Genomic DNA, 105860 nt, shown 5'->3' on the forward strand with positions numbered 1-105860 from the left:
GGATCCACCAGCCTCAACCTGTTACACCACTCGCCGCTGCCGGTCGGCGTCTGCCGGCCCGCCGGGGACTAACCCGGCTGCACCTGCTCGCCGGCCTCGGCGGTCTCGGCAACGGCTGTCTGGTTGCCCAGCAGCAAGAACAAGGCACCGCCGGCGAACGCGGCAACACCGGTGAACACCAGAAAGCCGTTGAAGCTCTCGCTCACCTGCAATGTCCTGCTGAGGATGAAGGCGCCGAGCGCCGAGGAGACCCCGATGACCGCGGACAGGATGCTCAGCACGGTGCTGTACAGGGTCAGATCGAAACGCCGGGCCACCAGATAGGCGATGACATCGCCTTCGGCGCCCCATGCTGCACCCAGGCAGCAGACCGCGACGACCAGCACCGTGAAGCTGTCCCACGGGGAGGCAATGAACAGGCATCCCAGGCCGGGCAGTGCCATCGCGAGGGCCGCCACCCGTTGCGCCGGAAAGCGGTCCAGCGCAACGCCGCACACGAATCGCCCGACGATCACTGCGGTGGCGAAGATGGAGATCAGCAACGCGACCTCGCCTCCGGCGCCGAGTGAATCGCCGAGGACGACGCCGAGTTGGGTGGTGGTGACGGTGTGGTACAGGTTGCACAGCAGCACGCCGGCCAACAGAATCCAGAACACCGGGGTGCGCCCGATGAGCCGGTAGTCCTTGCCGGTCTCGCCTTCTCGCCGGGTGCGCCGGGCGTCGGGCCCGCCTGCCGGGATCAGCCACAGTGCGAGGCTGCCGATCACCGCGATCGTCACGGCGACCGCCAGGCAGCCCACCCGCCAGCCGTAGGCGCGGTTGATGACCTCGAGCACCGGCGCGCCGACCGCACCGAGCAGCGGTGGGCCGGAAATCGCGATGGCCAGCGCCAGACCGCGTGCCTTGTCGAAACAGGTTGCCACGATTCGGCTGTAGATGGCCGGGGTCGTCGTGACACCCAGACCGATCAGCACGACGTTGATCGCGAAGTACTGCCAGATGGGCCCTGACATCAACGCGTAGCCGGCCCAGCACAGGGGGAGTCCGATGACGCCGATGAAGGCGATACGACGGACGCCGAACAGGTCGGTGAGGCGACCGTAGATGGGCAGGAACACGAAGGTGAGCAAGGTGATGACACCGGTCAACACGAAATCCGAACGATTCCAGCCGAATTCCTGCAGGAACTCCGGGGCCATGGCGGCATTGGTGTACGCGCTGAGGCTCAGTCCGGCACTCAAACCGGCCGTTGCCGCCGCCAATGGCTGCCAGTTGGTCCGAAGCTCACCGAGGTAGCTCATGCCGCTCACGTTACGTGTCACACCGAAAGTGTCAGCCCGGCGGCAGGGTGGCGACGTTCGGATAGTGCCTCGCCACTCATGCCGTCATAGGTACTGTAAGCAATTCGGTTGACATTCGGACAAGCTTCGAGGAGCCATCCATGCGCAGAGTGGTCCAGTTCTCCACCGGCAACGTCGGTCGCCACGCACTGCGGGCCCTCATCGGGCGGCCCGATATGCAACTCGTCGGGCTGCATGCGTCCGGACCGGACAAAATCGGACGCGACGCCGCCGACGTGTGCGGCCTGCCGACGCCGACCGGCGTCATCGCCACCGACGACATCGACGCACTCATCGACCTCGCACCGGACTGCGTCGTCTACACCGCGCTCGCCGAGACCCGGCCGGTGCAGGCCATCGACGAGCTGACCAGGTTTCTCGGCGCCGGGATCAACGTCGTGGGCACCTCGCTGGTCTGGATGGCGGCGCCACGTCACGCCGAGAGCTGGGTGAAGGAGCCCCTGCAGGCCGCATGCGAGGCGGGCAGTGCCTCGCTCTACATCAACGGGATCGACCCCGGCTACTCCGGGGACACCCTCGTCCACACGGCGGCGAGTCTGGCAACCCGCGTCAGTACCATCACCGTGCAGGAGATCTTTGACTATGGGAACTACGACGATGCCGAATTCACCGGTGCATCAATGGGGTTCGGTACAGCCGAATCGGACGAGCCACCCCCACTCCTGCTTCCCGGCGTGGTCGAATCGCTGTGGGGTCCGCAGGTGCGTGGGCTGGCGGCCAATCTCGGTGTGACGCTCGACGAGGTCCGGCAGCGGACCGAACGGTGGTTCACCCCGGAGCCCATCGAGTGCACCATGATGTCGGTGCGGCCCGGCCAGATGGCCGCCATCCGGTTCGCCACCGAGGGAGTGCTCGACGGCCGCACCGTGATCACCCTGGAGCACGTCAACCGCCTGACCACCGCGGCCGCGCCGGAGTGGGACTTTCCACCGGACGGTCATGTGGGGGTGCACCGGGTCGTCGTCGATGGTGATCCCCGCGTGGAACTCAACACCCACCTGTCACACCCGGTCCTCGATCCCACCGATGCCGGTTGCATCTCCACGGCGGCACGCGTCGTGAACGCGATCGACTGGGTGTGCGATGCGCCGGCCGGAGTGATCGCCGTCGAGGACATCCCACAGTCCACGCTCATGCGTGGCCTRCTCTGGAGTTGAGTCCCGCGGGCAGCCTCGCTGAAACCCGATATTTGGTCGATCCCGTGGTCCTGTGGATGCGTTAGACCGCAAACCCCACGTCAGTTCAGTCGTTGACCGCACAGCGGAACAACCATTAGGGTGCTGCGTAACAAACTTTAGGTTTCATGGCTGTTGCCACCGAATCGATCAGGAGCGTGCGGTGACCGACTTCGACACAGTGGACTACTTCACCGACGAGTCGCTGGTGCCGGACCCCTACCCGTACTTCGACCATTTGCGCGCGAAGAGTCCGGTGGCACCGGCGACACCGTTCAACGTCGTGGCGATCACCGGTTACGACGAAGCGCTCGCGGTGTACAAGAACCCGGCATTCTCGTCGTGCAACTCGGTGGCCGGTCCGTTCGCCGGCCTACCGTTCGGACCCGGCGACAGCGATGACGTCAGCGAGCTCATCGAGCAGCACCGCAATCAGGTACCGATGGCCGAACACATCACCTCGCAGGATGCGCCGCTGCACACCCGCACCCGCGGCTTGTTGAGCAGGCTGATCACACCGAAACGCCTCAAGGAGAACGAGGACTTCATGTGGCGGCTCGCCGACCGACAGCTCGACACGTTCCTCGCGCGGGGGAGTGCGGAGTTCCTGGCCGATTACGCAAAGCCCTTCTCGCTGCTGGTCATCGCTGATCTGCTGGGGGTGCCGGAGCAGGACCATGAGGAATTCAAGGCGGTCTTCGCGCTCGAGACCGTCGGCGAACTCGGCAAGGAAGCGCCGACCACACACAACCCACTGCAGTGGCTGAACGAGAAGTTCTTCGGCTACATCGAGGATCGCCGACGAACACCCCGCGAGGACGTGCTGACCGAACTCGCGCAGGCCAAGCATGAGGACGGGTCGACACCCGATATCGAGGATGTGATGAACCTGTCGACGTTCCTGTTCGCCGCCGGCACCGAGACGACGACGAAGCTGGTGAGTTCGGCGGTACGGTTCATCGGGGACAACCCCGGTTTCGAGAAGCTGCTGCGCGACGACCGCAGCAAGATCCCGGCATTCCTGGAAGAGACACTGCGGCTGGAGAGCCCTGTGAAATCCCATTTCCGGATGGCGAGCACGACCACGACGGTCGGCGACGTCGACATCCCAGCGGGAACGACCGTCATGGTCTTGCCGGGAGCGTGCAATCGGGATGCCCGAAAGTTTGTTAATCCCAATGAATTCCAGACCGATCGACCCAACGTGCGTGAGCAGATCGCTTTCATCCGCGGCGCGCACTCCTGCCCCGGGGCGCCGCTGGCCCGAGCGGAGGGCCGCATCTCGCTCGAGCGGATCCTGGACCGCATGCGCGACATCACGATCTCCGAGGAGCATCACGGCCCCGCCGAGGACCGCCGCTACGGATACGAGCCCACCTTCATCATGCGCGGGCTCAGCGACCTGCACATCACCTTCACGCCGGCAGCCTGACGAGAGGATCAGAAAAGATGCCCGGAAAACTCGAAGGCAAGGCCGCCTTCATCACCGGCGCCGCTCGGGGGCAGGGCCGTGCCCATGCGATCGCGATGGCACGAGAAGGCGCCGACATCATCGCCGTCGACATCTGCCGCGACATCCCGTCCAACCCTTACCCGTTGGCCACTCCCGACGATCTCGCCGAGACCGAACGTTGCGTCAAGGGGTTGGGCCGACGGATACTGGCCCGGATCGCCGATGTGCGTGAGCGCCACGAACTGCGCGATGCGGTCGAGGCGGGCGTGGCCGACTTCGGAAAGATCGACATCGTCGTCGCCAATGCCGGCATCCTCCCGATGGCCATGGGCAACCCCGACCCGATGGGCTTCGTGGATGCCTCCGATGTGGACCTGCTCGGCGTGATGAACACTGTGGCAGTGGCCATTCCACACCTGCCCGACGGGGCGTCGATCATCGTGACCGGATCCACCGCGGGCATGATTCGCGGCACCACCACCAGCCCGGACATGGGGCCCGGCGGCGCCGGGTACGGCTGGAGCAAGCGCATCGTCATGGAATATGTCGATGAGATGTGTCTGCACCTGGCGCCGAGAATGATCCGGGTCAACGCCGTGCACCCGACGAACTGCAACACCCATCTGCTGCAGAACGAGGGCATGTACGGGGTGTTCCGCCCCGACCTGAAGGCGGAGGGCAAGATCGCCACCCGGGAGGACGCCGAGCCGCTGTTCAATTTGTTCCAGGCGATGCCCATCCCGTACATCGAACCCGAGGACATGGCCAACCTGGGCGTGTTCCTGGCAAGCGACGAGAGCCGCTACATCACCGGCCAACACATCCGGGTGGATGCCGGATCACTCCTCAAGTGGCCCAACGGACCTGGCGGCTAGGGGGAGGTGTCGTGGGACAACTCATCATGCTCGGAACGCTGTTCGGACTGATCATGGTGATCTTCGGACTCGTCTGGTATTTCGATCCCGAAGCACGAGGCAACGGCCCTCGGGAGAGTGATCGATGAACACCCAGCTGACGCCCGCCCTCGTTGTCGGCCTCTCCTTTGCCTACATCGGGGGAGCGCTGTTCCTGGCGTACGGGGTGTACTTGAGCTACCGGCGTGGCCGCCTGCATCCTCTGCTGCTGGTTTCCATCTCGGCCATTTCGTTCTCCTGGATCGAAGCGCCGTATGACTGGGCGATGTACGCGCAGTTCCCGCCTGCACTCCCGCGCATGCCGTCATGGTGGCCGATGAATTTCACCTGGGGCGGCGGACTGCCATCGGCGGTGCCGATCGGCTACATCGCCTACTTCGTGTTGCCCGCGGTAATCGGCGCCGCACTCGGCCGGTGGGTGATCCGACGGTTCGGGTGGCGGAGGCCGCAGACCCTGCTCGTCGTGGGGTTGCTCGTCGGCTTCTGCTGGGCGTTGTTCTTCAATGCCTTCTTTGGGCCGCGGTTCGGAGTCTTCTACTACGGCTTGGTGATTCCGGGGCTCGCGATCTTCGAGGGCACCAGGTACCAGTACCCGATCTACGACGCCATCGCCATGGCGGTGCAGATGATGGTGTTCACCTATCTGCTCGGGCGTACCGACGGGCAGGGCCGCAATGTCGTTGAGGTGTGGTCGGACAACCGGTCGAAGAGTCGTACCGGATCCGCCCTGTTGTCCGTCGCGGCCATGATCGTGGCCGGGCATCTCGCCTACGGCGCCGTATTCGCCCCGCACCTGGCAACGAAGCTCGGTGGCCACGTCACCTCAGGTCCGACAGAACAGTTGTTTCCCGGTGTACCCAACCAGCCAAGATAGGTCTCCGCTGTGACTATTGATCCCAGTGTCGAGCTGTATTACGACCCGTTCGACAACGACATCGACGACGATCCCTATCCGATCTGGAAGCGGATGCGCGACGAGGCGCCGCTGTACTACAACGAGAAGTACAACTTCTACGCACTGAGCCGCTACGAAGATGTCGCTCCGGCACTGCCGAACTGGCAGACGTATCGATCGGGCCACGGCACCACCGCCGACATTCTGTTCAGCGGTATCGAAGTGCCGCCCGGCATTCTGCTCTTCGAGGACCCGCCGCTGCACGACCTGCATCGCAAGCTGCTGTCGCGGGTGTTCACACCCCGGCGAATGCTGGCGGTCGAGGATCTGGTGCGCGAATTCTGTTCGCGCGCCCTGGATCCGATCGTCGGATCAGGTCGCTTCGACTTCGTCGTCGACCTGGGTGCCATCATGCCGATGCGCACCATCGGCTACCTGTTGGGCATCCCCGAGGATGCCCAACAACTCATCCGTGACCGCAACGACACCCGGATCACCGTCGACTCTAGCCCGGATGGCGATATCAGCCCGTCGATCTTCCAGGACGCGATCGCCGAGTTCGCGGAGTACATCGAATGGCGGGCCACACACCCCTCCGACGACCTGATGACCGAACTTCTCAACGCCGAGATCGAGGAGGCCGGCGGCAACCGTCGCAAGCTCGAACGCGGTGAAGTGCTGGCGTACACCGCGATGATCGCCGGAGCGGGTAACGAAACCACCGCGCGTCTGATCGGCGCGATGGGGCAGCTGCTCGCCGAGCATCCCGAGCAGCGGAGTCAGCTCGTTGCCGACCCGTCGCTGATCCCCGGCGCCGTCGAGGAGACGCTGCGTTTCGAGCCGCCGTCACCGGTTCAGGCCCGCTACGTGGCCCGCGATGTCGAACACTACGGCCAGACCATCAGTGCGGGGTCCTACATGCTGTTGGTCAACGCGTCCGCCGATCGGGATCCTGCGCGACACCACGACCCGGACCGGTTCGACATCCACCGCAAGGCACCGCATCTGGGCTTCGGTCAGGGCATCCACTTCTGTCTGGGTTCGGCGCTCGCGCGCCTGGAAGCGCGGGTGGCGTTCGAGGAGGTGCTCAAGCGCTGGACCGACTGGGATGTCGACTATGACAATGCGCGCCGCGCACATACCTCGAGTGTGCGCGGCTGGGCACAGTTACCGGTCCGCACCCGCTGAGTTCAGCTGCGGCCGGCTTCGGCGCGGAAGCCATGCGCCTCCTCATCGGTGATCACCCCGGACGTGTGCTGGAACATCAGCCAGGAGTCGAACTCTGCCGGGGGATAGCTGCCGGCCCGGGTCGCCTGGGCGATAGTCGGACCGCCCTGTAGTGCGCTCTCACGAATCCTTCTATGCTGCTCGGGGTCTCGCTCCAGCGCATACCGCAGCATGACGGCGGTACGGCGGCGCATCTCAAGCTCCGCCGGGGCGACCTCGCGGTGTATCGGAACCGGGTCCCCGATGCTGCGGATGTGGTTGACCAGGTTTCGCACCGCACGCCTGGCGGTTCGCGCCGCGCGGACGGCAACGAAAGGCAGGATGAGCACCGCCCAGAGATCAGGGAGCGCTGCGCCCACATCCCACCAGGTCGTGCGACCCACCGAACGGTATCCCGCCAGTTCGGCAGCGGCACCGTCGATGTCGAGCGCCACGATCTGGCGGGTACTCGTGTCGATCCACACCGGCACGTGCAGAACCGCAGGCAATTCCCGCCAGGGTCCGTCGTTGTTGCCCGCGTAGTACATGACCACCCGCAACCAGTTGGGCAGCCGCGCGGTGATCCGCTTCGCCGCACCGTCGACCGGTGCACCGTCAGCCGCGGAGACGGCAACCAACAGCGTCGATGCTCTCGCCCGGGAGTTCGCGCGGAAGTTGTTCACATCTCCGTCGATGCCGGCGCCGCTGTTGCCCGTCGAGGCGGGCACTACGAAGGCTCTGCCAGCGACGGTCCCCATGATCGAAGCGTCACTGCGCGGTCAGCCTTGTTCGACGTAATCCTTGATGCGGTTCAGCGTCGTGGTCATGTCCCGGACGTTGCGGCGGCGGCGCAGGAAGTACAGCGGCTCAAACGGTCGCACCAATGCCGGGAGCGGCAGGAAGAAGGATTCGGTCACCTTCGTCGACGTCGCCCCGTTGGGCTCGAATCGGTAATGCCAGTTGTTGACCGCGCGATCGCCGATGAGGACCTCGAAGCCGAACTCCTTGCCCGGTTGGCAGGCCGTCACGCGGCAGGTCGTCCAGTAGATCGGTCCGATCTCGTTGCGCTTGACGTGCCCGCGGAACTTCGCGCCGAGCGCCGGTCCGGTTGCTCCGTCGAGCCACTCCGCCTCGAAGACCTCGGGGGAGAACTTGCCGGTGTTGCGGATATCGGACACCACGTTCCACACATCGATGGCAGGGACATCAATGACAACTGTGGCGGAATCACGCATAGCGCGACCGTATCAGTGCCACCAGATCATTTGCCCGTGATCGCCTGATAGCGGCGCAGAGCCTCGGCCCGTTCCTGGCTGTGATCCACGATCGGCTCCGGGTAGCCCTGCGGGCGCTGGCCCTTCTTCAGGTGCGGGTCGTCGGCGTCGACCAGTTCGGGAACCCAGCGCCGGATGTAATCGCCTGCGGGATCGAACTTTTGCCCCTGCGTGGTCGGATTGAACACCCGGAAGTAGGGCGCGGCATCGGTGCCGCTGCCCGCACACCATTGCCACCCGTGCTGATTGCTCGCCATGTCCCCGTCGACCAGCTGCTCCAGGAACCAACGGGCACCCCACTGCCAGGGCAGGTGCAGGTCTTTGACCAAGAATGAGGCGGTGATCATCCGGACCCTGTTGTGCATGAAGCCGGAATCTCGCAGCTGGCGCATGCCGGCGTCGACGATCGGAAAGCCCGTCTCGCCGGCCTTCCACGCCGCGAACAACTGCTCGGCATCGGACCCGTCGTCGATCTCGATCGCATCGAAGTCGGCGTTCCAGTTCCACCAGACGCTGCGGGGCCAGTGGTTGAGTACGTCGGCGTAGAAGTCGCGAAATGCCAACTCGCGCAGGTACGCCGCATCACCCTTGCGGCGCGCGTTGAGGTCGGCGGCCATGGTGCGCGGGTGGATCGTGCCGAACTTCAGCGGGCCGGACATCCGACTGGTGCGGGCAAGGTCGGGGCGGTTGCGGTCCTCCTCGTAGTTCTGCAGGTCGTCTTCGACGAAGTTCTTCCACTGCTCCAAGGCGGCGGCTTCGCCGGCGGTGACGTCCATATCCGCGCCCGGGTCCGGAATCTGTACAGGTCGCAACGTCTTGTGCGACAGATCCGCAGGATCGAGCCAGAGCGCCGATTTCGCGGTCGAGGTGGCGGGATCCCGCCAGCCGTGTTCATTCCACCGGCGGAAGAACGGGGTGAAGACCTTGTAGGGGCTGTCGTCGTCCTTGAGGATCCGCCCGGGAGACACCAGGTAAGGCGAACCGGTCGCCACCAACGGGACGCCGCCGAGCGCTTTCTGCACCTGTTCGTCGCGACGTCGGCCGTACGGTGTGAAGTCACCGGAGATGTGCACTGCATCCGCGCCGATATCCTTGGCGATCAACGGAATCTGTTTCTCGGCAGGTCCGCGGACCACGAGTAGCCGGCCGTCCAGCTGGCCTTGCAGGTGGCGCAGGCTGTCGCCGAGGTACTGCATACGCCGTGGACCGGAGGACGCCTCCAGTCGGGGGTCGAGCACGAAACAGCCGAGCACATCGCCGTCACCGTCTGCGGCGGCCAACAACGAGGGCAGATCGGTCAACCGGAGATCACGACGGAACCACAACACGGACGGCATCCGGTTATTCTGCCCCGATTGCGCCACGGCCAAACTCCGCGCGTCCCCTACTCCTTGAAAACGCTGTGCGCCAGTGGTTTCAGCAGATCTGTGGATGGTTTCAGCGCTGTGGATAACCGATCCGGACGTCACCTTTCGGCGGTAGAATTCGAACATGCTTGCGAATGCAGTGGCGGATCGAGAGGCCGTAACGGCAGCTTTCGATGCCTACGACGCTGCCTGCGAGCGACTGGCCGAACTGAATTTCACCCGCATGGATCCAGCCGAATTGTTCGCGTTGCAAACCCGCCGCGAACACCGCGCCCGCACCACGGCCGCCGTGGACCATCGGATCTTGGCCGCACTGCAGGCCCAGGCGACCCCGAAAGACGTCGGAGCGCGCACCTGGGTCCAGATTCTCACCACCCGGTTGCGGATCTCAGAAGCCGAGGCGCAGCGCCGGGTTCGGGATGCTCGCGACCTAGGGCCGCGCTACAGCATGGACGGCCAGACCCTGGACCCGGAATTGGCGGTGTGTGCGGCGGCGCTGGCAGAGGGCAGCATCAACAGCGGCCATGTCGACGAAATCCGGGGCGCGGTCACAGCCGCGGCCAAGTACGCCACCCCGTCGAAATGCGCACAGCTTGAACAAGATCTGGTCGACGCGGCGACCGGGATCTGCCCGCGGACTCTGCGCGAAGTCGCCACCTACGCACTGTGCGTCCTCAACCAGGACGGTGACAGCCCGGATGTCGCCGCCCACACACGCGGCATCACCCTGGGACGCCAGGACGCCGACGGGTTGATCCGGGTCACCGGATGGGTRGACCCGGAACTGGGCGCCTACCTCAAAACCGTGAACCAGGTCTGGGGCGCACCAGGGGTCAACAATCCCGCCGACACGGAACCGATCAACAACCCGACACCCAACCCACTCCAGGACAGCGATGAGTTGCCGGCACCGGACTCCTTGGTGGTGCCGCCGGCCGGGCCCGACGACCCGACTGTCGCGCCCGAGCCCGTGACAGTCCCCGCACAGGACGCCGAACAATCCGCCGTGTCCGACGAGGCGCTGGACGAGCGCCGTGCGCTGCTCGACGTCGAGCCGGACTGTGCGGCGTCCCGGGATGACCGCTCCGCCGCCCAGCGCAACCATGATGCACTCAAAGCGGTCGTGCGTAACGCGCTGATGTCCAAAGAACTCGGTCAGCACAACGGATTACCGGTCACCGTGGTCGTCTCTACCACCCTGGCCGAGTTGCAGTCCGGTGCCGGACTTGCGACCACCTCGGCCGGGACGAGGATGCCGATTCGGGACTTGGTCCGGCTCGCCGAGCACGCCTACCACTACCTGCTGGTCTACCGGCACCACACCGCCGAGCCGCTGTACCTCGGCCGCACCAAACGGCTGGCGAATAAGGCGCAACGGCTGGTGATGATCTCTCGGGACAGGGGCTGCACCATGCCCGGCTGCCCGGCGGCGGGCGCGGATTGTCAGGGAATGCACGCCGAGCTGGACTGGGAAGCCGGCGGCCGGACCGATATCACCGGCCTCGGGCTCGGCTGTGGATGGGACAACCGGCTGGCCTACGAAACCGGATGGACCAACAGCATCGACGCAAACGGCCGCATCCACTGGCACCCACCGCCGCTGCTGGACACCGGCCAGCCAACACTCAACTACTTCCATCACCCGGAAGATCTCCTCAGACCACCTGAGGATGACTGACGTTCAGTCGGGATCACCCGAATAGTCGCGCAACACCCGCGCTTGGCGGCGCAGTACTTCGGCAGCCTCGCCGTGGCCGGTGGATTCGTAGCGTTCCGCCTCGTCGAGGTACTCGGCGACGACCGCGCCCACCACCGATTGCATATCGGCGACCGTGAGGACGCGCCGCGCAACCTCGCTGGAGCCCAGTCCGGCCGTCGCGCCGGCCACCGGCCCGTCCGTAGCAGAAGCGGGCAGCGCACTCGTGTCGACCGCCTCGGCGTTGTCGATCGCGGCGATGGCGGTCCGCAACGCCGCGACGGTCTCGGTGTCGCGGGCCTTGAGTGCGACGACGAGGTCACGTCTCATCGCGACCCGTAGATCGTCGGCACTGCCGTATTGCGTCGTCATCACCCCGTCCACTGTGTACGACCGACCGAAGCGCGTGCAAGCAATTTCAGCCGGCCAGCGCCGCGAGGATCGTTGCGGTCGACTCATCGCGCACATGCCGGTAACCGGTGCCCGCCCACAGGTGCACCAGATCGGCCTCTCCGGCAGCAGCGGCGGCCTTACGCAGTGGGCTGGTCAGGTGGTGGATGGCCGGGTAGCCCAGCGGAGCGATCGGCTCGAAACGGTCGATGAAGCTGTTGCGCAGGCCGCGCGCGGGACGTCCGGTGAACGCGCGGGTGAGGGTGGTCTCGGTGCGCGACGGATCGATCAGCGCGGCCTTGTGGGTTGCCGACGCGCCGCTTTCGTCGGCGCGCAGCAGCACCGTGCCCACGGCGGCGGCCACCGCGCCGGCATCCAGGACGCCGGCTACTGCTTCCGGTGTGGCCAGACCGCCCGCGGCAATCAGGGGGAGGCCCACGCCGGTGCTGATCTGCCCGATCAGATCTCCGATCAGCACCGGTGCCGGCATCCGGTCCGGGGTGAACGTTCCGGAATGGCCTCCGGCGACGCTGGCCTGGACCGCGAGCATATCGGCGCCCGCTTCGGCCGCCAGTTCGGCTTCGGGCAGCGTGGTCACCGTCTGGATGACCACCGTGCCGGCCTTCTGTAGGGCCCTGATGACATCGTTGCCCGGCAGCCCGAAGGTGAAGCTGACCGCCGGGACGGGGTTCGACAACAGCACCTCGATCTTGGCGCCGAAAGCGTCATCGTCATCGACGGGATGCGCGGGCAAGGTGAGCCCGAATCGGTCCGCCTCCGCGTGCAGCGCATCCGCGTAGTGGCGGTACGCCTCGTCGGTGATGGGGACGGCGTTGGGTACGAAGACGTTGACCCCGAATGGGATCGAGGCGTCACGCACCGCGGCGATCTCGGATTCCAGGTTCTGCGCGCTCTTGTACCCGGCCGCCAGGAACCCGAGCGCGCCGGCGCGGAACGCCGCGATCACCATGGCGGGCGTGGTGGCACCGCCGGCCATCGGGGCGGCGATCAGCGGGATTGTCAGACCGAGGCCGGCCAGTGCGGAGTTCTTCGGTGTCGTCATGGCTGCTCCTCGATATAGGCCTTGGTAGGCCATTCTGACGGATGTGGCCTTTGGTGAAACGATTCTGCCGTCTGAGCCATCCGCCGCGGCAGGACTGGTTTCCTCCCTGTCAGGAGACACAGACTCCCACTGCGGCAGGAGCGGGTACTGTCCGCAGCAGACGGACCGATCCGTCCACCTAGTGGCCGGAGACGCCGATGCCGAACGAAGCTCTGCCAGACGGTTTCACCCGCGACAAGGTGTCGGTGGGCGACGTCGGAATCGACTACGCGATCGGTGGGTCCGGTCCGACATTGGTTCTGCTGCACGGCTATCCGCAGACCTGGTACGAGTGGCGTCACATCATGCCGGCGCTTGCCGAGCATTACACGGTAATCGCGCCCAGCCTGCGCGGAGCGGGCCGCAGTGATGCGCCGCCCACCGGCTACGAGAAGACGACCCTGGCCGACGATATTCACCGCCTGCTCGTCGAGCTCGGCCATGACGCGGACATCCGCTTGGTCGGCCACGACATCGGCACCATGGTCGCCTACGCCTACGCCGCCGCCCATCCCCACGACGTGCACAAGCTGGTTCTCAGTGAGGCGCCGATCCCGGATGAGAGCATCTACAGCTTTCAATCTCTGACCCCTCAGGGCCCGGGCGCGTGGCACTTCGGGTTCTTCAGTTTGATGAACGGGTTTGCCGAAGAGATAATCGCGGGGCGAGAAGCGCTCTGGATCAGCAAGTTCACCGACGCCCTCGAAGTGGTCAAGGGCTCTGTCACCGCCGAGGACATCGCCGTCTACGCCGGCTACCTGAGCGAGCCCGCGCACCTCCGGGCGAACCTCGCCTGGTTTCGCACCCTTCCACTCGATATGGCGGCCACCGCGCAAACGAAGAACACCAAGCTCGGCATGCCGGTCCTGGCGGTCGGCGCCGAAGGCAGCCTGGGGGAGTTCGTCGGGACGCAGGTCCGGGAATACGCCGATCACGTCACCGCCATCGTTGTCGGCGACTGCGGGCACTGGCTCTACGAGGAACGGCCCGAGGAAATGACGCAGCAGCTGCTGGCCTTTCTCGATTCCTGAACCCTCGGCCCGTCATCAGGGAGCCGGCAACGCCCACCTGCCGGCGCTGTAGGGAACGAGGCGGTCGGCGATACCGGCCTCGCTGAATGCGGTGCGGACGTCATCGAAAGTCTCGCTGTAGATCGACCAACCCTCGATGTGCGCGATCACCACCCGGGGGACCGCCAGCACGGTGGCGATATCGGCGGCGCGAGGTCCGGTCGAGGTCAGGGGACGGCCCTGATTCTTCGTCGCCAGCCGCGATGCGCCGGCGAAGAGCACGGCAATATCGATTGCCGGGAAGCGCTGCGCGATCTGACTGGCCGGCAGCATCGAGGCGTTGTCACCGCTGACATACACCGTCGGAAGCGCCTCGGACTGCAGGATGAAACCGGTGACCTCGGCGTTGACGTGCCCGGAGTCATCGCGGGTGCCGTCCAGCGGCCCGTGTACGGCGGGCACGGCGGTGACGGTGATGGTGCCCTGACCGTCTGCACGATCAAGTTCGGTTGTCTGCCAGGTCGATAGACCGATGGCGGGTGACCCCAGCCGACGAGCGGCGCCCGGGCCGGTGATGATCAGCGGCACCGCGGTGGTCGCCCATTCGCGGCCGGCGATATCGAGATTGTCGCTGTGATCGTCGTGGCTCAGCAGCACGGCATTGACGTTCCCGAGATCGGAAACCGGCACGGCCGGTGGTGTCAGCTTGGCCATCGCACCGTAGTCACGGGGTTCGTCGAAGGTGGGGTCGGTCACCAAACGCGTTCCGCCGTAATCGATCACCACCGTGGGACCACCGATGACACCGATCGCCAGATCGTGGCGCGCCGCCCCGATCGCGGTCATCGCGCCGGGGCCGGGTCGGCGCCGAGCAGACCTACGTGATGGCCGAGGCGGGTCTCGACGTCTCCGGGCTGGTGGAATCCGCGTTCGAAGAGGGTCTGGATGCGGGCTTGCGCGGCGGGGCGTTGCAGTGCGCCGAGGAAGGCATCCCATTCGGGGGCGATCTCCTCATCGGACGGCAGGCTGTTGATGTTCACCAGGCGTTTGGTCTCGGCGAGCGCCTGCTTGTCGAACGACGCGATCCGGGTGGCCAGCGCGTCGACGAAGGCGTCCAGTTCGGCGTCGGGGAGCGCGCGGTTGACGTAGCCGTACCGTTCGGCCAGTTCACCGTCGATGTCGTCGGCTCCCAGCAGCACTTCGAGCGCGCGTCCGCGTCCGATCAAGCGCGGCAGCCGAGCCATCGGCCCGCCTCCGGGCACCAGGCCGGCGCCCACCTCCCACTGCGACAGGATGGCCTTCTCGCGGCTGGCGAAGCGCATGTCGCTGGCCAGGGCCAGTTCGCTGCCGACCCCGGTGGCGCGGCCGCGGATCGCGGCGATCGAGACCACCGATGCGCGGCTCAACCTCACGAGCATGTCGGGCAGCGCCTGCAGGCCGGTTTTGCCGGCGGGGTAGCTCGTCGAGTCCTCCAGCGGCGCGACGAAGTTGTAGTGGGTCAGAAAAAACCCGTCGACGTCGCTGTCGAAGACGACGACCTTCACCTGGTCGTCGGTCTCCAGGGCCGTGACGACTGCATCGAGTTGCGGCAGCGTCTCCGGGCCGAAGATGTTCAGCGGCGGGTTGGTGAACGTCACCCGCCAATACGCCGGTGAATGCTTGGTCAGCACGATCTGCTGGGTGTGTACCGAGGCGGTCATGACGGTTCCTCTCGACGGCGAGTGGTGCTGGCTCAATACTGGGCCTGGCCGCCACACCCGTCGATGCCGCTGGCGTCCATCCACACTGGGGGATAACCGGAAGAGCGCGGCCCGACATCACTGCGTCGGCGCGAGACCGTTCATGATGAGGTCGATGACCTGTTGTGCGACTTCGTGTTCGGTCTTCTCGGATGCGATGACATTGTGTAACAGCGCCGTCATCATCATGGCGCCGAAGATGCTGATCGCATCGCTCTGCGGGTCGCCGACCACCTTGAGAGAACCGTCCTCGGCGCCGGCCTGCAGTACCCGGGCCAGCGGTTCGTAGAAGGCCTGCTGGACCGCCGATGTGAGCTCGGGCAGCCTGATGGCACGCCCGAGGTCGCCGACGAGCGCCCGGCTGGTGCCCGGCCGTTTCATGGTGTGCGCGATCTGGGCGGTGATCACCGCGGCGAGCCGGTCGCTGCCGCGGCCGGGGGAGTCGGCGGCCTGTGCCACCTCGTCGGCGAGCTCTCCGAGTGAATCCCGCAGCAGGAAGGCGAGGATGTCGTCCTTGCCGGTGAAGTAGTAGTACAGGGTGGCCTTCGGAACACCGGAGGCCGCCGCGATCTCCTCGATCTTGGTGTTCTCCAGGCCTTTGGTGGCGATGAGCTCGGCTGCCGCATAGAGCTTCCCGGCCACGGCCGTGGGTACCGTGCGCCCCGTCTGTTCAGCCACGCCCGCAGTCTACGTCGCTGACATGAACTCATATGTTGTACTTTGAGTACAAACTACTGGTCCGAGAACTGGGCGGGGGCGCTATGGAGTGGGATGAGTCGGCGGACATCGTCGTGGTCGGGTACGGGGCCGCGGGGGTCTGCGCTGCACTGGAAGCGCGGGACAGGGGAGCGGACGTCCTGGCCATCGATCGCTTCAACGGCGGCGGTGCCACTCAGGTATCCGGCGGCATCATCTACGCCGGCGGTGGGACCTGGGTGCAGCGCGATGCCGGCATCCGGGACACCGCCGACGGAATGTACGCCTACCTGCAGGCGGAGATCGGTGACGCGGTACAGCCCGAAACACTGCGCCGGTTCGTGGATTCCAGCCCGGCAATGATCGACTGGCTCAGTGGGCACGGTGTGCCCTTCGAGGCGTCGGTGTGCCCGTATAAGACGTCCTACCCGAACAACAAGTACTACCTGTACTTTTCCGGGAGCGAGAATTCCGGCCGGTTCCGGGCGATCACGCCACCGGTGCAACGCGGCCACCGGGCCAAAGGGCCGGGCGCCTCGGGCAAGCAGATCTATCAGCCGCTGGCCGCGTCGGCGAAACGCCGTGGGGTTCGCACCAAGTTCCTGACTCGAGCGGTGTCACTGCTGACCGATCCGACGGGCCGGGTGGTCGGCGTGCGCACCAGCACGCTCGACGAGGCCCCGTCCTGGGTGCAACGCCGCTACCGGGGGTACGCCGCGCTGGCCGTCAAGCCGGGGATCTACTACCCACCGCTGCGGGCAGCCATGGACACACTCCTGCGCCGCTTAGAATCTCGGTACGCACGCACGGTCGACGTGCAGGCACGCCGCGCAGTCATTCTCAGCGCGGGCGGCTATATCGCCAATCGGGAGTGGATCGCCGAGCACGCGCCGGCCTACCGTGACGGACTGCAACTCGGCACCAGCGCCGACGACGGCAGCGGCATCCGGCTCGGCGCGGAACTCGGCGCGGCCGTGGACCGGTTGGACAATGTGTCGGCATGGCGCTTCATCACTCCACCCAGTGCCTTCCTGGGCTCACTCGTGGTGAATGCGCAGGGGCAACGATTCATCGATGAGACGCGCTATGGCGCAGCGGTCGGGCACGCCATGGTGCAAGATCACGACGGCCGTGCCTGGATCCTGGCCGATGATCGGTTGCTCAAGCAGGCGCGCACTCAACTGCCTGAGCAGGCCATCTGGTTTCAGCGGCTCCAGATGGAGGCCATGCTGCGTACCGACCGAGTCTGGGCCGACACGTTGGACGAGGTCGCGCTCCAAGCCGGTGTCGACCCGGTGGGTCTGCGTGCCACCGTCGCCGCCCATAACGACGCGGCCGCCGCCGGCGCACCCGACCCGATGGGCAAACCGGCCGACTTCGTGGAACCCGTTGGGCAGGGCCCGTTCTCATTGATCTCGATCTCGGTCAAGCCGAGCCTGATCAATCCGTGCCCGATGTTCACCCTCGGTGGACTCACCGTCGATGAGCCGACCGGTGCGGTGCAGACCCCGTCGGGATCCACGATCCCGGGCCTGTTCGCCGCCGGCCGCACCGCGGTGGGGATCTGCGCCAACTCCTATGTCAGCGGTCTGTCGTTGGCCGATTGCGTGTTCTCCGGACGACGCGCCGCGGAACACGCGACGCGCCAACCTACTTGACGGCTAGACCGGCGCCGGTGACCGCACCAGCCTGCTGACGGTGAAGGCCGCCGCCTGGTCGACCATTCCGTTGACGCCGTACTGCTGATGAGGTGCGCTCGATCCGGACGGCGGCGCGCCCGAGCAGACGGTGTCACCGGGAGCGCAGAACTCCAGGGCCTTGGCGGCGTAGGCGGGTCCGACGTCGATCACCGGGGCGCCGTACTTCTCCGCGGACCAACCCGCCGGCGTCCCGAACAGGACGACCGCGGCGACATTGTCGACGGCATCGGCGGGCAGCGGCAGGGGAGCAGTCCCCGACGCGACACCCGCGGGTACCACACCGGAGGTGGCAAGAGCGGTCACGACCGCCCCCTGCGAGTACCCGCCGAGCACCATCTGGGTGCCCGGGCACACCGAGGTCACGCCCTGCACATGGATGGACTCGTCGCGCACACCTTCGACGACGTTCATCTGGAATGCCGGGCCGCCGGTGAAGTTGTCACTCGCCGGATAATTGACGCCGTGTACACCCACCGTTCGCGGAAATGATTGTGCGCGTAGCGCTTCGACAAATCGTTGTCCGACACCGCCGACGCCGGGCGGCTCCGAGGTGCCCCTGGCGAACACGACTCCGATATCGGGGCACGACTGCGAGCCGGCAGTCGGCACCATGACGGGCAACGCCGCCGCCGCCAGGACAGTCGCCGCGACCAGGCGACTGACGATTCGCACACCAGTGACCAATTGAACCCTCCCCAAACAGCCCTGCGCAGACTGTGCCAGACCCCCGTGGCAGGCGGCGGTATTTTCGCCCGCCTGCCCTGAACGTGTTCCTCAAGCGAGGCACCGCTCATGTCATCGCAGCCGTGCGTGGTTGCGTTACGACACGGTCGGCTCAGTCGGTCAGCGAGATTTCAGTCACGGTCGCCAACTCACTGTTTTCCCGGGGCTGTTCGAAAACCACTCGCGCGGTGCGCCCCGCCGTCTCCAGGGTGGCGATGGTATTGCCGAACAGCGGGCCGCTCAGGTTGCGCCAGGACATCGGCAGATCGGGCGCCCCGTGACGACGCGCCCAACGTCGGGCAACCCGGGCCGCTCGCGGCGACCAGCCCAGYTTGAACACCGGCTTGACGAAGAACGGGACGTAGTTGTGGACGGGGGAGCAGACCAGCTGGTGTACCCGGGCAGTGGAGTCACCCGGGAAGTGTGCCCGCGCCGCGTAGCTGTGGTGGACATCGCCGGAGAGCACGCTGACCGTCGCCGGCCCAGCCTCAGAACTGCTGGCTGCTTCGATGATGAGTTCGCTCAACCGCAGAAATGACTTCAAGAACGCCGGCCAGTGCTCGAAATCCGCTGTCTGTCTGATTTTCTCGGCCACCGCACCGTGCAAGCCCGACCGTTCGGCCGCGAACTCGTTGACGGTCTGCATGTCACCTATCGCCGGCGGCAACAGCCACGGCAGCGAGGACGCGAGAATCAGATGGTCAAGGTCCTCCAGACCCTCGTTGACATGCTTCTCCAGCCAGCTGAACTCTGCGTCGCCCAACATCTTCCGGTTCCCGCCGTCAAGGATCCGGGAATTTCGCGAGTCGACCATGATCAGCCTGCTGCGCCCCAGATCCCAGCGAAAACTGAACCGCAGGCCTTTCTCCCCGTCGACCTCCCGGTCTGCGCGGTCGGCAAGCTCGGCGAGCAGCGGCCAACAGTCACCGGCGTTGGCCAGCACCTGCTGATAGTCCTCATCCCGCTCCAGCTGCTGCGGGCTCAGATTGCCGATGTGCTGATAGACCCAGTAGGACGCCAGGCCGGCACGGATCCGGTCCCGCCACCACGGCTTCTTGTTGACGGCTGCCCGCCACGCGGCAGACGTGTTCCAGTCGTCACGGATGTCGTGGTCGTCGAAGATCATCGCGGTGGGCAGCGTCGACATCACCCAGCGGATCTCGGGATCACCCCAGGTGTGCCGGTACAGGCCCACATACTCGCCGAAACTGACCACCTCGTCGGGTGGCCGCTTCTTGTTGGTGCGCCGGCCGGTGATCTGCTGGCGCGCTTCCGGAGTCAACTCATCGGCGTAGACCTGATCGCCGAGCAGGATCAGCACGTCGGGCCAATCCTCGTGCGGCTGCGAGGTCAGTCGTTCCGCATAGCAGTCCAGGGCGTCCTCACCGAGCTTCTTGTCGATCTTGGCATCGCCGGTCTTCGGATACCGGCACGAACCGAAGATCAGCCGCAACCGGTCAGATGCCGCCGGGCCCCGGGTGCGGATGACGCTCGGCGGGAATTCGGAGTCGGGCTCTGGCCAGACCTGCGTGCCGTTGATGCGCACCTGGTACTCGGTGGTCGAATCCGGGGTCAGTCCCTGCACCGGAACCAGCGCGTAATGCTGGTCCTGCACCTGGAAGGTGCGCGCCGAGCACCCCAGGACTTCGACCTCGGTGGGCTCGTCGGTCTCCACCCAGACCATCGCGGTGGTTTCGCCGACGTGGCGCAGCACGGGACCGAGCAGAAGTTTCACCGAGACAGCCTATGCGCTCGGGCGCCCAGCGAGATGAGCCTGGGTGCGCTACACGCCGCCGCGGCGCAGCATCCGGCCCTGCGCGGTCTGGAAGTCAATCTTCCTGCCACGCAACCAGGTACTCGTCACCACACCGGCAAGTGCGCGCCCGTCGTACGGGCTGACCGGGTTCTTGTGGTGCAGCTTGTGCACGTCGACGACCTGCGCGGACTCGGGCTCGAAGATCGCGAAATCGGCGTCGTAGCCAAGGGCGATCTTGCCCTTGGTGTTCAGTCCGGCGAGTTCGGCGGGTTTGGCCGCCATCCACTCGAGCACCTGCGTGAGTTCTATGCCGCGACGCTTGGCCTCGGTCCAGATCAGCGACAGGCCGAGCTGCAGCGACGCGACGCCACCCCACGCCACGCCGAAGTCGCCGTTTTCGACGTCCTTCAGGTCCACCGTCGACGGTGAGTGGTCAGAGACGATGCAGTCGATCGTGCCGTCGAGCAGGCCCTGCCACAGCAGTTCGCGGTTCGACGCCTCCCGGATCGGTGGACAGCACTTGAATGCGGTCGCGCCGTTCGGGATCTCCTCGGCCAGCAGGGTCAGGTAGTGCGGGCAGGTCTCGACGGTGATCTTGACGCCGTCGCGCTTGGCAGTGGCGAGCATGGGCAGGGCGTCCGACGACGAGAGGTGCAGGATGTGCGCGCGGGCGCCGGTCCACCGCGCGCGTTCGATGACTTCCGCGATCGCAACGTTCTCGGCGCCGCGCGGCCGCGACGCGAGGAAGCGCTCGTACTTGTTGCCCTCGGCCGAGGGAGCTCGGTCGATGGCGCGGGAGTCCTCGGCGTGCACGATCATCATGGAGTCGAACCCGGCCAGTACGGCCATGTCCTTCTCCATCTCGTCGGCGTCGAGATGGGGGAACTCGTCGACGCCGGAGTGCAGCAGGAAGCATTTGAAGCCGAACACGCCATCGTCATGCAGACCGCGCAGATCGCCGGTGTTGCCCGGAATCGCGCCGCCCCAGAAACCGACGTCGATGTGCGTCTTGCCCGATGCCGCCGCGCGCTTGGCGTTGAGTGCTTCGACGTTGACCGTCGGCGGAATCGAGTTGAGCGGCATGTCGATCAGCGTGGTGACACCGCCCGCCGCCGCTGCGCGGGTAGCGGAGTCGAACCCTTCCCACTCGGTGCGGCCCGGCTCGTTGACGTGCACGTGTGTATCGACCAACCCGGGGATCATCACCTGGTCGTCGCTGAGTTCGACGACCTCCGTGCCGGTGAGGCCGCTGCCCAGCGGCTCGATCGCGACAACGCGACCGTCGCGGATGCCGATTTCGCGAGCGACGATCCCCGCCGTTGTCAGCGTGCGTTCGCCGCGGACCACCAGGTCGAAATCAGAATGGTCGGAGGTATCGGCGGTCATCGGCAGCTCTCCGTTGCTTGAGCGAAATTCCTCATCGTGGAACTTGAACTCCATTTCTGGGGAGACTCTAGGTGTGAGCGCTGACACAGTCAATCGTCCGAAAAGCTTGACACGGGGCGTGCCGATGCGACTAACTTGTCGAATCCGTGGAATCTTACTTCCACACAGTGGAGTATTTGCGGCGGCGCCAAGCGCCGGCGCTCCGACCGTGACAGGCGTATCCATGAGCACAGAGTCCACCGGGCTCATCGGCGACTCCAGTCGTCGTGATGTAACCCCGTTCGCCGACGTGAGCCCTCATCTGTACAACCCCGACCTCGCGCCCACCAAGCGCGAAGGCCGACGGTGGAGCGCGTACAACATCTTCACGTTGTGGGCGAACGACGTACACAGCCTGGGCAACTACTCGTTCGCCATCGGACTGTTCGCCCTGGGCCTCGGTGGGTGGCAGATCCTGTTGGCGCTCGGACTCGGCGGCGTCTTCCTCTTCTTACTGCTCAACCTGTCCGGGTTCATGGGGGAGAAGACCGGCGTCCCGTTCCCGGTGATGAGCCGCATTTCGTTCGGCACCCTCGGAGCGCAGATCCCCGCCCTCATCCGCGGCGCGGTCGCGATCGCCTGGTTCGGCATCCAGACCTATCTCGCGTCCGTAGTGCTGCGCATCATGATCATCGCGCTCGTGCCGTCCGCCCAGACCCTCGACACCAACAGCTTCCTGGGATTGTCGACGCTCGGCTGGATCTCGTTCGTCGTCCTCTGGGTGATCCAGGTGATCATCGTCAGTTACGGCATGGAGATGATCCGCAGGTACGAGGCATTCGCGGGTCCGGTCATCCTGTTCACGATGATCGCGCTCGCGGTCTGGATGCTCAGCAACGCCGATTGGACCATCGCGTGGACGACCCCCGACTCGCTGACCGGCGTCGACATGTGGTTGCAGATCGTCGGCGGCGCCAGCCTCTGGGTCGCGATCTATGGCACGTTCGTCCTCAACTTCTGCGACTTCACCCGTAACGCGACGTCGAAGCGGGCCATCGTGAAGGGCAACTTCTGGGGTATCCCGCTCAACATGCTGGTGTTCGGCGCCATCGTCATCACGCTGGCCGGCGCTCAGTTCCGCATCGACGGACGCATCATCGAAGCGCCCGCCGACATCGTCCAAGAAGTGCCGAACACCCTGCTGCTGGTGCTCGCCGCACTTGCGCTGCTGATTTTGACCGTCGCGGTGAACCTGATGGCGAACTTCGTCGCCCCCATCTACGCGCTCAACAACCTGTTCCCGAAGCAATTGAACTTTCGTCGTGCAGCATTCATCTCGGCCGTCATCGGTCTGGTGATCCTGCCGTGGAACCTGTACAACTCGCCTGCGGTCATCAACTACTTCCTCGGTGGGCTCGGTGCCATCCTCGGGCCGCTGTTCGGCATCATCATGGCCGACTACTGGCTGGTGCGTCGTTCCAAGATCAACGTTCCAGCCCTGTTCACCACCGATGCGGACGGCGAATACCAGTACACGAGGGGCGTCAACGTGCGGGCCGTGGTTGCTCTCGTCATCACCGCGGTGGCGGCACTGCTGATGGCGTTCGTTCCGGCATTCAAGATCGTCTCGGAGTTCTCGTGGTTCATCGGTGCGGGGCTCGGGGCGATCGTGTACCTGGTGGTCGCCGACCGCCGGGGGCCGTTCAACGACGTCTCCGGCGAGTCCATTGCCGTGGCGAGCACGCACTAGTAGGGACCACCCATGAGGATTCTCGTCGCCAACGTCAACACCACGGCCTCGATGACCGATGCGATCGCCGAGTCGGCGCGCGGTGTCGCGTCGCCGGGTACTGAAATCGTCGGCATCACGCCACGATTCGGTGCGGACTCGTGCGAAGGGAACTTCGAGAGCTATCTCGCGGCCATCGCCGTCATGGACGCGATCACCTCGTACTCCGAACCGTTCGACGCCGTGATCCAGGCCGGCTACGGCGAGCACGGCCGGGAAGGTCTGCAGGAGTTGCTCGACGTCCCGGTGGTCGACATCACCGAGGCGGCGGCGTCGACGGCGATGTATCTCGGACACAAGTATTCGGTGGTCACCACCCTCGACCGCACCGTCCCCCTGATCGAAGACCGTCTCAAGCTCGCGGGACTCGATGCACGATGCGCGTCGGTGCGGGCGTCGGGCCTAGGTGTGCTCGAACTCGAGTCGGATCCGGACCGGGCGGTCGAGGCGATCGTCCGCCAGGCACGCGAGGCAGTCGAGAACGATCACGCCGAGGTGATCTGCCTCGGCTGCGGCGGCATGGCCGAACTCGAGGAGAAGGTGACGGCCGCGACCGGCGTCCCGATCGTCGACGGAGTCCGCGCCGCGGTCACCATCGCCGAAGGGCTGGTCCGGATGGGCCTGTCCACATCGAAGGTCCGTACCTACGCGAACCCCCGCAAGAAGACGGTCATCGGGTGGCCATTCCGGTTGTAGCCCAACGTCTTAGAGCATGATCTGCCGGTTGACGTCCTTGTACAGCAGGTAGCGGAAGTTCGACGGCCCGCCCGCGTAGCACGCCTGCGGGCAGAAGGCGCGCAGCGAGAGGAAGTCGCCTTCCTGGACCTCCACCCAGTCGCCGTTGAGGTGATAGACGGCTTTGCCTTCGAGCATCAGGAGGCCGTGTTCCATCACGTGGGTCTCGGCGAACGGAATGGTCGCGCCGGGCTCGAAGGTGACGATGTTGACGTGCATGTCGTACGCGAGATCCTGTGGGTCGAGCATGCGCGTCGTACGCCATTTGCCGTCGGTCCCGGGCATGGCCGACGGCGCGATGTCCTGCTCGTTACCGAACTTGACGGATGCGGTGTGGCCCGCGATGGCTTCATAGCGCTTGCGGATCCAGACGAACGTCGCGTCGGCGTCGCCCGTGTTGTGGGCCGACCAGTCGGTGCCCGCGGGAAGGTAGGCGAATCCGCCCTCGGTGAGGATGTGCGATTGGCCTGCCGCGTCGACGGTGAGCGCACCGGACGTGATGAACAGGAAGCCCTGCACCTCCGGTTGCGGCTCGGGTCGCTGCGCCCCACCACCCGGCTTGACCTCGACGATTGCCTGGTAGTACGTCGTCGCTCCGCCGGCGACCGGACGGTTGATGATCCATGCCCGCGTATCGGTCCACTCCGGAAGCACCGAGGTGACGATGTCGGAGAGGACGCCACGCGGGATCACCGTATAGGCCTCGGTGACGATGGCGCGGTCGGTCAGCAGATCGGTCTGCGGGGGCAGTCCGCCGCGGGGCGTGTAGTACGACGCAGTGGTCACTGATTGCTCCTGGTTGTGCGGCCGAGCGCGATATCACGCACGGTGGAGATCGGGAGATCGGTAGCTGCCTCGATCTCGTCGACGGTCAGGGCGCCGCACACGCTGCCACGGTGGATCACGTTGCCGAGTGCGCGAGCGGTGGCTGGTTCGTCCATGACGGTCGAGTCGAGTTGATGGACGTAGTTGCGCAGGCGCGTCGCGGCGGGCGCAAAGGCATCACGGTAGAACGCGTAGGTCGCCAGGTAGCGGGTGACGAGTTGGGCGGGATGCATGTCCCAGCCCTGGTAGATACCGCGTTCCAGGTGTCGCCGGACGAGGCGCGCGTGCAGCTTCCACGCCGTGGCCACGTTGTCGGGGTCACCGACCGGGAGGATGTTGGTCGAGCCATCGGACAGGTGCACGCCGGTGCCGGCGACGGCGAGTTGCATGACGTTCTTGGCGTGGTCGGCCGCGGGATGCTCCATCGACTGGTAGGCGGCGGCGATACCGAGGGACGCCGAGTAGTCGTAGGTCCCGTAGTGCAGCGAGCTGACGCGGCCCTGGCCGGCGTGGATGAACCGGGCAACGGGTGCGCGGCCGTCGGCGTCGAGGATCGCCTGCGGTGTTTCGACCTGCACCTCGAAGCGGATGCGGCCGGCCGGCAGTCCGTTCGCCCCTTCAAGGGCGCTCGCGACCGCGACCATCGCTTCGACCTGGTCGACGGAGGTCACCTTGGGGAGGGTGAGGGTGAGGCCATCGGGGAGGCCGCCGGAGTCGACGAGTCCGCTGACGAATATGTCGAGCGTGCGCAATCCGCGCGCCCGGGTGCCCGCTTCGAAGCACTTGAAGCGGGTGCCGACGAACGGCGTGGAGGTGCCTGCGTCGAGCGCGATCCGCAGCGCGGCGATCGCCTGTGCGACATCGGCGTCCTCGGTCGCATCGTCGAAGGTGCCGTAGCCGTCCTCGAAGTCGATGCGGAGGTCTTCGATCGGCTCGGTGGTCAGCTTGTTCTCGACAAGGGCTGCGAGAGTCTCCGGAGCGCAGTCGGTTCCGCTGCTCGCACCGACGAGCGAGGCCACGGCGTCGAGGCCGCCGGCGTTCTCCGCGGCTGCGAGAGCGGCGGATCCCCAATTGGCGGGCATCGTTGCCGAGTACCGGTTGCCCGGGATGTAAACGGTGTGGACGGGCTGTCGACGGCCGTCATCGCCGGGGTATCGGGTGCCCAATTGAGCGTCAGCGTTCGAGAGGCGGCGGTCGACGTCGGCCAGCACCGCACCGTCGAGGCGACGAGTCACAGGTGCCCCTTTCCTGGCTGGAAGTCTCCGCGCCACATAAATTCCACCATGTGGAGTTTAACGCGCGGCTCCGGGCTCCGGTTGCATGTTCTTCCAATGGTTACTTATTCCGTATTGCGGAACTCTTTTTGAGTGTGTTGGATGGAACGAAATTCATCGGCGGGAAGTGGTTCGTATGGCGGAGAGATCGGGCGGCGTCCAATCGGTGGAGCGCGCGTTCGAGCTGATGGAATTGATCGGACGGGCGGGAGGGGAGTGCTCACTGACGGAATTGTCGGCGGAGTCTCCGCTGCCACCACCGACGATCCACCGCCTCCTGCGCACGCTGGTCGGACTCGGATACGTGCGCCAACTACCGAATCGCCGTTACGCCCTGGGGCCGAGGCTGATTCGACTCGGCGAAGTGGCGAACCGACAGCTGGGCGCGGTCGCCGATCCGGTGCTGCAGTCGTTGGTCGACGAACTGTCAGAGACGGCGAGTCTCGCGGTGCTCGACGGTGACATGGTGATCTATACCGGACAGGTTCTGTCTTCGGAGCGGACGCGGACGAACAATGAAGTCGGCAAGCGCATCGGCCTTCATACGTCTGGCGTGGGTAAGGCTGTGTTGAGCGAATTGGACGATGCCCGGATTTTGAAACTGGTGACGCAGTCCGGACTTCCCGCACCGACCGAGAACAGTGCGTCGACTCTTTCTGCGGTGTTCGCGAACGTCGAACGCGTGCGCACCGACGGCTACGCGATCGATAATGAGGAGCACGAGATCGGCGTTCGCTCCATCGCGATGGCGGTGCCRGGGGCCCCGACCCCGATGGCGATCGGCATTTCCGGCGCATCGAGTCATGTCGACGAGGATGTGATCGCTCGCGCCATTCCCGCACTGCAGAAGGCAACCAGCGTCATCTCTGAAGYGTTGATCGGCGCTCGGGAGCAGTAACTCTCTTCGACTGGAATGCCTTGTGCAGGAGGATGCTTCGCCTCCGTGACTCTATGACCTGGTTGCGACCCGAGTGTCGACGTCGACATCCACGTCGTCGTCGGCGCCAGCCGGCGTCCGGATGTCGAACGAGTACCGCTGGCGGCCGTCATCGAACTCAAGCGCCCACGATTCGACCGACCCGGGCACCAGCGCGGTCGCAAGGCCCAATGCGTCCGCCGGGTCGAGCTTCCGCGGGTCGACAGCCACCGGAGCCGATGACTCCTGATCTCGCTCGTCGGCGATCACCCGCGCGGAGTTCGCATCGATCTTGATCTCGCGCTGCTCAGTGTTGTTCTGCGAGTCGATTTTCCACACCCAGGCATTCGCGGGCCGGTCGAACTCAAGCTCGATTTTGGTAATGGTGCCGCCGGGCGCGGTTTCATCGGCCACCGCGAGCGCACGATTGAGGTCGACGGGGAACGTCGCCGTGGCGAGGTCGACGTCGGGCCCCGGCGTCGCTGCGGCCGCTGTCGTCGATGTGACGGTCGCCGAAGGAGCGCCGGTCGATGTCGACTCCGAGCTCGACGTTGTGTTCGTGGCCGGGTCGGCGTTCGTGCCGCCGCCATCGGACGAACATCCTGAAAGCAGTAGGACGCCGGCGGAAGCCAGCGCTATCAGCGATGCGCCTGACACGGCATGCGTAGTCATCCTCTGCGTATATCCGGAGAAGGTGTCTCACAAACGGGCGAGTACCTGGATCCTTTTGTCACTGTGACGTTTTGCGGGCTCACGTGCGCAGCTGGACGAACCGCCGCCGGTCTGCTGCGAGGATCAACCGGGGGATAGCCGACGGTCGCGACGGGCGTCTGCACCGTGTGGGGCGATGATCCGAATGGTGGCCGCGTATCTGTCGGACCTGGACAGCGACCGTTTCGTCGGCCGGGACTTACGCACTCCGAAACCCGCCTTCGTCACCGTTCTTCGTTATCGGCTACTCCCGGCCCAAGGGACATTATCGTCACAGTGACGAATGCCCCGAGAGCGGCTGCTCGGGCGCTTGCGGAAGGCACGGTTTTCGGTCGCTGCGATCGGGGCCCGAAACCCCGAGCAGCCGCGGAATTGGGCCGCGGTTTCACCATGTCCGGTTGACCCATGTTGAAAGTGCCGCAACGCGAACACGCGGGATACGCGGGTAGCAGTCGAGCTTTCACGATGTGTGCCAACTGGTTCCGGCCGGACAGCAAGCACCTCTCGAACGTTCACCCAGTTCAGATTTGTGCCGATAATCTACATTATGTCAAGTTAACTACCGAATATTGCACTGCGCACCAATGGGCTTCAACTCCGCTCCGCTCCACCACACCCTGCCCTAGCTGATAGCGCCCGGTTCCAGCGCCCACCGATGCTGGAAGGGCAATACCTCGGCAGCGATCTCAAAATCAGCGTCGTAGTGCAGCAGTGTCACATCATGGGCGTTGGCAAGGGTGGCGATCAGTAGGTCTGCCATGCCGACGGCACGATGACGACCGGTGCCGGCCAGCGACCGCTGCGCATCCAACGCCGCCTGCCAGTGTTCATCGTTGGTCGGCAGGTACTCGTATGCGAGGCGGCGATCTGACCATATCTGGGCGTAGTCCGCGGCGGACCGGGCGCTGTAGAGCGCCTCGGCATCGAGCTGAGCGGTGGTTGCGACCAATCCGGCCTCGATAAGCGGAGCAAGTCGGTCGGCGACCTTGGGGTTTGTCATCCGTGCCGCGGCACTGGTGTCGATGAGATACCGCGCGACTACCGCCACACATCACCTCGTTTACCAGGGTCAGCCATCTCCCCCATACCGCCAGACTTCAACCATGCGATCTGGCGAGCGCGTGCAGACGCCGCTGCAGCCTGCTGCAACGCGATGCGGACGGTATCTGATACGCCGGACGTCTTAAGTTCCTTTTGCGCGGCGGCCAACAGGTCGTCATCGAGGTCAATTAAGCGCTTGGTCATCTCGCCACCCTCACGTATATACGAAGTCTTGATTGAGTATATACGTGCGTCCCCAGTTGGCTGGCCTGGCTGCTTTCCCGCGAACGTGTGGTCGATTGTGCGATAGCCTCTGACCGAACATGGTCGATTCTGCCCTGGTCGGCTTCCTGGCCCGTAAGGTCGCCGTGCGGCCAGAGTTCCTCGCGCAGGCGCCGATCGACGACGTCTGTAGTGTTAGCGAGCACATCTCGCCGAGCGTGCCCGATCGGCTTGAGCGCTGCGCCCACAACTCCGCCGGGTTCTACGACAGCGAGGCTCTAGCGTCGAGCGTGGTGCCCGAGGCCGAGCGGTACGCCTACACGCTGTTCGCATACCGCGCGGTCTGCATCCGCTTCGACGACGGGAGCAGTGAGCCATGGTCGCCCGCCGATGAGTGGCCCGGCCTACCCGCCAGCCCTGATCTGTCGGCATACGCGCCGATCGGCTACGACATCGTCAACACCAGTTTCTGCGGGTGGTTTGAATGCTCGCCCCTGTCGTGCAACAGCATGGCGGACCAGCAAGCCGTCAACGAACATTGCCTAGTCGATGACTTCGAAGTGGCGATGGAGTTGGGCAGCTTGTTTGCCGACGAGGCCGCGAGGGTGGAGCCTGGACCCTATCATGTGGTCCAGGTGCTGCAACGGATGAGTCCACATGGCAGGGCTTGAGGTGGCCGTGGCTTTCACCAGCGATCGTGAAAGCGCGATCTGAGACGATGTTGGATAGAAGTGTAATCAGTCGTGCATCAATAACTTTCGTAGACTGAAGCCCACGGTCTAGGGATCCGAGTTCTGCTACCCGGGTGCGTGTCGGATCAGCCGCAGCTGCCGAAACGGCGACATCGTTTACGATCTTCGAACTGCTTCGACCCCAACGACGACACCAACACGACGGCATTCGACGTCACTAACGCGGACAACGGGTCCACTACCCAGAAGCATATGCAGTAATCGAATATGCAGGATTTCCAGAAAAGTACGCCGTGTTCATCAGACGTCGCGTCAGACGAGTTCGATCACGTCGGCGATGGATTCGAACACCCGGCTGGGCCGGAACGGATAGCGCTCGATCTCCTCGCGCGTCGTCGAGCCGGTGAGCACCAGGATTGTCTCCAGCCCGGCCTCGATGCCCGCAACCACGTCGGTGTCCATCCGATCGCCGATCATTACGGTGCCTTCCGAATGGGCATCGATGCGGTTCATCGCGCTGCGGAACATCATCGGATTCGGCTTGCCGACGAAGTAGGGCTCCCTGCCGGTCGCCTTGGTGATCAGCGCGGCGACCGAGCCCGTGGCAGGCAGAGGACCCTCCGCCGACGGACCGCTCACGTCGGGGTTGGTGGCGATGAAACGCGCCCCGCCGAGAATCAGGCGGATCGCCTTGGTGATGGCCTCGAACGAGTACGTGCGCGTCTCTCCCAGCACGACGAAGTCCGGACCGACGTCGGTCAACGTGTAGCCCACGTGGTGCAGCGCCGTGGTCAGGCCGGCCTCGCCGATCACATAGGCCGAGCCGCCCGGCAGCTGGTCGTGCAGGAAGGCCGCCGTCGCAAGGGCCGAGGTCCAGATCGACTCCTCGGGCACAATCAGGCCCGACCGCGCCAACCGGGCCGCCAGGTCACGTGGCGTGAAGATCGAGTTGTTGGTGAGTACCAGGAAGGGCCGCTGCCGGTCGGTGAGCGCCTGGAGGAACTCCGCGGCCCCTGGCAGGGCGTGCTCCTCCCGGACCAAGACGCCATCCATGTCGGTCAGCCAGCACTGCGGTGTGGTACTCATGCGTCCAGTCTCGCAGGTACTGCCGCCGCGTCTGATGTGGTCAAAGAAGTCACAAGATCCTCATCAGCGCTGTTTTCGCAGAGCAGCGGCAACGCCAGTGGCGCCTACCCGCCGACAACCCCGGTGTGGCCCTTCAGCGAACAGAGCACGCGCATCCGGATCGTCTCGAACATCGCTCGCATTGACCCTTGCTTGTCAGTCGAGATCGAACGCGTGCTGGATCGCCGTTGTCAGCGATTCCTCTTGATCAGGAAGAAAGAAGCCAATCTGACGGCCCAGTGCCGCAACCGGGATCGTGACAATGTTGTCGACGCTGACGACGGAATCTTTCTCGAGCCCGTTACGCACACCTACTGGAACTTCGGTCGACAGGCCGCGAACTGTTCCGGTGATCGGTGCCACGGTGACCCTGGTGAGGTGGGGCCGCACGAGCTCCCGAGTCAGGATCAGAACCGGCCGAGCCTTGTCGAGCTGGGCGACGTGTATTGGTCTCAATCGATATCCAGCTCGAAGGTGGACGTATGAGCAGCGAGCTCGTCGAAGTCATCGTCCGCGGTGGTGGGCTTGGCGAGAATCGCCGCATCGCGAGCAGCGATCAGACGGCGACGCTCGCGTTCGAGCGCTTTGAGCACAAATGATGCGCGGCTCTCGACGTGCCGTTGGTCCACTTCCCTGTCAATGAAATCGACGACTTCGTTCGGAAGCCGAACGGCAATCTGCTTGCTCACAGCGCAATGGTACCGATGTGGGATGCAGAACGCTACCGCTGATTACCGAATGTGACGCTCGCGCGACTCAATGCCCGCTCGTCGAACGCACGACTGGCTCTCAAATGAAGACAAGCCCAACCATGCCGTTGGCCGCGATAACTACCACCATTTGCCGCGGTAGGACAACTGACTGACTGACGGAGCGATCCACTCGCGCCGTAGGCTCACGGCGTGCCCAACGTGACCCTGGCCAGCCCCGCGTCAACGGCGGGCCTGACGGTCGGGCTGATGGCCTATGCAGCGTTGATCCTCGTCGGTATCGCGGTGGCGATCTTCTACGCACGCCGGCATCGCCGGACCGGGGCGATCGCCGCCGCGGCGATGGTCGGGGTGCTCACCCTGGGCGGGCTGGTTATCGCAATCGTCAGCAGTGTCGCGTGAACCGTTACTCCCCCACGAAGCGCGAGACGTCCACCATTCCGCTCAGCGGAAATAGGGTTCCACCGTGCCGCTGAGCTTCACGACCATGGGATTTCCGCGGCGATCCTTCGCGGTAGGGACTTCAACGCGCACCCATCCCTCGGCCACGTTGTATTCGTGGACATTGGTTTTCTCGACGCCATTGAAGCGAATACCCACGTCGCGGCGAAGCGCCTCTTCGCTATAGAAGGCACTGCGCGGATCGATCGAAAGGTGGTTCGGTGGAACGTCTGTGCTCTGGTCCTCGGACATGATGGCCTTCGTTGAATAGTGCTTCAGGTGCTCGGATTGTTCTCAGAGAATCTACGCGACCGGCCGGCAAGCAAGCTGGCCGCCATCAGCACAGCCATGACCTGACCCAGCGCGTCAGGACCAGAACGGATCCCTGCCATTCCAGGCAACGAGGCGGTCGATGCGAGGGGCGTCGTCGGAGATCGGGACAGCCTCGGCGAACGGGACGGCGACCGCGTCGAGGCCCCTTGCAGCCGAGATCTGCTCGTAGAGAGCCCGGCGATTCTCGGCCGGCAAGATCCGGCGAGCGCCGTCGAGCGCCGCGGCGACCACTGTGTCGTCCCAGTCGGGCTGCTGACCGGTCGCCGTCGCAAGGTCCCACGTGTGGACGGTCAGCTCGGAGAAGTAGGAAGCCAGCACTTCGGCGCCGCTACCTTCGATCCACGGCAGTGCCATGGGTCGTTCGAGCACGGCGTCATCGCTCCAGGCATCGGCGGCGCGTCTCCCCGACTCCCGCCACACATCGCGCCAGCGATCCTCGGCCACAGGGGTGTCGGTGACCGCGAGCGGATCTGCGCCGTCGCCGAGCGCGGCAACTCGGTCAAGCACGCCGACGAGGTGGGCGAGCAGTGCTCGCACGTCCATGTCTGGGCAGGGCGTCGGGTCCGCGAGTTGCTCCGGCCGCACGCCGGCGACGACGGACCCGCCGGTAGTGATGGCACGGGCGAGAATCGGGCGGGGGTCCGTGGTGCTGGTGGGTGTGTTCATGGCGCGATTGTGCCGACCTAAACCGGTCACCTTGTGGCCGGTTTGATGTGGGAGTGTGGTTGCATGCGAGCCGACCGGCTAGTGGCTGTCCTCCTCCTGCTGCAACGGCGCGAGCGCGTCACAGCATCGGAGGTCGCTCTCGAGTTGGAGGTGTCCGAGCGCACCGCCCGCCGCGACCTCGAAGCGTTGAGCAGCGCCGGGGTGCCTGTGTACGCCGTGCCGGGCCGAGGGGGCGGGTGGCGCATGCTGGGCGGCGCTCGCACCGATCTGTCTGGGCTGACAGCGAGCGAGGCTCGCGCGCTGTTTCTGGTTGCCGGACCCGCCTCGACCGCCACCCCGAACGTGAAGGCAGCTCTGCGCAAACTCGTACGCGCGCTGCCCGAGCCCTTCCGCGAGCAGGCCGAGACCGCAGCGGCATCCGTCGTCGTAGACCCGCGGCACTGGGGAGCCGGCCAGCCCGAGCCTCCACCACCCCGGTTCCTGGAGGAACTTCAGGAAGCGGTGATCCGCGGTGTCCAGGTAAGACTCGGCTACGTCGACCGCATGGGCTCGGAGACCGAGCGGACCGTGCACCCACTGGGCATCGTGGCCAAGAGGCCGACGTGGTACCTGGTCTCCCAGACGGAGGCCGGTCGGCGGACCTTCCGGATCGACCGTGTCTTCTCAATCGAGTTGACCGACGACGCCGTCAACCGACCAGACGGATTCGACCTTGCCGAGAGTTGGCGAGAGATCGCCGACGAGGTCGATCGAAAGCGCACTCCCCTCGCGGCCCGGGCCATGTGCGCTCCCGACGGGCTCAGCCTGCTCCGGATGGTGCTCGGGACCCGCCTCGAGGTGGGTGGTTCCGCGCCCGACGGCCGGATCGAGATCGTGATCCGTGGCCGCGACGAGTACGCCCTCGCGGGCGAACTTGCCTGGCTCACCGAATGGCTCGAAGTCACCGACCCACAGGGCGTGCGCGATCACCTCGCTTCGATCGGCGGCGCGCTTGTGGCGCGCTACAGCTGAGCCGGGCGTCACCCGCTGYGCGACAGCGAACTGCGCTCTGCTCGGCTGACCAATCATCCCGACCTGTGCAGATGGGAATGGTTTCGCACTGAAGGCGTTTTGGAATCCACTTCGTCGGGCAAGATCAACTCATGCGAAATCTTCTACGCCGTTCCACCATCGCCATTCTTGCGGCCGCCCCGATCGCTGCCGGCTCGCTGTTCGGAGCCGGGATCGGATCGGCAGAACCCCCGAATTGTGTCAACGGACAATTCTGGGATCCGATCACCAATACCTGCCAGACGCCACGCCCGGCGGAGAACTGTGCGCCCGGTCAGTATTGGAACGCCCTGTCCAATGTCTGCCGGCCGCTGGGCCAACTGTAGCCCTCAATCCTTGACACGCTTGTCATTATCCTCGCGGATATTGGCATTGCTGCCACTGGAGTGGGTGGATCGTGCGCGAAACACTGGGATAGACCCGCGCGCCCAGAACCACGTTGAGGAACACCTAGATGACTGACTTGATGAAAGCCGTTGTGCTCGCCCGTTTCGGAGGGCCCGATGCTTTCGAGCTGCGCGAGGTCTCCGTACCGGCCGTCGGACCCCGCCAGGTACGGGTGCGCGTTCACGCGACCGCCGTCAACCCGCTCGACTATCAGATCCGTCGCGGCGACTACGCGGACAATGTGGCGCTACCGGCGATCATCGGGCACGACATCTCCGGCGTGATCGAGGAGGTCGGATCCCACGTAACCGAGTTCCGCGCCGGTGATGCGGTGTACTACACGCCCCAGATCTTCGGCGGCCCAGGCTCATACGCCGAGCAGCACGTCGCCGACGTCGACCTCGTCGGCCGCAAGCCGGAGAACATCAGTCACCTTGAGGCGGCGAGCCTGACCCTCGTCGGCGGCACGGTCTGGGAAGCCCTGGTGACGCGGGCTCAGCTCGGCGTGGGCGAGACAATCCTCATCCACGGCGGCGCGGGCGGGGTCGGCACGATCGCGATCCAGGTCGCGACGGCGATCGGCGCACGGGTGATCACCACCGCGAAAGCCGGCGACCACGAGTTCGTGCGCTCACTCGGAGCGGATGCGGCGATCGACCACACGTCGACCGACTACGTGGATGCAGTGGCCGAGATGACCGCAGGCAACGGGGTCGACGTCGTCTTCGACACGATTGGTGGCGACGCGCTCACCCGAAGTCCGTTGACGCTCGCAGACTTTGGGCGCGTCGTCAGCATCGTTGACATCGCGCAGCCGCAGAACCTCATCGAGGCGTGGGGCAAGAACGCGGCCTATCATTTCGTCTTCACCCGACAGAACCGAGGAAAGCTGGACGCGCTCACCACGCTGGTCGAGCGTGGTCTGGTGAAACCGGTCATCGGCGCCACGCTTCCGCTCGCTCGAATGGGTGAGGCTCATGAGCTCATGGAGAACAGGCGGTCGTATGCACTCCGCGGCAAGGTCGCGATCGACGTGGCCGGTGACACCGCCACGCTCCCCCCTCGCATCTCGTAGCAGTCAACTCCGCCCGGAGAAGGTGGCTCGGTACTCCGACGGGGACACATCGAGCAGCCTCCGAAAGTGCAGTCGCAGGTTCGATCCGGTTCCCAGGCCGACCTGCTCCGCGATGCGGTCGACCGAAAGCCTGGTGCTCTCCAGGAGTTCGCGGGCGGTGTCGACCCGCGCCCGGAGGATCCACTGCAGCGGGGTGCTGCCGGTCTCTTCGGTGAAGCGCCGCAGGAACGTTCGGGGCGACATCCGTGCGTGTGCGGCGAGCCCGGCAATCGTGAGCTGTTGGTCGAGCCGGGTCATGGCCCATTCGCGTGTCGCGGCAAGGGTTTCGCCATGGGCCGCCGAGTTGGTCTTCGGCAGGTACTGGGCCTGACCCCCGGTCCGGTAGGGCGCGGTGACGAGCCCTCGTGCGAYCTCGTTCGCCGCGCTCACGCCGAGGTCGCAGCGAACGATGTGCAGGCACAGGTCAAGACCGGCGGCGGCGCCCGCCGAGGTGAGAATGGATCCCTCGTCGACGAAGAGCACGTTCGGCTCGACCGTCACGTCCGGGTACCGCGCAGCGAGCTTGTCCGCCGCATCCCAGTGCGTCGTGGCCCGCAGACCGTCGAGCAGCCCGGCCTCCGCGAGGGCGAACGCGCCGTAGCAGATCGACGCGATGCGCGTCCCGCGAGATGCGGCGCCCTGAAGCGCCTCGCACACCTCTACCGGTATCGGCCGACCGGCCGGGGCGTACCCCGGGACGACGATCGTGTCCGCGGCGGCCAGTGCGTCCAGGCCTCGCGGGACGGCGTAGCCGAAGCTCCCGTGCGACGGCACCGTCCCGGCGATGACCCCGCAGGCCGACACCTCGTACGCGAACCCCGTCTCCGGATGGAAGACCTCCGCCGGGATTCCGACATCCAGCGGGAGCGCACCGTCGAGCACGAGGACCACCACCTGATGCGGCCGCTGCATCACCCGACTCCGATCCGGCCGACGCGTGCCGACCGCGTCATCATCCTCGCATGTGTGCGCCTTGCTGCCAGCCCGTGCGGCATCGGCCTTCAGGGCGGCACCGCGTTGTCGTCACCATGACTTGTCACGTAATCGCGTGGCGATCCACCAAATGCCAGACTCGGACTGTGGATACCAGGGAGACAGTCAACGAACTGCTGCGGCGCATCACGGTCGGTGACCCCGCGAACATCGCCGAGCTCTATGCCGAGCAGATCTCGTGGAAACTGAATTGGCCGACCGGCGACTACGCAGACGTCGTCCCGTGGATTCAACAGCGGTCCACTCGTGGCGGCGTCGAGCAACACTATCGGCTCATCGCAGAACATCACATCGCGAAACCGGGTTCTGCCGAGGTGAATTCCGTGCTGGTAGACGGGGCGGACGCCGTCGTACTCGGCGAGCTCCACAACACTGCCGCACCGACTGGTCGCAGCTACGACGCCGCCTTCGCGTTGCACCTGACTGTGGTGAACGGACTGATCACCCGCCACCACGTGTACGAGGACAGCCTCTCGGTTCTCCGAGCGTTTGCGGATTGACAACCGCGAACGATCCTCCGCCCGGCTGGTCCTTTCAGCCTCTGCTCATACGCAGGATCAGGTCCACCGTGTCCTCCGATTGGCCCCCCGGGGTCAGCACTTCCTGCAGCAGCAGGCCACGAATCGCGGCAGTGGCCACGGTGGCCATGCTCAGTGCTTGCCTGGTGTCGTGCCCTTCGCTTTCCGCCAGCGAGACCAGCATCGCGGTCAGGTCGTCGAGTGAGTCGATGAAGTCACCAAAGTCCCCCGGGCTGTACGCCGCCAGCCCCACGACGTGGAAGAAACCGCGTATCCGTGACAGCTGTTCGGGGCGGGTGTAGGTCCGCCAGATCGCGACGACGAGGTCGTCGAAGGTGCCTTGCCGAGCGGTCGCGAGGAGCGCCTCGTTGTCATGAGCTCGCTGCACCGTGAGCATGGCCGCCAAAACGCCCGGGAGCGAACCGAAGTGGTAGCGCAGCAAGGCGTGGCTGGTCCCGGCCCGGGCGGCGACCTCACGGAGCGACACCTCCGGCGAGGGAAGGGCCTGCCCGTAGGCGTCGAGAAGCCGAGCCAGCAGACGGTCGCGCGCGCCGCCTCCGCGTTCCTCACTTGACAAGAGCATGCTCGCAGTTTATCCATTGGATAGTATTTATCCAATGGAAAACCTGCCGAGTCCACCGAGCTGTGAGCCGGCCAAGTTGTGAAGGACTTCGATGAGCTCCATGTGGCAAGGCTGTCTGGCCGGCACCGACTATTTCGAGATGCGTTCTTGCGCTGGGCATGACTACGGCGTCTGGGTGACCACGCCGCCGGGCTACGACCCCGCCACGACCCAGGCACCTGTCTTGTATGTGCTCGACGGCAACTGGGCTGTGGGTCTGACCGCTCCCCTGATCGTGACCCAGATGGACCCCATGCAGAAGATCCAGCCCTACATCCAAGTCAGCGTCGGCTACGCAGGCGAGGAAGCACAGGACTGGGATCGGCTGCGCAACAGAGACTTTGTGCCACCGGGCGAGCCCATCGCCCGGGAGCTCGTCGATGCCGTGGAAATGGGCCTGCAGGCAGGCGCGCGTACCCGCGAGGAAGCCGACGCCTACCTCGCCGAATTACGCGACACCCACGCCGATGTGTTCCTGAGCTTCCTGACGACGGAACTGCACCCAAGGATCGAACGCGACTATGGCACCGCCACAAGCGGTCACGGCCTTTTCGGCTACTCCTACGGTGGACTGTTCAGTCTCTACGCCTGGCTCACCGGCGCCCCGCTCTTCGAGAGCATCGGAGCGGGCAGCCCCGGCGTCATCGCCGAGAACAGTCAGATCTTCGCCCAGCTCGATGAGATGGGCGACAGCCGGCGGGCCACCAAGCTTCACGTCACCTTCAACGACCGAGAGCTTCTCGGAGACCTGGCCGTCTACCAGAGTCTCGCGAAGAACACGGCCACGGTCCTTCACCGACTCACCTCGCGCCGCGAATCGGTCACCCGCGAGATCCTGCACGAAACGCACGTCACCGGCCTGCAGGCTTCGTTCCTCAGTTACCTCAGAACCTGCCGGCCCCTCTGAGCGTGGTTCGGGTCGGCGCAAAAAGGGCACCCGCACACCGGCGAACATTCCGGCGGGCCCAGCCCCGCCACCGAACCCGGAGGATCCGACGATGACAATGCCCAGTGACGCAGCGGATGCAGTCGAGTCCCAGGGAGCCAACGAGGGTCCGCGCGACCACAGCCAGGCCGACACCGATCACGCACCCTATGTCGATGACGAAAATGTCCCGCATCCCGGTGACGTGAACGAGGCTGACTGACCGCCGGGGCCGCCCGTCTATGTGACCGAAGGGTCTCGGAGTCGTCGCACATGTGCGATCGTCGGTTGCCGCACCGACGCATGGAGGAAGATGAGCCCCGCCACCGAATTCGACTTCGTCATCGTGGGAGCAGGTAGTGCGGGCTGCCTGCTCGCCAACCGTCTCAGCGCCAACCCCGATCACCGCGTGCTGTTGATCGAGGCCGGCGGCAAAGACGACTGGTTCTGGATCAAGATCCCGGTGGGCTACCTGTACACCATCGCCAACCCCCGCACCGACTGGTGCTTCACCACTGAGGCCGACACGGGTCTGGCCGACCGCACCATTCATTACGCGCGCGGCCGCGTCATCGGTGGCAGCTCGTCGATCAACGCCATGATCCACATGCGTGGACAGGCAACCGATTACGAGCTGTGGGCCCAAGCCACCGGTGACGACCGTTGGCGGTGGGACCGCTCCGGCGAGACATTGTCGATCTACAAAGAATTGGAAGACTACTTCGGCGGAGCCGACGACTGGCACGGTGCCGGTGGTGAGATCGCCGTCGAGCGGCCGCGGGTGCGCTGGAAGATCTTGGATGCCTGGCAGGCCGCCGCTGCCCAGGTGGGCATCGACCCGATCGACGAGTTCAACCGGGGAGACAATTCCGGCAGTGCCTACTTTCACGTCAATCAACGGCGCGGCCGTCGCTGGTCGATGGCCGATGCCTTCCTGCATCCCGTCGCCCACCGACCGAATCTCACCGTCTACACCCACGCTCAAGCCGTAAAGCTGTTGATGGACGACGAGGTCCACGACGATCAGCGTCGCGGTGCCTGGATGACGGCTCAGCACCGCGCCACCGGTGTGCAGCTGCTCAAGGACGGCCAGCTCGTCGACATCCATGCGCGCAGGGAGGTGATCCTGAGCGCCGGAGCGATCGGGTCACCGCAGCTCATGCAGGCCTCTGGTCTGGGCCCGGCCGGGCTGCTCACCCAGCACCAGGTGCCGGTGGCCGTCGATCTGCCGGGCGTGGGCGAAAACCTCCAGGATCACCTGCAGCTGCGAACGGTCTACCGGGTGCGGGGCGCCCGGACCGTCAACACGCTGTACCGGAACTGGATCACCCGTGCAGGCATGGGACTTCAGTACCTGCTGCTGCGTTCAGGACCCATGACCATGCCGCCCTCCACGCTGGGAGCTTTCGCCAAGAGCGATCCCGCGTTGGCCAGTCCGAATTTGGAGTGGCACGTGCAGCCCTTGTCCCTGACCAAGTTCGGCGAACCGCTGCACCCGTTTGGAGCCATCACTCCCTCGGTCTGCAATCTGCGACCCAGCTCGCGAGGTCATGTGCGGATAGCCGGTGCCGATCCGCTGACCAACCCCAAGATCACCTGTAACTACCTGTCCACCGACGCCGATCGTGAAGTCGCCGTGCAGGGCCTGAGGATGACCCGGCAGATCATGGCGGCGCCCTCGCTGGCCCGGTATCGCCCAGAAGAACTGCTTCCCGGCCCGCAATTGGTGACCGACGAAGACCTGCAGCAGGCGGCCCGCGAGCTCGGTACCACCATCTTTCATCCGGTGGGCACCTGCGCGATGGGAGCTTTCGACACCCGTGGTCTGCCGCGGTCGGCCGCCACGGTGCTCGACACCGATTGTCGCGTGTACCGCGTCGCCGGCCTGCGGGTGGTCGATGCGTCGGCCATGCCCACCATCACGTCCGGGAACACCAACGCGCCGGTCATGCTGATCGCCGAACGCGCCGCGCGGGCAATCCTGGCATGAGTCAGAGCCCGGCCGGTACGACCTTGTCGTTGACCGTCACCTCGACCTGATCCGTTTTCGCGTCGTACTCGATCTTGCCGTGTTCGAAGGTCGTCACCAGGAGATCGCCGACGGTGTCCTCGTCGCTGGTGGGTGCGCCCAGCGGACCCACTGAGCCGTTCTCGCCGGTGACCGCAGGCACGCCCTCCGGGTCACGCGGGACATTCCAGGCCTCCCGGATCTTGCCCCAGGTGATGTAGCCAGGCGTGCCCGCTTCGCCGTTCTTGGCAGTGATCACGCCGCCCTGAAATTGCTGGAACAGCACACCGCTCTCCCGAGCCCCCGCATTGCGGTCACCCGTCAGTGGCTTACCGAGAGCCTGCCGCTGATATTCGGTGGCCGATGCGTACTTGGCCGCAATCGGACCGGTCAGCGTCACCTCGACGTTCCGCTCCCCGATGAGCTTCACTTCGGCGGGCGGGGCTTCGGCCTCGGAGGTGGCGATCAACCCGACCTGCGGCGGCGCCGACGCGTCGACGCCACTGCCATTGCTGCAGCCCACGGTGATCGATGCGACGACGGCCAAGCCGACGACTGCCTTGTGACGGTATGTGATCGTCATCATGGCCTCACTCTCGCGTCCTTCGTCGGTGTCGGTCAAATCTGGCTGAACCGTTCGCGTCCCTTCGCGGTCCGGAATAAACACTGGGCCCGGTGAACTTGGCCCAAGAGTCGCCCTCCCCCGACTCAGGAGCATCCATGACCCGTCCCATCCGCGTCGCCGTACAGATCCAGCCCGGCGGCACACCCGACTACCGCACCTGGCGCGAGGCTGTCCTGGCCGCCGACGACCTCGGCGTCGACGTCATCTTCGGCTATGACCATTTCCACCGCCCGGCCATGAAGGGCATCGTCGATGGCAAGCCCGTCATGTTCGACGAGCAGCCCGATGTCGCGAACTTCGAGGGTTGGACCGCGCTCGCGTCGTGGGGTGAGATCACCTCACACGCTGAGATCGGGCTCCTCGTCACCGGCGTCGGCTACCGCAACGCGGACCTGCTCGCCGACATGGCACGCACCGTCGACCACATCAGCGGCGGCCGGCTCATCCTCGGCCTCGGCGCGGGGTGGTATGAAAAGGACTACACGACTTACGGTTACGACTTCGGAACCTTCGGCTCCCGTTTCGATCTGTTCGACGAGAGTCTGATCCGCATCGAAAATCGGCTCGCTGAATTGATTCCGCCGCCGGTGCGCAAGCTGCCGATCCTCATCGGCGGCACGGGACCCAAGCGCTCGCTGCCCGCCGTTGCCCGGCACGCCGACATCTGGCACGCATTCCAGGATCTCGATGCTTTCCGCAGATCCAGCGAGCGCGTCGATGAGCTGGCAGCGACGTTCGGCCGCAACGGCGCCGATATCGAACGCTCGACGCTCTGGACGAACGCCGGCAGCGCCGACGCCTTCCGAGAGGTCGGCGTCACGTTGTTCCAGACCGAACTCACCGCCGACGACGGTTATGACCTGACGTCTCTCAAGGAGGTGCTCACCTGGCGGGACAACGGGTGAGCAGGTAAGCCAACCCTGGCGTTTCGAGTCACGCTGCGAGGGGCAATCCGTCGAGGCGCACAGCCTGCGCACGCTTGCGCGATGCGGAAGCGAAGGCAATCCCCATGGGGATCACATTGGAAAGAGACTCACATGGCGCTCGACGACAATGACATCAGCACCTCGCCCGCAGACGGCGGCGAAGGCCCGGCCGACGGCGGCAGCAATCCCGAAGGCCACGACGGTGGTGCGGACGGCACCGCCGGCGGCGAAGGCCCGGCCGACGGCGGCAGCAATCCCGAAGGGCACGATGGTGGCGCGGACGGCACCGCCGGCGGCGAAGGCCCCGCCGACGGCGGCAGCAACCCCGAAGGCCACGACGGCGGCGCCGACGGCACCGCCTGAGAGTCCGTCATGCTCAGCCGTTGCATAGGCATCGACACCGATGTTTTCGCCACCGAGCATTGGGGGCAAAAGCCGCTGCTGAGCCGCTCCGGTGCGCTACCCCGCGATTTCTGCGACCTGTTGTCACCCGAGATGGTCGACGAGCTCATCGCAGAGCGCGGGGTACGCGCGCCGTTCATCCGGTTGGCCAAGGAAGGCCAGGTCCTCGCCAAGGACTGCTACCTCGGGCCGGCCGGCTTCGGCGCGGAAATCGCCGACCAGGTCGACTCGGCCAAGGTACTCGAGCAGCTCGGTTCGGGCGCCACCGTCGTTCTCCAAGGGCTGCACCGGCTCTGGCCGCCGCTGATCGAGTTCGTCCGCGACGCTGTCGACGACATCGGCCATCCCGTCCAGGCAAATGCCTACATCACGCCACCAGGCAACCGCGGCTTCGACTTCCACTACGACGTTCATGACGTGTTCGTCCTCCAGGTTTCGGGCACCAAGCGGTGGATCGTGCACGAGCCGGTGCACCGTCATCCGCTGCCCTCGCAGCCGTGGACCGATCACCGCGACCAGATCGCCCAGCGGGTCACCGGCGATCCGGTCATCGACGTCGAACTGTCCGAAGGCGACGCGCTCTACCTGCCACGCGGGTGGGTGCACGCGGCGCAAGCGTTGGACACGACATCGATTCACCTGACGATCGGCGTGGCGACGACGACGGGCTTCGATATCGCACGCGCGGTACTCGACCAACTCGGCGCTGTCGAGGAGTTCCGGGCGCCGCTCCCCCTGGGTATCAACCCGTCCGACAACGACGAAGTAGCGGCAACCGCCACCAAAGTCATCGCCCAGATCGTCGACCACCTCCGGGACAACGCGGAGATGCTGAGCACCACCGCCGCCGAGCGGTTGATCACCAAATACGGGTCACAGACTCGCGCCGAGGCGGTCCGTCCACTCGCGGTGTTGCGCGCCGCTGAGCAGGCCGACCGGGTGCGAGTTCGATGGCGCCGCGGCATGATCGCCACCATCACCGAGGAACCCGACGGCCGGGTGGCTCTGAGCTTGGCGGACAAGACCATACGATTCCCCGCTGTGTGCCTGGCCGCGTTGCAGGAACTCAGCAGTGGCAGGAACGCCGAGGCAGCGGCACTCACCGGCATGGACGCCGCCGATGGCACCGTGCTGATTCGACGACTACTTCGCGAAGGCGTGCTGGTGCCCTCCCCTGCCCAGCAGGGCCATGCCTAGGCTGAGCCGGTGACGCCTGCAAAACGCCCGCCATGCAGCGATCAGTCCCTGGCTCGCCACGAGCCGATGTACGGCACCGCCTCGGCGGGCGCGTCCTGGCTGCTGCTCGAACTGGAAGGTGGTTGGGGTCCGTCGGCCTTCCTGCAGTCACCCGGCTCTATCGACCCGACTCTGGGGCGTGCCATCGTGCGCCGTGCCGAATCGGCGGGGATGCGCATCGCCGCAATCCGGCGACACGGCCGCCGGTCCTCGAGCCCGCGATGGCGGTGGTTTGTGGCGAAGTCCGCGGTCGGCGATCACGCTCTTTTTCACGGCGAGGTCAGTGACGCACGCGACTACCTGGACCTCGATCTCGACGGCGGCGACGGCATCCGGTCAGAAGACCCGATCGTGGCTGTCTGCGCGCACGGCAAACACGATCAGTGCTGCGCGGTGCGCGGCCGGGTTGCCGCAGCCGCCATCGCCGAGCCATATCCCGAAATCGTCTGGGAGTGTTCCCATTTGGGTGGCGATCGGTTTGCCGCAACCATGCTGATCCTGCCGGAGGGTCTCTGCTATGGCCGGGCCGACAGCACCGACGCTGCCGAATTCGTACGGCTGTACTTCGACGGTAGACTCGACGACCGATACCTGCGCGGTCGCACCTCGGTCCCCCACACCGTGCAGGCCGCACAACATTTCGCCCGCGAAGCCTATGGCGACGACCGGATCGACGCCTTCACCCCGGTCACCGTCGACGCTGACGATGGAGTGGTCCGGGTTGTCCTGGCTGCCGACGCGGGCGCGGTCGAAGTCCTGTTGGACGAAGCGAAGTCCGAACCGCTGTTCTCGCAGTGCCGGGCGACGACGGCAGGTCCGGTCCGGACGTACAGTCTTCGATCGATCAGCATGTGATGCTGGAAGAAACAGTCCCTGCGCCAGCCAACTGAACGGAGCACTGCGGCCATGCCGGCCACCGTCACGACCCCGATCTCGATGGACCTGCTGCGCGGCGCGTGCGAACTCGAGCCGACAGCGCACGGTCTGCTTCCACACCGGTTGCCCGGCTGGGCTCGTGCGCAATGCGCGGACCCCCAGCTGGCGATGGCCGAATCCCAGCCCGCTGGTTGCCGTTTGGTGTTTCGGACCCGGTCGACAGTGTTGGAGCTGGATGCGCTGCGCACCCGTCCGGCCTACCGCGGCCTCCCGATGCGCCCCGATGGCGTCTACGACCTACTGATCGACGGCCGGCTCGCAGCGCAGGCCGGCCTGACCGGCGGCAACGTCCTGATGAAGGACGCCGCCACCGGTACCGAGGAACTGCTGCCCGGCGCACCCGGCACCATCCGCTTCGCCGATCTCCCCGATCGCCACAAGACCGTCGAGATCTGGCTGCCCCACAACGAAACCACCGAACTGATCGCCCTGCGGAGCAACCACCCGGTGGAACCCTGCCCCATCACCCGGCCCATCTGGCTGCATCACGGAAGTTCCATCAGCCACGGCTCCAACGCGCTCCACCCCACCGGTACCTGGCCCGCACTGGCCGCCGCCGGTGCCGACGTCGAACTGATCAACCTCGGCATGGGCGGCGCGGCCCTGCTGGATCCATTCACCGCACGCACAATGCGCGATACTCCGGCTGATCTGATCAGCATCAAGATCGGTATCAACGTGGTCAACGCCGATCTGATGCGCCTGCGCGGCTTCGGGCCGGCCGTTCACGGATTTCTGGACACCATCCGGGATGGCCACCCGACGACTCCGATCGTCGTCGTATCCGCCGTGTACTGCCCCATCCACGAAGATACCCCGGGACCGCTTGCCCCCGACTTCAGCAGCGGCACAATGGCATTCGCCGCAACCGGTGATCCTGCGGAGACCGCGGCGGGCAAACTCACCCTGACCGTCACCCGTCGCGAGCTCGCGGCCATCGTGCATCAACGGTCGGCCGGCGACCCGCACATCCACTACGTCGACGGATTGACGCTGTACGGACCCGACGACTTCGCCGAATTCCCGCTCGCCGACAAATTGCATCCCGGCCCACAAGCTCATGAGCGGATCGGCCGGCGGTTCGCAGCACACGTACGCGCCAGAACCAGGCCGTGATTCAGGCCGGATCGTGTCCGTCGGTCTCCGGCGGTTCGGCCTCCAGCAGTCGCCGAACGACGGCGCGATTGCCGTAGGGCTGCAGCATCCGACTCGCGGGTCGCGGCCGGATGTTCAGTGGCCACCAGAACCAGCGGCCCAGCATCGCCGCGATGGACGGCGTCATGAACGACCGCACGATCAATGTGTCGAACACCAGGCCCAGTGCGATCGTGGTGCCGATCTGACCGAGGACGATCAGATCGCTGAACGCGAACGACGCCATGGTGGCAGCGAACACCAGCCCGGCGGCCGTGACGACCGCTCCGGTGCCACCCATGGCGCGGATGATGCCCGTATTCAGTCCGGCGCCAACCTCCTCCTTGAACCGGGAGATCAACAGCAGGTTGTAGTCCGCCCCCACCGCGAGCAACAAGATGATCGCCAGCGCCGGGACGATCCAGTAGAGCTCGATGCCCAAGATGTACTGCCACAGCAGAACCGAGAGCCCCAGCGACGCCCCGAGCGACAACACGACGGTGCCGACGATCACCACGGCGGCAACCGCGCTGCGGGTGATGAAGACCATGATGAGCAGGATCAAGGCGATCGCCGCCAGCGCGACGATCATCAGGTCGTACGTCGAACCCTCCTGGACGTCCTTGTACGTCGAAGCGGTGCCCGCCACATAGATCTTGGCATCTGACAGCGGTGTCGCCTTCAAGGCATCGAACGCGGAATTCCGCAACGCATCGATGTGTGAAATACCCTCCGGCGTAGCGGGAGTGCCCTCGTGTGTGATGGTCATGCGCGCGGCCTTGCCATCCGGCGACATGAACAGTTTGAGACCACGCTTGAAGTCGGCGTTGTCGAACGCCTCCGGCGGCAGGTAGAACGAATCGTCGTTCTTTGCGTCGTCGAACGCCTTGCCGAGGGCGGTCGCGTTCTCCAACGCCTCCTGACTCTGCGTGTTGGTGCCGCCGGTGGTGGCGTAATTCGACTGCAGCAGATCCCGATTGGCCTCCTGCACCTCGATCTGCGGTGGGATCAGGGACACCAGTTGCGGCTGCAGGGCGTTGAGCTTGTCCAGGCTGGCCGTGATCGTGCCGAACTGGTCGGCGAGTTGGGAGATGCCGTCGAGGGAGTCGAACACCGATCTGAGCGCCGCGCACGACGGTATGTCGTAGCAGTGCGGTTCCCAGTAGAAGTAGTTGCGCAGCGGCCGGAAGAAGTCGTCGAAGTTGGCGAGGTTGTCCCGCACCTCGTTGATGGTCTCGACGGTTTCGTGGAACGCCTGGACCTGTTCGTCGGTGGCGGCGGCGCTGGCCTGCTGGAGTCTGAGCTGCTGTTCGAGGATGTTGATGGACCTACTGGTCTGGTCCACCTGACTCAGGATGTCGCGGGCCCGATCCTCCTGATAGCTCAGGTTCATGATCTGACCGGCACTCTGCGCGCTGATCTGAAAGGGTATGGAGCTGTGCGTGATCGGTGTGCCCAGCGGGCGCGTGATGGACTGCACCAGGGCGATGCCCGGGGTGTGCAGCACGGCCTTGGCCACGCGCTCCAGAATCAGCATGTCTGCGGGGTTACGCATGTCGTGGTCGGACTCGAGCATCAGAAGTTCCGGATTGAGCCGGGCCTCGGAGAAGTGCCGTTCCGCCGCCGCATAGCCGACGTTGGCCGGTGCGGTGTCGGGAAGATACGGTCGCCCGTCGTAGCTGATCTTGAGCCCCGGTAGCGCCAGAACACCGATGGCGGCGATCGCCAGCGAGACGACCAGGATGGGGCCGGGCCACCGCACGATCGACGTGCCGATGCGGCGCCATCCGGTGGCGCGCACCTTGCGCTTGGGTTCCAGCAGGCCGAACCGACCGCAGATCACCAGCACGGCGGGCCCGAGCGTCAGCGCCGCCACCAATGTCACCAGGACGCCCAATGCGGCAGGCACACCCAGGGTTTGGAAGTACGGCAGCCGGGTGAAGTACAGGCATGCCACTGCGCCGACGATGGTCAGGCCCGAACCGACGATGACGTGCACGGTCCCGCGAAACATGTCGTAGTAGGCCGCTTCGCGCTCCAGCCCCCGCGAACGGGCTTCCTGGTAGCGGCCGACCACGAAGATGGCGTAGTCGGTGCCTGCGGCAATCGCCAACAGCGTCAACAGATTCGTGGCGTAGGTGGACAGACCGATCACACCCTCGTGGGCGAGCGTCGCGACCACGCCGCGGGCCGCCATCAGCTCGACGGCCACCACCACGAGCATGATGAGCATGGTCACGATCGAGCGGTAGACGACGAGCAGCATCAGGGCGATGACCGCGAAGGTGATCGCGGTGACCATGTGGGTGCCCTCGTTGCCCACCTCGAAGTTGTCGGTGATCAGCGGCGCGGCGCCCGTCACGTACGCCTTGACCCCCGGCGGTGCGGGCGTCTCCTGCACGATGTTGCGGATGCTGTCCACGGATTCGTTGGACAGCGCCTCACCCTGATTGCCGCGCAGGTAGACCTGAACCAGGGCGGCCTTGCCGTCCTTGCTCTGCGAGCCGCCCGCCGTCAGCGGGTCTCCCCAGAAGTCCTGCACGTGCTCGACGTGCTGGGTGTCCTCGTTGAGCTTCTTGACGAGGACGTCGTAGAAGTCGTGCGCGTCCTGGCCCAGCGGGTTGTCGCCCTCGAGCACGATCATGGCCGCGCTGTCCGATTCGAACTCCTCGAACTTCTGCCCGATATGCCGCATCGCCATGATCGACGGCGAGTCAGATGCGTTCATCGCAACCGAACGTTCGGCGCCGACCACTTCCAACTGAGGCGAAAGGGCATTCGTCAGGACGGCGATGGCGACCCAGATCAGCAGGATCGGCAGCGCCAGCACCCGGATGAGACGGGCCGGCCGGGACTGCACGAGCGGGTCCTGTTCGCGATGCTCGGTCATGCCGACTTGTCCAGGCAGGCGATGTATCCGTTCACGTTGCTGGTGGACCTCTCGTCCTTGACGATGTCGTTGACGGTGATCCGGCACGTGATCGGGGTGGAGTCGCCCTGCGCGCGCAGGTCCGCGAAGAGCGTCGGGTCGTCGGTGGTCAGATTGTGTGACCACGGCAGCGGGGCGTTGTCGACGCGCTGCGGCTGGGCGTGCTCGTCGAGGAAGTTGATCGTGGCCGTCGAACCGGGGCTGCCGAGGACCTCGAAGAGGACGCGCTTCGGGTTATATCCGGTGTTCTCAAGGGAATCGGCGGCCGGTCGCGATGTCTCATCAGTCGAGCCGAAGACGCCGTGTAACCGGTACACGCTGAAAGAAACGATCGCTACGACGATCACGGCCACCAGTACCGTCCAGTGACGTTTCATCACACCGATCATCTGAAACCCACCACTGAGCAGCCCCTCGACTTTGTGACGCGCATGGCCTGCCGCCCCTCGATCGGTTGACATCCAGCGGAAGCGAGCCCAGCGAAACGGTACGGTACCGTTCGGTGAGGTGCAACCGCTGAAAGACCGAAGGAGACATGGAACTCTGATGTCGACCCATCGCGAGTCCACCGGCGCCAAACCGCGCTGGAACGAGCGCGAGGCCGAGCTACTCGCTGTCACGCTGCGCCTTCTGCAGGAGAACGGCTACGACCGGTTGACCGTCGAAGCGGTGGCCACCGAGGCGCGCTCGAGCAAGGCGACGATGTACCGGCGGTGGCCGTCCAAGGAACGACTCGTGCTCGCCGCGTTCATCGAGGGCACCAACTGCTCGGAGGTTGCGCCGCGTACCGGGTCGTTGCGCGGGGACCTGCTCCACATCGGCACCGTGATCTGCGAGCAGTCCTCCGAGCACGCCAGCACCATGCGCGCCGTCCTCATGGAACTCGACCGAAGTCCGGAACTGGCCGAGGCGTTCGAAACCGAGTTCGTCCTCCAGCGCCGCAAGGTGTTCGACGAGGTTCTCGCCGCCGCCGTCGACCGCGGGGAGATCGATGCCGCAGTGGTCACCGGTGAGCTCCACGATCTGCTCGCCGGCTACCTGGTTTTCCGTTTCCTGGTGTCGGGACGCCCCCCGACCAGGAAAACCGTGGTGTCGCTGGTCGACGACGTGCTCATGCCCAGCCTCACCCGCAACCGAAGAAGCTGAACGGGGCCTCGGACGGCTCAGTCCTCGACGAACCGCCGCAACCGCTGAATAGCCTGATCCCAGCTGGCAGACAGCGTCGTCAGGTAGTCGCCGGCCGCGGTGAGCGGTTGCGGCCGCACGGTCCACACGCGCTCGCGGCCATGTTTGGCGCTACTGACCACCCCCGCCGCCAGCAGTAGCTCCAAGTGCTTCGTGGCAGCCTGCCTGCTCAGCGAAATACCCTGCGCCACTTGCAGAGTAGATCGCGGCCCGGTGTCGCACAGCCCGATCACGATCCGCAGCCGGTTCGGGTCGCCGAGCGCATCGAACACCGATGCCACCGCAGTGGCGGAGGTCATGCGCCGGTTTCCAGAACCAGGTACTTGGCCACGAGCTGGACCTGGATGGCCCACCCTTCGCTGTTCCCCTGAAACGCCTTGTCCCGGTGCTCGTCCGGCAGCGCGTCGAAGCCGGACTCCACGATCTGCAGAAGCACCCCGTCGTCCTCCTCGGCGAGCGTGAACTCCACCAAAGTGGTCAGATCCGCGAATTCGTGGMCAGGCAACGCATTCCACCGGAACGCGAACCGGCGCTGTGGCTCGACGCTGACGATCCACAAGGTCACCGGTTCACCGACGTAGGGGCGCTGCTTCTCCGCGATCTCGTCGTCGACCGACGTCTCGGTGATCCGCCCCGTTACCTGTCCGCCCGCGACAAAGGGCCCGTCGATCTCCATGCCGAACCACGTCCCGAACTTCCGGGAATCGCTGATCGCATCCCACACGCGAGCGATCGGCGCCTTCAGCAGCGCCTGCTTCTCGATCCGATCCGTACTCATAGGCAACCTCCTTGTTGCCTTTGATCCGAACACAGACACGCCAATAAGGCAACCGTTTAGTTGCCTTATTTCTGGACGTCCCCGGGCATGCCGACGGTTGAAGTCGTCCGGGAGAGGGCATCCCGCTCTGTGCGCCCGGTCACAACGTTGTCGGCGCGGACGGGGAAGCGGCCATGAGCGACACAGACAGCGAGATCGCCAAGTGGGATCCCTCGGTGGCGCGCCGGATCAGCAATATGATCGGGCCGATCGTCACGCGCTATTTCCGGGCGGAGGTCAAGGATCTCGCGAAAGTGCCTGCAGTGGGCGGTGCCCTGGTCGTCTCGAATCACTCCGGTGGTGTGCTCACCCCTGACGTGCTGATCTTCGCCCCGGCCTTCTACCACGCGTTCGGCTATGACCGGCCGCTACACATCTTGGCGCACTACGGGGTGTTGATGGGCCCGTGGGGTTCGGCGTTGTCGCAGGCCGGCGCCATCGAGGCCACCCCCGACAACGCGGCGGCCGCGTTGCGCTCCGATGCGGTGGTCTTGGTGTTCCCCGGCGGCGACTACGACGCGTTCCGTCCGTCGGAGTCCGCCAACGTCATCGACTTCGAGGGCCGCACCGGATACGTGCGCACCGCGGTCCAGGCGGGCGTGCCGATCGTGCCGATGGTGTCGATCGGCGGTCAGGAAACCCAGTGGTTCCTGGCCCGGGGCGACGGTCTGGCGCGACGCCTCGGACTGCACCGGATCCGGTTCAAGGCGCTCCCCCTGACCTTCGGCCTGCCGTTCGGGCTGACCACCGTGCTGCCGGCGAACATTCCGCTGCCGTCCAAAATCGTCATGCGCGTGCTGGACCCGATCGATGTGACCGGCCAATTCGGCGACGACCCCGATATCGACGAGGTTGACGACCACGTCCGAACGGTGATGCAGCGCGCGCTGGATGAGCTGGCCCGCGATCGCCGGTTCCCCGTCATCGGGTAACTCGATCCCGAGGTTTCGAACATACTTGCGACGGGCATTCGTCGGTCATGAGCAATGACACGACACCAGCACCTCATGAGAACGCCGAGAAGGATCCGTCGCAGTGGGTGACGGGCGACGAACCGATGACGGGCGCGCAGCGCAGTTATCTGCACACCTTGGCCCAGGAGGCCGATAGCGAGGTTCCCGAGGACGTGACAAAGGCCGAGGCGTCCCAGCTGATCGATGAGCTTCAGGACAAGACCGGACGCGGCTGACCGACCCGTCTCAGGGCATCAGGACGACGTTGTCTCGGTCGCCAGGCGGGCGAGGGTGTCCTCGAGCTGATCCTGCGTGACGAGCGGGAACTTCACCTTTTCGAGCAGCTTCTTGTCGGTGACCTTGGACCAGTCGTAGGTGTGGCGGACGAGCGTCTCGTCCGGGCCCTGCGGCTCCAGCTCCCACAACCACTCCCACCCGGGAGGCTCGGTGCCCGCGGGTGCGGTCTTCCAGGCCAACAGCTTGTCCTTGACGTACCCGGTCACGTGGTTGTCGGTTTTGTACTCGCCGCCCATGTGGTCGCCCTGCATGTTCATCGTGAACACCTCGCCGACCTTTTGGATCCGATCCGCGTGGTCCACGCTGCGGACGAACCCGGAGCCGTCAAGTGCCTGATGCTTCTCGGGGTTGGACAGGATGTTGAACACCGCGTCGACGGGCGCGGTGATCGTTCGTTCGACGGTGACCTTTGCTTCGTTGCTCATACCCGCGGGGTGCCCAAGATGGCGGCGTTGCTAAACAACGACGGGCTTCACGCCACGCCCCTGCCCACGTGTGCCGCCGAATCCCCCACGGCCACCTGGCTTTCGCCGATCATGGTGCGAAGCAGCGTGGCCTGCTCGCGCTGCCCGCGACGCGCGGCACGGTCCATGCCGCCGGGTAGCGCCAGGTCCACCGCGCTGCGCGCCACGTTGACCGGCAATTTGAGCAGCGGATACCACGGCGGCACGAAGGCGGGAAGTCCCAACATCCGCATCGCCCGCGGCCCCAGGAAGGCGCTGGTCACCGACAGATGCTGTGCCCGGGCCAGCCGTCGTCGCAACGCAGGCAAGCTCTCGAAATGCCAGGCCAGCGGATCGTCTGCCATCGGAGCGGCCAGCTGGCGCGTCGACTCGTCGGGCGCCGAGAGCGCGGTGAGGGTGTGGTACAGCACTCGGATGCCGCCGCGGAAGCTGTGCGGCAACCACTCGTCCTCGACGCCGATGAGCCAGCCGACATAACGGGTCAGATGCGCGACGGCATCCAGATCCTCAGGTGCGGTGAGGATTCCCATACCCAGACTGGCCGCCGGCGGGGCAATGAGCGCACCGATCAAGGTGGCCGCCATGTCGGTCTGGTTGACCGGCACACCCCACTCGTCGGGGCGCCAATCCGGCATCGCACCAACATGCCTGCGCACGAAGGCATGGATCAGCCGGACCCGGATGGTGGACCGGTAGCCGACCCCCAGTGGCTCGAGGCCGTCTTCGGCGATGACATCCATCGCCCACTGCATGGTCTCGGCGAAACGCTTGTTGGACCCCTTCTCCAGGGCGCCGGTGCGCAGCAGGGTCTTGTTGAAGCCGGAGAACTGGTATCCGCCCAGCAAGGACACATCGCGCGCCACATACATGCCATCGGCGCCGCCTCGTCGCATCGCTCGCTGCCCGCGCCGGATCAGCTCGGGATCGACCCACTTCGGCGGCGTCTCCACCGCGGAGAAGAAGTCCCGGAGCGGCTGCGGCGCTTCCGGCACACTCGCGATGCCTTCCGACAAGGCCCGGTCGAACAGCGGACGGGTCTGCGACAGTCCGGTGGCCACCATCCAGTCCAGCAGGCGATCCATCGGCTCGTCGCCGACCGTGAGACGCTCCCCCAGCCGACGCCACTGCCGCTCATCGGGCTTGCCTATGCCCAGGCCAACGGCCAGCAGCTTGATCATGCCCGGCACCGGACGAGGTCCGGCGGGGTGGCGACTCGGGACGCCCACAGTCATCGATGCTCCCCTTTGAGCGAATTTAGACAACGCATGTAGTCAGGAAAGAGTACGCGCCACTCGACAGGTGTCAACAAGCCGTGCCGCGCACACCTCCCGGGTTCAGATGTGGCGCAGTCGAGGCAGTTGTACTGTCCTGGCCATGCGCACGCCCCGCAATCCCGATGGCGACGCCCCGCTGTGGAAGCGGGCGGCCTTCGAGCTGAAATGCTTCGTCAAACGCCGGATCGCCCCGAAGGGCATCGCGGTAACGCCACCCGGTGAGCCGTACCTGGTGGTGCCGATCCTGGGCCAGTCCAACGCCTTCGGGATGGGCCTGCCGCTGGACCCGGAGGGAGCCGACCAACCGCACCCACATGTGCACCAGTGGGCCAACAGCGGTCCGTCGAAGAACACTGTCATCCTAGGCGCGGATCCGCTGGTACACGAAACGCCTTCGCGCCGTGTCGGTTTCGGCGTGACGTTCGGGAAGGCACTGACCGAGGCGACCAACCGCGCGGTGCTCCTGGTGCCCTGCGCCCGCGGCGACACCTCGTTTCACCCGAAGAACGGCTACACGTGGGACATCGCGGACACCAAGACCCGGCGCAATCTCTACCGCGAGGCGGTCCGCTCCATCGACGCTGCGCTGGCACAGAATCCGGGCAGCACCGTCGCCGTGGTGCTGTGGCACCAGGGTGAATCCGATGTGCCGTTGACCCCCGGCCCGGAGTACCAGCGCAAACTGGATGCGCTGTTCGATGATCTGCGGGCCCGGTACGGCGGCGAGACGCCGATCATCCTCGGCGGCATGGTGCCCGAGGAGATGGAACTGAGCGGCAAGGACTACACGGTGATCAATGCGGTCCACGAGGACACCCCGAACCGCAAGCCGCGGACGGCATTTGTGCCCGGCAATCGGGACTCGTTCAACAGCCATGTCGACCGGCACTACAACGCCGACGGCCTGCGCGCCCTCGGCCGCGACATGTGGCTGGCCTACGAGAAGCTCGACGCCGCCGCGCTGAAGGAGTACCGGCGCTGACCCATTTCAGTTGGCGTCGAAGGGCTCCCCGTCGAGTGCAGTGGAGCTACGCCCGTCCGGGCCGACGGGCACATCGCCCACCAGGGTCACCCGGTAGAGCCTGCGGTCGTGCTCCAGGGTCAGATCGCTGGGTGCCAGGTGCACCGCAGACCGGTTGTCCCAGAACGCGATGCTGCCGGGCTCCCATTTGAATCGCACCGTGTACTCGGGTTTGGTCAACTCGTCATAGAGCAGCCCCAGCAGCCGGCGGCTCTCATGCGGCGAGACGTCCACGATGTGTGTGGTGAAACCGGGATTGACATACAACGCCCGCTCCCCCGTCTCGGGGTGCACCCGGACGACCGGATGCTCGCTGACCAGAGGTCGACGGGCGACGCGTCGCTCATAATCCTCGGTGGCGGTGGTCCCGTCCGGCGGCGCGAAGCGGTGCACGGCGCGAAGCTTGTCGACGAGCCGGCGCACCGGTGCCGACAGTCCCTCGTAGGCCGCAACCGTGTTGGACCACTGGGTGTCTCCGCCGTACGGCGGTATCACCTCGGCACGCAGGATCGATGCCGCCGGCGGGTTGATCGCGGCCGTCACATCGGCATGCCAGTTCGGCTTGTCGAACCCCCGGGTCGCCCCGTAGCGCGACGTGAATCGGTCCCGGAAGATCGGGTAGATGGTCGGATAGTCGGGGTCGGGGATCGAATCGAACAGCGGGTGCGCCGGGGTGGGCGCCCCGAACGCGGACGCGAACCGCAGGTGGTCGGCATGGTCGATGAACTGGTCGCGGAAGAACACCACCTTCCACCTGAGCAGAGCGGCCCGGACCTGTGCGACCTGCTGCGCGTCGAGCGGTCTGGTGAGGTCGATGCCATGGATTTCTGCTCCCGCCCAACCGGACTGCGGGCGAACGTCGATCGTCTGGGCTACCTGTGTCATGCGAGTGTGCCTTTCTGGTCAGGAATCGACGGGCTTGGGCGTGACGCCGTCTAGTTCGTTCTGCGCTTCGACGATGGCGTTGTATCGGCCGTCCACATACGGCGCGACATCGACATGGGTCTTGGTGGTACCGGTATCGAAGAGGCCGTCGGCCACCGTCTGGAACAGCCGCGTCGAATCGTCGTCGATCGGGTAGTACGACGCGATGCCGTCTTCTTCGTAGAGTTTCTTGCCCTGCTCGAACGTGATGCCCTGCTGCTCGACGTAGTAGGCGTTGATCCATTCGTCGGCGTGACTGTCCTTCCAATTGTTCGCCGCGATGGCGCGGCCCAGATAATCGCCGATGGCCGCGACCTTGGCCGGGTCGTCCAGGGTGTCCCGGCGCACGATGAGAGATTGGATGCCGGTGTTGATGCCCTTGCCGTCACCGAGGATCGGCGGCTCCCCCAGTTGGTAGTACTGGTTGCCCAGCACGATGGCCGCCTCCACCGCACCGGCGGCGAACGTCGGCACGACCTCGGCGCCCGCGAGTTCCACGGGTTGAACATCGTGTTGGAGATCAAGGCCGTGCTGTTTCAGCAGCGCGGCGGTGACCATGTGCCGGCCGGAACCCGGCGGGTAGGCCACCCGCTTGCCGCGGAGGTCCTCGATGCTGTCGATGCCGCTGTCGGGCTTGGCCACCAGGAAGTAGCCGCCGCTGGTGCCGGGGTTGGCCTGGAGTCCGATGGTGACGATATCGGTGACGCCGCTGTCCACCGCGATGGGTACCGGCGCCTCACCGATCGAGCCGATGTCGGCGGCGCCCGAGCGCAACGCCTCGATAACCGCTGCGCCACCGCTGAAGTCGGCGAACTCGACCTCGTACGGCGTGTCCTTGCCAGCGTCGGCGAGGTTCCACGGCAGCGACTGGGTGGCGTTCTGCTCGGCGATGACAATCTTGGTGCCCGTGGGCACCTCCGAGTTGGTGGCGATCTTGACCGAGTCGATGGCCGCGTCGGCATCACCGTCGTCGGACAGGCCGCACGCCGAGACGATGAGCGGGACCAGCAGCAGCGCCGCCAGTTTCCAGCGTGAATGGGGCTGTCGCATGTCGTTTTTCCTTCGGGTTGAGCTGTTCAGAGCTGAACGTCGCCGGTGACACCGAGCTCGGTGAGCAGCCTGCGGCGCAGGATGGCGAACTCGTGCGAGTCCCTCGCTCTCGGCGCGGGCACCTCGACGGCGGTGTCCAGCGATATCGCACCGTCGGTCAGCACGATCACACGGTCTGCGAGCAGGATCGCCTCGTCGACATCGTGGGTGACGAGCAGCACCGCCGGCTTGTGGCGTGCACAGAGCGCCACCAACAACCCGTGCATCTTGATCCTGGTGAGCGCGTCGAGAGCACCGAAAGGCTCGTCGAGCAGCAGCAGCTCCGGTTCGCGAACCAGGGCACGGGCCAGGGCGACGCGTTGCGCCTCGCCGCCGGACAGCGTCCGCGGCCACGCTCGTTCCTTGTCGGCGAGATTGACTTCGGCCAGCGCCTTGCGGGCCTGCGCCCTGACTGCCGCGGTTGCCGGTAAGCCGATCGAGACGTTGGTCAGCACCCGTTGCCACGGCAGCAGCCGCGGATCCTGGAACACCACCGCCTGTTTGCGCGGGACTCGGACGTCGCCGGCGAAGTCGCCGTCCAGCGCTCCGAGCGCGCGCAGGAAGGTGCTCTTGCCCGAACCGCTGCGACCCAGCAGGGCGACGAATTCCCCGGCCCTGATCTCCAGACTCAAACCATCGAGGACGACGTTGTCGCCGAATGTCTTTCGGACGTCACGGGCGACGACGACGGTGTCGGCTCCGACCTCAGTCGCCGTCATACGCGCGCCTCCAGGTGAGCAGCCGCGACTCCAGGAATCGGACGATCAGAACGGACACCAGGCCCAGGATGGCGTACACGGCGATCAGCACGAAGACGACGTCGATCTGGAAGTACTCCCTGGCATCGGTCATCATCCGTCCGAGACCGCGTTTGGCGTTGATGGTCTCGGCGAAGATCAGCGACAACCACGAAGCGGTCAACGCCAATCGCAGGCCGATCAGGAACCCCGGCAGCGAGCCCGGCAGAATCACCCGCCGGATCAGTTCCGCGCGGCGCGCCCCGAAAGACCGCGCCGCCTCCACCAGTCCGGCGTCCACGCTGCGTATCGCGCTGAAGGTGTTGATATAGATGGCCACCGCCACGGCCAAGGCGATCAGCGTGACCTTCGGGACCTCACTGATCCCGAACCACACGATCAGCAGCGGGACCAACGCGAAGTTCGGGACCGCCCGCAGCACTTCCATGTTCGCGTCCACGAAGTTCTCACCGACCCGCGACAGACCGGCGACCAGGGCGAGCGACAATCCGAGTGCGATGCCGAAGACAAGGCCGTACCCGACCCGCAGCACGCTGGTGAACAGGTGATCCTGCAGCGTGCCCTCGACGATCAGGTGGTACGCGGCCAGCACCACCCTGGTGGGCGGCGGCACGGTCCGTTCATCGAATATGCCGGTGGTGGACAGGACCTGCCACAGTGCGACCAGCAGAACGGGTCCGAGCATTCGCTGTGCCGCGCGCGGAACACGTTGCCGGCTTTGCCGTTTGGTGAACGCGGCACGCGGGTCCACCAGGCCGACGGGCTGCCCGCTGCGGTTCTTCTCTCTCGTCCTGGCGAGCACCGTCGCCATATCAGGCTGGTCCGAAGAACTCACCGGACAGGGACTGCGACTGTCGTCCGTCCACCCCGACGGGGATATCACCCACCAAAGTGATCCGATGCAGGATGCGGTCGCCCTGCACATGCTCGAAGTCACGGGGCGCCAGGTGCAGCGCGGCCCGGTTGTCCCAGAACGCGACGCTGCCCGGTTCCCACTTGAATCGCACGGAGTACTCGGGGCGCGCGATCTCCTCGAACAGCAGGTCCAGAACATGCCGGCTCTCCCGCGGGGACAGCTCGACGATCTCACGCGTGAAGGACGGGTTGACGTAGAGGACGCGTTCACCGGTCACCGGATGCACCCGCACCACCGGATGGATCGATGCCAGTGGGTTGGTGCGCACGAGGTCGCCGATCTTCTCATCGCTCCGCTCGGCGGACACCGTTGCGCCGAAACGGTGCTCGGCGTTCAGCTCATCGATGAACTCCTGAACCCACCCACTGAGGCCCTGGTAAACGGCAGCGACGTTCACGAACTGGGTGTCCCCGCCGTAGGGCGGGACAGCTTCGGCCCGCAGGATGGAATGCGATGGCGGGTTGATCAACGGCGTGACGTCCGCGTGCCAGCCCGGGCCGTTCGGGCTCTGCTTCTTGCGGTATCGCGTGCCGTAGCGCTGGTCGTAGGCCGCGGGCGAGACGGTGTGGATCTGCGGGAAGCCCGCAGGCGCGGAATCACCTTCGTACGGGTGACCCGGCGTAACGTCGCCGAACTGGGCGCCGAACGCGATCTGGGCGGCATGGTCGAGCGCCTGGTCCCGGAAGAACACCACCTTCCAGCGGTTCAGCGCTTCGTTGATCGCTGCGATGTCCTCAGCCGCCAACGGCGCTGTGAGATCAACCCCGGTGATCAGCGCGCCCGCCCACCCGGACAGTGGTGTGACCTGCAATGCCGTATCGGAAACAACCGTCATCGGGCCCTCCCCCTCGAAAGTGTCTGTGAATACCCCTGATCGACGTTAACGGGGGCATCCGCGGGGTTTATGGGTTTGAATCGACGTGAAGTGAACGGCACCCGGGAAGGACGCGACACACGTATGAGCGACAAGACCGAACCCTTCGGGTACACCGACACCGATCTCGAAGGATCGGACATCGTCGGCATCACCATCGTGTGGTCCGACAACAACGGAATCCCGCGCGCCAGAACCATTCCTGTCGACCAGTGGGATTCGGTGGCCGAGAAGGGCGTCGGCGTCACGTCGCTGTTCGCCGTCTTCGACACGCACGATGCCATCACCTACGACCACGACGGCCTCCCGAATGCCAGCGGCGACGTCCGGCTGATTCCGGTGGCAGACAGACGCGTTCCTCTTGCCGGGCAGCCCGGTCTGGCCTGGGTTCCCGGCCGGCAGGTCGGCGCCGACGGCACCACCTGGCCCTACGATCAGCGAGGGGTGCTGGAACGGCAGGTCGACGCCGCGGAAGCCGCGGGCCTGCAGATCCAAGCCGGCTACGAACTCGAGTTCTTTCTCGACAGTTCGGGCGCAGGCCCTGGGGTCACGCCGGCCCACGACGGGCCCGCCTACAGCGCGCGTGCGCTCATCTCGGTCAACGACTTCGCGGTGCAGCTGCTTCGAGAGCTGCGGGACAACCGAGTGCCCATCGGTCAACTGCACGMCGAATACGGCACCGCACAAATCGAATTGAGCATCACACCGCAGGACCCGGTGACCGCTGCCGATCTTCAGCTCCTGGCGCGACAGACCATTCACGCGGCCGCGGCACGGCACGGTTTCCGCGCGAGCTTCAGCCCGCTGGTGCTCGCCGGTGACGCGGGCAACGGATGGCATCTGCACACGTCCGTGTGGCGGGCCGGGGACAACCTGCTCACCGGTGACGGACCGCACGGTATGTCGGTCGACGGCGCGTCCTACGTGGCCGGGTTGCTACGGGATCTCCCTGCCCTGGTTGCCGTCACGGCGCCCAGCGAGGTGTCGTTCCAGCGACTGCGGCCCGGATACTTCTCCAGCGCTTTCGGTTACTGGGGCATCGAGAACCGGGAGGCTGCGCTCCGCCTGGTGCCGGGCACGCCGTTCGTCGGCCTTTCACACGCCAATATCGAACTCAAGCCCTCGGATGCCTCGGCCAACCCGTATCTGGCCTTGGCGGCGGTGATCGCGGCGGGTATCGGGGGCATCGCCGACGGCCTGAGCCTTCCGGATCCGATCGCCGACAACGTCGGCACCTGGTCGCCGGAGCAACGGAGCGCCGCGGGGATATCGCAGCTGCCCGGATCCTCGGCCGAGGCCATCGCGGCGCTGCACGCGAGTCCCCGCGTCTCCGCGGCGCTGGGGCCAGACCTGTTGGGTGCGTTCACCGCGGTGCGCAGGGCCGACGCGACGTGGGCGGCCGACCGTGGTCCCGAAGAGATCGTCGCTGCGCACCGCTGGCGCTACTAGTGAGCGAGTTGTGGGATCTTGTGGTCCCTTTCGCCGGGACGGCGCCGGTCCTCACCGAGCACGGGCGTGCATTACCGCAGATCGACCAGTTGTGTGGACCGTTCTGGGCGCGGCTGGCCCTTCTCACCGGCACACCTGGCCCGGGGCGGCTCCCCTCGCAGGTGCAGGCCGCCGAGGCGACCGGCACCCAGGTGCATCCGGCTTTGGATGCCGACGTGCGTCCCAGCGGTCAGCCGCCGAACCGCACGGGATGGGATCAGCTGCCGCGCGCCACCGCGCCGGCACACGCCGGGACGAGTGGTCGCCGCCTCGCCGCGGGTGTCGGAGATCTCGCTGCGGGGCGGTTGGAGGCCGTGCCGGTGTCGGGCTCTTGGCGCCCCGAACAACTCGGCGGTCTGCTTGCCGAGCTGGCCGACCTCCCGGCCTTCATCATCGCCAATATCGCGACAGCCGCGCTGTGGGGCTCGCACAGCGCCGACAGCGCCCTACGCGGTTACCTCGGCTCCGGTGACGATACGGGCGGCCCGCCGCCGGACTGGGATGTCGGCCACTTCGTGGGGATCTGGGGCCGGATCGTCGGCAACCGGGGGACGCTGGTCGCCGTCGCCGACACCTATGCGGTGCTCGGTTCCCACGGCCGCCACCTGCAACCGCTTCCCCGGCTGGCCCGGGCCCTGGGCGCGGACTCCGCGCACCGGGGCAGAGGGCTCCTGGTCGTGGGGGAACCCTCGCTTCGGACAGTCGTGCAGGACGCCGCGGAGAACGTGGGGCTACGCACCGCGTTCTGGGACTGAGCCGTTACGCCGGCTCCGGAAGGGGAGCCTGCCACCGCGCTCGGCGCTGCGCGTCGGTCTGCTCCCACCAGGGTGGTTGCCCCCGCTCCCCCAACGCGACCTTCGCGGCCTGCACACCCGCGCGGGCCGCCGATTCCTCCGGCGTTCCCTTCGTCCGGCGCACCTCCCGGCGCCACGCCATCAGCACCCGGACCAGTTCGGTACGCCGTTCCTCGGGTATCGATGGATCGGTCGCCCGCCAGCGGCGGCCGTCGATGACGACATGGTGCCCGTCAGGTGTCGTCGCCGGCCGCTCGCTCATACGACGATGGTAGGCAGGGCTGCACCGGCACGATCTCGGTCCGCGCAATCGTGCGCTCCCGTTCTGCTGACAGTGCAGTACGACGCGGGTCGGCCATGTACCCCTCCATCGCGGCCGCCGACGCCCACTCGAACAGCTGGATCTCCAACGGCCGGCCCTCTTTGCCATCCGTCCAGGTTCGGTGCACGACGCGTCCGCCGTGTTCAGGTACCAGCCGAAGGACCGCGTCTTCGTAGTCGGTGAGCGCTTGCTCCATGCCCGGGTGCGCCCACAGGAATACATACATCGACTGCGTCATGCTGGAAGGGTGGCACGCGTCGCCGTGGATCACACAATTGTTTTCCCGGCACTGGCGTGGATGCAGGTCTGTGGGACATACTGTCGGCAGGCGCGGCCCCCGATCGGTGTAGGCCCGGCATCCCCTTCCTCTCTTTCCCTCAACGGGTCGGGACCCGTCGTGCCTACCCACACCCCACCAGAACGGAGCGAAAAGCAATGTCTGCGAACATGATCAGGAACGGTTCCGAGCGATTGCTCATCGAGAACACTCTCGATCGCAGCCGCGCGGCGCTCATCGACACCGTGCGCGGTCTCTCCGAATCCGACGCGCGGCAGCGGCGCGTCGCATCGCTGACGACGCCCATCTCGTTGATCAAGCATGCCGCCGCCGCGGAACGTATCTGGTTCCAACGCTTTTGGGCCGGGCTGGATGCATCGGAGTGTGACGGCTACTCCGAACGCGACGAGGGCACCTTCGCCGTCGCCGCCGACGAGTCGCTGAACGGCGTGATCGCCGAGTTCGAGCGGGCCAGCCGGCTCTCGCGCACGATTGCGGCCCGATTCGATCTCGACGACACCAAGGTCAATCCCGTCGAGGGTGAACTCAGTATGCGATGGACCCTGCTGGCCATGATCGAGGAATTCGCCAGGCACGCAGGTCACGGCGACATCCTGCGCGAGCAGATCGATGCCGGCGCTACGCCGTCGCCCGCATGACGTGTTCCGTTATGCGAGCGTAGGTCTGGCGCGTCGACCCGATATCGTCGGTCATGATGTTGTATCCGTGATCCACGCCGGACACCTCGTGATATTCGGCCAAGGCACCGACGTCCGCGAGTGCTTCGGCATACCGACGGGCCTCATCGCGCAACCGGTCGTGCTCGGCGGTGACGATCAGTGCCGGCGCGATCCCCGTAAGTCCCTTGCCGTTGTCTCCCCACGCGGGTGAGGCGAGCGGATCCCTGCGCTGTGTCCGATCGGGGATATACGCCGTGTCGAAGATCTCCCCCATCCACGGCTTCATGATTGCCCGGCTCCCGACCGATGACGGCTTGTCCCCGGTCGGGGTCACCAGGTCCAGCGGCGCATAGTGCAGGACTTGCAGCGCGATGTCCGGACCCTGATTCTCGTATGCCAGCCGCGACGCTGCGGCCGCGAGACTGCCTCCGGCGCTCTGACCGCCGACACACAGCCGGGTACCGTCCCAGCCGTGGTCCGCACCGGCGACCCAGCACACGATGTCGTAGATCTGTTGAGGCGCAGCCGGAAAACGGTGCCCAGGCGCCAGGACGTAGCTGGTGTTGACCACGAAGACACCCGCATTGGCCGCCAGATAGCGGCACCAGGGATCGTCCTGTTCGGGATGCCCGACCACGAAGCCGCCGCCGTGGATGTTGACATAGACCGCAGTGTTCGCCGTGGGCGCCGGTGGACGGTATACGGTGGCCGCTGCGGTGCCGTACCTGGTCGGAATGTCGATCTGCGAAGTACTACCGGCGATTTCGGGAAATCGGACGGCGGGCTTGGGCGCCGGATCGACCACCGCAGCGAACACCCGCGCCAGCGCGTCTGCGACCTTCTGCTGGGACAAAATCGACATCGGGATTCCCTTCAGGCGCCGGAGGCCAGCGGATCGAGTTGGTCGTTGGTGATGTCGTCGGCCGCTGTCGAAACGCTGAGCGCCTCCCATTTCTCATCGGTGGCCAGCAGTTCGCGTCCGGCAGCGGTGGCGTAACGGTAGGCGTCGGGACCGACCAGCAGCCGGGTCGGCGGCGCCTCCATGTCCACGATATCCAACAGCAGCGCAGCGACCTTGACCGGATCACTGGCGCCCAGGTTGGCAGACTGGCTGAGCCGCGCGGCCGCACCGACGGTGGCGGCGTACTCGTCGCGGACCGGGGCGATGCTCATCGAGGAGCCCGCCCAGTCGGTGCGCATACCGCCGGGCTCGAGCACGGTCACCTTGATCCCCAGCGGGGCCACCTCCTGGGTGAGGACACCGGAATAGCCGGTGACCGCCCACTTGGCCGATTGATAGGCCGCCAGACCCGGGCGGGCCATCCGTCCACCGACGGAGGAGATCTGGATGATGTGACCGGCGCGCTGGGCGCGCATGACGGGCAGCGCCGCCTGGGTGAGGCGCACGACGCCGAAGAAATTGGTGTCGATCTGGGTGCGGAAGTCCTCGAAGTCGACATCCTCGACGGCGGCCATGTTCGCGTAACCGGCATTGTTGACCAGCACGTCCAGCCGGCCGAATCTCTCGACTGCGGTGGCCACGGCAGCGCGCACCTGTTCGTCGTCGGTGACGTCGAGTTCCACGACGGCGAGACGCTCGGACTGCCGGCCGGCCAGGTCGGTCAGTGCCGATGCCGAACGGACGCCGGCGACCACGCGGTGTCCGGCCTCCAGGGCGGCTTCGGTGATGGCGCGTCCGAGGCCTCGCGAGGCGCCGGAGACGAGAAAGACGTGAGACATGGGATTCCTTCTTTCGTTGGGAGGGTGGTCAGGCGACGCTGCGGATCGCTCCGCCGTCGACGCGCAGCACGGCGCCGCTGATGTAGTCGGCGTGAGTGCCGGCCAGGAACGCCACTGCGGCGGCAATCTCTTCGGGGCGACCGAGGCGGCCGATATCGTTGGGGAACCACTTGGTGGCCGCCGCTTTCTCGATGTCCTCCCACGCCGTGCCCCAGCCGTGCGCGGTGGCCGCACGCCGGGTCATCTCCTCGACCGCATCGGTGAGGATCACCCCGGGAGAAACGACGTTGGCGGTGACCCCCGTGCCCGACAGCTCTCGGGCGAGGGACACGCTGAGGTTGTGCCGCGCGGCCAATGTCGCGCTGTAATGCGGTTGTTCGGCGACCGGCTGCGTCGCGAGCCCGCCACCGATCTGGATGACCCGACCCCAGCCGCGCCGGCGCATGGCCGGGACGAGGTGTTCGATCATCCGTACGACGGAGATGACATTGGTCTGATAGATCGCCGCCCACTGGTCGGCGGTCAGCGCCGACCACGGCTGCGCGTCGTAGCTGCCTGCGTTGTTGACCAGAATGTCCACCTCACCGGCGGCCTTGGCCACCGATGATGCGCCCGTCTCGGTCGCGAGGTCACCGATGACCGCGACCGCATCACCCCCGGCGGCGCGGATCCCGGCGGCGACGGCGTCGGTGCGCCAGGCATCGCGGCCATGGACGACGACCGAGACGCCCTCCTGCGCCAGCACCTGCGCGATCGACCGGCCGAGCCCGGCACTGGAACCGGTGATCAAGGCGCGCTTGCCCTGCAACCCGAGGTCCATATCCCACTCCTCATCTACACCTGTATACCCGATATGTATACGAACGTAGACTTGGCGTAGATGATTCCCGCCCCGCCGCGAAAATCCGGTTACTCCGTCGACGTCCCGATGATCGCGTCGAAGACCGATTCGAGAATGCCTGCAATGGCCTCGGGGTCGCCCTCACGCAGTGCGGGGGTGCCGATGACCGAACGCATCAGCAGCACGCCGCTGATCACCGACAGCACGAGTTCGGTGCGCAACTCCCGATCGGGGAGGTCGATCTGGCGCGCCAAGCGTTGTCCGACATGGCGTTCGATCGCCTCGCGCACAATGCGCACGGCCACCGGATTGGACACCGAGAGCAGCATGATGAGGAAGGATTGCGGCGGGTTGCCCGACGCGCCGGTGCGAGAGACCAACGTGGCGGCAGTGTCACCGGCAAGCGTGTCCGAGTCCTCGACGACGAAGACCGGCGGAGCGAAGGCGGTCTCGACAGCCTCGGCGAACAGTTTCTCCTTGGAGCCGAAATACCGGTTCACCAGCATGGCGGTGACACCCGCGTCCGTCGCGATCTGACGGACGCCCACACCGTCATAACCTGCATCGGCGAAGTGCCCGATGGCCGATTGCAGGATCGCCGCACGAGTGGCAGCCGCGTTACGCGGACGAGACGGGGACGAAGGCATACATAAGTCTACGCCCGTAGAGCACATACCGACGCTACTGGAGCGGGGAACTCGCGATCGGATCCAGCCGGACCGTCTGGGTCGAGATGATCAGTGAAACATCGAACAGCGCGTGGTCTTCGACGAAATCCACACTGGTGCGGTAACTCTCAGCAAGATGAAGTGGATCACTGTCGGGCGGATAACCGACGAGCGCGACCACGCGCCGGCCGTCCGAGCTCGCCTCCGTCCACACCCCGTGGACGGTGATGCCGTACCTGCGCAGGGTCTGGATATGGCGCGGCCAGAAACCCGACACGTAGCGCTGCAGCGCGTTCTCATCGGCCAGCGTGTAGGTGCGCAGTTCCATCATGGGCGCACCCGCAGATCCTTGTGCATCGCGACACCCAGCGGTCCGCGCCCCTGACCGACCATCCGGAATCCTTTGCGCTGGTAAAGGTTCTGTGCGGGATTGCGCACGTGCACATTGGTGCACATCTCATCGACGGTGCCGCGGAGACGGACGAAAAGTTCGTCGAGCAACACGCCACCGATACCGCTGCCGCGGCCCTGCGGGGCCACCGCGATACAGAGCTCCGGTAGCGAGACACCACCGGCATCCACCCGCAGCGGCGGATCATGGTGAAACGTCCACACCGCACCGAGTCTGATGTCGGCATCGTCGACCGCAACCACCGGCACTTCACCGTCGGCAGGCAGCAGGCTCGCCACCTCGTCGGAATCCGGATCCGGCAGCGGCCAATCCTCGATGACACAGGCGTGCCGGGTCATCTCGACGATGAACGCCGCATCACCGGACGTGGCAGACCGCAAGCGCACATTCGCGTTTGGGGACATCATCCGATTGTGGCAGCCGCCCCGCGGGATGTCGCCACCATTTCCGCGGACCCGAGCGTTTTGGCGGCTAGCACTACCCGATGAGGTCACGCCAGCGTCATTGTCCGCATCACCGCGACCCGGCCATGCTGGGCGGTGTGAGGCTACGCATCAACGACAGGAGCAGAACATGAGGAACGCCGTCCGCGAAGACCTGGTGCTCTCGCACGCAGCGATCACCGCTGACGTGGAAGCGCCATTCGATCGTGTCGATATCGCCCAATGGCTGAAAACCCTGCCCACGCATGAATATCAGCGCTGCGCACCCGGTGATCACAAGGCGGCCGGGTACACGGTCGACGACGACGGCACCCCGATGTCGATCAACGTAGAGATGATCGGCACCGGCCTGGTCATCCAGCAGTACCGATTCGAGGTCGCCGGAGCCCACTACTGCAAGATGGTGTCGCTGTCGGACATCCTCACCCCCGCCGGGTGGACGACGACACAGGTCATCTGGGAGCTTCGCATGGAGCAACTGGACGGCGACCGGTGCCGCTACACCAACACCGTGACCTCGCACCCCACCGAGGCATTCCTGAAATTCATCGCCGAGAACGGCCAGACCTTCAGCGAGGCAGCCGATGCCCGACAGGAAGCGTCCGGACGGCATTGCCGGGTCGAGACACCGCTGTACGCACAGAGCATCGCCCGCTGGGCGGCCGCACGATGAGCGGCGCGATCCTTTTCGATCACCCCGGCGAGCCGAACGTGTTGCAGTGGCAAGAGGTCGAGGCGTTGACACCCCGACCGCACGAGGTGGTGATCCGCGTCGCGGCGGCAGGGGTCAACAACGCCGACCTGCTGCAGCGGCGCGGGCACTATCCAGTTCCGTCCTGGGCACCGCGCCCGCTGGGGCTGGAGTGCGCCGGCACCATCACCGCGGTCGGAGCAGATGTCACGGCCTGGTCGACCGGCGATGAGGTCTGTGCGCTGCTCGACGGGGGCGGATATGCCGATGAGGTCGCCGTGCCTGCCGCGCAGGTGATGCCGATCCCGCACGGCCTCACCATGATCGAAGCGGCCGCGATACCGGAGGTCGCCGCCACGGTCTACTCCAACCTCGCCATGATCGCCGGCCTCTGCAAGGGGCAGAACGTGCTGATTCACGGCGCAGGCGGCGGTATCGGCACCTTCGCGATCCAGTGGGCAGCCGCGATCGGCGCCCACGTCATCACCACCGCGGGCAGCGACGCCAAGGTGCAGGCCGGACTTCGCCTGGGGGCCCACGCAGCGATCAACTACCGCGACCAGGACTTCGTCGCCGCCACCTTGGAAGCCACCGGCGGACGCGGCGTCGACAGCATCCTGGACGTGGTCGGTGCGGACTACCTTTCCCGCAACCTCGAATGCCTGGCACCCGATGGCCATCTGGTCATCATCGGCGGCGCCACCGGCCCCACACACCTGGATATCGGCTACCTGATGTCCAAACGCGCCAGCGTGTCCGCGACCATGCTGCGGGCGCGTCCGCTGCATCAGAAGGCCGACATCATCGCCGGCGTGACCCGCGACGTGCTTCCCCTGTTCGCATCCGGTGCCGTTCGCGTCGTGGTCGACACCGTCGTGCCCCTGCCCGAAGCCGCACGCGCGCACGAACTCCTGGAGTCCAAGCGCACCGTCGGCAAGGTCATCTTGGATAATCGGCCGCACTGACCTGGATCAGAAGAGCTCGGGCGTCACCGGCAGCACGTCGTCGAGGAACGCAGTCACCATCGGCACCAGCACATCGGCCTGCCCGGACAGTCCGATGTGGGACGTGGCGGGCAGGACCACCAGGCGCGCCTGCGGAACGCCCTGCAAGACACCGGTCTTCGCCGCATCGTGGTCGGCTCCCCCGCGCAGCCTGAACATTGCCAGCGCGTGGTCGAGGGTCACCGAGTCCGCGTCGCCGACGATGACCATCGTCTTCGCGGAGATCGCGTGCATCTGCTCCTCGCTGATCTGCTGATCGTCGATGTTGAGTGCTTTCATCTTTTCCAGGTAGGCGTCGAAGGCCCCCGGGGCGGGCGTGTGTGCGGTGAACGCGGCCGCCACGGGTGTGCCCGCGAAGTCGGCGGCGGTCATGGCCGAGATGGTTTCGGCCACCGACGGATGCCAGCCGTCGCGATGAAACGTCGCCGACATCGCCACCAGCTTGCTCACCAGGGACGGGTGCCGGATGGCGAGCTGCAGCGCCGCACCGCCGCCCTGGGAGTAGCCCATCACGTCCGCACACGGCACCCCGAGGGCACGCAACAACTCGGCGGCGTCGTCCCCGAATTGCTCATAGGACATGGCTCGAGCGGTGTCCGGGGTGCGGCCATGCCCCTGCTGGTCGAACGTGATGACGGCGCGGTCACGCGCGAAGCCGTCCACCCAGGCCGGCATCGAATCGGCCGCCATGAAGGCCCCCGGGATGAGCAGCAGCGGAGTGCCCGGTGCCGCGAGGTCGCCGTGTATCTCGAAATACAGATCCAGGCCGTTGATCGGTAGATGACCGCTGCGTGAAGGCTTCTTTCCCATAGCGGATGGACCATCTGGGCGGCGGGAACTCATCGTGGCCCCGAAGCCCCTGCTTAATCAGCACGCAAAGCGGGTAACACATCGGGGTCGTTCCCGCACGGCAGTGTTCGCACTGCAGCCGAACTAGCAGAATCGAGTCTCAACATGACCGTCGTTCAGATCGTCCGTCGTTTACCTCTCGCGGCCGCCGTGGCCGGCGCCGTGCTCGCCGGCGGGCTGACCGCCTGCAGTTCCGACAGTGGAACCTCGACCGAGACGTCGACAACGTCAACAACGGAGTCCACGGTGACGACCACGCCGTCCACGGGTGCCGCCACCACCACGCTCGCGCCGTCGTCTCCGGCACCCGCGCCGGGTGCTGACGCCGGGCCGGGTGGCGCGACGGCAAGTGTTCCCGGCGCCAGTGCCGGGGCGGGCCCGGGCGGAGCCACCGCGGGCGTTCCGGGAGCAGGCGCAGGCGCGGGACCCGGTGGGGCGACCGCCGGTGTGCCGGGAGCAGGCGCAGGCGCAGGACCCGGTGGGGCGACCGCCGGCGTTCCGGGAGCAGGCGCGGGAGCCGGTCCCGACGGTGCCGGCGCGTGTGTCGGGTCGGTCTGCGTCGGAACGCCGTAGTAGACGCACCAACAGGGGCGGGATCTTCGGATCCCGCCCCTGTCAGTGTGTGCGGCAGATCAGTCCAGATCGAAGCGGTCGTTGTGCATGACCTTGACCCACGCTGCGACGAAGTCCTCGACGAACTTGCCCTTGTTGTCGTCCTGCGCGTAGACCTCGGCCAGCGCGCGAAGCACCGAATTCGAGCCGAAAACCAGATCGTTGGCGGTGGCCGTCCACTTCACCTCACCGGTTCCGCGGTCGTAGCCGGTGTAGACGTTCTCGGCTGACTCCGATCCCTTCCAATCCGTGCCCATATCAAGCAGATTGACGAAGAAATCGTTGGTCAGCGCGCCGGGCCGGTCGGTGAACACCCCGTGCTTGGTGCCGCCGTGATTGGCGCCGATCGCACGTAGCCCGCCCACCAGCACCGTCATCTCCGGTGCCGTGAGATCGAGGAAGTACGCCTTGTCGACCAGAAGCTGTTCCAGCGCGGTCTTCTCGCCGGGCCGCACGTAGTTGCGGAATCCGTCGGCCTGAGTCTCGAGCACTGCGAAAGACTCCACGTCGGTGTTCTCCTGGGTGGCGTCGGTGCGCCCCGGCACGAAGTGCACCGTGACGTCATAACCCCCGTCCTTGGCCGCTTTCTCGATCGCGGCGGAACCTGCCAGCACGATCAGATCGGCCAATGAGACCTTCTTGCCGCCGCCGGCAGCGTTGAAGTCCTGCTGGATCTTCTCCAGGACGGGCAGCACCTTGTCCAGTTCCGAGGGCTCGTTGGCTTCCCAGTTGCGCTGCGGTTCCAGACGGATCCGTGCACCGTTGGCGCCACCGCGCTTGTCGGTGCCGCGGAAGCTGGACGCCGACGCCCACGCGGTCTTCACCAATTGCGGCACCGACAGCCCGGATTCGAGGACCTTGCCCTTCAGCGCCGTGATATCGGCCTCGTCGACGAGCGGGTGGTCCACCGCGGGCACGGGATCCTGCCAGAGTTGCGGCTCGGCGACCCACGGGCCCAGGTAGCGGCTCACCGGTCCCATGTCGCGGTGCAGCAGCTTGTACCAGGCCTTGGCGAACGCCGCGTTCATCTCCTCGGGGTGGTCCAGCCAGCGCCGGGTGATCTGCCCGTAGATCGGATCGACCCGCATCGACACGTCGGTGACCAGCATGGTGGGTTTGCGTGGCGGGCCGCCGAACGGATCCGGGATGGTGGCTGCAGCATCCTTGGCCTCGAACTGCCAGGCCCCGCCCGGGCTCTTGGTCAGTTCCCATTCGTTGCCGTAGAGGATCTCCAGATAACCGTTGCTCCACTGCGTCGGCGTACCGGTCCACACCACCTCCAGGCCACTGGTGATGGTGTCGCCGGCATTGCCGGTGCCGAACGGGCATTTCCAGCCCAGGCCCTGCTGTTCGATCGGCGCACCTTCGGGCTCGGGGCCCACATCGTCGGCGCTGGCGCCGTGCGTCTTACCGAGCGTGTGACCGCCGACGATGAGCGCGGCGGTCTCCTCGTCGTTCATCGCCATCCGGCCGAATGTCTCGCGGATGTCGTGCGCGGCGGCCAGCGGGTCCGGTTTACCCTCGGGCCCTTCGGGATTGACGTAGATCAGCCCCATCGTGGTGGCGCCGAACGGCTCGGCCAGGGTGCGGTCACTGTCGTTGGTGCCGTCATAGCGCTTGTCGGTGCCCAGCCAGGTGTCCTCCTGGCCGAAGAGAATCTCCTCGGGCTCCCAGATGTCTTCCCGGCCGAACGCGAATCCGAATGTCTCGAAGCCCGCGGACTCCAGAGCGACATTTCCTGCGTAGACGATCAGGTCTGCCCAGGACAGCTTGTTGCCGTACTTGCGCTTGATCGGCCACAGCAACCGTCGTGCCTTGTCGAGGTTGGCGTTGTCCGGCCAGCTGTTGAGCGGTGCGAATCGCTGAGAACCCTGCCCGCCACCACCGCGGCCGTCGTAGATCCGGTAAGTGCCGGCGGCGTGCCAACTCATCCGGATGAACAGGCCGGCGTAGCTGCCGTAATCCGCGGGCCACCAGTCCTGCGACGAATTCATCAGCGCCAGCATGTCGGCCTTCAGGGCCTCGACGTCGAGCTTCTTGAATTCCTCGCTGTACTTGAACCCCTCGCCGAACGGGTTGCCCTTCGAGGACTGCCGGTGCAGCACCGACACGTCGACCTGCTCGGGCCACCAATCTTTGTTGGTCAGCGGCGCATGCGCCTTGGGCGTGGGCGAATCGATGGCCGGATTCTCGGATTCACTGTGGCTGTGGGTCTTGGTGTCGGAATGCGGGGGCCGGGCATCGGAAGTGTCGGTCATCTTCTCACCTTTCATCGGTTTCGTGCGGGCTGCACAACGGTTCGATCAGGAAGTCGGTTCAGTCAGGTGGTGCGGGCTTTCACACAGTCGGGGCACAGCCCCCAGTAGATGACCTCGGCCTCGTCGATATCGAAACCGAGGTCATCGGATGCGGTCAGGCACGGGGCCTCGCCGACGGCACAATCGACGTCGGCGATGACGCCGCAGGACCGGCACACCACGTGGTGGTGGTTGTCGCCGACGCGGGATTCATAGCGAGCGGTGGCCCCCGCAGGCTGGATGCGGCGAGCCAAGCCGACCGCGGTCAGCGCGTTGAGGACGTCGTACACGGTCTGGCGGGAGATATCGGGCAGTTGGCGGCGGGCGGCGACGAAAATCGTTTCGGTATCGGCGTGTGGGTTCATCTCGACGGCGTCCATGACCACCAGCCGCGGCCGGGTGACGCGGAGCCCAGCCGCCCGCAGCATGGTTGTGCTCCCTCGGACATCAGCCATCTTTTCGAGTGTGGCGCGTTTCTTGGAGGCAATCAAGAATTTTCTCGAATTTGTTGTCTGACAGCATGTTTGATTGGCAGTGAATTATCCCGAATGCGCGTTCATTGGCGCCGGTGCGCCCAGCGACCCGCGATCCGGCCGGTATAGCGTGTCCGGGATGGGGTCATGGCGGGGCGGGCGGCTCAGTGATCAGCAGGCCGTCCTGCTGGAGCAGTGGTTACCCGACGCGCGTGTCCGCCGCGACATGAGCTGGAACCTGGTGGACACCGTTGTTCTCGACGCCGACACCGGGCGCGGGCGCGTCGTCGTCAAGGCGGCCGGCCCGCTGGATCACCACCTCGGCCGCGAGATCACCGCCTTCGAGGGTTACACCGAATGCCTGGCACTCAGCGGGCACGCCGCCCGTCTGCTGTTCCACGACCGGGCGGCGAAGGTTCTCGTGCTCACCTACCTGGACGRCAACCTGGTGGAGGGATCAGAGGCCGAACTCGAGATCGACATCCACCTGAGGGCCGGACAGTTGGCGCGTACCTTTCACGGCCAGGGCGAACGGGTGGACCCGGACTGGGACATCGCGGCGGTGGCAAAATCGCTCGTCTGGCTGGACAAGCCGCATCGCATCGACGCGCGGACCTGTGCCGATCTGCGCGCCGTGCTGGCGGCACATCGGCCGGGGCCCGCCGTGGTGGTGCCCACCCACGGAGACTGGCAGCCGAGGAACTGGCTCATCGATGCGGGCACCGTCAAGGTCATCGACTTCGGGCGTTTTGCCTGGCGTCCCGCGAGCAGCGACTTCTGCCGACTGGCGGCCCAACAATGGCGTCGAAACCCGCACCTCGAGCAGGCTTTCTTCGACGGGTACGGCGGGGATCCCCGATCACCCGACCAATGGCGACTGTTCGCCGTGCATGAGGCCATCGGCACCGCGGTCTGGGCGTTCCAGGTCGGTGACGCGCCGTTCGAGCAGCAGGGGCACCGGATGATCCAAGAGGCGCTGGGGTTGTTCTGAAAAATGTTCGCGGAGTTTGGACTTCGGTCAACGCAACGAGCTGAGGTTCTCCACGGAATTCCGCACGTCGGAGGTGATCATCTTGGCGACGAGCGCCCCGACCGGACCGCTGAGCAGTCCGCCCGAGAGTTCCGCCAACAAATGGAAGGTCGACCCCGGCCGGTCGTCGGCCACCGTCATCGTCAGCGCGATGCGCACGCCACCGCGGCCTCTTCCCTGCAACTGGATCTGGCGCGGTTCGTCGTATTCGGTGACTTGCCAATGGATGGTGTTCCGAAAGCCCTTGACCTTGATCAATGACGACACCTGGGTGCCTTCTTCGATCACCGCGGGTGGCGGGCTACGCCAGCCGGCGAAGATGGTCAGCCACTCTTCGAACCGCTGCAGGTCGGAGGCCAACTTCCAGGCCTGGTCCGGCGTCAGGTCCGACGACACCGATACATCGACTTTCGCCATACTCCTCAGCGCTTTCTGTCGTCCGGGCATTCGCTGTCGGGCTCCGTATTACCCACATCTGCTCGACGGACCACATCGATCGGAGAAAGCCCCGATGAGATCGGTCACAGATCAGTGCCGCGCCGCCGCAAGTCCGTCGAGCAACAGGTTCGCGGTGTAGGTCAGCGCCGCCCTCGGGTCCGCGGACGCGTCCGCGGCCACGGAGGCAGCCGTTCCGACCCGCGCAGCCAACGGGAATTCCCGCCCGCGCATGGCGGCGGCCAACGCCGGCCCTACCTGCTGCCACCATTGGTTGTCGTCGCGGTCAGTGGCCGCGCGGGCCCGCACGAGTCCGACCTGACTGCGCGCCATGGCAGTTGCGAGCCCGAGCAGGCCGGTCAGCGCATGGTCCATCTGCACATCGGTGAGCCCGATACCGTCGAACACCGCCAGTTCAGCCTCATACTTTGCGGTCATCCCCGGTCCGGGGACCGGTCGGTCCGCGGGGATCTCCAGCGTCCAGGGCTGGGCGACCGCTTCCTCGAAGTTCCGTTCGGCCACGAAAAGCGCGGCGGCGCGCCAGTCCGGGCGGGCCGCAGGCAGATCGTGCGGGTCATAGACGTCGGCGGCGAACGCGTCGAGCATCAACTCCAGCAATTCGGCCTTGCCGGGAACGTGGGAGTACAGACTCATCGGGGCCCCTCCGAGTTCCGCGGCGACCCTGCGCATGGTGATCGCGTCGACACCGTCACGCCGGGCCACCTCGGTGCCGGCGCGCACGATTGCCCCGAGGGACAGGCCCGAGCGTCCAGCTGGGCGATCCTGGGACCACAACAACTGCAAGAGCCGGACCGGGTCGCTCACGTGCGCCTTCGCCTGCGGCATCGATGCCCCTTTCGTACGCTGTACCGTACAGTGTACGGGGTATGTTGCCTATGACCCCAACCATCCAGCTGGAGGGACAATGCCCCTGACTGACCAGATCGACGCGCTGCTCGATGCCGGTATCGCCGAGGCCGCCGCGATCACCGCGGACGAGCTACGCGAGTATGCGGCCGCGCTGCCCGATGAACCGGGTGCCGTCATCGCCGTGCACCCGCGCCTTGCACCGGCGCGCGCACTCGCACCGCTCCTACGCCATCAGGACAAGCCGGGCTTCGTGGTGACCGACCTGACCGATCTCGCGGACTTCGAACCGATCACCGGTGTCGAGATACCGGACGCTCCGCTGTACCTGGTCCACGACATCGACCGGGGTGATGACATGCGCAACTGGAGCCCCGATGAGTCGCTACCGGCACTTGCCGAACGCCGACGCACCCCGCTGACCATCGGCGAAGGGATCAGCTGGCTGCTGCAGGAGCCCAAACACCTTGAGGCGAATCACTGTTTCATGACGATCGCGTCGCGCAAGCGTGGCCGGCGCGGACTCGATGCCAGGACACCGGCGATCTGGATCAGCGGCGGAACGGGGCGCGACGGGGTCGCGAATCGCGGCGCCCCCAAGGTGGGCTGGTGCTGGGCGGGCAATCGGCACACCTGGCTGGGAATGGCGTCGGCGTCGCGGCGCAGCCCCCTCTGAGTCGGCTTCAACCCCGCGCATGCACCGACTCGACCGTGTACAGATGCGGATCGAAACTGGTCGCGATGGCCGCGCATCGGTCCATGTGCACCCGCGCTGCCGGGTCGGCGAGCATGGCCTGAAAGTGCTCGGCACTTTCCCACTGCGCGTAGTTGACGACGCGCGTTCCATCGGCGCTGACGTGCAGGTTCGCCGATATGAACCCGGGCACGCACCGCATCGTCTGCTCGGTGACAGTTCGCAGGAGATCTGTGAGTTCGCCGGCCCGGTCGGGGTCCACCACGAAGACGTTGATCAGCGTGGCGTACGGCGGATGCTGCTCGATGGTGGTCATCGGTCACTCCTTCTTTGACAGGAACCTTACATTCAAAATGGTACGCTCATGTAAGGTTCCTGTCATGAAGGAGCCACGGGTCGAGCGCGGCGTGGGCTACCTCGTCAAACGAGTCCAGCAGAGCCTGCGCCGCCGCTGTGACAGCGCGTTACGTCCGACGGGACTCACCATGTCGCAGTACGCCGTACTGCGCGCTCTGCATGATCACCCAGAGGCGACAGCGTCCGACGTGGCCAGGTTGTGCTTCGTCACCCGCCAATCCCTGCGCGATGTGCTGGGAGGTCTGCGATCGGCCGATCTGGTCGAAGATGGCGACGCGCCACCGCAGGGCCGCAAACGCTTCCTGAAGCTGACGCAGCAGGGCGTCGCCAGTCTCCGGGCGGGCCACGAGGCGGTGATCGGCGTCGAAACCGCAATGCTGGAGGGCATTCCCGTCAAGCACCGCGCCGAACTCGCCGCGTTACTCGCTCGCTGCGCCGAGAATCTCGATGCCCTCCCGGACGCCCAGCCCGACCTTCGCTAGCCCGCTTCACCTCGTGCCACGTCTCCCCGGCGCACCCGCACCTGAAAGCTCTTCTCCCCCCAGCCGTCGGACACCTCGAAGTGCACCCGCTTCGGGCCTCCGAACAACGTTGTCGTCGTCACCGTCCCGGTCGCTCCGGCCGGCACAACCGGAACGTCGATCCCCTCGATCCGACGACGAGCCCTGACAACGTCGCCCTTGCGGTACCCCATATCCATCCCCCTGTTGATGTGCCCGGCCCCCGCCGGACAGTCCCCTGTGCTCCATGTTGGCGACTATGTGGCGCGCGTGCAATAGAATTTGTCACCGCTCAGGTGAACACGTGACGAAAACAGCCGTCGCACAACGACTCAGCACGCGCCCAGTGACGGGCACCGCCGCCGCGCCGGCGGCGACCGTTTCTCCAGGCAGGCCTTCCGACGAGGCTGCGGTGCTGCGGCGGTAGCGTGGCGAACGTGAATTGTTCTCGCGTCCCCTCCTCCATCGCGCTGCTCGCAGGCGCTGCGGCAATCGCCATGACGGTCTCCGCATGCGGCTCCGACACCCAAAGTGCGGCCTCGACCAGCTCGTCCGCCACCAACGATGTGTTCGACATCCCGGCCACCGCAGGTGAGACCGCGCCGGTCGCGAGCCCCTGCCCGTCGGCTGCGCCGGCAACTCCCGGCACACCGGAGTGGACCCTCTCCGGCGCCACCGGCAGCGTCGCGGTCACCGGTTCCACCGACACCGCCTCGCCGGTGGTGGACGTGCAGGGACCGTTCAGCGTCACCGAGACGCAGGTCCAGACCCTGAAGGCCGGCGACGGCCCGGTCGTCCCGGACACCGCAACGGTGTCGGTCTGCTACATGGGTGTCAACGGACGCGACGGGTCGGTGTTCGACAGCAGCTACCAGACGGGTTCGCCCGTCGACTTCCCGCTCGACGGCGTCATCCCGGGATTCCAGAAGGCCATCGCCGGCCAGAAGGTCGGCTCGACCGTCGCGGTCGCGATGACCTCTGCGGACGGTTACGCCGAGGGCCAACCCGCCGCGGGCATCCAGAAGGGTGACACCCTCATCTTCGCGATCAAGATCTTGGAAGCCTCGAACTAAAGCGTCCCGCCGCGTCCACGTTCTTCTCGATATTTCGGGAGGACGTGGACGCTTGGCGTTGACGGCACGGCCGGTTCAGTCCTCGGCCGGCATTCACGGGTCTGCCGACGGATAAATCAGTTGCCGGGACGTCGCCCCACGGCGTTGAGTGAGACCGCATGAAGGGGGACAGAGCGCGGACGACTGGTGTCGTCACGCGCGGCCGACAGGAGGATGCGCAGCACGGCGTCTGCTGGGACGCTCTGCGCGCCAACGCCATCGGATCACTGTGGGGCCGGTCGGCAGCAGAGCCGCGGATCGCGCCCGGCGATCTGTGGGCACTTCGCGCCGACCGTCTGCGGTGATATCGGCGCCACTGTGGCGGCGGGTTGCGCCCATCTGACCGATCGGTCTATATTCTGACCATGCGGTCTACTGGATCGACCTTCACCGAGCGGGCGCGCCGGGAGCAGATCGTGGCCGGTGCGATCGAGACGATTGCGACCAAGGGATACACCCAGGCCTCGCTGGCCAAGATCGCCGAACATGTCGGTATCGCGAAGAGCGTTGTGCTGTACCACTTCACATCGAAGACCGACATCATCGAGGCGGTGGTTGCAGCGGTATTCGGGCAGGCAGCCGCAATCATCGCGCCCGCCGTTGCCGCCGAAAGCACCGCCCGAGACAAGCTGGCCGCCTACATCCGCGCCAACGTACAGTTCATCCAGGACAGTCGGTTGGCCGCCGTGGCAATGCTGGAGATCGTCACCAGTTTCCGCACCGAGGACGGTCTGAGGCTCGACCAGGCCGCTGCCCGGTCCGGTCCGCCGTCCGGCGAACTCACGATGCTCGACCCACTCGCGCTCATCACTGAGGGGATCAACAGCGGCGAGTTTCGCACGATGTCAGCAGTTTTCACCAAGAATACGCTGCGCGCAGCATTGGACGGCGCCGTCTGGGAAGTCGCCCGCGATCCCGCCTACGACGTGATCGGATACGGCGAGCAACTCGTCACCATGTTCGATCTGGCAACCCGGGCACAGTCATGACCCGCGTCGTCATCCAGGCGTTCGGGACCCGTGGTGACGTCGCACCATTCACCGGTCTGGGACAAGCACTTCAGCAGAGACTCGGCGTCGATGTAGCGCTCGCTGCTCAACGCCCATACCGCGACATGATCACCGCGGCCGGTCTGGAATTTCGACTCCTGCCGCGGGACACCGAGCGCGCCACCCGTGAATCCGAATACGGCCAGGCCATGGTCGACGGCGCTCGCATGACACCGTCCAAGGCGACGCTGCAATCGCTACGTGAGGATCTCGCCGGTGTCGGCGAGGCCATGGCAGAGGCCGGGCGTGATGCGGAACTCGTGCTCTTCGGTGGGCCGGTGGGATCGCTGCTCGGCTATCACGTCGCCGAAGCGCTGGAGATCCCCAGCATGGGCGCCCTGCTTCAACCCGCCAGTCCCACAACCGTCTTCGCACCCCCGCCGCTGACGACACGATCCTTCGGCCGCCTCGGAAACAAGCTGGTGTGGGCAACCTCGACCGTCGGCGAGAAGGTCTACACCCCGCTGATCAACAACCTTCGCGCCGAATTGGGACTGCCGGCGCGCTCCCGCCGCGGCTATCAGGCAGAACGAAGCGCCCGGTGGCCCATGCTGTACGGGTTCAGCCCGCACGTCGTGCCCAGACCGCCGGACTGGCGCCGCGGACTCGATATCACCGGATATTGGTGGCCCGCAGTCGACCCCTCGTGGCAGCCTTCGGCGCACCTGGCAGAGTTTCTCGCCGACGGCCGACCCCCGGTGTTCATCGGATTCGGCAGCACCGCCACGGCACGCGGTGACGAACTGTCCGAGACGATCACCCGCGCGCTGAAGGCGGCCCGAGTTCGGGGCGTGATCCAGTCGGGGTGGGCAGGCCTGCACGGCACCGGCGATGACGTCCTCACCGTCGATGACGTGCCGCACTCCTGGCTGTTCCCCAGGATGGCCGCGATCGTCCACCACGGTGGAGCCGGCACCAGCGCTGCCGCGCTGCGCGCGGGCAGGCCCTCGATTCCGGTCGCGGGGATCATGGATCAGCCGTTCTGGGCTCATCGTCTGCATGCACTGGGCGTGGCCACTGCACCGATGCGCCGCGTCGGGCTGAGCGCCGATCGACTCACCGCCGCCATCACCGCGGCGACCGCGCAGCCGATGTACACCCAACGCGCCCAGCACTATTCACAGTTGATTGCGGACGAGGATGGCGCAACGTGCGCCGTGGACATCATCGCCCGACGCCTGGAGAACCGCTCAACAACACCGGAGGTGTCCGATGGCCGCTGAAGAACTCATGGGTAACGCACTACTCGCCGGTGCCATCGTGCTGGCCGGTGGTGCGATCGGCGCCGGCGTCGGTGACGGCATGGCCGGCGCGCAGCTCATCGCAGGAGTCGCCCGCCAGCCCGAGGCGCTCTCGCGGCTCTACACACCGTTCTTCATCACTGTGAGCCTCGTCGAGGCAACCTTCTTCATCAACGTCGCCTTCATGGCGCTGTTCGTATTCGCCACGCCCGGCCTCTGACTACCGGGCGCGGCGGGCCAGCTTCGCCGGTTCGAGCACGAACACCGTCTTGCCCTGCTGACGAATCCAGCCGCGGTTCGCGAACTCCGAGAGCGCCTTGTTGATGGTCTCGCGGGACGAACCCACCAGCTGTGCGAGCTCGAGCTGGGTCAGCTCGTGATCCACCCGCAACACATCACCCTCCGGACGCCCGAATCGCTTGGCGAGGTCGAGCAGCTGCTTGGCCACCCGGCCGGGGACGTCGGTGAAGATCATGTCGCACAGATCGTCATTGGTGCGGCGCAGCCGACGCGCCAGCACGCGCAGCAATTGCTCGGAGATCTCCGGGCGCTCGGAAATCCAGCCGCTCAAGGCCTGCCTCGCCACCGCGGCCACGCGGACCTCGGTCAGGGTCGTCACCGTCGCCGTACGTGGCCCCGGGTCGAACAGCGCCAGCTCGCCGAACGTCTCCCCCGGGCCCATCACCGCGATCAGGCTCTCGCGTCCGTCCACCGAGCGCTTGCCGATCTTCACCTTGCCCTGCACGAGCACATACAGCCGGTCGCCGGGCTCGCCTTCGGTGAACACTGTGTGGTTGCGCCGGAACGTGATCCATTCCAGCTCGGCTTCGAGCGCCGCCATCGCGTCGGGGTCGACATCCTGGAATATGGCCGTGCGCGCCAGAACCGCGTTCAACGAGTTGCCTTTCCGGACAAGGGCTGAAGTAACAACTGCTTCGCGCCGCCGGAGACGGCTCGGCACGCACTACAAAGTACTTTACAGCTAAGCGACGATTCGTAACTCTCGAGCACGGTGTGTGCGTGCACCGACAACGTGAGTCTATTCATGTTCGACGTGGTCTGTGTCACGCGGTCACTACGATCGGCGGTGACGGGCACTTCGCCGCCGCCGAGCAGGTGCCCACCCATATCGAGGAGGGCACGACAACGATGCGAGTTCAGACCCGATCCGTCTCCGCACTGCTGGCAGCCGCCGCGCTGACCGCCGCAGGCATGCTGCTGGGCTGGTCACCGCCCGCCTCCGCCGAGCCCTGCTCCGACGTGGAGGTGGTCTTCGCCAGAGGAACCACCGAACGCCCGGGCGCAGGCAGTGTGGGCAACGCCTTCACCGACGCGCTGCGCAGTCAGGTCGGCGACAAGACCGTCGGGCTCTACCCGGTCAGTTATCCGGCGAACCACGATTGGCCCACCTCGGTCATCGGGGTCAACGATGCCGGTAACCGCATCCGCCAACTCGCAGCAGAGTGCCCCGACACGAAGGTGGTGCTCGGCGGATTCTCGCAGGGCGCCGCGGTCGCCCAGCTCGTCACCGCGGACGCCCCGGCGATACCGCCGAACTCGTTCGCCTTCGGCACCACGACCCCGCTGGACCCGGACGTCGCCGGCCACGTCGATGCGGTGGTCCTGTTCGGCAAACCGAACGACCGATTCCTTTTCCTGATCGGCCAGCCCTACGTGCCGGTCGGCTCGGCATTCGCCGCCAAGACCCTGGACCTGTGCGCCGTCAACGACCCGATCTGCTCGGGCGGCCTGGACCCGGTGGCACACAACCTCTACACCGCCAACGGCATGGTCACCGAGGCCGCCGGATACGCCGCTGCGCGCGTGTAGGACCACGCACCGGCCACGGGATATCAAGGGCTCACTCGGGCGCGACCGCTGCCAGGCTTGATCCCACAAGCCGAGCAGAGAGGCAGACGGTCGTGAACGTATACGAGGCAGTGCAGAGTCGGCGGGCGGTGCGCGGGTTCACCGAGGACCCGGTGCCCTTGGACGTGTTGGAGCGGGTGCTTTCCGCGGCCGCCTGGGCGCCGTCCGGGTCGAATCTGCAGCCCTGGCACATCTACGTTGTCACGGGTGCGCCGCTGGAACAGCTCAAGAAGGTCGCCGTCGAACGGGTCGCCGCGGGCGACCCCTGGGACGAACGTGAATTCGAGATGTACCCGCCGCAACTGGCCGCTCCCTACAGTGAGCGGCGATCCCGTTTCGGCAGGGAGCGCTACGCGGCGCTGGGCATCGCCCGCGAGGACTGGGAGGCCCGCCARCGCGCTGCCATCGGAAACTGGGAGTGCTTCGGGGCGCCGGCCGCCCTGTTCTGTTTCATCGACCGCGGCATGGGCCGACCCCAGTGGGCCGACCTCGGGATGTACCTGCAGACCGTGATGCTGCTGTTGCGCGCCGAGGGCCTGCACAGCTGTCCTCAGATGGCGTGGTCCCAGGTTCGCAAGTCCGTCGAGGAAGCTCTCACTCCCCCAGCCGAACTGATGCTCTTCTGCGGGATGTCGATCGGTTGGGAGGATCCGGATGTCGACTACATCCGCACCCTGCGCGCCCCGTTGGCCGAGACGGTGACCTTCGTCGGCGACGTCGACTGAGCCCGAGGTAGTGCTAGCAGGAACACCAGCAGTGGCGTCTGCGTCAATGTGCCGGTGCGGCGATCACGGAATGCTGATCACAACATTCAAGATCACCTCCCCCAGAAGGATCGAAATGGCCACCAAGATGTCGCACACCTCCCGCTCGCACCGCGTCGAATACGTCGCCGCCACCGTTCTCGTCCTGGCCGCGACCATGGGACCCCTGGCGACCGCGAAAGCGTTCGCCGATCCCGCGGCGCCGTGCGCGGATGTCGAAGTGGTCTTCGCCCGCGGCACGTTCGAGGCCCCGGGAGTGGGCGCGACCGGGCAGGCGTTCGTCGATGCCCTCACCAGCCGGCTGGGCACCGACAGCGTCGACGTCTACGGGGTGAACTATCCGGCATCCCTGGACTTCCAGGCCGCCACCGCGGGCATTGCCGACGCCAGCAACAGGATCGAGACCATCGCCGCCACCTGCCCGGACACCAAGATCGTCCTGGGCGGCTACTCACAGGGCGCGGCGGTCGCGGGGTACACCACCTTCGACACGGTCCCGGCCGGGCTTGCGCTGCCCGACGGTATCGGCCCGATGCCCGCCTCGGTGTCACCGCACGTGGCGGCCGTGGCGCTGTTCGGCACCCCTGACAACTGGTTCCTCAACCTCGTCGACCATGACGCACCGCCGGTCACGGTGGGCTCGCAGTACACGGCCAAGACCGTTCAGCTGTGCGCCCAGGGAGACCCGGTCTGCTTCCCGGGCGGGCTGGATCGCAGCGCGCACAGTTCCTACAAGTCCAATGGCATGGCAGAGCAGGCAGCGGACTTCGTGGCCAACGCCATCTCGGGCGCGCCGGCGCCGATCTCGGCCACCTGACCCCGCCGGGGGTCAGCTCAGACTGCGCACCTCGGCGACGTCGTACTCGGCCACCGCCGCCGACAGCATCGCCGCGCCTTGCTCGTCGGACGGGCCGCCACCCCGGAACTGCTCGACGGCGGCCTGAGAGTCCCAGCGCTCGAGGATGTTGATCCGGCCGGATTCCACCAGATCTGCGGATATGGCGAAGTCCAGGCAGCCGTCCGCCTGCCGCGCGGCCTGCACGACGCTCACACACCCGTCCAGATAGGTCTCCCGTTCGGCCGGGTCGACGATGATGTGTCCTGCCACGATCACCATGTCGCGTGCTCCTCTCGTGTGCACCGTATCCAGATACCGACTCGGGCCGGACGCCGAACTCATCGCTGCTGTTTCAGTGGCAAACATCACGGGTACAGATGATCAGGCCGCCCTGCCAGCAGGAGTGCGCGCCGCGTCCCGAAGGAGTTCGATGATGAGTCTTCGTCAATCCGTGCGGTTTCTCGGGGCCGGCGCCCTGATCGCCTCGGGCATGGTGGTCGCAACCACCGCCCCGGCCGCCTCCGCTGAACCCTGCCCCGATGTCGAGGTGGTCTTCGCCCGCGGTACCGCCGAGGCGCCCGGCGTGGGCGGTACCGGACAGGCCTTCATCGACGCGTTCCGCGCCCAGACCCCCGGCAAATCGGTGTCGGTGTATCCGGTGAACTATCCCGCAAGCGACAACTTCGGCGACCGGATTGCCTTCGGACAGAACGTGGTCGACGGAGTACGAGACGCCGGAGCACACATCGAGGCGACCGCGGCGGCCTGCCCGGACACCCGCGTGGTCCTCGGCGGCTTTTCCCAGGGCGCGGTGGTCGCCGGTTACGTCACTGCCGACGCCATCCCCGACGGTGTGCCAGCCGAATACCTTTCCTACATCCCGAATCCACTGCCGGACAAGGTTTCCGAGCATGTCGCAGCGGTGGTGCTGCTGGGCAACCCGTCCGATGCGTTCCTCAACCAGTTCGGCGCGCCGATGAGCACCATCGGCCCGCTGTACGCACCGAAGACCGTGGAACTGTGCGCACCCGGTGACACCATCTGCGACGGCACGCCCGGTGGCATGCCCTCGATCGCGCACGCCATGTACGCGATCAACGGAATGACCAACGAGGCGGCCGCCTACGCCGCAGGCAGGGTCTAGCCGCGATTCGCTCCCCCACGGATGTGACACTGTCCGAAGGACACCACCGCGGGGGGACGAATGAGTGGCAGCGACGCGATCGCATCCAACAGAGCCAACTGGGATCAGCGCGCCGAGGTGCACGCGCGCTCCCAAATGTATGACGTGGAAGGCTTTTTGGCCGATCCCAACCGGATCTCGGATGTCGTCGAACGCGATCTGGCGGTCTTGGCCGAACACCTGCCCGACAGCGGTGTGCGCGGTCGGTCCCTGCTGCACCTGCAGTGCCATATCGGCACCGACACCCTGTCCTGGGCACGACTGGGCGCCGTCGATGTCGCCGGGGTGGATCTGTCGCCGAACTCGCTGCGGCACGCGGCCCGTATCGCCGCGGCCGACGACCGGCGCATCGAATGGGTCGAGGGCGACGCACGATTCGCGTCCGACCTGATCGACCGGCTCTTCGACATCGTCGTCACCAGCGCAGGAACCATCGTGTGGTTACCCGAACTCGCCAACTGGGCGCAGTCGATCCACGACCTGCTGGTCCCCGGCGGGGTATTTCTGATTCGCGACGACCACCCGCTCCTGGCGGCAATGGAATTCGAGCCGTGGCAGATCGTCGACGACTATCTGGCCGGTGGTGGCGCCCGAACCTACGACGATGGCGGTACCTACACGGAGAATTCGTCCGGCCAGATCACCCACACCACCAATCATGAATGGCGCCACGACCTCGGCGAGGTCATCGGAGCGTTGCTCGGCGCGGGACTGCATATCGAGAAGTTCACCGAACTGCCGTACATGGATTGGCCCGCATTCCCGTCGCTGGTGTCGGGCCCTCAGGGATGGACCCTGCCGCCCGGCACTCCACGGATTCCACTGAACTTCGCCATCGTGGCCCGACGGCCCGCATCGTGACCGACGCGCCCGAGATCATCGGGCTCGGTGCGCGATGATGGAGGCATGGAGTCGACGCGGGTGGATCGCTGGTTGTGGGCGGTCCGGCTCACCAAGACCCGCCCCGACGCGGCGGCGGCCTGCAGGGGCGGGCATGTGCGGATCAACGACCGGGTCGCAAAACCGTCGGCCACGGTCTCCCCCGGTGACACGGTGAAAGCACTGGTGGGTGATCGGACTCGCATCGTCGAGGTGGTCCGGGTCATCCAGAAACGGGTCGGCGCCGCCGACGCGGTGACCTGCTACCTGGACCGCACGCCGGTCATCCCACCGACGACCGTGGTGCCGGTGGCCGTACGCGACCGCGGCGCCGGACGCCCGACCAAACGCGACCGCCGGGTCCTCGACAAATGGCGGGCCGGGCTCGGCTGACTCAGCGGATCGGGCCCTGCTGAATGATCGTCGGCGGCAGCGGTGCCGGAGGAGGCGGAGGAGGCACCGCTCCCGGCGGGAGTGGCGCGCCCGGTGCGGGTGCCGCGGCCGGCGCCGCTCCCGGGGCGCCGATCGGCAGCACGTCGGCCGGCGGGTTGGGATCCGAGAGCGAGACGAATCCGGGCGGCAGCGCCGGGCCACCGACCTGCGGTGTGCCCTGCAACGACGGCGTCGACGACGACGGATCGGTCAGCGACATGTAGCCCGGCGGCAGCTTGGGTGCGGGGCCGGCTCCCGGAGGGGCCCCGGTGGGCATCCCGGCCGTGCCGGCCTCGGAGAAAGCGGCCATCGGGTCATTCGACCTGGCCGCGTTCCAGAGATCCTTGATGTAACCCAGCCCGCCACCGGAGGACCCCTGCCCGTAGGCCGGGTTGGTCATCTGCGGCACCGGCGGGGCGCCGACCGGCGGCGGTGCCGGCGGCGCGGCCACCAACTCTTCGGGATTCACGGCCACCGGCTGACCCGGGATCGGCGCGGCGGGATCGCCCGGGGGAACCAACGGTGCCGGCTCGGCACCGGCCAACCCGGCGGTGAACAACGCGCAGCCGGTGAGCAGTGTCGTCGCCAGTGCAGCCTTGACGGTGGAGCGCGTCACGGCACGCTGTCGATCGGTCATGGGTCAAAAGGCTAGCGCCTTGTCGTCGCCGGCGTCACCGATAGACCAGGCCCGCCGCTCGGACGGCATCGGAGATGACGGGAAATCAAACCCCCGGTGAACGAATCCACCCCGCGTTCGGCGGGATTCGCGGGCCCCCGAAGATGGCCGCATGAATTCTGCGATCCCTGATCTGGTCATCGTCGGAGCGGGGATCATCGGCCTCGCGCACGCTGCCGAGGCGGTACACCGCGGACTCACCGTGGAGATCGTGGAACGCGACGCGCAGGCCGTCGGCGCCTCGGTGCGCAACTTCGGCCACGCCTGCATCACCGCGCAGGGCCCTTCCCTGCTGGAGACGGCCCAGGCATCCCGGCGCGGGTGGCTGCGCACCGCGGCTCGAAGCGGGTTCTGGGCGCCGGAGGCGGGCGCCATCGTGCTGGCGCGCAGTCCCGCCGAGGCCGCCCTGATCGAGGAGTTCCGCGATGACCGCGGCAGCGAGGCGGTGCACCTGCTGACCGCCGATGAGGTGCACGCCCGGTTGTCCGGGCCCGGACGGACCCCCGATCCCGCGATCCTCGGCGCCGCCTGGTTCCCGGCGGATCTACGGGTCGATCCGCGCACCACGGTCGCGGCCATCGCCGCGTGGCTCGCCGAGCAGCCCGGGGTGCGGTTCCACTGGCGCACCAATGCCGTGCGGTGCACCGATGCCGCGGTGCACACCAGCCGGGGCGTGGTGCGCGGACGGCACGTCCTGGTGTGCGTCGGCCACGACCTGGACCGGTTGTATCCGGTGATCGCCGAAGACAACGAGGTGGTGCGATGCCGCCTACAGATGGCACTGGTGCAGGCGCCGACCGGTCACCGGCTGGATTCGGCGGTGCTGACCGGCACGTCGATGCTGCGGTACGAGGGCATGGCGAAGTTGGCCGCCGCGGCGTCGGTGCGGGCCGAGCTGGAACGCGGCAATCCCGAACTCCTGGAACTGGGCGCGAACATGATGTTCACCAGCCGGCCCGACGGCACCCTGCTGGTCGGCGACTCGCACCACTACGGCGTCACGGCACCGCCCTTCCTCGACGAGGAGGTGTCTGCACACCTGCTCGCCGGTGTCAGCCGCATCCTCGGCGTCGACCGTCTGCAGGTGCTGGAGCGCTGGCAGGGCGTCTACGCCTCCAGCAGCCGTACCGATGTGCTGCGCGCGCGGCACGAGCCGACGGTCAGCTCGGTGACGGTGACCACCGGACTCGGGATGACGCTGGCCTTCGGGCTGGCCGCCCAGACACTCGACGCGCTGTAACGGTCAGCCCGCGGGGCTGCCATCGTCGGGTGCGCCCACATCCCGCGGTTGCCCGTCGCTGTCGAGATCCTCGTTCGCCGTCTCCGGCTCCAGGGCCACACTCTGTGCCCGCGGCACGGGCGCTCCGGTGACCGGCGGGGTGTCGGCCGGCTGCAGGCGCACCACCCGACCGACGGCGCGGCGCAGCCCGGGCGGCCCCTCGATCCGGACGAAATCGCCGACCCGGCCGGCCCGGTACCGCAGCGGGGAACCGAGCAGCTCACCCATCACCACACCGCTACCGATTGCGAGGGCGATGGCCACCGCAGACAGCAGCTGAGCGATTCCGTCCAGGAACCGTTCGTCGACGGCGAAGTAGAAGACGGACCGGAAGACGGCCAGACCCGGCAGCATCGGCGTGATGCCGGCGGTCGCGGTCACCAGGGCCGGCGCCTGGCGGCGAATGGAGGTCACGGTGGCCAACAGACCGACCCCGACGGAGGCGATACCGGTCGCCAGGACCACACCGATCTGGGCGTGACCGAGCCCGATCAGCACCGCCTGTGCGGCACCGGCCGCGACACCGGCGGTCACCACCGACCGCAGCGGCGCGTAGCTCGCCAGTGTCAGGCACACGCCGGCCAGGGCCGCGCCGAACACCGCGATACCGACCTCGAGCGGGCCGGTCGCGACGATGATGGATTGCGTCGCGTCGATGTGCAGCTCGATCTGGATACCGGCCAGCGTCGCGATCTGCAGGCCCGCCACGATGCCGACCACGATGCCCGCGGTCAGGAACAACGCATCGCCGAGCCGCCCGACGGCGGTGACCATGTAGCCGGTCAGTGCGTCCTGCACGGAGCCCACCAGCGTCATGCCGGACAGCAGCATCACGATGCCGGTGGCCACCAACGCCGTCGGGTTCTGGTCGGCGAAGCGATAAGCCGCCACCGCCACCAAGGTGGCGATGGCGGCGCCGGCGGCGTGCTGGAAGAAGAACGGGGTACCGACCCGGTTCAGGAGACGGCCCACCCGGTCGATGACCGCCGAGGTGACCGTGGCGAGCACACAGATCTGCCAGGTGCCACCGAGCAGCATGGCGATGCCGAGTGCGAAACCCGCCCAGCAGGCGGTCGCCATCCACCGTGGATAGGGATGCGGGCGCTCGCTGAGCACGTCCATGGCGTCATGCGCCTGGTCGACGGTGACGCCGCCGGAGGTGATGCGCCGGACCAGCTTGTCCAGTTCGGCCAGCCGGGTGTAGTCGGTGGCGCGGTGCCGCACCGACCGGACGATGGTCAGCGGCGGACTGTCGGCGGTCGGCAATGCCGACACGATGATGGTAGAGAAGGTGATGTCGACGACGCAGTCGCTGAGCTGGTAGGCCGCCGCGACGTCCTGCGCGGTCGCCACGATGTCGGCGGTACCCGATCCGGAGGACAACATCACCTCGGCGAGCCGGATGGTGAGGTCGAGCACCTTGCGGGTGTGCACATCACCGACGTGCGTGGCGCTGCGTCTGCGCTGTCCGGCCACCGGCGCGGGATCCCGGCGACCACGAAGTGCGCCCCGCAGACTGCGACGTGCACGGGCCGTGTCTTCGGATCGATCAAAAACCATCACCGGACACGATACTGATCGGTCAGGACGCCAGTGCCAGGCCCGCGTAGATCTCGTCGAGAATCGGTGCGAGCATGGCGTTGGCCGTGGTTCGCCCGTCCAGCGACACCGTCAGGTTGGTCCAGATCACCAGCGTCACATCGTTTTCCGGGTCGTGACCGATGAACGAGTTGAAGCCGGGCAACTCGCCGCCGTGGAAGTACATGGCTGCGCCGTCCCCGAAGCTCTGGTGCGTGATGCCGTACCCGTACTGCTTGCCGTCGGGCTGGCCGGGATCCTCGGCCTGGAGCCCGTCCAGCCAGCGTTCCTGGGTGCCCGCGGCGAGCACCTCACCGGTCACCAATGCCCTGATCCAGGTGAGCAGGTTGTCGGCGGTGGAGATGACGCCGCCGGCGGCGGTCGCATACGACGAGTTCTGGTTCGTGTAATCGATGGGTTGCAGCGTCCCGGCCCGGGCTTCGGCTTGCATCGACGCCGGATAGGGCTCGTCGAGCAGGGCGTACCGGGTGGGCCCGTACATGTAGCCGTGTGATCCGGGGGCCGGGATGACGGTGTCAGCGACGGCGGGCAGAGTCGTCTGGTCCAGTCCCAGCGGGTCCAGCAGACGGTCCCGGAATTGTTCGGACAGCGTTCTGCCACCGGCTTTCTCGGCCACCAGACCGAGCAGCGCATAGTTGGTGTTGCTGTAGTCGTATTCGGCGCCCGGTGCGAAACGCGGCGGATGCCGGTAGGCGATGGCCAGCACCTGCTGCGGTGTCCAGCTGCGCGCCGGGTGACGGTCGAGTTCGGCGGACAACTCCGGGTCGTCGGTGTAGCCGTAGAGCCCGCTGCGCATCGTGAGCAGCTCGTCGATGGTGATGTTCGCGCCGTTGGGCACATCGTCGACGTACCTGCCGACCGGATCGTCGAGGGAGAGCCTGCCGTCCTGGGCGAGCAGCATGATGAGTGCCGCAGTCATCGTCTTGGTGTTCGACGCGATCCGGAACCGGGTCTCGACATCGGGTTTCTGCGCGGCACCCAACTCGGTGGTGCCGACGGCGACATCGAAGCTGCCCTGCGGGGTGCGCAATGCGACCATCGCTCCCGGGACCATCAACGTGGCGGCGGCGTCTTCCACAGCGCGCCGGAACTCGGCGGCGTCGATCTTGTTGAGATTCGATGGGCTACCTGGCGGCTGTCCGCCCCCGCAGCCGGTCACGGTGAGGATGCACACCGCGGCGGTACACATCAGACGCGTCACGAACACCGTGCACCACCGCCTCAGACCCGGCCACCCACTCGGAGCCTAGACCTGCAGAGCCGTCAACGCCGCCAAAAGAGGTGGTGCGTCACCCCGCTGGGGCTGGGCACCACATCACGATGGAACCGGTCGAGCAGCTCATCGGAGCTCCCCCACAGTCGGGTTCCCCCACCGAGCTCCACCGGGGCCACCGCCACGTGCAGGGTGTCGATGAGATCGGCGTCCAGGAACTGCCGAACGGTGTGCGCCCCACCGCCGAGCCGGACGTCCTTGCCCTGGGCGGCTTCTCTGGCCCGCTCCAGTGCGGTCGCCGGGTCGGCGTCGATGAAGTGGAATGTGGTGTCCGACAATGTGAACGACGGTCGCTCGTGATGGGTCAGCACGAAGACCGGGGTGTGGAACGGCGGCTCGTCTCCCCACCAGCCCTGCCAGTCGTGGTCTGCCCAGGCACCGCGATGGGGACTGAACTTGTTGCGGCCCATGATCTCGGCGCCGATGTTGCGGGCGAAGTCCCTGGTGAAGTAATCGTCGAGTCCGCGGCTGCCGCCGGGATCTGTGCGGTTGGGCCAGCTCGCGGTCGCACCGGCCCAGGACATCAGGGCCGCCGGATCGGCGTGCCCGAACGGACGCTCGAAGCTCTGGTCGCGGCCGGCGCCGAAACCGTCCTGCGATACCACGAAATTGTGGACTCTCAGCAGTTGGACCACGCGTTCCTCCTCAGACCGTCAACGAACAGTATTCAGACCGGGGCACGTACCGAAAGTCATCGCGAATGCTTGAGAAAGCACGAAACCCCCGGTCCGATCCACGCTGAGCGTGATCGGCCCGGGGGCTCGAGTAGGTCTTTACAGTCCGGTGACGCCGACCGCCTGGGGGCCCTTGGCGCCCTGGGTGATCTCGAACTTCACGCGCTGGTTCTCCTCCAGGTTGCGGAATCCGCCGGCCTGGATCTCGGAGTAGTGCACGAACACGTCCGGTGCGCCGCCGTCAGGAGCGATGAAGCCGAAGCCCTTTTCGCTGTTGAACCACTTAACGGTTCCTTCTGCCATGGTCTTACTTCTTTCTTCTTTTTTACTGGCCGAACGTCATGTCGACCAAGCCTGGGTTGTGCGACCGACGGTCGCCCAAATCAGTGGAGGTTCTGGGGGTGTGCGATGCCAAACAGGCCGTAAAGGGGGTGATACTGACCCCGGCCGCGATTCGGCCGAACACAGATACGTCGCTTCACGACTGCGACGTATTGCACGAGACTACCAACTGCACGTCCGACGACCTAATTTCGACACGGGTGAATTTTCCTCGCGCCGAAAGCGCCGGCGGTCGATTGTGCGCGCTTTTTGCTCCGGCGGACCCGGGCTATCGAAGCTCGCGGATCGATGAGACCCCGGGCATGTGCCTTTTCCTGTTTTGCTGTCGATCTCCAGAGTTCTTGCGAACGGGAGATTATTTGCGAAAGAATCCCCGCGCGCCGCCACCGCCGGGACGCCGCGCGCACAGCCCGTGGGCGGCACCTATGATCTCCGAATACATCTTGCTCACAAGCCTTTTGCGCAGACACCGGGTTGGTCCCTGCGCCCGTCACTGAAGGGTCCGCGGTTGACTCGGGATCGACGCCGTATTGTGGTCGTGCGCGAAAACCATCTGGCTCGTGTGCAATTGCACATGGTCGACTGGGTTCGCCAGACATCAGAACTCCCCGCGCTCAGCGGTCGCCTTGCCCGCAGAGACGAGCAGGTGGCGCCGCTACCTGCGCTCGATGCTGCCGACGAAGACCTGGTGCGCCGCCTGGACGCCACCGGTGTCGCCAGCCGGCGCGTGCACATGGATGGCGCGGCGCAGGACGAGATCACCACAGCCGTTCAGTGGCTGAGCACCCGCGACACCACCCGGTCGGTGAGCTACCTACCCAATGCACCTGAGTCCCTTTATCGATGGGGACTGGATGAACAGAATCTCGATATCGCCGAGCGGCACATCCAGCGACCGGTTCGATACGTCGGGCTCGAGGTGAAGGTAGAACGTGCCCGCGAACCCCACCCGAGCCAGCAGGCTCGACACTGGCACCTCGACGCCGAAGATCGGCGCATGCTGAAGATCATCGTCTACCTCAACGATGTCGATTCCGGCTGCGGCCCGTTCCAGCACCTGTCGCTGCCGACGAGCGAGGCCACGCGTCGGCGCCTCCGGTGCCGACCGGGCATCACGTTCCTCGACGACGAGGCGATTGCCGGCGTGGCGCCCCGATCCGATTGGCATCACGTGACGGGCACCGCAGGAACCGCGGTCTACGCCGACACCGGTCGCCTCGTCCACCGTCTGATGAGACCGACGAACCGTGACCGCTACTCGGTGACGTTCGTGTACACCAGCGATCGGCCGTACGTGGTGTACTCGCGATTCATGCCGCCGCGGTCCTTCGTGGAGGCGGTGGCAGCGGTATCGACACCCCGCCAACGCCGCGCGCTGCCCGAGCCCTCCTGGCAGCGCAACCGGAAGGCGAAAAGCGCTTCGACCCCGTCGAGCCGTCAGCCGTCCAACAGATCTGCCAGTTGATCGGCGGTCTTCTGCCAACCGTCGTGGAAGTTGTCGTACTCCTCCGGCGGCAGCATGACGTGTTCGATGGACATCAGGGTCTGGTCATCCTGCACCGGTTCGAAGGTCACCGTGACCATGCTGGACATCGTCGGGTCCACCCAATAGGAGTTGGTCCAGGTGAAGCTGAGCAAGCGTGGCCGGTCGATGCTGACGAATTGCCCCGTGATGAGCACGCTGGTGCCCCGGTCGTCGACGTCGAAGCGGAACAGCCCGCCGACACGCGGCTCGACGGTGACGGTGACACACCGGGTGGGGCGCGGACACATCCACTCCCGCAACGACTCCGGGTCCAACCACTCGTCGAACACCACGTCGGGAGCGGCCGGCATGATCCGTTGCACGTGCACCGTGCGCGTCTCGGTCATTGCCCGGCCTTCTTACGGCGCAGCCGCTCGGCGAGCGCGTCGGCGCGGGTCGACCAGAAATCGGTCTGCTCGCCCATCCACTGCGCGGCCGGGGTCAACCCGTCGCCGCACAGGGAGAGCCAGTGTTCACGGCCACGCACTTCGCGGGTCACCAGACCCGCTGTCTCCAGCACTCCGATATGACGGGAGACTCCCGCGAACGTCATCGGCATCGGCGCGGCCAGATCGGTGATGCGGGCGTCACCTTCCCGCAGGGCCTCCAGCAATCGGCGACGTGTCGGATCCGCGAGCGCGGCGTACGCCCGGTCCAGCAGCTGATCTTCAACCATTCTGTTGACTATATCGGGTGACGTGTGGTCTGCTCGATACATATTCAACAAAGAGCTTGAATGATTGCGAGCGGGCGCAACGACAAGGAGTCACGATGCAGACGCCACCGATAGTGAGCGCGCAGGCATGGGCGGCCGCCCATGCCGAGATGCTGGTCAAGGAGAAGGAACTGACCCGGGCCCGGGATGCGTTGGCGGCGCAGCGCCGACGGATGCCATGGACTCCGGTCCCGGACCGCTATGCCTTCGACGGACCGGACGGCAGGGCGAATCTGCTCGATCTGTTCGACGGACGGCGACAGCTGATCGTCTACCGCGCGTTCATGGACCCCGGCGTGGAGGGCTGGCCGGAACACGGTTGCAGCGGCTGTTCATTGATGGCCGATCACGTCGGCGACCTCAGCCATCTGAATGCCCGCGACACCACGCTGGTCTACGCGTCGCGCGGCTCGCAGCAGGACATCACCCGGATCAAGGACAGGATGGGCTGGACCATCCCCTGGTACACCATCGTCGAAGAATCAGGTGTCGCCTTCGACGCCGATTTCGACGTCGCCGAATGGCACGGCACGAATGCCTTCATCCGCGAGGGCGACCAGATCTGCCGCACCTACTTCGTCAACAACCGCGGCGACGAGGCATTCGGAACCACCTGGAGCTATCTGGACATCACGGCGCTCGGCCGTCAGGAATCGTGGGAGGACTCCCCCGCCGGCTACCCGCAGACTCCGCCCTATGAGTGGTGGCGATGGCACGACGCGTACGGCGCCCGAACCGCCGGAGACACCGAGCAGGGATGTGATTCCTGTGCAGACCGTTGACGCGCGCCTCACGGGCCGGATCTATGGGGACACCGTGGAGCGAATCTGCGCTCTGCTCCCTGGCGACGGGGACCCGTCCTGGGCGACCGGCGTGCCGGCGTGTCCCGGCTGGACCATTCGAGACATGGTGGCCCACATGGCCGCCGTCGCCGAGGACTGGGCGGACCGGACGTTGAGCGGGGCGCCGACCGACGAGCAGACGGCTGAGCACGTCGCCCGGTTCGCAGACCGGAACACGACGCAGCTGCTGACGGCGTGGAGCTCCGCCACGGCGCGTCTGCAACGGATGGCGGCCACCGACGGTTTGAGCCCTCCGCTCGGCGATATCGCCTGCCATGAGCACGATATCCGCGGCGCCCTCGATCGCGCCGGAGCTCGCGAATCCGCCGCCGTCTGGCACACCTCGGATCGGCTCATCCCGATGCTGCAGCCATCGCGGCCCGTGCGCGTCACCGTCGAGGACGGTGAGTATCTGTGCGGGCCCGCCGAGGGACCCGAAATAGGGCTCACCACTACCCGATTCGAGGCACTTCGGTGGCGCACCGGGCGACGCAGCCGAGCTCAACTGACCACCATGAACTGGTCCGGCGATCCGGCACCGATCATCGATGAGCTGTATCTGTTCGGGCCGACCCCCGTCGATCTCGTGGAGTGAGGCCGCTGCCCTGTCGAGTGATGTCGTCGGCGATGATCAGTGGGTGACATCTCCGCAGACTGTTGTAACGCCACTGACCGTTCCCGCGCTGCTGGCCGAACGGGTGCGCGCGTCCGGGCAGGACACCTATGTGATCACACCCGACGGAGGGTTGACCTATCAGGACGCCGAGGCGCGTTCGGCCGATATCGCCCGCCGGCTGCTGGCGGCGGGTATCGGGAAGAGCAGCCGGGTGGGCCTGTTCTTCCCCAATGGGATCGACTGGATCAGCTGGTGGCTGGCACTGTCGCGGATCGGCGCACTGGTCGTGCCGTTGAGCACGTTGTATGCGCCCGCCGAAATCGCCAAGGTGTTGCGGCTGGCCGACATCGGGACGCTGATCGCCCCAGCGGAGGTGCTCGGCACCGATGTGGGCGGGCGTTTCGAGGCCGCACTGCCTGAACTCCGGCATCAGGGTCGCGATGCCCTCTCGCTCACCGTTGCACCGTATCTGCGCCGGATCGTGCTCACCGAGGACACCGGGTATCGCTGGGCCACCCGGTGGGACGACCTGGCCCAACGGGTGTCACCGGAGGTGCTCGCCGCGGTGGAGAACGAGGTGTCGCCCGCCGATCTGGCAATCATGGTGCACACCTCCGGTTCGACCGCCGACCCCAAGGGCGTGCTGCACACCCACGGCACCCTGGTGCGCCAGACATCGACCTGGCCCATCGCGATCCGGGCGGTCACCGGATCCCAGGACCGGCCCCGGATACTGTGCGCCATGCCGTTCTTCTGGATCGGCGGGCTACTCGCGGCCATGGGCGCCCTGCACGACACCATCACCCTGCTGGTCATGGCGCGTCTCGACCCGGCGACAGCGCTGGACATGGTGGAGTCCGAACGTGGCACCGGGATCGTCGGCTGGCCGGCGTTCACCCAGCGCGTGCGCGACCACCCGAGTTTCGCCGATCGCGACCTGTCCAGCGCCCCGATGCTGCGGGACGGCCCGCTCGACATCGCGATGACCGACGTGCCCGACGGATTTCCGGTGCACCGCACCATGTCCGAGACGGCGGGCGGATTCGTCCACACCGAGATCGCCATCGTCGACGAGGACGGCGGGCCTGTCCCCGACGGCAACACCGGGGAACTGTGGATCCGCGGCGTGGGGGTGATGGCCGGCTACAACAAGCGTGAGCGCACCGAGATCTTCGACGCCGACGGCTGGTATCACACCGGGGACCGTGTCTACCGGCGAACCGGCGACCCGCGGTTGTTCTACGTCGGCCGCACCACCGATCTGATCAAGGCCGGTGGTGCGAACGTGTCACCGCTGGAAGTCGAGGCGGTGATCTCGGCGCTGCCCGACGTCGCGCAGTGCGTGGTGGTCGGGCTCGAGCATCCCGAGCGCGGCGAGGAGGTATGCGCCGTGGTGGTCCCGGTGGCGACGGGCCTGGATCTGACCGCCGTCCGCCGGCTCGCCCGCGAACAGTTGTCGGCCTACAAGGTGCCCACCCGGTGGGTGATCGCCACCGGTGACCAGATACCGACCCTGCCCAGCGGGAAATTCGATCGGAAGGGATTGCTGGCCAACGTGATCGACGGTGTGCTACCGATCAGTCCGGCAGCGCCCTGACGCCGCAGCCGGGAAGGCCGTGTCCCCCGCCGCGGGCATACCGGCACATGGCAACATCGCTCTACATGCCGCATGCCGCCGACTGCCATGACCTGATCCGGGTGACCGGAGCCCGGGAGAACAACCTCAAGAACGTCGACATCGAACTGCCGAAGCGACGCCTGACGGTGTTCACCGGTGTTTCCGGCTCCGGCAAGAGCTCGCTGGTGTTCGACACCATCGCCGCGGAATCCCAGCGCCTGATCAACGAGACCTACAGCTCATTCGTCCAGGGTTTCATGCCCAGCATGGCCCGTCCCGACGTCGACGTGCTGGAGGGCCTGACCACTGCCATCATCGTCGACCAGCAACGCATGGGCGCCGATCCGCGCTCCACTGTCGGTACCGCCACCGATACCGGAGCAATGTTGCGAATCCTGTTCAGCCGGTTGGGCACACCCCACATCGGCTCCCCGCAGGCCTTCTCGTTCAATGTCGCCTCGATCAGCGGGGCCGGCGCGGTGACCTTCGAAAAGGGCGGCAAAACCGTGAAGGAGCGCCGCGATTTCAACATTCTCGGCGGTATGTGCCCGCGCTGCGAAGGACGCGGCGCCGTCAACGACATCGACCTGACCGCCCTTTATGACGACACCAAGTCCCTCAACGGCGGTGCGCTCACCATCCCCGGGTTCAGCATGGAGGGCTGGTACGGCCGGATCTTCAACGGCTGCGGCTTCTTCGATCCGGACAAGCCGATCAACACGTTCACCAAGTCCGAACTCGACGCGCTGCTGTACAAGGAGGCCACCAAGCTCAAGATCGACGGAGTGAACCTGACCTACCTGGGCCTGATACCGCAGATCCAGAAGTCCTATCTGTCCAAGGACGTCGACGCGATGCAGCCGCATATCCGCGCCTTCGTCGAACGCGCGGTCACCTTCACCACCTGCCCGGACTGCAATGGCACCCGACTCTCCGACACGGCACGGTCATCGAAGATCGAGGGCGTCAACATCGCCGACGTGAGCAGCATGCAGATCACCGACCTCGCGCAGTGGATCGGCAGGCTCACCAAGAAGGCGGYGGCCAAACCGCTGGCGCCCTTGCTCACCGCACTCGGGCACACCCTGGATTCATTCGTCGAGATCGGCCTGGGATACCTGTCCCTGGAACGACCGGCAGGAACCCTGTCCGGCGGAGAAGCTCAGCGCGTCAAGATGATCCGGCACCYGGGATCGGCGCTGACCGACGTCACCTACGTCTTCGACGAGCCGACCATCGGGCTGCATCCGCACGACATCGCACGGATGAACAACCTGCTGCTGCAGTTGCGGGACAAGGGCAACACCGTGCTGGTCGTCGAGCACAAGCCGGAGACGATCGCGGTGGCCGACCATATCGTCGACCTGGGCCCCGGGGCGGGTAGCGCCGGTGGTGAGGTGGTGTTCGAGGGCACCGTCGCAGCGTTGCGCAAGAGTGGCACCATCACCGGCCGCCACCTCGACGACCGCGCCGCCTTGAAGGAGTCGGTGCGAGAGCGCAACGGCGCGTTGGAGATCCGCGGTGCCGGTACCCACAACCTGCGTGACGTCGATGTCGACATCCCACTGGGCGTCCTGGTCGTCGTCACCGGTGTGGCGGGTTCGGGAAAAAGTTCGCTGATCGACGGTTCGGTGGCTGGTCTCGACGGTGTCATCACCATCGATCAGGCCGCGATCCGCGGTTCCCGGCGCAGCAACCCGGCGACCTACACCGGCCTGCTGGAGCCGATCCGCAAGGCGTTCGCCAAGGCCAACGGCGTCAAACCCGCCCTGTTCAGTTCCAACTCCGAGGGCGCCTGCCCGACCTGCAACGGCGCCGGCGTCATCTATACCGAACTCGGCGTGATGGCCACGGTGGAATCCACCTGCGAGGAGTGCGAGGGCCGCCGCTTCCAGGCCTCGGTGCTGGAATACACGCTGGCGGGCAAGAACATCGTCGAGGTGCTCGCCATGCCGGTGACCGAAGCCGTCGGCTATTTCGACAGCGGCGAGTCGAAAGTGACCGCAGCACAGAAGATCCTGAGCCACATGGCCGATGTCGGCCTGGGCTACCTCACCCTCGGTCAGCCGTTGACCACGCTGTCCGGTGGCGAGCGGCAACGCCTGAAACTTGCCGCGAGACTCAGCGACAAGGGCGCCGACGAGGGGACGGTCTTCATTCTCGACGAGCCGACCACGGGCCTGCACCTGGCCGACGTCGAGCAACTCCTCGCGCTGCTGGACAGCCTGGTGGACGCCGGCAAATCGGTGGTGGTCATCGAGCACCACCAGGCCGTGATGGCCCACGCCGACTGGATCATCGACCTGGGGCCGGGAGCCGGACACGACGGCGGGCGCATCGTCTTCGAGGGAACACCACGGGACCTGGTGGCTGACCATTCCACGTTGACCGGTCGGCATCTGGCCGACTACATCGCAGATTGAGCACTTGACACGTGTCAAGTATGGTGGAGGGATGCTTGCCGAAGACGTGCTGACCACCGTGCCGACCACCACCGCCGAAGCGCTCGACGTCTTCGACGCCGCCCCCGGTGTCGACCCGGATTTCATGATCGGCACCTGGCACGGCGCTGAACTGCCGACCGCGCACCCGATGGACGGGCTGCTGGCCGCCAGCGGCTGGTGGGGCAAGCAGTTCGTCGACGCCGAGACCGTGCATCCCCTGTTGTTCCCGAAAGGCGGGGGCACCGCGCTGTGGCCGCTGAATCCGGTGCTCGCCTTCGGCGGTCTGGGCATCGCCACGAAGGTGCCGCTGGTGCGTAACCTCTCGTTGGTGCAGCCCATCTCGGCACTGCGGCCCGCGCTGCGCACCAAGGCGCCCAAAGCCCGGCTGCGCACCACCCGGTACCGCGGAACCGACAGCGCGACAATGATCTACGACAATCTCCCGATCAACGACGTGTTCCGCAAGATCCCCGGGGCCGAAATAGATACCGTGATCGGCGCGATGGACTACCGCGGCGGCAAACGTCCGTATTTCTTCGTCCTGCAGCGCGACAACTCGCTGCCGGTCCAGTAGGTCAGGGCTTGACGGCCTCGATGAAATAGCCGCGCGGCACACCCGCCACGTCCATCGGGACGGCGGGAGCGAACCAGCGCCCCCACGCATTGCCGGGCACCGCGATATCGGTGACGGCTGCCGACCAGCCGTGCCGTTCGGCGAGCTCACCCGGAGTGTCCGACCCGAACAACCACGGCGACCCCTGCGCCGCCATGGATTCCAGCACCGGTGCCATGAACGGCGACTCCAGCAGCGCCGTGCCCACGACCTCATAGAGCAGCACCGAACCAGGCGCCGACAAGGCGTCGACGTGGGCGAACAGGGCGCTCACCTCGGCGTCATCGAGGTACTGCAGCAGGCCCTCCATCAACCACACCGAGGGTTCGCCCGCGTCGAAGCCCGCCGATGTGAGCGCGGGCGGCCAGTCATCGGCGAGGTCCACTCCCACCGCCACCCGCCGGGCGCGCGGGGTGTCCTCGGAGAGCAGGTGACCCTTGGCCTCGATGACCGCAGGCTGATCGAGTTCGTAGACGGTAACCCCGGCGGGCCAGTCCAGCCGGTAGGCCCGGGCATCCATTCCCGCCGCGACGATCACGACCTGATGCGCGGCCCGGGTGGCACGCAACAGCGCCTCGTCCCAGAACCGGGTCCGCACCACGATCTGAACCGTCGACTGCTCCCCCGAAGCCTGCAGTGCGGCTTCCAGGAACTCCCGGCCGGTGTCGCCTGCCAGCTTGTCCGCGAACGCGTCGACGAACAACGGATCCTGGCGGCGGCTCTCCCGGGCCCGGATGGCGGCGACCAGCAGCGCGGTGCGGGCGACCCCGTTCAAACCTGCGGACTCGTCAGCCATCTCAGCGGTCCCCACCGTCGTAGCCGCTGCGCCACTCGGTGATCTTGCGCCCCAACGAATCCACCGCGCTGGTGGCGGCCTGGCCCACCCCGTCGATGAGGCCGCCGACGCCGTCCCGGATCCCGCGGATCAGCGGATCGTCGGACTGGTCGAATCCGTCCTTGTACTGGCGGGCCGCCGCGCCGACATCCTCGGTCCAGCCGACCGACGCATCCTCGGAGCGGCGCGGGTAGTCACCGGCCAGGATGGCGCCGTAACCGCCGGTGTCCACCCAGCCGGTCAGCGCCGCCGCCCGCAACACCGAGAACGGGTGGCTCTGCAACTCCAGGTTCAGCAGTTTGAGCACACCGTCACGCATGTCACCGGAGCGCTCGTACTCCCGCGCCTGCGCCAGAAAGGCCTGCGAGTCCAGCTTGTCCAGATGGCTGCCGCCCGCCAGCTTCAGCTCGACCCGGATGGCCGCATCGACGTCCTGCCCGCACAACAGACCGGCGCGGTCACCCGAAAGCTCGGATTTGCGTTGCCATTCCAGCAGGGCGGCAACGATGGCGCGCAGTGCCCAGCCACCCACCGGGATGAAACCGAAGGATGACGCCAGCCGGATCAGGTGCATGAGCATCGTCCGGTACACGGCATGGCCGCTCAAGGCATGTCCGAGTTCGTGGCCGATGACGAAGCGCATCTCGTCATGGGACATCAGTTCATAGAGCCCCGAGGTGATCACGATGAACGGCTTGTCCATGCCGATGGTGTACGCATTGGCCGTCGGCGACTGCACCACGAACAGTTCCGGCCGTACCGGGGCGTCCAGCACGTGCACACATTCGTCGAGCAGTGCGTCGAGATCGGCGAACTGTCGCGGACCGACCTGCACCGAGCTGGCCAGGTAGAGCAGCCGGTGCTGGCGTTCGCGCAGCACACCGGAGATGACCTTGAGGACCTGGTCGAACCCCTTGAGCCGGCGCAGCGCGGTCAGCGCCGTCCGATCCGCGGGATGCTCCCAGGCCCGGGAACTGATGTCCGGGAACTCCACACGGCGCGTCGCAGGTGAATCCACGCGTTCAACAGTACGGCGCGGATCAGGCGATGATGCGCACCAGATAGGGCGTCATCGAGGCGGTCCGCACGGCCGAGACCGTCACGCCGGAGTCGGAGGCTTCCAGCATCTGCCCGTTCCCCACGAACAGCGCCACGCTCTGGGTGCCTTCCGGGCCGAAGAAGATCAGGTCGCCGGGCAACGCCTGTTCCGGCAGTACCTTCTGGCCGACCTTGTACATCTCGCCCGAGGACCGCGGCAGCTTCACCCCGACGCCGGCGAAGGCGTAGACGATGATGCCCGAGGCGTCGAATCCCACCACGTTGGCCGCCGGATCCGGTGCGGCCGGAAGTCCGGGAACGAGCGGAGAAGCGACCGGGGCCGGCGGGGCCAACCCGGGGAAGTTCAGGCCCGGAACGCCGCCCGGGATGGCGGCAGCAGCCGGTTCCGCGGCGGCCGGAGTCTCGCGGACGACACCGCGGGTGGGGCCGTTGGCGTCGCCGCCGCCGTAGCTGAACGGCACACCGCGCTGGGCCAGAGCCCGCGCGATCACGTAGTCGACCGCCTGCTGGTTGCGGGCCGGGCGGGTGTTGAACGGATCAGCCGATGCGACACCAGGAGTCACTGTCAACACAGCCAGGCCGAGCAGCAGGGCACAGAAGCGTCTCATCGGGTCGTCAACTCTTTCGATCAGGGCGGGAAACACGACGACCGCACTAATTGACGGCCGTCACCGCTATTTCTACCGACCGTTTGAGCCGTTTCCCAATTCGACTGTGGCGCAGCATAAATGAGATGCAGATCCGTGACCCAAAAGAGACTCCCGTGCCCGGGTCGTGATGTCTCCGCGACCATTCCGACACCATCACCGCGGTGCGCTAGATGCAGAACGGCACCGGCCCGCGCAACCCGAAGGCTGCGCTGACCGGTGCCGTTGTGGCAAGCCGGATTACTTCAGTGCGGCGAGCGCGGCATCGTAGTTGGGCTCCTGCGCGATTTCCGGGACGAGTTCGGTGTAGACGACGTTGCCGTCGGCACCGATCACCACGACCGCGCGGCCCAGCAGGCCTTCGAACGGCCCGTCGACGAGGGTGACTCCGTAGTCCTCACCGAAGCTGTCGCGGAACGCCGAGGCCGTCAGGACGTTCTCGAGGCCCTCGGCACCGCAGAAACGCTTCTGCGCGAACGGCAGATCCTTGGACACGTTCAGGACCGCCGTACCGGTGGCCGCGGCGCGCTCGTTGAAGGTCCGCACACTCGTCGCGCACACCGGGGTGTCCACCGACGGGAAGATGTTGAGCAGCACGGCCTTGCCGCTGAACTGGTCATTGCCGACCGCGCCGAGGTCGGTGCCGACCAGGGTGAAAGCCGGAGCCGACGTGCCGACTGCGGGCAGCTCGCCGGCCGTGTTGATGGGGTTTCCCTTGATGGTGATCTGTGCCATGTCCACCAGTCTGTCAAAGACGGCGCAGCTCGTGTGCCTGAGGGGTCCGTGACGATGCGTGGCACCATCGAATCGTGATCGTCCTGCCCGACGGGGTCCTCGCGATGGCCGCCCGCGGACCCGAATGGCAGCGTTGGGTCGACGACCTACCCAGGTCGGTCGGCAGCCAGCTCCAGGAGTGGGATCTCGCCGCGGATGGTGCACCCCAATACGGTTTCTGTTCGATCGTGCTGCCGGTGCGCGCCGGCGACGGTGCGTCCGCCATGCTCAAAATCGCGTTCCCCGACGATGAATCCGAACACGAACACCTGGCGTTGCGTCGCTGGGACGGCCAGGGAACCGTGCGTCTGCTGCGCGCCAACCCGTACCGCCGCGCGATGCTGCTGGAGCGGCTGCATGCCCGCAACCTCAACGACGTCTGGGATCTCGAGGCGTGCGAGATCGTCGCCGGACTGTACGGACGCATCCACGTGCCCGCGCTGCCGCAGCTGCGTCCGCTGGTCGGGTACATCGAGAAATGGAATGCCGACCTGGCGCAGTTACCGCGCAGCGCCGCACTGCCCCACCGGCTCGTCGAGCAGGCGCTGTCACTGGGAGCCGATTTCGTGTCCGACCCGGCCAGCACCGGCACGCTGATCCACGGCGATCTGCACTACGAGAACGTGCTGGCCGCAGATCGGGAACCATGGCTGGTGATCGATCCGAAGCCGATGAGCGGCGATCCGCACTACGAGATCGCGCCGATGCTGTGGGACCGCTGGGACGAGCTTTCCGGTTACGTCCGCGAAGGTGTGCGACGCCGCTTCTACACGCTGTCCGAGACCGCCGGGCTTGATGTCGACCGGGCGCGGGCGTGGGTGATCGTGCGGATGATGCACAACGCGATGTGGGAGCTCACCGAGAACGAGGTGCCGGACGCGAAGTGGCTGACGACGTGTGTGGCGGTGGCCAAGGCGGTGCAGGAGTAGCTGGGCAGATGTCCGACCCCGTCAGTAGAATCGCACATATGTTCGAAGTTTTGGATCGGGCCGCACTCGCCGGGTTGAGCGATGAAGCGCTCATCTCCGCGGTGACGACGACGACCCAGAACGAGGCGTCGGTGGCGGCCTACCGGTTGGCGTTGATCGGTGAGGTGGTGGCCCGCCAATGCGATGACGAGGATGACGTCATCGCCCATCAGGTCATCGACGGGTGGGCGTGGGCTCAGGCCGCGGTGGCGGCGGCCTGCAACCTGAACACCCACGCCGCGTCCAAGCAGATGCGCATCGCCCAGGCCCTGCGTGACCGGCTGCCCCGCACCGCCGCACTATTTGGGAAGGGTGCGATCTCAATGGCGGTGATCGATGCGATCACCTGGCGCACCCACCTCGTCGACGACGACGACGCCCTCGTGCTGATCGACACCGCCATCGCCGGCGAAGCGGGCGAGTACGGCGCGCATTCGGAGAAACAGTTGATCGGCGCCATCGATCTGTGGGTGGAGAAATTCGACCCCGAAGCCGTCGTGCGTTCCAAGCGCAATGCCAAAGACCTGTACGTCGAGTTCGACGACAAAGACGATCCCAACGGGGTGTCCTCGTTCTGGGGTCGGCTACGTGTCACCGACAAGAAGATCCTCGAACAACGCCTCAACGACCTCGCCGACACTGTCTGCGCCAATGATCCCCGCGCGCGGGGCGAGCTGCGTGCCGCGGCATTGGCCGCGTTGGGCGCGGTCGGCCCGCAACTGGAACGCCTGACATGTGAGTGCGGGGACGCCGGCTGTCAGGGCAGCGGGAAAGATCCACGCTCAGGCGCAGTGACCATCTATGTGCTGACCGACCAGGTGCCCGCCGCCGGCGAAGAGTC

The 105860-nt window shown here is 66.2% G+C and carries 122 protein-coding genes; 58 read left to right on the forward strand and 64 right to left on the reverse strand.

Annotation, left to right across the window (positions count from 1 at the left end; all coding sequences use genetic code 11):
• Window positions 1–68: 68 nt before the first annotated feature.
• A complete protein-coding gene (locus AC1DTF_RS05610) occupies window positions 69–1322 on the reverse strand; it encodes an MFS transporter (protein WP_235570611.1) in 1254 nt (417 codons plus the stop codon).
• A 119-nt stretch (window positions 1323–1441) separates the two neighbouring features.
• Here AC1DTF_RS05610 and AC1DTF_RS05615 point away from each other — a divergent pair, with 119 nt between their 5' ends.
• The 5 genes from AC1DTF_RS05615 to AC1DTF_RS05635 all read left to right on the forward strand — a co-directional run bounded on the left by AC1DTF_RS05615 (window position 1442) and on the right by AC1DTF_RS05635 (window position 6986).
• Window positions 1442–2518: an NAD(P)H-dependent amine dehydrogenase family protein gene (locus tag AC1DTF_RS05615; RefSeq protein WP_477473351.1), complete on the forward strand. Its 1077-nt coding sequence runs from the start codon at window positions 1442–1444 to the stop codon at window positions 2516–2518.
• 181 nt (window positions 2519–2699) lie between these two features.
• The gene (locus AC1DTF_RS05620) at window positions 2700–3968 is read left to right on the forward strand and encodes a cytochrome P450 (protein WP_477473352.1); all 1269 of its coding nucleotides are present in this window, start codon (window positions 2700–2702) and stop codon (window positions 3966–3968) included.
• Window positions 3969–3985: 17 nt separating this feature from the next.
• On the forward strand, window positions 3986–4864 hold the full coding sequence (locus AC1DTF_RS05625; RefSeq protein WP_477473353.1) for a mycofactocin-coupled SDR family oxidoreductase: 879 nt from the start codon (window positions 3986–3988) through the stop codon (window positions 4862–4864).
• A 124-nt stretch (window positions 4865–4988) separates the two neighbouring features.
• Complete coding sequence (locus AC1DTF_RS05630) at window positions 4989–5777, forward strand: spirocyclase AveC family protein (RefSeq protein ID WP_057165338.1); 789 nt, start codon at window positions 4989–4991, stop codon at window positions 5775–5777.
• A gap of 9 nt (window positions 5778–5786) precedes the next feature.
• Complete coding sequence (locus AC1DTF_RS05635) at window positions 5787–6986, forward strand: cytochrome P450 (RefSeq protein ID WP_477473354.1); 1200 nt, start codon at window positions 5787–5789, stop codon at window positions 6984–6986.
• Between the two features lie 2 nt (window positions 6987–6988).
• Here AC1DTF_RS05635 and AC1DTF_RS05640 read toward each other — a convergent pair whose 3' ends face one another.
• The 3 genes from AC1DTF_RS05640 to AC1DTF_RS05650 are packed head-to-tail and all read right to left on the reverse strand — an operon-like array spanning window position 6989 to window position 9615.
• On the reverse strand, window positions 6989–7762 hold the full coding sequence (locus tag AC1DTF_RS05640; RefSeq protein ID WP_477473355.1) for a hypothetical protein: 774 nt from the start codon (window positions 7760–7762) through the stop codon (window positions 6989–6991).
• 21 nt (window positions 7763–7783) lie between these two features.
• Window positions 7784–8239: an SRPBCC family protein gene (locus tag AC1DTF_RS05645; RefSeq protein ID WP_477473356.1), complete on the reverse strand. Its 456-nt coding sequence runs from the start codon at window positions 8237–8239 to the stop codon at window positions 7784–7786.
• 26 nt (window positions 8240–8265) lie between these two features.
• Window positions 8266–9615 (reverse strand): cryptochrome/photolyase family protein, encoded by a 1350-nt coding sequence (locus AC1DTF_RS05650; RefSeq protein ID WP_477473357.1) that lies wholly within the window; start codon window positions 9613–9615, stop codon window positions 8266–8268.
• 154 nt (window positions 9616–9769) lie between these two features.
• Here AC1DTF_RS05650 and AC1DTF_RS05655 point away from each other — a divergent pair, with 154 nt between their 5' ends.
• Window positions 9770–11323: a DUF222 domain-containing protein gene (locus AC1DTF_RS05655; protein ID WP_477473358.1), complete on the forward strand. Its 1554-nt coding sequence runs from the start codon at window positions 9770–9772 to the stop codon at window positions 11321–11323.
• Between the two features lie 3 nt (window positions 11324–11326).
• Here AC1DTF_RS05655 and AC1DTF_RS05660 read toward each other — a convergent pair whose 3' ends face one another.
• On the reverse strand, window positions 11327–11713 hold the full coding sequence (locus tag AC1DTF_RS05660) for a GatB/YqeY domain-containing protein (RefSeq protein ID WP_477473359.1): 387 nt from the start codon (window positions 11711–11713) through the stop codon (window positions 11327–11329).
• Between the two features lie 46 nt (window positions 11714–11759).
• On the reverse strand, window positions 11760–12794 hold the full coding sequence (locus AC1DTF_RS05665; RefSeq protein WP_477473360.1) for a nitronate monooxygenase: 1035 nt from the start codon (window positions 12792–12794) through the stop codon (window positions 11760–11762).
• A 197-nt stretch (window positions 12795–12991) separates the two neighbouring features.
• Between AC1DTF_RS05665 and AC1DTF_RS05670 the strand changes: the two genes are divergently transcribed.
• Window positions 12992–13864, forward strand: coding sequence for an alpha/beta fold hydrolase (locus AC1DTF_RS05670; protein ID WP_477473361.1), 873 nt, complete (start codon window positions 12992–12994; stop codon window positions 13862–13864).
• A 15-nt stretch (window positions 13865–13879) separates the two neighbouring features.
• Here the strand turns inward: AC1DTF_RS05670 and AC1DTF_RS05675 are convergent, their stop codons facing one another.
• The 3 genes from AC1DTF_RS05675 to AC1DTF_RS05685 all read right to left on the reverse strand — a co-directional run bounded on the left by AC1DTF_RS05675 (window position 13880) and on the right by AC1DTF_RS05685 (window position 16260).
• Entirely contained in the window at window positions 13880–14689 is an 810-nt protein-coding gene (locus AC1DTF_RS05675; protein ID WP_235570613.1) for an MBL fold metallo-hydrolase, read from the reverse strand.
• Window positions 14686–15543, reverse strand: a complete 858-nt coding sequence (locus AC1DTF_RS05680) for an enoyl-CoA hydratase/isomerase family protein (RefSeq protein WP_477473362.1) — start codon at window positions 15541–15543, stop codon at window positions 14686–14688. The genes AC1DTF_RS05675 and AC1DTF_RS05680 overlap by 4 nt, the downstream gene beginning before the upstream one ends.
• Before the next feature lie 117 nt (window positions 15544–15660).
• Window positions 15661–16260: a TetR/AcrR family transcriptional regulator gene (locus AC1DTF_RS05685; protein ID WP_477473363.1), complete on the reverse strand. Its 600-nt coding sequence runs from the start codon at window positions 16258–16260 to the stop codon at window positions 15661–15663.
• Between the two features lie 83 nt (window positions 16261–16343).
• Between AC1DTF_RS05685 and AC1DTF_RS05690 the strand changes: the two genes are divergently transcribed.
• Entirely contained in the window at window positions 16344–17936 is a 1593-nt protein-coding gene (locus tag AC1DTF_RS05690) for an FAD-binding protein (protein ID WP_477473364.1), read from the forward strand.
• 3 nt (window positions 17937–17939) lie between these two features.
• Here AC1DTF_RS05690 and AC1DTF_RS05695 read toward each other — a convergent pair whose 3' ends face one another.
• From AC1DTF_RS05695 to allB, 3 genes are all read right to left on the reverse strand, one after another.
• Window positions 17940–18644, reverse strand: a complete 705-nt coding sequence (locus tag AC1DTF_RS05695; protein ID WP_477473444.1) for a cutinase family protein — start codon at window positions 18642–18644, stop codon at window positions 17940–17942.
• Window positions 18645–18813: 169 nt separating this feature from the next.
• Window positions 18814–20436: an alkaline phosphatase D family protein gene (locus AC1DTF_RS05700; RefSeq protein ID WP_477473365.1), complete on the reverse strand. Its 1623-nt coding sequence runs from the start codon at window positions 20434–20436 to the stop codon at window positions 18814–18816.
• Window positions 20437–20484: 48 nt separating this feature from the next.
• Window positions 20485–21843, reverse strand: coding sequence for an allantoinase AllB (gene allB, locus AC1DTF_RS05705; RefSeq protein ID WP_477473445.1), 1359 nt, complete (start codon window positions 21841–21843; stop codon window positions 20485–20487).
• Between the two features lie 223 nt (window positions 21844–22066).
• On the opposite strand from allB, the gene AC1DTF_RS05710 reads away from it, so the two are divergent.
• Together AC1DTF_RS05710 and AC1DTF_RS05715 are read left to right on the forward strand one after the other, a co-directional pair.
• On the forward strand, window positions 22067–23572 hold the full coding sequence (locus tag AC1DTF_RS05710; protein ID WP_057165349.1) for an NCS1 family nucleobase:cation symporter-1: 1506 nt from the start codon (window positions 22067–22069) through the stop codon (window positions 23570–23572).
• A gap of 12 nt (window positions 23573–23584) precedes the next feature.
• On the forward strand, window positions 23585–24307 hold the full coding sequence (locus AC1DTF_RS05715; protein ID WP_477473366.1) for an aspartate/glutamate racemase family protein: 723 nt from the start codon (window positions 23585–23587) through the stop codon (window positions 24305–24307).
• 9 nt (window positions 24308–24316) lie between these two features.
• Here the strand turns inward: AC1DTF_RS05715 and AC1DTF_RS05720 are convergent, their stop codons facing one another.
• Together AC1DTF_RS05720 and AC1DTF_RS05725 are read right to left on the reverse strand one after the other, a co-directional pair.
• A complete protein-coding gene (locus AC1DTF_RS05720) occupies window positions 24317–25132 on the reverse strand; it encodes a bifunctional allantoicase/(S)-ureidoglycine aminohydrolase (protein ID WP_477473367.1) in 816 nt (271 codons plus the stop codon).
• A complete protein-coding gene (locus AC1DTF_RS05725; protein WP_477473368.1) occupies window positions 25129–26406 on the reverse strand; it encodes a DUF6986 family protein in 1278 nt (425 codons plus the stop codon). Before AC1DTF_RS05725 ends, AC1DTF_RS05720 begins: the two co-directional genes overlap by 4 nt.
• A 175-nt stretch (window positions 26407–26581) precedes the next feature.
• Here AC1DTF_RS05725 and AC1DTF_RS05730 point away from each other — a divergent pair, with 175 nt between their 5' ends.
• Window positions 26582–27343, forward strand: a complete 762-nt coding sequence (locus AC1DTF_RS05730; RefSeq protein ID WP_477473369.1) for an IclR family transcriptional regulator — start codon at window positions 26582–26584, stop codon at window positions 27341–27343.
• Between the two features lie 51 nt (window positions 27344–27394).
• Here AC1DTF_RS05730 and AC1DTF_RS05735 read toward each other — a convergent pair whose 3' ends face one another.
• The 3 genes from AC1DTF_RS05735 to AC1DTF_RS05745 all read right to left on the reverse strand — a co-directional run bounded on the left by AC1DTF_RS05735 (window position 27395) and on the right by AC1DTF_RS05745 (window position 29317).
• Window positions 27395–28033 (reverse strand): PepSY domain-containing protein, encoded by a 639-nt coding sequence (locus AC1DTF_RS05735; protein ID WP_477473370.1) that lies wholly within the window; start codon window positions 28031–28033, stop codon window positions 27395–27397.
• 661 nt (window positions 28034–28694) lie between these two features.
• Window positions 28695–29120 carry a PIN domain-containing protein gene (locus AC1DTF_RS05740; RefSeq protein ID WP_477473371.1) on the reverse strand — a complete coding sequence of 142 codons (426 nt, stop codon included), beginning with the start codon at window positions 29118–29120 and terminating at the stop codon, window positions 28695–28697.
• On the reverse strand, window positions 29111–29317 hold the full coding sequence (locus tag AC1DTF_RS05745) for a hypothetical protein (protein ID WP_059022234.1): 207 nt from the start codon (window positions 29315–29317) through the stop codon (window positions 29111–29113). Before AC1DTF_RS05745 ends, AC1DTF_RS05740 begins: the two co-directional genes overlap by 10 nt.
• 119 nt (window positions 29318–29436) lie before the next feature.
• On the opposite strand from AC1DTF_RS05745, the gene AC1DTF_RS05750 reads away from it, so the two are divergent.
• The gene (locus tag AC1DTF_RS05750; RefSeq protein WP_477473372.1) at window positions 29437–30006 is read left to right on the forward strand and encodes a hypothetical protein; all 570 of its coding nucleotides are present in this window, start codon (window positions 29437–29439) and stop codon (window positions 30004–30006) included.
• Between the two features lie 333 nt (window positions 30007–30339).
• On the opposite strand, the gene AC1DTF_RS05755 is transcribed toward AC1DTF_RS05750, so the two are convergent.
• From AC1DTF_RS05755 to AC1DTF_RS05765, 3 genes are all read right to left on the reverse strand, one after another.
• Window positions 30340–31113, reverse strand: a complete 774-nt coding sequence (locus AC1DTF_RS05755) for an HAD-IIA family hydrolase (RefSeq protein WP_477473373.1) — start codon at window positions 31111–31113, stop codon at window positions 30340–30342.
• 195 nt (window positions 31114–31308) lie between these two features.
• Window positions 31309–31608, reverse strand: coding sequence for a type II toxin-antitoxin system PemK/MazF family toxin (locus AC1DTF_RS05760; protein ID WP_477473374.1), 300 nt, complete (start codon window positions 31606–31608; stop codon window positions 31309–31311).
• Complete coding sequence (locus AC1DTF_RS05765; protein WP_477473375.1) at window positions 31605–31841, reverse strand: YlcI/YnfO family protein; 237 nt, start codon at window positions 31839–31841, stop codon at window positions 31605–31607. Before AC1DTF_RS05765 ends, AC1DTF_RS05760 begins: the two co-directional genes overlap by 4 nt.
• 213 nt (window positions 31842–32054) lie before the next feature.
• Here AC1DTF_RS05765 and AC1DTF_RS05770 point away from each other — a divergent pair, with 213 nt between their 5' ends.
• The gene (locus AC1DTF_RS05770) at window positions 32055–32264 is read left to right on the forward strand and encodes a hypothetical protein (RefSeq protein ID WP_477473376.1); all 210 of its coding nucleotides are present in this window, start codon (window positions 32055–32057) and stop codon (window positions 32262–32264) included.
• A 42-nt stretch (window positions 32265–32306) separates the two neighbouring features.
• On the opposite strand, the gene AC1DTF_RS05775 is transcribed toward AC1DTF_RS05770, so the two are convergent.
• Together AC1DTF_RS05775 and AC1DTF_RS05780 are read right to left on the reverse strand one after the other, a co-directional pair.
• Entirely contained in the window at window positions 32307–32555 is a 249-nt protein-coding gene (locus tag AC1DTF_RS05775; RefSeq protein WP_057165359.1) for a DUF3297 family protein, read from the reverse strand.
• A 114-nt stretch (window positions 32556–32669) separates the two neighbouring features.
• Window positions 32670–33302, reverse strand: coding sequence for a TIGR03086 family metal-binding protein (locus AC1DTF_RS05780; protein WP_477473377.1), 633 nt, complete (start codon window positions 33300–33302; stop codon window positions 32670–32672).
• A gap of 63 nt (window positions 33303–33365) precedes the next feature.
• On the opposite strand from AC1DTF_RS05780, the gene AC1DTF_RS05785 reads away from it, so the two are divergent.
• The 3 genes from AC1DTF_RS05785 (at window position 33366) to AC1DTF_RS05795 (ending at window position 35814) form a co-directional block, all read left to right on the forward strand.
• The gene (locus AC1DTF_RS05785; RefSeq protein WP_477473378.1) at window positions 33366–34313 is read left to right on the forward strand and encodes a helix-turn-helix transcriptional regulator; all 948 of its coding nucleotides are present in this window, start codon (window positions 33366–33368) and stop codon (window positions 34311–34313) included.
• Between the two features lie 131 nt (window positions 34314–34444).
• Window positions 34445–34678 (forward strand): hypothetical protein, encoded by a 234-nt coding sequence (locus tag AC1DTF_RS05790; protein ID WP_057165361.1) that lies wholly within the window; start codon window positions 34445–34447, stop codon window positions 34676–34678.
• 128 nt (window positions 34679–34806) lie between these two features.
• Window positions 34807–35814, forward strand: a complete 1008-nt coding sequence (locus AC1DTF_RS05795) for a zinc-dependent alcohol dehydrogenase family protein (RefSeq protein WP_057165362.1) — start codon at window positions 34807–34809, stop codon at window positions 35812–35814.
• Window positions 35815–35817: 3 nt separating this feature from the next.
• Here the strand turns inward: AC1DTF_RS05795 and AC1DTF_RS05800 are convergent, their stop codons facing one another.
• The gene (locus tag AC1DTF_RS05800; protein WP_477473379.1) at window positions 35818–36765 is read right to left on the reverse strand and encodes a GlxA family transcriptional regulator; all 948 of its coding nucleotides are present in this window, start codon (window positions 36763–36765) and stop codon (window positions 35818–35820) included.
• A 167-nt stretch (window positions 36766–36932) separates the two neighbouring features.
• Between AC1DTF_RS05800 and AC1DTF_RS05805 the strand changes: the two genes are divergently transcribed.
• Window positions 36933–37346 carry a nuclear transport factor 2 family protein gene (locus AC1DTF_RS05805; protein ID WP_477473380.1) on the forward strand — a complete coding sequence of 138 codons (414 nt, stop codon included), beginning with the start codon at window positions 36933–36935 and terminating at the stop codon, window positions 37344–37346.
• 34 nt (window positions 37347–37380) lie between these two features.
• Here AC1DTF_RS05805 and AC1DTF_RS05810 read toward each other — a convergent pair whose 3' ends face one another.
• Window positions 37381–37947: a TetR/AcrR family transcriptional regulator gene (locus AC1DTF_RS05810; protein ID WP_477473381.1), complete on the reverse strand. Its 567-nt coding sequence runs from the start codon at window positions 37945–37947 to the stop codon at window positions 37381–37383.
• 91 nt (window positions 37948–38038) lie between these two features.
• On the opposite strand from AC1DTF_RS05810, the gene AC1DTF_RS05815 reads away from it, so the two are divergent.
• The 3 genes from AC1DTF_RS05815 to AC1DTF_RS05825 all read left to right on the forward strand — a co-directional run bounded on the left by AC1DTF_RS05815 (window position 38039) and on the right by AC1DTF_RS05825 (window position 40901).
• Window positions 38039–38893, forward strand: a complete 855-nt coding sequence (locus AC1DTF_RS05815) for an alpha/beta hydrolase (protein WP_477473382.1) — start codon at window positions 38039–38041, stop codon at window positions 38891–38893.
• Between the two features lie 91 nt (window positions 38894–38984).
• A complete protein-coding gene (locus AC1DTF_RS05820; RefSeq protein ID WP_477473383.1) occupies window positions 38985–39134 on the forward strand; it encodes a hypothetical protein in 150 nt (49 codons plus the stop codon).
• A 90-nt stretch (window positions 39135–39224) separates the two neighbouring features.
• Window positions 39225–40901 (forward strand): GMC family oxidoreductase, encoded by a 1677-nt coding sequence (locus tag AC1DTF_RS05825; RefSeq protein WP_477473384.1) that lies wholly within the window; start codon window positions 39225–39227, stop codon window positions 40899–40901.
• Window position 40902: 1 nt separating this feature from the next.
• Here AC1DTF_RS05825 and AC1DTF_RS05830 read toward each other — a convergent pair whose 3' ends face one another.
• Window positions 40903–41505 carry an LGFP repeat-containing protein gene (locus tag AC1DTF_RS05830; protein ID WP_477473385.1) on the reverse strand — a complete coding sequence of 201 codons (603 nt, stop codon included), beginning with the start codon at window positions 41503–41505 and terminating at the stop codon, window positions 40903–40905.
• Between the two features lie 134 nt (window positions 41506–41639).
• Here AC1DTF_RS05830 and AC1DTF_RS05835 point away from each other — a divergent pair, with 134 nt between their 5' ends.
• The 5 genes from AC1DTF_RS05835 (at window position 41640) to AC1DTF_RS05855 (ending at window position 46160) form a co-directional block, all read left to right on the forward strand.
• Window positions 41640–42449 carry an LLM class F420-dependent oxidoreductase gene (locus AC1DTF_RS05835; RefSeq protein WP_057165367.1) on the forward strand — a complete coding sequence of 270 codons (810 nt, stop codon included), beginning with the start codon at window positions 41640–41642 and terminating at the stop codon, window positions 42447–42449.
• A gap of 132 nt (window positions 42450–42581) precedes the next feature.
• Window positions 42582–42833, forward strand: coding sequence for a BatC protein (locus tag AC1DTF_RS05840; protein ID WP_477473386.1), 252 nt, complete (start codon window positions 42582–42584; stop codon window positions 42831–42833).
• A gap of 9 nt (window positions 42834–42842) precedes the next feature.
• Window positions 42843–44069 carry a cupin domain-containing protein gene (locus AC1DTF_RS05845; RefSeq protein ID WP_477473387.1) on the forward strand — a complete coding sequence of 409 codons (1227 nt, stop codon included), beginning with the start codon at window positions 42843–42845 and terminating at the stop codon, window positions 44067–44069.
• Window positions 44070–44078: 9 nt separating this feature from the next.
• Window positions 44079–44963 carry a sucrase ferredoxin gene (locus AC1DTF_RS05850; protein ID WP_477473388.1) on the forward strand — a complete coding sequence of 295 codons (885 nt, stop codon included), beginning with the start codon at window positions 44079–44081 and terminating at the stop codon, window positions 44961–44963.
• 51 nt (window positions 44964–45014) lie between these two features.
• A complete protein-coding gene (locus AC1DTF_RS05855; protein ID WP_477473389.1) occupies window positions 45015–46160 on the forward strand; it encodes a GDSL-type esterase/lipase family protein in 1146 nt (381 codons plus the stop codon).
• A gap of 1 nt (window position 46161) precedes the next feature.
• Here AC1DTF_RS05855 and AC1DTF_RS05860 read toward each other — a convergent pair whose 3' ends face one another.
• Both AC1DTF_RS05860 and AC1DTF_RS05865 read right to left on the reverse strand, forming a co-directional pair.
• A complete protein-coding gene (locus AC1DTF_RS05860; RefSeq protein ID WP_477473390.1) occupies window positions 46162–49068 on the reverse strand; it encodes an MMPL/RND family transporter in 2907 nt (968 codons plus the stop codon).
• The gene (locus tag AC1DTF_RS05865; protein ID WP_057165373.1) at window positions 49065–49496 is read right to left on the reverse strand and encodes an MmpS family transport accessory protein; all 432 of its coding nucleotides are present in this window, start codon (window positions 49494–49496) and stop codon (window positions 49065–49067) included. Before AC1DTF_RS05865 ends, AC1DTF_RS05860 begins: the two co-directional genes overlap by 4 nt.
• A 157-nt stretch (window positions 49497–49653) precedes the next feature.
• Between AC1DTF_RS05865 and AC1DTF_RS05870 the strand changes: the two genes are divergently transcribed.
• Window positions 49654–50253: a TetR/AcrR family transcriptional regulator gene (locus AC1DTF_RS05870; protein WP_477473391.1), complete on the forward strand. Its 600-nt coding sequence runs from the start codon at window positions 49654–49656 to the stop codon at window positions 50251–50253.
• A 17-nt stretch (window positions 50254–50270) separates the two neighbouring features.
• On the opposite strand, the gene AC1DTF_RS05875 is transcribed toward AC1DTF_RS05870, so the two are convergent.
• The gene (locus AC1DTF_RS05875; protein WP_477473392.1) at window positions 50271–50591 is read right to left on the reverse strand and encodes an ArsR/SmtB family transcription factor; all 321 of its coding nucleotides are present in this window, start codon (window positions 50589–50591) and stop codon (window positions 50271–50273) included.
• Window positions 50588–51070, reverse strand: coding sequence for an SRPBCC family protein (locus tag AC1DTF_RS05880; protein ID WP_477473393.1), 483 nt, complete (start codon window positions 51068–51070; stop codon window positions 50588–50590). Before AC1DTF_RS05880 ends, AC1DTF_RS05875 begins: the two co-directional genes overlap by 4 nt.
• A gap of 173 nt (window positions 51071–51243) precedes the next feature.
• Here AC1DTF_RS05880 and AC1DTF_RS05885 point away from each other — a divergent pair, with 173 nt between their 5' ends.
• Both AC1DTF_RS05885 and AC1DTF_RS05890 read left to right on the forward strand, forming a co-directional pair.
• Complete coding sequence (locus tag AC1DTF_RS05885) at window positions 51244–52041, forward strand: lysophospholipid acyltransferase family protein (RefSeq protein ID WP_477473394.1); 798 nt, start codon at window positions 51244–51246, stop codon at window positions 52039–52041.
• 47 nt (window positions 52042–52088) lie between these two features.
• Window positions 52089–52298 (forward strand): DUF3072 domain-containing protein, encoded by a 210-nt coding sequence (locus tag AC1DTF_RS05890; protein ID WP_057165378.1) that lies wholly within the window; start codon window positions 52089–52091, stop codon window positions 52296–52298.
• A gap of 18 nt (window positions 52299–52316) precedes the next feature.
• Here the strand turns inward: AC1DTF_RS05890 and AC1DTF_RS05895 are convergent, their stop codons facing one another.
• Both AC1DTF_RS05895 and AC1DTF_RS05900 read right to left on the reverse strand, forming a co-directional pair.
• The gene (locus AC1DTF_RS05895) at window positions 52317–52784 is read right to left on the reverse strand and encodes an SRPBCC family protein (protein ID WP_057165379.1); all 468 of its coding nucleotides are present in this window, start codon (window positions 52782–52784) and stop codon (window positions 52317–52319) included.
• A gap of 47 nt (window positions 52785–52831) precedes the next feature.
• Window positions 52832–54055, reverse strand: coding sequence for an oxygenase MpaB family protein (locus AC1DTF_RS05900; RefSeq protein WP_477473395.1), 1224 nt, complete (start codon window positions 54053–54055; stop codon window positions 52832–52834).
• A 142-nt stretch (window positions 54056–54197) separates the two neighbouring features.
• On the opposite strand from AC1DTF_RS05900, the gene AC1DTF_RS05905 reads away from it, so the two are divergent.
• The gene (locus AC1DTF_RS05905) at window positions 54198–55079 is read left to right on the forward strand and encodes a sialate O-acetylesterase (RefSeq protein WP_477473396.1); all 882 of its coding nucleotides are present in this window, start codon (window positions 54198–54200) and stop codon (window positions 55077–55079) included.
• Window positions 55080–55085: 6 nt separating this feature from the next.
• Here AC1DTF_RS05905 and AC1DTF_RS05910 read toward each other — a convergent pair whose 3' ends face one another.
• From AC1DTF_RS05910 to AC1DTF_RS05930, 5 genes are read right to left on the reverse strand one after another with little or no spacing between them, the layout of a single operon-like run.
• A complete protein-coding gene (locus AC1DTF_RS05910) occupies window positions 55086–56003 on the reverse strand; it encodes a TauD/TfdA dioxygenase family protein (RefSeq protein ID WP_477473397.1) in 918 nt (305 codons plus the stop codon).
• An 18-nt stretch (window positions 56004–56021) separates the two neighbouring features.
• Window positions 56022–57092, reverse strand: a complete 1071-nt coding sequence (locus AC1DTF_RS05915) for a PhnD/SsuA/transferrin family substrate-binding protein (RefSeq protein WP_477473398.1) — start codon at window positions 57090–57092, stop codon at window positions 56022–56024.
• A gap of 26 nt (window positions 57093–57118) precedes the next feature.
• Entirely contained in the window at window positions 57119–57850 is a 732-nt protein-coding gene (locus AC1DTF_RS05920) for an ABC transporter ATP-binding protein (protein ID WP_477473399.1), read from the reverse strand.
• Window positions 57837–58724, reverse strand: a complete 888-nt coding sequence (locus AC1DTF_RS05925) for an ABC transporter permease (RefSeq protein WP_235570637.1) — start codon at window positions 58722–58724, stop codon at window positions 57837–57839. Before AC1DTF_RS05925 ends, AC1DTF_RS05920 begins: the two co-directional genes overlap by 14 nt.
• A complete protein-coding gene (locus tag AC1DTF_RS05930; RefSeq protein ID WP_057165385.1) occupies window positions 58702–59640 on the reverse strand; it encodes a TauD/TfdA dioxygenase family protein in 939 nt (312 codons plus the stop codon). Before AC1DTF_RS05930 ends, AC1DTF_RS05925 begins: the two co-directional genes overlap by 23 nt.
• Before the next feature lie 123 nt (window positions 59641–59763).
• On the opposite strand from AC1DTF_RS05930, the gene AC1DTF_RS05935 reads away from it, so the two are divergent.
• Window positions 59764–61128, forward strand: a complete 1365-nt coding sequence (locus tag AC1DTF_RS05935; RefSeq protein ID WP_477473400.1) for a type I glutamate--ammonia ligase — start codon at window positions 59764–59766, stop codon at window positions 61126–61128.
• Window positions 61128–61922, forward strand: coding sequence for a DUF6885 family protein (locus tag AC1DTF_RS05940; protein ID WP_477473401.1), 795 nt, complete (start codon window positions 61128–61130; stop codon window positions 61920–61922). Before AC1DTF_RS05935 ends, AC1DTF_RS05940 begins: the two co-directional genes overlap by 1 nt.
• Window positions 61923–61926: 4 nt before the next feature.
• Here the strand turns inward: AC1DTF_RS05940 and AC1DTF_RS05945 are convergent, their stop codons facing one another.
• Together AC1DTF_RS05945 and AC1DTF_RS05950 are read right to left on the reverse strand one after the other, a co-directional pair.
• Window positions 61927–62223, reverse strand: coding sequence for a hypothetical protein (locus AC1DTF_RS05945; RefSeq protein ID WP_057165387.1), 297 nt, complete (start codon window positions 62221–62223; stop codon window positions 61927–61929).
• Window positions 62195–62521, reverse strand: a complete 327-nt coding sequence (locus AC1DTF_RS05950) for a hypothetical protein (RefSeq protein WP_057165594.1) — start codon at window positions 62519–62521, stop codon at window positions 62195–62197. The genes AC1DTF_RS05945 and AC1DTF_RS05950 overlap by 29 nt, the downstream gene beginning before the upstream one ends.
• Before the next feature lie 197 nt (window positions 62522–62718).
• Here AC1DTF_RS05950 and AC1DTF_RS05955 point away from each other — a divergent pair, with 197 nt between their 5' ends.
• The gene (locus tag AC1DTF_RS05955) at window positions 62719–63219 is read left to right on the forward strand and encodes a DinB family protein (protein ID WP_477473402.1); all 501 of its coding nucleotides are present in this window, start codon (window positions 62719–62721) and stop codon (window positions 63217–63219) included.
• Here AC1DTF_RS05955 and AC1DTF_RS05960 read toward each other — a convergent pair.
• The 6 genes from AC1DTF_RS05960 to AC1DTF_RS05985 form a co-directional block, all read right to left on the reverse strand.
• Window positions 63200–64102: an alpha/beta hydrolase gene (locus tag AC1DTF_RS05960; protein ID WP_477473403.1), complete on the reverse strand. Its 903-nt coding sequence runs from the start codon at window positions 64100–64102 to the stop codon at window positions 63200–63202. The genes AC1DTF_RS05955 and AC1DTF_RS05960 overlap by 20 nt on opposite strands.
• 11 nt (window positions 64103–64113) lie before the next feature.
• Window positions 64114–64980 carry an SDR family NAD(P)-dependent oxidoreductase gene (locus AC1DTF_RS05965; RefSeq protein WP_477473404.1) on the reverse strand — a complete coding sequence of 289 codons (867 nt, stop codon included), beginning with the start codon at window positions 64978–64980 and terminating at the stop codon, window positions 64114–64116.
• 28 nt (window positions 64981–65008) lie between these two features.
• The gene (locus AC1DTF_RS05970) at window positions 65009–65800 is read right to left on the reverse strand and encodes an SDR family NAD(P)-dependent oxidoreductase (RefSeq protein WP_477473405.1); all 792 of its coding nucleotides are present in this window, start codon (window positions 65798–65800) and stop codon (window positions 65009–65011) included.
• A gap of 89 nt (window positions 65801–65889) precedes the next feature.
• On the reverse strand, window positions 65890–66468 hold the full coding sequence (locus tag AC1DTF_RS05975) for a TetR/AcrR family transcriptional regulator (RefSeq protein WP_057165392.1): 579 nt from the start codon (window positions 66466–66468) through the stop codon (window positions 65890–65892).
• Between the two features lie 34 nt (window positions 66469–66502).
• Complete coding sequence (locus AC1DTF_RS05980) at window positions 66503–66820, reverse strand: NIPSNAP domain-containing protein (protein ID WP_477473406.1); 318 nt, start codon at window positions 66818–66820, stop codon at window positions 66503–66505.
• Window positions 66817–67281 carry an N-acetyltransferase family protein gene (locus tag AC1DTF_RS05985; RefSeq protein ID WP_477473407.1) on the reverse strand — a complete coding sequence of 155 codons (465 nt, stop codon included), beginning with the start codon at window positions 67279–67281 and terminating at the stop codon, window positions 66817–66819. The genes AC1DTF_RS05980 and AC1DTF_RS05985 overlap by 4 nt, the downstream gene beginning before the upstream one ends.
• A 193-nt stretch (window positions 67282–67474) precedes the next feature.
• Here AC1DTF_RS05985 and AC1DTF_RS05990 point away from each other — a divergent pair, with 193 nt between their 5' ends.
• Together AC1DTF_RS05990 and AC1DTF_RS05995 are read left to right on the forward strand one after the other, a co-directional pair.
• A complete protein-coding gene (locus AC1DTF_RS05990; RefSeq protein ID WP_477473408.1) occupies window positions 67475–68017 on the forward strand; it encodes a hypothetical protein in 543 nt (180 codons plus the stop codon).
• Complete coding sequence (locus tag AC1DTF_RS05995) at window positions 68014–69000, forward strand: NAD(P)H-quinone oxidoreductase (RefSeq protein WP_477473409.1); 987 nt, start codon at window positions 68014–68016, stop codon at window positions 68998–69000. The genes AC1DTF_RS05990 and AC1DTF_RS05995 overlap by 4 nt, the downstream gene beginning before the upstream one ends.
• Window positions 69001–69006: 6 nt before the next feature.
• On the opposite strand, the gene AC1DTF_RS06000 is transcribed toward AC1DTF_RS05995, so the two are convergent.
• A complete protein-coding gene (locus tag AC1DTF_RS06000) occupies window positions 69007–69849 on the reverse strand; it encodes an alpha/beta fold hydrolase (protein ID WP_477473410.1) in 843 nt (280 codons plus the stop codon).
• 144 nt (window positions 69850–69993) lie between these two features.
• Here AC1DTF_RS06000 and AC1DTF_RS06005 point away from each other — a divergent pair, with 144 nt between their 5' ends.
• Window positions 69994–70461 carry a hypothetical protein gene (locus tag AC1DTF_RS06005; protein WP_477473411.1) on the forward strand — a complete coding sequence of 156 codons (468 nt, stop codon included), beginning with the start codon at window positions 69994–69996 and terminating at the stop codon, window positions 70459–70461.
• A 59-nt stretch (window positions 70462–70520) separates the two neighbouring features.
• Here the strand turns inward: AC1DTF_RS06005 and katG are convergent, their stop codons facing one another.
• On the reverse strand, window positions 70521–72758 hold the full coding sequence (katG, locus tag AC1DTF_RS06010; RefSeq protein WP_477473412.1) for a catalase/peroxidase HPI: 2238 nt from the start codon (window positions 72756–72758) through the stop codon (window positions 70521–70523).
• A gap of 62 nt (window positions 72759–72820) precedes the next feature.
• Window positions 72821–73252, reverse strand: a complete 432-nt coding sequence (locus tag AC1DTF_RS06015; protein ID WP_477473413.1) for a Fur family transcriptional regulator — start codon at window positions 73250–73252, stop codon at window positions 72821–72823.
• Between the two features lie 157 nt (window positions 73253–73409).
• Between AC1DTF_RS06015 and AC1DTF_RS06020 the strand changes: the two genes are divergently transcribed.
• Complete coding sequence (locus tag AC1DTF_RS06020; RefSeq protein WP_477473414.1) at window positions 73410–74261, forward strand: phosphotransferase family protein; 852 nt, start codon at window positions 73410–73412, stop codon at window positions 74259–74261.
• 27 nt (window positions 74262–74288) lie between these two features.
• Here AC1DTF_RS06020 and AC1DTF_RS06025 read toward each other — a convergent pair whose 3' ends face one another.
• Together AC1DTF_RS06025 and AC1DTF_RS06030 are read right to left on the reverse strand one after the other, a co-directional pair.
• On the reverse strand, window positions 74289–74717 hold the full coding sequence (locus tag AC1DTF_RS06025) for a type II toxin-antitoxin system Rv0910 family toxin (protein WP_477473415.1): 429 nt from the start codon (window positions 74715–74717) through the stop codon (window positions 74289–74291).
• Window positions 74718–74828: 111 nt separating this feature from the next.
• Window positions 74829–75581 (reverse strand): TetR/AcrR family transcriptional regulator, encoded by a 753-nt coding sequence (locus tag AC1DTF_RS06030; RefSeq protein ID WP_477473416.1) that lies wholly within the window; start codon window positions 75579–75581, stop codon window positions 74829–74831.
• 79 nt (window positions 75582–75660) lie between these two features.
• On the opposite strand from AC1DTF_RS06030, the gene AC1DTF_RS06035 reads away from it, so the two are divergent.
• Window positions 75661–76278 (forward strand): DUF5701 family protein, encoded by a 618-nt coding sequence (locus tag AC1DTF_RS06035; protein WP_477473417.1) that lies wholly within the window; start codon window positions 75661–75663, stop codon window positions 76276–76278.
• A gap of 7 nt (window positions 76279–76285) precedes the next feature.
• Here AC1DTF_RS06035 and AC1DTF_RS06040 read toward each other — a convergent pair whose 3' ends face one another.
• Complete coding sequence (locus tag AC1DTF_RS06040) at window positions 76286–76612, reverse strand: antibiotic biosynthesis monooxygenase family protein (RefSeq protein ID WP_477473418.1); 327 nt, start codon at window positions 76610–76612, stop codon at window positions 76286–76288.
• Window positions 76613–76676: 64 nt separating this feature from the next.
• On the opposite strand from AC1DTF_RS06040, the gene AC1DTF_RS06045 reads away from it, so the two are divergent.
• Window positions 76677–77135 (forward strand): MarR family winged helix-turn-helix transcriptional regulator, encoded by a 459-nt coding sequence (locus AC1DTF_RS06045; RefSeq protein WP_477473419.1) that lies wholly within the window; start codon window positions 76677–76679, stop codon window positions 77133–77135.
• On the opposite strand, the gene AC1DTF_RS06050 is transcribed toward AC1DTF_RS06045, so the two are convergent.
• Window positions 77132–77281, reverse strand: coding sequence for a hypothetical protein (locus AC1DTF_RS06050; protein ID WP_477473420.1), 150 nt, complete (start codon window positions 77279–77281; stop codon window positions 77132–77134). The genes AC1DTF_RS06045 and AC1DTF_RS06050 overlap by 4 nt on opposite strands.
• 300 nt (window positions 77282–77581) lie before the next feature.
• Between AC1DTF_RS06050 and AC1DTF_RS06055 the strand changes: the two genes are divergently transcribed.
• The 5 genes from AC1DTF_RS06055 (at window position 77582) to AC1DTF_RS06075 (ending at window position 80775) form a co-directional block, all read left to right on the forward strand.
• Window positions 77582–78226, forward strand: a complete 645-nt coding sequence (locus AC1DTF_RS06055; protein WP_235570641.1) for an FKBP-type peptidyl-prolyl cis-trans isomerase — start codon at window positions 77582–77584, stop codon at window positions 78224–78226.
• 158 nt (window positions 78227–78384) lie between these two features.
• Window positions 78385–78570 carry a hypothetical protein gene (locus tag AC1DTF_RS06060; protein WP_477473421.1) on the forward strand — a complete coding sequence of 62 codons (186 nt, stop codon included), beginning with the start codon at window positions 78385–78387 and terminating at the stop codon, window positions 78568–78570.
• 60 nt (window positions 78571–78630) lie between these two features.
• Window positions 78631–79254 (forward strand): TetR/AcrR family transcriptional regulator, encoded by a 624-nt coding sequence (locus tag AC1DTF_RS06065; RefSeq protein WP_477473422.1) that lies wholly within the window; start codon window positions 78631–78633, stop codon window positions 79252–79254.
• Complete coding sequence (locus AC1DTF_RS06070) at window positions 79251–80537, forward strand: glycosyltransferase (RefSeq protein ID WP_477473423.1); 1287 nt, start codon at window positions 79251–79253, stop codon at window positions 80535–80537. The genes AC1DTF_RS06065 and AC1DTF_RS06070 overlap by 4 nt, the downstream gene beginning before the upstream one ends.
• A 7-nt stretch (window positions 80538–80544) precedes the next feature.
• Window positions 80545–80775, forward strand: coding sequence for a F0F1 ATP synthase subunit C (locus AC1DTF_RS06075; RefSeq protein ID WP_414688410.1), 231 nt, complete (start codon window positions 80545–80547; stop codon window positions 80773–80775).
• On the opposite strand, the gene AC1DTF_RS06080 is transcribed toward AC1DTF_RS06075, so the two are convergent.
• Window positions 80776–81450, reverse strand: coding sequence for a Crp/Fnr family transcriptional regulator (locus AC1DTF_RS06080; RefSeq protein WP_057165406.1), 675 nt, complete (start codon window positions 81448–81450; stop codon window positions 80776–80778). It lies immediately after the preceding gene.
• 254 nt (window positions 81451–81704) lie between these two features.
• Between AC1DTF_RS06080 and AC1DTF_RS06085 the strand changes: the two genes are divergently transcribed.
• From AC1DTF_RS06085 to AC1DTF_RS06095, 3 genes are all read left to right on the forward strand, one after another.
• A complete protein-coding gene (locus AC1DTF_RS06085; RefSeq protein WP_057165599.1) occupies window positions 81705–82385 on the forward strand; it encodes a cutinase family protein in 681 nt (226 codons plus the stop codon).
• A gap of 92 nt (window positions 82386–82477) precedes the next feature.
• Window positions 82478–83149 carry a nitroreductase gene (locus AC1DTF_RS06090; protein WP_477473424.1) on the forward strand — a complete coding sequence of 224 codons (672 nt, stop codon included), beginning with the start codon at window positions 82478–82480 and terminating at the stop codon, window positions 83147–83149.
• A gap of 115 nt (window positions 83150–83264) precedes the next feature.
• The gene (locus tag AC1DTF_RS06095) at window positions 83265–84005 is read left to right on the forward strand and encodes a cutinase family protein (RefSeq protein ID WP_477473425.1); all 741 of its coding nucleotides are present in this window, start codon (window positions 83265–83267) and stop codon (window positions 84003–84005) included.
• Window positions 84006–84017: 12 nt separating this feature from the next.
• Here the strand turns inward: AC1DTF_RS06095 and AC1DTF_RS06100 are convergent, their stop codons facing one another.
• Window positions 84018–84305 carry a putative quinol monooxygenase gene (locus tag AC1DTF_RS06100; protein WP_477473426.1) on the reverse strand — a complete coding sequence of 96 codons (288 nt, stop codon included), beginning with the start codon at window positions 84303–84305 and terminating at the stop codon, window positions 84018–84020.
• 154 nt (window positions 84306–84459) lie between these two features.
• Between AC1DTF_RS06100 and AC1DTF_RS06105 the strand changes: the two genes are divergently transcribed.
• Genes AC1DTF_RS06105 through AC1DTF_RS06115 form a run of 3 tightly spaced genes read left to right on the forward strand, consistent with a single transcriptional unit; the run spans window position 84460 to window position 86481 of the window.
• On the forward strand, window positions 84460–85170 hold the full coding sequence (locus AC1DTF_RS06105) for a cutinase family protein (RefSeq protein WP_477473427.1): 711 nt from the start codon (window positions 84460–84462) through the stop codon (window positions 85168–85170).
• 60 nt (window positions 85171–85230) lie between these two features.
• Window positions 85231–86070, forward strand: coding sequence for a class I SAM-dependent methyltransferase (locus AC1DTF_RS06110; protein WP_477473428.1), 840 nt, complete (start codon window positions 85231–85233; stop codon window positions 86068–86070).
• A gap of 45 nt (window positions 86071–86115) precedes the next feature.
• Window positions 86116–86481 carry an RNA-binding S4 domain-containing protein gene (locus AC1DTF_RS06115; RefSeq protein ID WP_477473446.1) on the forward strand — a complete coding sequence of 122 codons (366 nt, stop codon included), beginning with the start codon at window positions 86116–86118 and terminating at the stop codon, window positions 86479–86481.
• Window position 86482: 1 nt separating this feature from the next.
• On the opposite strand, the gene AC1DTF_RS06120 is transcribed toward AC1DTF_RS06115, so the two are convergent.
• Window positions 86483–87157, reverse strand: a complete 675-nt coding sequence (locus AC1DTF_RS06120; protein ID WP_082613939.1) for a hypothetical protein — start codon at window positions 87155–87157, stop codon at window positions 86483–86485.
• A 151-nt stretch (window positions 87158–87308) separates the two neighbouring features.
• Between AC1DTF_RS06120 and AC1DTF_RS06125 the strand changes: the two genes are divergently transcribed.
• Window positions 87309–88436, forward strand: coding sequence for a TIGR03364 family FAD-dependent oxidoreductase (locus tag AC1DTF_RS06125; protein ID WP_477473429.1), 1128 nt, complete (start codon window positions 87309–87311; stop codon window positions 88434–88436).
• Window positions 88437–88439: 3 nt separating this feature from the next.
• Here the strand turns inward: AC1DTF_RS06125 and AC1DTF_RS06130 are convergent, their stop codons facing one another.
• The 4 genes from AC1DTF_RS06130 to AC1DTF_RS06145 form a co-directional block, all read right to left on the reverse strand.
• The gene (locus AC1DTF_RS06130) at window positions 88440–90035 is read right to left on the reverse strand and encodes a threonine/serine exporter family protein (RefSeq protein ID WP_477473430.1); all 1596 of its coding nucleotides are present in this window, start codon (window positions 90033–90035) and stop codon (window positions 88440–88442) included.
• Between the two features lie 22 nt (window positions 90036–90057).
• On the reverse strand, window positions 90058–91275 hold the full coding sequence (locus AC1DTF_RS06135) for a serine hydrolase domain-containing protein (protein ID WP_477473431.1): 1218 nt from the start codon (window positions 91273–91275) through the stop codon (window positions 90058–90060).
• 62 nt (window positions 91276–91337) lie between these two features.
• Window positions 91338–91982, reverse strand: a complete 645-nt coding sequence (locus AC1DTF_RS06140; protein WP_477473432.1) for a dihydrofolate reductase family protein — start codon at window positions 91980–91982, stop codon at window positions 91338–91340.
• 138 nt (window positions 91983–92120) lie between these two features.
• Window positions 92121–92324: a cold-shock protein gene (locus AC1DTF_RS06145; protein ID WP_057165414.1), complete on the reverse strand. Its 204-nt coding sequence runs from the start codon at window positions 92322–92324 to the stop codon at window positions 92121–92123.
• A gap of 343 nt (window positions 92325–92667) precedes the next feature.
• Between AC1DTF_RS06145 and AC1DTF_RS06150 the strand changes: the two genes are divergently transcribed.
• On the forward strand, window positions 92668–93828 hold the full coding sequence (locus AC1DTF_RS06150; protein ID WP_477473433.1) for a phytanoyl-CoA dioxygenase family protein: 1161 nt from the start codon (window positions 92668–92670) through the stop codon (window positions 93826–93828).
• Here the strand turns inward: AC1DTF_RS06150 and AC1DTF_RS06155 are convergent.
• Window positions 93801–94235, reverse strand: coding sequence for an SRPBCC family protein (locus AC1DTF_RS06155; RefSeq protein ID WP_477473434.1), 435 nt, complete (start codon window positions 94233–94235; stop codon window positions 93801–93803). The genes AC1DTF_RS06150 and AC1DTF_RS06155 overlap by 28 nt on opposite strands.
• Window positions 94232–94564: an ArsR/SmtB family transcription factor gene (locus AC1DTF_RS06160; RefSeq protein WP_477473435.1), complete on the reverse strand. Its 333-nt coding sequence runs from the start codon at window positions 94562–94564 to the stop codon at window positions 94232–94234. The genes AC1DTF_RS06155 and AC1DTF_RS06160 overlap by 4 nt, the downstream gene beginning before the upstream one ends.
• A gap of 95 nt (window positions 94565–94659) precedes the next feature.
• On the opposite strand from AC1DTF_RS06160, the gene AC1DTF_RS06165 reads away from it, so the two are divergent.
• From AC1DTF_RS06165 to AC1DTF_RS06185, 5 genes are all read left to right on the forward strand, one after another.
• Window positions 94660–95385 (forward strand): DUF899 domain-containing protein, encoded by a 726-nt coding sequence (locus tag AC1DTF_RS06165; RefSeq protein ID WP_477473436.1) that lies wholly within the window; start codon window positions 94660–94662, stop codon window positions 95383–95385.
• A complete protein-coding gene (locus AC1DTF_RS06170; RefSeq protein WP_477473437.1) occupies window positions 95372–96040 on the forward strand; it encodes a maleylpyruvate isomerase N-terminal domain-containing protein in 669 nt (222 codons plus the stop codon). The genes AC1DTF_RS06165 and AC1DTF_RS06170 overlap by 14 nt, the downstream gene beginning before the upstream one ends.
• 43 nt (window positions 96041–96083) lie before the next feature.
• Window positions 96084–97658 carry a class I adenylate-forming enzyme family protein gene (locus AC1DTF_RS06175; protein ID WP_477473438.1) on the forward strand — a complete coding sequence of 525 codons (1575 nt, stop codon included), beginning with the start codon at window positions 96084–96086 and terminating at the stop codon, window positions 97656–97658.
• A gap of 65 nt (window positions 97659–97723) precedes the next feature.
• The gene (locus AC1DTF_RS06180; protein ID WP_477473447.1) at window positions 97724–100102 is read left to right on the forward strand and encodes an ATP-binding cassette domain-containing protein; all 2379 of its coding nucleotides are present in this window, start codon (window positions 97724–97726) and stop codon (window positions 100100–100102) included.
• A 31-nt stretch (window positions 100103–100133) separates the two neighbouring features.
• Entirely contained in the window at window positions 100134–100697 is a 564-nt protein-coding gene (locus AC1DTF_RS06185) for a DUF4334 domain-containing protein (RefSeq protein ID WP_477473439.1), read from the forward strand.
• Between the two features lies 1 nt (window position 100698).
• Here AC1DTF_RS06185 and AC1DTF_RS06190 read toward each other — a convergent pair whose 3' ends face one another.
• The 4 genes from AC1DTF_RS06190 to tpx form a co-directional block, all read right to left on the reverse strand.
• On the reverse strand, window positions 100699–101532 hold the full coding sequence (locus tag AC1DTF_RS06190; protein ID WP_477473440.1) for an SAM-dependent methyltransferase: 834 nt from the start codon (window positions 101530–101532) through the stop codon (window positions 100699–100701).
• A gap of 1 nt (window position 101533) precedes the next feature.
• Window positions 101534–102589, reverse strand: coding sequence for a M48 family metallopeptidase (locus tag AC1DTF_RS06195; protein ID WP_057165422.1), 1056 nt, complete (start codon window positions 102587–102589; stop codon window positions 101534–101536).
• Between the two features lie 22 nt (window positions 102590–102611).
• On the reverse strand, window positions 102612–103238 hold the full coding sequence (ripD, locus tag AC1DTF_RS06200) for an NlpC/P60 family peptidoglycan-binding protein RipD (RefSeq protein ID WP_477473441.1): 627 nt from the start codon (window positions 103236–103238) through the stop codon (window positions 102612–102614).
• A 279-nt stretch (window positions 103239–103517) separates the two neighbouring features.
• Window positions 103518–104012: a thiol peroxidase gene (gene tpx, locus AC1DTF_RS06205; RefSeq protein ID WP_477473442.1), complete on the reverse strand. Its 495-nt coding sequence runs from the start codon at window positions 104010–104012 to the stop codon at window positions 103518–103520.
• Between the two features lie 74 nt (window positions 104013–104086).
• Between tpx and AC1DTF_RS06210 the strand changes: the two genes are divergently transcribed.
• Window positions 104087–104980: an aminoglycoside phosphotransferase family protein gene (locus AC1DTF_RS06210; protein WP_057165425.1), complete on the forward strand. Its 894-nt coding sequence runs from the start codon at window positions 104087–104089 to the stop codon at window positions 104978–104980.
• A 38-nt stretch (window positions 104981–105018) separates the two neighbouring features.
• Window positions 105019–105860 (forward strand): DUF222 domain-containing protein (locus tag AC1DTF_RS06215; protein WP_477473443.1); only part of this gene is annotated, 842 nt, incomplete at its 3' end.

Source organism: Mycobacterium sp. P4_H6, from assembly GCF_056400845.1.

Excerpts from the sequence above, each read along its gene's own strand:
- AC1DTF_RS05715 (WP_477473366.1), top strand. The coding sequence starts at position 23,585 with ATGAGGATTCTCGTCGCCAACGTCAACACCACGGCCTCGATGACCGAT.
- AC1DTF_RS05930 (WP_057165385.1), bottom strand. The coding sequence starts at position 59,640 with ATGACGGTTGTTTCCGATACGGCATTGCAGGTCACACCACTGTCCGGG.
- AC1DTF_RS06025 (WP_477473415.1), bottom strand. The coding sequence starts at position 74,717 with ATGGCGAAAGTCGATGTATCGGTGTCGTCGGACCTGACGCCGGACCAG.
- AC1DTF_RS06065 (WP_477473422.1), top strand. The coding sequence starts at position 78,631 with ATGCGGTCTACTGGATCGACCTTCACCGAGCGGGCGCGCCGGGAGCAG.
- AC1DTF_RS05995 (WP_477473409.1), top strand. The coding sequence starts at position 68,014 with ATGAGCGGCGCGATCCTTTTCGATCACCCCGGCGAGCCGAACGTGTTG.
- AC1DTF_RS06185 (WP_477473439.1), top strand. The coding sequence starts at position 100,134 with ATGCTTGCCGAAGACGTGCTGACCACCGTGCCGACCACCACCGCCGAA.
- AC1DTF_RS05860 (WP_477473390.1), bottom strand. The coding sequence starts at position 49,068 with ATGACCGAGCATCGCGAACAGGACCCGCTCGTGCAGTCCCGGCCGGCC.
- AC1DTF_RS05870 (WP_477473391.1), top strand. The coding sequence starts at position 49,654 with ATGTCGACCCATCGCGAGTCCACCGGCGCCAAACCGCGCTGGAACGAG.
- AC1DTF_RS05750 (WP_477473372.1), top strand. The coding sequence starts at position 29,437 with ATGGTCGATTCTGCCCTGGTCGGCTTCCTGGCCCGTAAGGTCGCCGTG.
- AC1DTF_RS05630 (WP_057165338.1), top strand. The coding sequence starts at position 4,989 with ATGAACACCCAGCTGACGCCCGCCCTCGTTGTCGGCCTCTCCTTTGCC.
- AC1DTF_RS05885 (WP_477473394.1), top strand. The coding sequence starts at position 51,244 with ATGAGCGACACAGACAGCGAGATCGCCAAGTGGGATCCCTCGGTGGCG.
- AC1DTF_RS05835 (WP_057165367.1), top strand. The coding sequence starts at position 41,640 with ATGACCCGTCCCATCCGCGTCGCCGTACAGATCCAGCCCGGCGGCACA.
- AC1DTF_RS05890 (WP_057165378.1), top strand. The coding sequence starts at position 52,089 with ATGAGCAATGACACGACACCAGCACCTCATGAGAACGCCGAGAAGGAT.
- AC1DTF_RS06045 (WP_477473419.1), top strand. The coding sequence starts at position 76,677 with ATGAAGGAGCCACGGGTCGAGCGCGGCGTGGGCTACCTCGTCAAACGA.
- AC1DTF_RS06000 (WP_477473410.1), bottom strand. The coding sequence starts at position 69,849 with ATGGGAAAGAAGCCTTCACGCAGCGGTCATCTACCGATCAACGGCCTG.
- AC1DTF_RS05660 (WP_477473359.1), bottom strand. The coding sequence starts at position 11,713 with ATGACGACGCAATACGGCAGTGCCGACGATCTACGGGTCGCGATGAGA.
- AC1DTF_RS06075 (WP_414688410.1), top strand. The coding sequence starts at position 80,545 with ATGGGTAACGCACTACTCGCCGGTGCCATCGTGCTGGCCGGTGGTGCG.
- AC1DTF_RS05990 (WP_477473408.1), top strand. The coding sequence starts at position 67,475 with ATGAGGAACGCCGTCCGCGAAGACCTGGTGCTCTCGCACGCAGCGATC.
- AC1DTF_RS05950 (WP_057165594.1), bottom strand. The coding sequence starts at position 62,521 with ATGACGCAGTCGATGTATGTATTCCTGTGGGCGCACCCGGGCATGGAG.
- AC1DTF_RS06070 (WP_477473423.1), top strand. The coding sequence starts at position 79,251 with ATGACCCGCGTCGTCATCCAGGCGTTCGGGACCCGTGGTGACGTCGCA.
- AC1DTF_RS06105 (WP_477473427.1), top strand. The coding sequence starts at position 84,460 with ATGAGTCTTCGTCAATCCGTGCGGTTTCTCGGGGCCGGCGCCCTGATC.
- AC1DTF_RS05865 (WP_057165373.1), bottom strand. The coding sequence starts at position 49,496 with ATGATCGGTGTGATGAAACGTCACTGGACGGTACTGGTGGCCGTGATC.
- AC1DTF_RS05830 (WP_477473385.1), bottom strand. The coding sequence starts at position 41,505 with ATGATGACGATCACATACCGTCACAAGGCAGTCGTCGGCTTGGCCGTC.
- AC1DTF_RS05780 (WP_477473377.1), bottom strand. The coding sequence starts at position 33,302 with ATGAACACACCCACCAGCACCACGGACCCCCGCCCGATTCTCGCCCGT.
- AC1DTF_RS05670 (WP_477473361.1), top strand. The coding sequence starts at position 12,992 with ATGCCGAACGAAGCTCTGCCAGACGGTTTCACCCGCGACAAGGTGTCG.
- AC1DTF_RS05640 (WP_477473355.1), bottom strand. The coding sequence starts at position 7,762 with ATGGGGACCGTCGCTGGCAGAGCCTTCGTAGTGCCCGCCTCGACGGGC.
- AC1DTF_RS05960 (WP_477473403.1), bottom strand. The coding sequence starts at position 64,102 with ATGTCGATTTTGTCCCAGCAGAAGGTCGCAGACGCGCTGGCGCGGGTG.
- AC1DTF_RS05945 (WP_057165387.1), bottom strand. The coding sequence starts at position 62,223 with ATGAGCGAGCGGCCGGCGACGACACCTGACGGGCACCATGTCGTCATC.
- AC1DTF_RS05820 (WP_477473383.1), top strand. The coding sequence starts at position 38,985 with ATGACAATGCCCAGTGACGCAGCGGATGCAGTCGAGTCCCAGGGAGCC.
- AC1DTF_RS05815 (WP_477473382.1), top strand. The coding sequence starts at position 38,039 with ATGAGCTCCATGTGGCAAGGCTGTCTGGCCGGCACCGACTATTTCGAG.
- AC1DTF_RS06145 (WP_057165414.1), bottom strand. The coding sequence starts at position 92,324 with ATGGCAGAAGGAACCGTTAAGTGGTTCAACAGCGAAAAGGGCTTCGGC.
- AC1DTF_RS06060 (WP_477473421.1), top strand. The coding sequence starts at position 78,385 with ATGAAGGGGGACAGAGCGCGGACGACTGGTGTCGTCACGCGCGGCCGA.
- AC1DTF_RS05840 (WP_477473386.1), top strand. The coding sequence starts at position 42,582 with ATGGCGCTCGACGACAATGACATCAGCACCTCGCCCGCAGACGGCGGC.
- AC1DTF_RS06125 (WP_477473429.1), top strand. The coding sequence starts at position 87,309 with ATGAATTCTGCGATCCCTGATCTGGTCATCGTCGGAGCGGGGATCATC.
- AC1DTF_RS06040 (WP_477473418.1), bottom strand. The coding sequence starts at position 76,612 with ATGACCACCATCGAGCAGCATCCGCCGTACGCCACGCTGATCAACGTC.
- AC1DTF_RS05665 (WP_477473360.1), bottom strand. The coding sequence starts at position 12,794 with ATGACGACACCGAAGAACTCCGCACTGGCCGGCCTCGGTCTGACAATC.
- AC1DTF_RS06165 (WP_477473436.1), top strand. The coding sequence starts at position 94,660 with ATGCAGACGCCACCGATAGTGAGCGCGCAGGCATGGGCGGCCGCCCAT.
- AC1DTF_RS05855 (WP_477473389.1), top strand. The coding sequence starts at position 45,015 with ATGCCGGCCACCGTCACGACCCCGATCTCGATGGACCTGCTGCGCGGC.
- AC1DTF_RS05895 (WP_057165379.1), bottom strand. The coding sequence starts at position 52,784 with ATGAGCAACGAAGCAAAGGTCACCGTCGAACGAACGATCACCGCGCCC.
- AC1DTF_RS05785 (WP_477473378.1), top strand. The coding sequence starts at position 33,366 with ATGCGAGCCGACCGGCTAGTGGCTGTCCTCCTCCTGCTGCAACGGCGC.
- AC1DTF_RS06100 (WP_477473426.1), bottom strand. The coding sequence starts at position 84,305 with ATGGTGATCGTGGCAGGACACATCATCGTCGACCCGGCCGAACGGGAG.
- AC1DTF_RS05810 (WP_477473381.1), bottom strand. The coding sequence starts at position 37,947 with ATGCTCTTGTCAAGTGAGGAACGCGGAGGCGGCGCGCGCGACCGTCTG.
- AC1DTF_RS06120 (WP_082613939.1), bottom strand. The coding sequence starts at position 87,157 with ATGACCGATCGACAGCGTGCCGTGACGCGCTCCACCGTCAAGGCTGCA.
- ripD (WP_477473441.1), bottom strand. The coding sequence starts at position 103,238 with ATGAGACGCTTCTGTGCCCTGCTGCTCGGCCTGGCTGTGTTGACAGTG.
- AC1DTF_RS06015 (WP_477473413.1), bottom strand. The coding sequence starts at position 73,252 with ATGGCTGATGTCCGAGGGAGCACAACCATGCTGCGGGCGGCTGGGCTC.
- AC1DTF_RS05710 (WP_057165349.1), top strand. The coding sequence starts at position 22,067 with ATGAGCACAGAGTCCACCGGGCTCATCGGCGACTCCAGTCGTCGTGAT.
- AC1DTF_RS05965 (WP_477473404.1), bottom strand. The coding sequence starts at position 64,980 with ATGTCTCACGTCTTTCTCGTCTCCGGCGCCTCGCGAGGCCTCGGACGC.
- AC1DTF_RS05905 (WP_477473396.1), top strand. The coding sequence starts at position 54,198 with ATGCGCACGCCCCGCAATCCCGATGGCGACGCCCCGCTGTGGAAGCGG.
- tpx (WP_477473442.1), bottom strand. The coding sequence starts at position 104,012 with ATGGCACAGATCACCATCAAGGGAAACCCCATCAACACGGCCGGCGAG.
- AC1DTF_RS06155 (WP_477473434.1), bottom strand. The coding sequence starts at position 94,235 with ATGACCGAGACGCGCACGGTGCACGTGCAACGGATCATGCCGGCCGCT.
- AC1DTF_RS05970 (WP_477473405.1), bottom strand. The coding sequence starts at position 65,800 with ATGGACCTCGGGTTGCAGGGCAAGCGCGCCTTGATCACCGGTTCCAGT.
- AC1DTF_RS05920 (WP_477473399.1), bottom strand. The coding sequence starts at position 57,850 with ATGACGGCGACTGAGGTCGGAGCCGACACCGTCGTCGTCGCCCGTGAC.
- AC1DTF_RS05745 (WP_059022234.1), bottom strand. The coding sequence starts at position 29,317 with ATGACCAAGCGCTTAATTGACCTCGATGACGACCTGTTGGCCGCCGCG.
- AC1DTF_RS05625 (WP_477473353.1), top strand. The coding sequence starts at position 3,986 with ATGCCCGGAAAACTCGAAGGCAAGGCCGCCTTCATCACCGGCGCCGCT.
- AC1DTF_RS05975 (WP_057165392.1), bottom strand. The coding sequence starts at position 66,468 with ATGCCTTCGTCCCCGTCTCGTCCGCGTAACGCGGCTGCCACTCGTGCG.
- AC1DTF_RS05650 (WP_477473357.1), bottom strand. The coding sequence starts at position 9,615 with ATGCCGTCCGTGTTGTGGTTCCGTCGTGATCTCCGGTTGACCGATCTG.
- AC1DTF_RS06160 (WP_477473435.1), bottom strand. The coding sequence starts at position 94,564 with ATGGTTGAAGATCAGCTGCTGGACCGGGCGTACGCCGCGCTCGCGGAT.
- AC1DTF_RS05915 (WP_477473398.1), bottom strand. The coding sequence starts at position 57,092 with ATGCGACAGCCCCATTCACGCTGGAAACTGGCGGCGCTGCTGCTGGTC.
- AC1DTF_RS05735 (WP_477473370.1), bottom strand. The coding sequence starts at position 28,033 with ATGACTACGCATGCCGTGTCAGGCGCATCGCTGATAGCGCTGGCTTCC.
- AC1DTF_RS05980 (WP_477473406.1), bottom strand. The coding sequence starts at position 66,820 with ATGATGGAACTGCGCACCTACACGCTGGCCGATGAGAACGCGCTGCAG.
- AC1DTF_RS05645 (WP_477473356.1), bottom strand. The coding sequence starts at position 8,239 with ATGCGTGATTCCGCCACAGTTGTCATTGATGTCCCTGCCATCGATGTG.
- AC1DTF_RS05680 (WP_477473362.1), bottom strand. The coding sequence starts at position 15,543 with ATGACCGCCTCGGTACACACCCAGCAGATCGTGCTGACCAAGCATTCA.
- katG (WP_477473412.1), bottom strand. The coding sequence starts at position 72,758 with ATGACCGACACTTCCGATGCCCGGCCCCCGCATTCCGACACCAAGACC.
- AC1DTF_RS06030 (WP_477473416.1), bottom strand. The coding sequence starts at position 75,581 with ATGCCGCAGGCGAAGGCGCACGTGAGCGACCCGGTCCGGCTCTTGCAG.
- AC1DTF_RS05675 (WP_235570613.1), bottom strand. The coding sequence starts at position 14,689 with ATGACCGCGATCGGGGCGGCGCGCCACGATCTGGCGATCGGTGTCATC.
- AC1DTF_RS05790 (WP_057165361.1), top strand. The coding sequence starts at position 34,445 with ATGCGAAATCTTCTACGCCGTTCCACCATCGCCATTCTTGCGGCCGCC.
- AC1DTF_RS06095 (WP_477473425.1), top strand. The coding sequence starts at position 83,265 with ATGGCCACCAAGATGTCGCACACCTCCCGCTCGCACCGCGTCGAATAC.
- AC1DTF_RS06110 (WP_477473428.1), top strand. The coding sequence starts at position 85,231 with ATGAGTGGCAGCGACGCGATCGCATCCAACAGAGCCAACTGGGATCAG.
- AC1DTF_RS06115 (WP_477473446.1), top strand. The coding sequence starts at position 86,116 with ATGGAGTCGACGCGGGTGGATCGCTGGTTGTGGGCGGTCCGGCTCACC.
- AC1DTF_RS05845 (WP_477473387.1), top strand. The coding sequence starts at position 42,843 with ATGCTCAGCCGTTGCATAGGCATCGACACCGATGTTTTCGCCACCGAG.
- AC1DTF_RS05875 (WP_477473392.1), bottom strand. The coding sequence starts at position 50,591 with ATGACCTCCGCCACTGCGGTGGCATCGGTGTTCGATGCGCTCGGCGAC.
- AC1DTF_RS05775 (WP_057165359.1), bottom strand. The coding sequence starts at position 32,555 with ATGTCCGAGGACCAGAGCACAGACGTTCCACCGAACCACCTTTCGATC.
- AC1DTF_RS05795 (WP_057165362.1), top strand. The coding sequence starts at position 34,807 with ATGACTGACTTGATGAAAGCCGTTGTGCTCGCCCGTTTCGGAGGGCCC.
- AC1DTF_RS05690 (WP_477473364.1), top strand. The coding sequence starts at position 16,344 with ATGGAGTGGGATGAGTCGGCGGACATCGTCGTGGTCGGGTACGGGGCC.
- AC1DTF_RS05755 (WP_477473373.1), bottom strand. The coding sequence starts at position 31,113 with ATGAGTACCACACCGCAGTGCTGGCTGACCGACATGGATGGCGTCTTG.
- AC1DTF_RS05900 (WP_477473395.1), bottom strand. The coding sequence starts at position 54,055 with ATGACTGTGGGCGTCCCGAGTCGCCACCCCGCCGGACCTCGTCCGGTG.
- AC1DTF_RS05825 (WP_477473384.1), top strand. The coding sequence starts at position 39,225 with ATGAGCCCCGCCACCGAATTCGACTTCGTCATCGTGGGAGCAGGTAGT.
- AC1DTF_RS05955 (WP_477473402.1), top strand. The coding sequence starts at position 62,719 with ATGTCTGCGAACATGATCAGGAACGGTTCCGAGCGATTGCTCATCGAG.
- AC1DTF_RS06130 (WP_477473430.1), bottom strand. The coding sequence starts at position 90,035 with ATGGTTTTTGATCGATCCGAAGACACGGCCCGTGCACGTCGCAGTCTG.
- AC1DTF_RS06005 (WP_477473411.1), top strand. The coding sequence starts at position 69,994 with ATGACCGTCGTTCAGATCGTCCGTCGTTTACCTCTCGCGGCCGCCGTG.
- allB (WP_477473445.1), bottom strand. The coding sequence starts at position 21,843 with ATGACCGCCGATACCTCCGACCATTCTGATTTCGACCTGGTGGTCCGC.
- AC1DTF_RS05910 (WP_477473397.1), bottom strand. The coding sequence starts at position 56,003 with ATGACACAGGTAGCCCAGACGATCGACGTTCGCCCGCAGTCCGGTTGG.
- AC1DTF_RS06035 (WP_477473417.1), top strand. The coding sequence starts at position 75,661 with ATGCCCCTGACTGACCAGATCGACGCGCTGCTCGATGCCGGTATCGCC.
- AC1DTF_RS06085 (WP_057165599.1), top strand. The coding sequence starts at position 81,705 with ATGCGAGTTCAGACCCGATCCGTCTCCGCACTGCTGGCAGCCGCCGCG.
- AC1DTF_RS06190 (WP_477473440.1), bottom strand. The coding sequence starts at position 101,532 with ATGGCTGACGAGTCCGCAGGTTTGAACGGGGTCGCCCGCACCGCGCTG.